This window comes from Nitrospiraceae bacterium (genome assembly GCA_020632595.1).
Classification (GTDB): domain Bacteria; phylum Nitrospirota; class Nitrospiria; order Nitrospirales; family UBA8639; genus Nitrospira_E.
Map to the genome: position 1 here is coordinate 807,130 of JACKFF010000001.1, position 115,343 is coordinate 922,472.

At 50.4% G+C, this 115,343-nt stretch carries 103 protein-coding genes, 5 tRNA genes and 3 pseudogenes (2 of these 111 only partly in view); 23 read left to right on the forward strand and 88 right to left on the reverse strand.

Annotation, left to right across the window (positions count from 1 at the left end; translation table 11 throughout):
• The 12 genes from rpoB to H6750_03765 form a co-directional block, all read right to left on the reverse strand.
• Positions 1-3,683, reverse strand: partial view of a DNA-directed RNA polymerase subunit beta gene (gene rpoB / locus H6750_03710; GenBank protein ID MCB9773419.1) — the 5' portion only. 283 nt of this gene lie to the left of the window's left edge; the window shows 3,683 of its 3,966 coding nt (coding positions 1-3,683); it begins with the start codon at positions 3,681-3,683; its stop codon lies beyond the left edge, outside the window.
• Between the two features lie 95 nt (positions 3,684-3,778).
• Complete coding sequence (gene rplL, locus H6750_03715) at positions 3,779-4,714, reverse strand: 50S ribosomal protein L7/L12 (GenBank protein ID MCB9773420.1); 936 nt, start codon at positions 4,712-4,714, stop codon at positions 3,779-3,781.
• 30 nt (positions 4,715-4,744) lie between these two features.
• A complete protein-coding gene (locus tag H6750_03720) occupies positions 4,745-5,437 on the reverse strand; it encodes a 50S ribosomal protein L1 (protein ID MCB9773421.1) in 693 nt (230 codons plus the stop codon).
• 39 nt (positions 5,438-5,476) lie between these two features.
• The gene (gene rplK / locus H6750_03725) at positions 5,477-5,902 is read right to left on the reverse strand and encodes a 50S ribosomal protein L11 (GenBank protein MCB9773422.1); all 426 of its coding nucleotides are present in this window, start codon (positions 5,900-5,902) and stop codon (positions 5,477-5,479) included.
• A 56-nt stretch (positions 5,903-5,958) separates the two neighbouring features.
• Positions 5,959-6,495 (reverse strand): transcription termination/antitermination protein NusG, encoded by a 537-nt coding sequence (gene nusG / locus H6750_03730; protein ID MCB9773423.1) that lies wholly within the window; start codon positions 6,493-6,495, stop codon positions 5,959-5,961.
• Between the two features lie 20 nt (positions 6,496-6,515).
• On the reverse strand, positions 6,516-6,710 hold the full coding sequence (secE, locus tag H6750_03735; protein MCB9773424.1) for a preprotein translocase subunit SecE: 195 nt from the start codon (positions 6,708-6,710) through the stop codon (positions 6,516-6,518).
• Positions 6,711-6,800: 90 nt separating this feature from the next.
• A tRNA-Trp gene (locus H6750_03740) sits at positions 6,801-6,876 on the reverse strand.
• Positions 6,877-6,913: 37 nt separating this feature from the next.
• Positions 6,914-7,063 (reverse strand): 50S ribosomal protein L33, encoded by a 150-nt coding sequence (gene rpmG, locus H6750_03745; protein MCB9773425.1) that lies wholly within the window; start codon positions 7,061-7,063, stop codon positions 6,914-6,916.
• Between the two features lie 18 nt (positions 7,064-7,081).
• Positions 7,082-8,287, reverse strand: coding sequence for an elongation factor Tu (gene tuf / locus H6750_03750; protein MCB9773426.1), 1,206 nt, complete (start codon positions 8,285-8,287; stop codon positions 7,082-7,084).
• Between the two features lie 52 nt (positions 8,288-8,339).
• Positions 8,340-8,415: transfer RNA gene (locus H6750_03755), tRNA-Thr, on the reverse strand.
• Positions 8,416-8,480: 65 nt separating this feature from the next.
• Positions 8,481-8,555: transfer RNA gene (locus tag H6750_03760), tRNA-Gly, on the reverse strand.
• Between the two features lie 96 nt (positions 8,556-8,651).
• A tRNA-Tyr gene (locus H6750_03765) sits at positions 8,652-8,736 on the reverse strand.
• 398 nt (positions 8,737-9,134) lie between these two features.
• On the opposite strand from H6750_03765, the gene H6750_03770 reads away from it, so the two are divergent.
• On the forward strand, positions 9,135-9,614 hold the full coding sequence (locus H6750_03770; protein MCB9773427.1) for a DUF192 domain-containing protein: 480 nt from the start codon (positions 9,135-9,137) through the stop codon (positions 9,612-9,614).
• An 18-nt stretch (positions 9,615-9,632) separates the two neighbouring features.
• On the opposite strand, the gene H6750_03775 is transcribed toward H6750_03770, so the two are convergent.
• Positions 9,633-11,807, reverse strand: a complete 2,175-nt coding sequence (locus H6750_03775; protein MCB9773428.1) for a bifunctional (p)ppGpp synthetase/guanosine-3',5'-bis(diphosphate) 3'-pyrophosphohydrolase — start codon at positions 11,805-11,807, stop codon at positions 9,633-9,635.
• 330 nt (positions 11,808-12,137) lie between these two features.
• The gene (locus H6750_03780) at positions 12,138-12,338 is read right to left on the reverse strand and encodes a ubiquitin-like protein Pup (protein ID MCB9773429.1); all 201 of its coding nucleotides are present in this window, start codon (positions 12,336-12,338) and stop codon (positions 12,138-12,140) included.
• Positions 12,339-12,475: 137 nt separating this feature from the next.
• On the opposite strand from H6750_03780, the gene H6750_03785 reads away from it, so the two are divergent.
• The 3 genes from H6750_03785 to H6750_03795 all read left to right on the forward strand — a co-directional run bounded on the left by H6750_03785 (position 12,476) and on the right by H6750_03795 (position 14,625).
• Positions 12,476-12,550 (forward strand) — tRNA-Val (locus tag H6750_03785).
• A 178-nt stretch (positions 12,551-12,728) separates the two neighbouring features.
• Positions 12,729-13,910, forward strand: coding sequence for a tetratricopeptide repeat protein (locus tag H6750_03790; GenBank protein ID MCB9773430.1), 1,182 nt, complete (start codon positions 12,729-12,731; stop codon positions 13,908-13,910).
• 94 nt (positions 13,911-14,004) lie between these two features.
• A complete protein-coding gene (locus H6750_03795; GenBank protein MCB9773431.1) occupies positions 14,005-14,625 on the forward strand; it encodes a viroplasmin family protein in 621 nt (206 codons plus the stop codon).
• Positions 14,626-14,687: 62 nt separating this feature from the next.
• Here the strand turns inward: H6750_03795 and H6750_03800 are convergent, their stop codons facing one another.
• From H6750_03800 to folD, 14 genes are all read right to left on the reverse strand, one after another.
• Positions 14,688-15,668, reverse strand: a complete 981-nt coding sequence (locus H6750_03800) for a hypothetical protein (protein ID MCB9773432.1) — start codon at positions 15,666-15,668, stop codon at positions 14,688-14,690.
• 3 nt (positions 15,669-15,671) lie between these two features.
• Complete coding sequence (locus H6750_03805; protein ID MCB9773433.1) at positions 15,672-15,965, reverse strand: integration host factor subunit beta; 294 nt, start codon at positions 15,963-15,965, stop codon at positions 15,672-15,674.
• Between the two features lie 100 nt (positions 15,966-16,065).
• On the reverse strand, positions 16,066-16,944 hold the full coding sequence (gene sppA, locus H6750_03810) for a signal peptide peptidase SppA (protein ID MCB9773434.1): 879 nt from the start codon (positions 16,942-16,944) through the stop codon (positions 16,066-16,068).
• Between the two features lie 57 nt (positions 16,945-17,001).
• Positions 17,002-18,705, reverse strand: a complete 1,704-nt coding sequence (locus tag H6750_03815) for a 30S ribosomal protein S1 (GenBank protein MCB9773435.1) — start codon at positions 18,703-18,705, stop codon at positions 17,002-17,004.
• 54 nt (positions 18,706-18,759) lie between these two features.
• Complete coding sequence (locus tag H6750_03820; GenBank protein ID MCB9773436.1) at positions 18,760-19,428, reverse strand: 1-acyl-sn-glycerol-3-phosphate acyltransferase; 669 nt, start codon at positions 19,426-19,428, stop codon at positions 18,760-18,762.
• The gene (locus H6750_03825) at positions 19,425-20,084 is read right to left on the reverse strand and encodes a (d)CMP kinase (GenBank protein ID MCB9773437.1); all 660 of its coding nucleotides are present in this window, start codon (positions 20,082-20,084) and stop codon (positions 19,425-19,427) included. Before H6750_03825 ends, H6750_03820 begins: the two co-directional genes overlap by 4 nt.
• Before the next feature lie 55 nt (positions 20,085-20,139).
• Positions 20,140-21,447, reverse strand: coding sequence for a 3-phosphoshikimate 1-carboxyvinyltransferase (gene aroA / locus H6750_03830; protein MCB9773438.1), 1,308 nt, complete (start codon positions 21,445-21,447; stop codon positions 20,140-20,142).
• Entirely contained in the window at positions 21,447-22,361 is a 915-nt protein-coding gene (locus tag H6750_03835; protein MCB9773439.1) for a prephenate dehydrogenase, read from the reverse strand. The genes aroA and H6750_03835 overlap by 1 nt, the downstream gene beginning before the upstream one ends.
• Positions 22,362-22,371: 10 nt before the next feature.
• Positions 22,372-23,385, reverse strand: a complete 1,014-nt coding sequence (aroF, locus tag H6750_03840; protein MCB9773440.1) for a 3-deoxy-7-phosphoheptulonate synthase — start codon at positions 23,383-23,385, stop codon at positions 22,372-22,374.
• Positions 23,386-23,407: 22 nt separating this feature from the next.
• On the reverse strand, positions 23,408-24,493 hold the full coding sequence (locus tag H6750_03845) for a histidinol-phosphate transaminase (GenBank protein MCB9773441.1): 1,086 nt from the start codon (positions 24,491-24,493) through the stop codon (positions 23,408-23,410).
• A gap of 134 nt (positions 24,494-24,627) precedes the next feature.
• The gene (gene pheA / locus H6750_03850) at positions 24,628-25,710 is read right to left on the reverse strand and encodes a prephenate dehydratase (protein ID MCB9773442.1); all 1,083 of its coding nucleotides are present in this window, start codon (positions 25,708-25,710) and stop codon (positions 24,628-24,630) included.
• Between the two features lie 155 nt (positions 25,711-25,865).
• The gene (locus H6750_03855; protein MCB9773443.1) at positions 25,866-26,825 is read right to left on the reverse strand and encodes a class I SAM-dependent methyltransferase; all 960 of its coding nucleotides are present in this window, start codon (positions 26,823-26,825) and stop codon (positions 25,866-25,868) included.
• Positions 26,826-27,119: 294 nt separating this feature from the next.
• Complete coding sequence (panB, locus tag H6750_03860; GenBank protein ID MCB9773444.1) at positions 27,120-27,908, reverse strand: 3-methyl-2-oxobutanoate hydroxymethyltransferase; 789 nt, start codon at positions 27,906-27,908, stop codon at positions 27,120-27,122.
• Positions 27,909-27,936: 28 nt separating this feature from the next.
• Complete coding sequence (gene folD, locus H6750_03865) at positions 27,937-28,794, reverse strand: bifunctional methylenetetrahydrofolate dehydrogenase/methenyltetrahydrofolate cyclohydrolase FolD (GenBank protein MCB9773445.1); 858 nt, start codon at positions 28,792-28,794, stop codon at positions 27,937-27,939.
• A gap of 210 nt (positions 28,795-29,004) precedes the next feature.
• Between folD and H6750_03870 the strand changes: the two genes are divergently transcribed.
• Both H6750_03870 and H6750_03875 read left to right on the forward strand, forming a co-directional pair.
• On the forward strand, positions 29,005-29,979 hold the full coding sequence (locus tag H6750_03870; GenBank protein ID MCB9773446.1) for a hypothetical protein: 975 nt from the start codon (positions 29,005-29,007) through the stop codon (positions 29,977-29,979).
• Entirely contained in the window at positions 29,976-30,647 is a 672-nt protein-coding gene (locus tag H6750_03875; protein ID MCB9773447.1) for a hypothetical protein, read from the forward strand. The genes H6750_03870 and H6750_03875 overlap by 4 nt, the downstream gene beginning before the upstream one ends.
• 38 nt (positions 30,648-30,685) lie before the next feature.
• Here the strand turns inward: H6750_03875 and H6750_03880 are convergent, their stop codons facing one another.
• The 22 genes from H6750_03880 to H6750_03985 form a co-directional block, all read right to left on the reverse strand.
• On the reverse strand, positions 30,686-31,258 hold the full coding sequence (locus H6750_03880; protein ID MCB9773448.1) for a peptidylprolyl isomerase: 573 nt from the start codon (positions 31,256-31,258) through the stop codon (positions 30,686-30,688).
• Between the two features lie 70 nt (positions 31,259-31,328).
• On the reverse strand, positions 31,329-32,078 hold the full coding sequence (rnc, locus tag H6750_03885; GenBank protein ID MCB9773449.1) for a ribonuclease III: 750 nt from the start codon (positions 32,076-32,078) through the stop codon (positions 31,329-31,331).
• 171 nt (positions 32,079-32,249) lie between these two features.
• The gene (gene fabF / locus H6750_03890) at positions 32,250-33,503 is read right to left on the reverse strand and encodes a beta-ketoacyl-ACP synthase II (protein MCB9773450.1); all 1,254 of its coding nucleotides are present in this window, start codon (positions 33,501-33,503) and stop codon (positions 32,250-32,252) included.
• A gap of 121 nt (positions 33,504-33,624) precedes the next feature.
• Positions 33,625-33,855, reverse strand: a complete 231-nt coding sequence (gene acpP, locus H6750_03895) for an acyl carrier protein (GenBank protein MCB9773451.1) — start codon at positions 33,853-33,855, stop codon at positions 33,625-33,627.
• Positions 33,856-33,908: 53 nt separating this feature from the next.
• The gene (gene fabG / locus H6750_03900) at positions 33,909-34,652 is read right to left on the reverse strand and encodes a 3-oxoacyl-[acyl-carrier-protein] reductase (GenBank protein ID MCB9773452.1); all 744 of its coding nucleotides are present in this window, start codon (positions 34,650-34,652) and stop codon (positions 33,909-33,911) included.
• Positions 34,653-34,693: 41 nt separating this feature from the next.
• Positions 34,694-35,629, reverse strand: a complete 936-nt coding sequence (gene fabD / locus H6750_03905) for an ACP S-malonyltransferase (protein MCB9773453.1) — start codon at positions 35,627-35,629, stop codon at positions 34,694-34,696.
• 74 nt (positions 35,630-35,703) lie between these two features.
• Entirely contained in the window at positions 35,704-36,519 is an 816-nt protein-coding gene (locus tag H6750_03910) for an SDR family oxidoreductase (GenBank protein MCB9773454.1), read from the reverse strand.
• Positions 36,520-36,640: 121 nt separating this feature from the next.
• Positions 36,641-37,615 (reverse strand): ketoacyl-ACP synthase III, encoded by a 975-nt coding sequence (locus H6750_03915; GenBank protein MCB9773455.1) that lies wholly within the window; start codon positions 37,613-37,615, stop codon positions 36,641-36,643.
• 21 nt (positions 37,616-37,636) lie between these two features.
• Positions 37,637-38,632: a phosphate acyltransferase PlsX gene (gene plsX / locus H6750_03920; GenBank protein MCB9773456.1), complete on the reverse strand. Its 996-nt coding sequence runs from the start codon at positions 38,630-38,632 to the stop codon at positions 37,637-37,639.
• A 45-nt stretch (positions 38,633-38,677) separates the two neighbouring features.
• Positions 38,678-38,860 carry a 50S ribosomal protein L32 gene (gene rpmF / locus H6750_03925; GenBank protein MCB9773457.1) on the reverse strand — a complete coding sequence of 61 codons (183 nt, stop codon included), beginning with the start codon at positions 38,858-38,860 and terminating at the stop codon, positions 38,678-38,680.
• Positions 38,861-38,898: 38 nt separating this feature from the next.
• Complete coding sequence (locus H6750_03930) at positions 38,899-39,321, reverse strand: DUF177 domain-containing protein (protein MCB9773458.1); 423 nt, start codon at positions 39,319-39,321, stop codon at positions 38,899-38,901.
• Positions 39,322-39,572: 251 nt separating this feature from the next.
• Entirely contained in the window at positions 39,573-39,824 is a 252-nt protein-coding gene (locus tag H6750_03935; GenBank protein MCB9773459.1) for a 30S ribosomal protein S18, read from the reverse strand.
• On the reverse strand, positions 39,824-40,234 hold the full coding sequence (locus H6750_03940) for a single-stranded DNA-binding protein (protein ID MCB9773460.1): 411 nt from the start codon (positions 40,232-40,234) through the stop codon (positions 39,824-39,826). Before H6750_03940 ends, H6750_03935 begins: the two co-directional genes overlap by 1 nt.
• The gene (gene rpsF / locus H6750_03945; protein ID MCB9773461.1) at positions 40,218-40,565 is read right to left on the reverse strand and encodes a 30S ribosomal protein S6; all 348 of its coding nucleotides are present in this window, start codon (positions 40,563-40,565) and stop codon (positions 40,218-40,220) included. The genes H6750_03940 and rpsF overlap by 17 nt, the downstream gene beginning before the upstream one ends.
• A 499-nt stretch (positions 40,566-41,064) precedes the next feature.
• Entirely contained in the window at positions 41,065-41,643 is a 579-nt protein-coding gene (locus H6750_03950) for an aminoacyl-tRNA hydrolase (protein ID MCB9773462.1), read from the reverse strand.
• Between the two features lie 3 nt (positions 41,644-41,646).
• Positions 41,647-42,366 carry a 50S ribosomal protein L25 gene (locus H6750_03955; protein ID MCB9773463.1) on the reverse strand — a complete coding sequence of 240 codons (720 nt, stop codon included), beginning with the start codon at positions 42,364-42,366 and terminating at the stop codon, positions 41,647-41,649.
• Between the two features lie 45 nt (positions 42,367-42,411).
• Positions 42,412-43,353 (reverse strand): ribose-phosphate pyrophosphokinase, encoded by a 942-nt coding sequence (locus tag H6750_03960; GenBank protein MCB9773464.1) that lies wholly within the window; start codon positions 43,351-43,353, stop codon positions 42,412-42,414.
• Positions 43,354-43,465: 112 nt separating this feature from the next.
• Complete coding sequence (gene ispE / locus H6750_03965) at positions 43,466-44,413, reverse strand: 4-(cytidine 5'-diphospho)-2-C-methyl-D-erythritol kinase (GenBank protein ID MCB9773465.1); 948 nt, start codon at positions 44,411-44,413, stop codon at positions 43,466-43,468.
• Positions 44,414-44,431: 18 nt separating this feature from the next.
• The gene (locus H6750_03970) at positions 44,432-45,664 is read right to left on the reverse strand and encodes a type II secretion system F family protein (GenBank protein ID MCB9773466.1); all 1,233 of its coding nucleotides are present in this window, start codon (positions 45,662-45,664) and stop codon (positions 44,432-44,434) included.
• A 54-nt stretch (positions 45,665-45,718) separates the two neighbouring features.
• A complete protein-coding gene (locus H6750_03975; GenBank protein MCB9773467.1) occupies positions 45,719-46,831 on the reverse strand; it encodes a type IV pilus twitching motility protein PilT in 1,113 nt (370 codons plus the stop codon).
• A 27-nt stretch (positions 46,832-46,858) separates the two neighbouring features.
• Positions 46,859-48,682 (reverse strand): Flp pilus assembly complex ATPase component TadA, encoded by a 1,824-nt coding sequence (gene tadA, locus H6750_03980; protein MCB9773468.1) that lies wholly within the window; start codon positions 48,680-48,682, stop codon positions 46,859-46,861.
• Between the two features lie 9 nt (positions 48,683-48,691).
• Positions 48,692-49,270, reverse strand: a complete 579-nt coding sequence (locus tag H6750_03985) for a CDP-alcohol phosphatidyltransferase family protein (GenBank protein ID MCB9773469.1) — start codon at positions 49,268-49,270, stop codon at positions 48,692-48,694.
• 68 nt (positions 49,271-49,338) lie between these two features.
• Between H6750_03985 and H6750_03990 the strand changes: the two genes are divergently transcribed.
• The 6 genes from H6750_03990 (at position 49,339) to mgtE (ending at position 55,860) form a co-directional block, all read left to right on the forward strand.
• Positions 49,339-49,752 carry a hypothetical protein gene (locus H6750_03990; GenBank protein MCB9773470.1) on the forward strand — a complete coding sequence of 138 codons (414 nt, stop codon included), beginning with the start codon at positions 49,339-49,341 and terminating at the stop codon, positions 49,750-49,752.
• Between the two features lie 1,071 nt (positions 49,753-50,823).
• Positions 50,824-51,705: a mechanosensitive ion channel gene (locus H6750_03995; protein MCB9773471.1), complete on the forward strand. Its 882-nt coding sequence runs from the start codon at positions 50,824-50,826 to the stop codon at positions 51,703-51,705.
• A gap of 454 nt (positions 51,706-52,159) precedes the next feature.
• Positions 52,160-52,633 carry a hypothetical protein gene (locus tag H6750_04000; GenBank protein MCB9773472.1) on the forward strand — a complete coding sequence of 158 codons (474 nt, stop codon included), beginning with the start codon at positions 52,160-52,162 and terminating at the stop codon, positions 52,631-52,633.
• A 224-nt stretch (positions 52,634-52,857) separates the two neighbouring features.
• On the forward strand, positions 52,858-53,691 hold the full coding sequence (locus H6750_04005) for a mechanosensitive ion channel family protein (protein MCB9773473.1): 834 nt from the start codon (positions 52,858-52,860) through the stop codon (positions 53,689-53,691).
• 4 nt (positions 53,692-53,695) lie between these two features.
• Positions 53,696-54,559, forward strand: coding sequence for a CBS domain-containing protein (locus tag H6750_04010; protein ID MCB9773474.1), 864 nt, complete (start codon positions 53,696-53,698; stop codon positions 54,557-54,559).
• The gene (gene mgtE / locus H6750_04015) at positions 54,556-55,860 is read left to right on the forward strand and encodes a magnesium transporter (GenBank protein MCB9773475.1); all 1,305 of its coding nucleotides are present in this window, start codon (positions 54,556-54,558) and stop codon (positions 55,858-55,860) included. Before H6750_04010 ends, mgtE begins: the two co-directional genes overlap by 4 nt.
• Before the next feature lie 51 nt (positions 55,861-55,911).
• Here the strand turns inward: mgtE and H6750_04020 are convergent.
• Positions 55,912-56,968, reverse strand: a pseudogene (locus H6750_04020) (IS630 family transposase).
• 174 nt (positions 56,969-57,142) lie between these two features.
• Between H6750_04020 and H6750_04025 the strand changes: the two are divergent.
• From H6750_04025 to H6750_04050, 6 genes and pseudogenes are all read left to right on the forward strand, one after another.
• Positions 57,143-58,178: pseudogene (locus H6750_04025) on the forward strand (DUF21 domain-containing protein).
• A 451-nt stretch (positions 58,179-58,629) separates the two neighbouring features.
• Positions 58,630-59,226: an AsmA-like C-terminal domain-containing protein gene (locus tag H6750_04030; protein MCB9773476.1), complete on the forward strand. Its 597-nt coding sequence runs from the start codon at positions 58,630-58,632 to the stop codon at positions 59,224-59,226.
• Between the two features lie 125 nt (positions 59,227-59,351).
• Positions 59,352-60,512, forward strand: coding sequence for a hypothetical protein (locus H6750_04035; protein ID MCB9773477.1), 1,161 nt, complete (start codon positions 59,352-59,354; stop codon positions 60,510-60,512).
• A 652-nt stretch (positions 60,513-61,164) separates the two neighbouring features.
• Positions 61,165-62,493 carry a TolC family protein gene (locus H6750_04040; protein ID MCB9773478.1) on the forward strand — a complete coding sequence of 443 codons (1,329 nt, stop codon included), beginning with the start codon at positions 61,165-61,167 and terminating at the stop codon, positions 62,491-62,493.
• Positions 62,490-63,707 carry an efflux RND transporter periplasmic adaptor subunit gene (locus tag H6750_04045; protein MCB9773479.1) on the forward strand — a complete coding sequence of 406 codons (1,218 nt, stop codon included), beginning with the start codon at positions 62,490-62,492 and terminating at the stop codon, positions 63,705-63,707. Before H6750_04040 ends, H6750_04045 begins: the two co-directional genes overlap by 4 nt.
• Complete coding sequence (locus tag H6750_04050; protein ID MCB9773480.1) at positions 63,704-66,838, forward strand: efflux RND transporter permease subunit; 3,135 nt, start codon at positions 63,704-63,706, stop codon at positions 66,836-66,838. The genes H6750_04045 and H6750_04050 overlap by 4 nt, the downstream gene beginning before the upstream one ends.
• A gap of 362 nt (positions 66,839-67,200) precedes the next feature.
• On the opposite strand, the gene H6750_04055 is transcribed toward H6750_04050, so the two are convergent.
• From H6750_04055 to H6750_04070, 4 genes and pseudogenes are all read right to left on the reverse strand, one after another.
• The gene (locus H6750_04055) at positions 67,201-67,779 is read right to left on the reverse strand and encodes an antibiotic biosynthesis monooxygenase (GenBank protein ID MCB9773481.1); all 579 of its coding nucleotides are present in this window, start codon (positions 67,777-67,779) and stop codon (positions 67,201-67,203) included.
• Positions 67,780-67,951: 172 nt separating this feature from the next.
• Positions 67,952-68,215 (reverse strand): nuclear transport factor 2 family protein, encoded by a 264-nt coding sequence (locus H6750_04060; GenBank protein MCB9773482.1) that lies wholly within the window; start codon positions 68,213-68,215, stop codon positions 67,952-67,954.
• A 66-nt stretch (positions 68,216-68,281) separates the two neighbouring features.
• Positions 68,282-68,982, reverse strand: a pseudogene (locus H6750_04065) (DNA-3-methyladenine glycosylase 2 family protein).
• A gap of 114 nt (positions 68,983-69,096) precedes the next feature.
• Entirely contained in the window at positions 69,097-69,369 is a 273-nt protein-coding gene (locus H6750_04070; protein ID MCB9773483.1) for a TMEM165/GDT1 family protein, read from the reverse strand.
• 748 nt (positions 69,370-70,117) lie between these two features.
• On the opposite strand from H6750_04070, the gene H6750_04075 reads away from it, so the two are divergent.
• Positions 70,118-71,152: an SIR2 family protein gene (locus H6750_04075; protein MCB9773484.1), complete on the forward strand. Its 1,035-nt coding sequence runs from the start codon at positions 70,118-70,120 to the stop codon at positions 71,150-71,152.
• Positions 71,149-72,939: an ATP-binding protein gene (locus H6750_04080; protein MCB9773485.1), complete on the forward strand. Its 1,791-nt coding sequence runs from the start codon at positions 71,149-71,151 to the stop codon at positions 72,937-72,939. Before H6750_04075 ends, H6750_04080 begins: the two co-directional genes overlap by 4 nt.
• A gap of 144 nt (positions 72,940-73,083) precedes the next feature.
• Here H6750_04080 and H6750_04085 read toward each other — a convergent pair whose 3' ends face one another.
• Positions 73,084-76,785 carry a DEAD/DEAH box helicase gene (locus tag H6750_04085; GenBank protein ID MCB9773486.1) on the reverse strand — a complete coding sequence of 1,234 codons (3,702 nt, stop codon included), beginning with the start codon at positions 76,783-76,785 and terminating at the stop codon, positions 73,084-73,086.
• Positions 76,786-77,453: 668 nt separating this feature from the next.
• Positions 77,454-77,726 carry a serine hydrolase gene (locus tag H6750_04090; GenBank protein ID MCB9773487.1) on the reverse strand — a complete coding sequence of 91 codons (273 nt, stop codon included), beginning with the start codon at positions 77,724-77,726 and terminating at the stop codon, positions 77,454-77,456.
• Between the two features lie 611 nt (positions 77,727-78,337).
• Here H6750_04090 and H6750_04095 point away from each other — a divergent pair.
• Positions 78,338-80,494 carry an acyltransferase gene (locus tag H6750_04095; GenBank protein MCB9773488.1) on the forward strand — a complete coding sequence of 719 codons (2,157 nt, stop codon included), beginning with the start codon at positions 78,338-78,340 and terminating at the stop codon, positions 80,492-80,494.
• 243 nt (positions 80,495-80,737) lie between these two features.
• On the opposite strand, the gene H6750_04100 is transcribed toward H6750_04095, so the two are convergent.
• The 21 genes from H6750_04100 to asnS form a co-directional block, all read right to left on the reverse strand.
• Entirely contained in the window at positions 80,738-81,847 is a 1,110-nt protein-coding gene (locus tag H6750_04100) for a serine hydrolase (protein MCB9773489.1), read from the reverse strand.
• A 24-nt stretch (positions 81,848-81,871) separates the two neighbouring features.
• Positions 81,872-82,390, reverse strand: a complete 519-nt coding sequence (locus tag H6750_04105; protein MCB9773490.1) for a DivIVA domain-containing protein — start codon at positions 82,388-82,390, stop codon at positions 81,872-81,874.
• Positions 82,391-82,413: 23 nt separating this feature from the next.
• Complete coding sequence (locus tag H6750_04110; GenBank protein ID MCB9773491.1) at positions 82,414-82,713, reverse strand: YggT family protein; 300 nt, start codon at positions 82,711-82,713, stop codon at positions 82,414-82,416.
• Between the two features lie 284 nt (positions 82,714-82,997).
• Positions 82,998-83,747, reverse strand: a complete 750-nt coding sequence (locus tag H6750_04115; GenBank protein ID MCB9773492.1) for a YggS family pyridoxal phosphate-dependent enzyme — start codon at positions 83,745-83,747, stop codon at positions 82,998-83,000.
• Between the two features lie 472 nt (positions 83,748-84,219).
• The gene (gene pgeF / locus H6750_04120) at positions 84,220-84,975 is read right to left on the reverse strand and encodes a peptidoglycan editing factor PgeF (GenBank protein MCB9773493.1); all 756 of its coding nucleotides are present in this window, start codon (positions 84,973-84,975) and stop codon (positions 84,220-84,222) included.
• Between the two features lie 4 nt (positions 84,976-84,979).
• Entirely contained in the window at positions 84,980-86,176 is a 1,197-nt protein-coding gene (gene ftsZ / locus H6750_04125) for a cell division protein FtsZ (protein ID MCB9773494.1), read from the reverse strand.
• 112 nt (positions 86,177-86,288) lie between these two features.
• Complete coding sequence (gene ftsA, locus H6750_04130) at positions 86,289-87,542, reverse strand: cell division protein FtsA (protein ID MCB9773495.1); 1,254 nt, start codon at positions 87,540-87,542, stop codon at positions 86,289-86,291.
• Positions 87,543-87,545: 3 nt separating this feature from the next.
• Positions 87,546-88,367, reverse strand: a complete 822-nt coding sequence (locus H6750_04135; protein MCB9773496.1) for an FtsQ-type POTRA domain-containing protein — start codon at positions 88,365-88,367, stop codon at positions 87,546-87,548.
• Positions 88,364-89,332, reverse strand: a complete 969-nt coding sequence (locus H6750_04140; GenBank protein ID MCB9773497.1) for a D-alanine--D-alanine ligase — start codon at positions 89,330-89,332, stop codon at positions 88,364-88,366. The genes H6750_04135 and H6750_04140 overlap by 4 nt, the downstream gene beginning before the upstream one ends.
• A gap of 76 nt (positions 89,333-89,408) precedes the next feature.
• Complete coding sequence (gene murB / locus H6750_04145; GenBank protein MCB9773498.1) at positions 89,409-90,329, reverse strand: UDP-N-acetylmuramate dehydrogenase; 921 nt, start codon at positions 90,327-90,329, stop codon at positions 89,409-89,411.
• A gap of 38 nt (positions 90,330-90,367) precedes the next feature.
• Positions 90,368-91,747 carry a UDP-N-acetylmuramate--L-alanine ligase gene (locus tag H6750_04150; protein MCB9773499.1) on the reverse strand — a complete coding sequence of 460 codons (1,380 nt, stop codon included), beginning with the start codon at positions 91,745-91,747 and terminating at the stop codon, positions 90,368-90,370.
• A 321-nt stretch (positions 91,748-92,068) separates the two neighbouring features.
• Positions 92,069-93,157 (reverse strand): undecaprenyldiphospho-muramoylpentapeptide beta-N-acetylglucosaminyltransferase, encoded by a 1,089-nt coding sequence (gene murG / locus H6750_04155; GenBank protein ID MCB9773500.1) that lies wholly within the window; start codon positions 93,155-93,157, stop codon positions 92,069-92,071.
• A gap of 17 nt (positions 93,158-93,174) precedes the next feature.
• Complete coding sequence (ftsW, locus tag H6750_04160) at positions 93,175-94,353, reverse strand: putative lipid II flippase FtsW (protein MCB9773501.1); 1,179 nt, start codon at positions 94,351-94,353, stop codon at positions 93,175-93,177.
• Positions 94,354-95,775 carry a UDP-N-acetylmuramoyl-L-alanine--D-glutamate ligase gene (gene murD, locus H6750_04165; GenBank protein MCB9773502.1) on the reverse strand — a complete coding sequence of 474 codons (1,422 nt, stop codon included), beginning with the start codon at positions 95,773-95,775 and terminating at the stop codon, positions 94,354-94,356.
• 13 nt (positions 95,776-95,788) lie between these two features.
• Positions 95,789-96,865: a phospho-N-acetylmuramoyl-pentapeptide-transferase gene (locus tag H6750_04170; protein MCB9773503.1), complete on the reverse strand. Its 1,077-nt coding sequence runs from the start codon at positions 96,863-96,865 to the stop codon at positions 95,789-95,791.
• A gap of 129 nt (positions 96,866-96,994) precedes the next feature.
• Positions 96,995-98,332 carry a UDP-N-acetylmuramoyl-tripeptide--D-alanyl-D-alanine ligase gene (murF, locus tag H6750_04175; protein MCB9773504.1) on the reverse strand — a complete coding sequence of 446 codons (1,338 nt, stop codon included), beginning with the start codon at positions 98,330-98,332 and terminating at the stop codon, positions 96,995-96,997.
• A 93-nt stretch (positions 98,333-98,425) separates the two neighbouring features.
• Complete coding sequence (locus H6750_04180) at positions 98,426-99,940, reverse strand: UDP-N-acetylmuramoyl-L-alanyl-D-glutamate--2,6-diaminopimelate ligase (GenBank protein MCB9773505.1); 1,515 nt, start codon at positions 99,938-99,940, stop codon at positions 98,426-98,428.
• Positions 99,941-99,943: 3 nt separating this feature from the next.
• The gene (locus H6750_04185) at positions 99,944-101,713 is read right to left on the reverse strand and encodes a penicillin-binding protein 2 (protein ID MCB9773506.1); all 1,770 of its coding nucleotides are present in this window, start codon (positions 101,711-101,713) and stop codon (positions 99,944-99,946) included.
• Entirely contained in the window at positions 101,710-102,057 is a 348-nt protein-coding gene (locus tag H6750_04190; GenBank protein MCB9773507.1) for a hypothetical protein, read from the reverse strand. The genes H6750_04185 and H6750_04190 overlap by 4 nt, the downstream gene beginning before the upstream one ends.
• The gene (gene rsmH / locus H6750_04195) at positions 102,054-102,968 is read right to left on the reverse strand and encodes a 16S rRNA (cytosine(1402)-N(4))-methyltransferase RsmH (protein MCB9773508.1); all 915 of its coding nucleotides are present in this window, start codon (positions 102,966-102,968) and stop codon (positions 102,054-102,056) included. The genes H6750_04190 and rsmH overlap by 4 nt, the downstream gene beginning before the upstream one ends.
• Before the next feature lie 192 nt (positions 102,969-103,160).
• A complete protein-coding gene (gene asnS / locus H6750_04200) occupies positions 103,161-104,462 on the reverse strand; it encodes an asparagine--tRNA ligase (protein ID MCB9773509.1) in 1,302 nt (433 codons plus the stop codon).
• A gap of 111 nt (positions 104,463-104,573) precedes the next feature.
• On the opposite strand from asnS, the gene H6750_04205 reads away from it, so the two are divergent.
• On the forward strand, positions 104,574-104,894 hold the full coding sequence (locus H6750_04205; GenBank protein ID MCB9773510.1) for a rhodanese: 321 nt from the start codon (positions 104,574-104,576) through the stop codon (positions 104,892-104,894).
• Positions 104,895-104,944: 50 nt separating this feature from the next.
• Here H6750_04205 and H6750_04210 read toward each other — a convergent pair whose 3' ends face one another.
• The 9 genes from H6750_04210 to H6750_04250 form a co-directional block, all read right to left on the reverse strand.
• Positions 104,945-105,874, reverse strand: a complete 930-nt coding sequence (locus H6750_04210) for an NAD-dependent epimerase/dehydratase family protein (GenBank protein ID MCB9773511.1) — start codon at positions 105,872-105,874, stop codon at positions 104,945-104,947.
• 49 nt (positions 105,875-105,923) lie between these two features.
• Positions 105,924-106,706, reverse strand: a complete 783-nt coding sequence (locus H6750_04215) for a TlyA family RNA methyltransferase (GenBank protein MCB9773512.1) — start codon at positions 106,704-106,706, stop codon at positions 105,924-105,926.
• A 65-nt stretch (positions 106,707-106,771) separates the two neighbouring features.
• Complete coding sequence (xseB, locus tag H6750_04220) at positions 106,772-107,017, reverse strand: exodeoxyribonuclease VII small subunit (protein ID MCB9773513.1); 246 nt, start codon at positions 107,015-107,017, stop codon at positions 106,772-106,774.
• 110 nt (positions 107,018-107,127) lie between these two features.
• Positions 107,128-108,450 (reverse strand): exodeoxyribonuclease VII large subunit, encoded by a 1,323-nt coding sequence (locus H6750_04225; protein ID MCB9773514.1) that lies wholly within the window; start codon positions 108,448-108,450, stop codon positions 107,128-107,130.
• A 30-nt stretch (positions 108,451-108,480) separates the two neighbouring features.
• Complete coding sequence (locus H6750_04230; protein MCB9773515.1) at positions 108,481-109,260, reverse strand: TIGR00282 family metallophosphoesterase; 780 nt, start codon at positions 109,258-109,260, stop codon at positions 108,481-108,483.
• Between the two features lie 20 nt (positions 109,261-109,280).
• A complete protein-coding gene (gene rny, locus H6750_04235; GenBank protein MCB9773516.1) occupies positions 109,281-110,843 on the reverse strand; it encodes a ribonuclease Y in 1,563 nt (520 codons plus the stop codon).
• A 723-nt stretch (positions 110,844-111,566) separates the two neighbouring features.
• Positions 111,567-111,860, reverse strand: coding sequence for a cell division protein ZapA (locus H6750_04240; protein ID MCB9773517.1), 294 nt, complete (start codon positions 111,858-111,860; stop codon positions 111,567-111,569).
• 16 nt (positions 111,861-111,876) lie between these two features.
• Positions 111,877-112,110: a cell division protein ZapB gene (gene zapB, locus H6750_04245; GenBank protein MCB9773518.1), complete on the reverse strand. Its 234-nt coding sequence runs from the start codon at positions 112,108-112,110 to the stop codon at positions 111,877-111,879.
• A 49-nt stretch (positions 112,111-112,159) separates the two neighbouring features.
• Positions 112,160-114,235 (reverse strand): transglycosylase SLT domain-containing protein, encoded by a 2,076-nt coding sequence (locus tag H6750_04250; GenBank protein ID MCB9773519.1) that lies wholly within the window; start codon positions 114,233-114,235, stop codon positions 112,160-112,162.
• A gap of 124 nt (positions 114,236-114,359) precedes the next feature.
• Here H6750_04250 and H6750_04255 point away from each other — a divergent pair, with 124 nt between their 5' ends.
• Positions 114,360-114,695, forward strand: coding sequence for a hypothetical protein (locus H6750_04255; protein ID MCB9773520.1), 336 nt, complete (start codon positions 114,360-114,362; stop codon positions 114,693-114,695).
• 63 nt (positions 114,696-114,758) lie between these two features.
• Here the strand turns inward: H6750_04255 and H6750_04260 are convergent, their stop codons facing one another.
• Positions 114,759-115,343 carry the 3' portion of an HDOD domain-containing protein gene (locus tag H6750_04260; protein ID MCB9773521.1) on the reverse strand. It continues 264 nt past the right edge of the window, so the window shows 585 of its 849 coding nt (coding positions 265-849); its start codon lies off the right edge, out of view — the gene reads right to left on this strand; the stop codon is at positions 114,759-114,761.

Consider the following 115,343-nt stretch of genomic DNA (forward strand, 5'->3'; position numbering starts at 1 on the left):
TAAGGTCCGATTGAGCGAGCGTGAATCTTATCGTCCACCAAATGGTGAAGTTTCAGCATATACATGTATCCCACCGTAACCGGACTCTTAAATGGTTCGCCTGTCCGTCCATCATAAACCACCGATTGTCCTGACTCAGGAAGATTCGCCTTTTTCAATAATTCTTTAATTTCCTTTTCCGAAGCTCCATCGAATACGGGAGTTTCCACCTGAATTCCCAACGCTTTTGCCGCCCACCCCAAATGCGTCTCAAGAATTTGCCCCACATTCATTCGAGAGGGAACTCCCAACGGGTTCAGGACAATCTGAACGGGCGTCCCATCCGGGAGATACGGCATATCCTCTTCAGCCATAATTCGAGAAACGACACCCTTGTTTCCATGACGGCCGGCCATTTTGTCACCCACCGCAATTTTTCTTTTAATTGCTAAATACACCTTGACCAGCTTAATGACACCGGGAGGCAATTCATCTCCACGTCGAAGACGACCAACCTTCTCATCGTATTGAGTCTGTAAGATTTCAATTTGGTCCTTCGCTTCCCTTTCAATTTCATCCAACTTTTTTTGTTCTTCAGCGTCAGCCAGAATCACCCGACGCGCATCATCATCTGATAACTTGCGAAGAACTTCGGCGGTAATTCGCCCCTTTTTCTTCAAAATCACTTCCCCACTATCAGGGTCCATTAAATCCCGTCCGACAAATTGCCCAAGCAATAGCTTCCGAATCTTACGATTTCGTTCTTCTTCGATGATCCGCAATTCTTCCTGGTAGTCCCGCTCGACTTTGACGCGATCATCCGTCTCGATTGTCCGAGACCGTTCATCTTTATCTACGCCTTTTCTGGAGAAAATTTTGACGTCCACAACAATACCTTCAATACCTGGAGGAACCTGAAGCGAGGTATCCTTCACATCTCCAGCCTTTTCCCCAAAAATCGCACGCAATAATTTTTCCTCTGGCGTCAGCTGGGTCTCTCCCTTAGGCGTGACTTTTCCCACAAGAATATCGCCTGGCTTGACTTCCGCACCGATTCTCACGATGCCGCTTTCATCCAAATTTCGAAGAGCCTCTTCCCCAAGGTTGGGAATGTCGCGAGTAATTTCTTCTTTTCCTAGCTTTGTATCACGCGCCTCCACTTCGAACTCTTCGATATGGATAGAAGTGAACACGTCTTCTTTAACCATTTTCTCGCTTAAAAGAATGGCATCCTCATAGTTGTATCCACCCCATGGCATAAAGGCGACGAGCACATTTTTTCCCAACGCCAATTCTCCGCGATCCATAGCCGGACCATCCGCAAGCACTTGCCCCTGCTTAACGGGTTGCCCAATTCGAACGATGGGAGTTTGGGTAATACACGTATTTTGATTCGTTCGCTGAAATTTAATCAAATCATAGGTATCCAGGATTCGAGATCCTTTTTTCTTATCATCTTTTTCCTTAAGTCCGGTTCTGACGACAATTCTCCTCGCATCGACCGATTCAACAATCCCATCTCGTTGAGCGATAGCTAAATATCCCGAATCTCTTGCTACGACCGCTTCCATTCCCGTCCCGACCAAAGGTGACTCACTTTTAATGGTAGGCACGGCTTGGCGTTGCATATTCGAACCCATAAGGGCCCGGTTTGCGTCATCATGCTCCAGAAATGGAATTAACGCAGTCGCCACGCTAACCACCTGTTTAGGAGAAACATCCAGATAGTCCACCTTATCGGGGGTAGTGGTTACAAATTCCCCTGCTTCTCTGGCCGTTATGGTTTCCGAGGTGAGCATCCCGTCCTTATTCATGGCTGAATTAGCCTGAGCGATGACAACCTGATCTCCATCCAATGGTGAAAGGAATTCAACCTCATCTGTGACACGACCTTTTCTCACTTTCCGAAAAGGAGCCTCTATAAACCCAAACTCATTGATCCGAGCATAAGTAGCCAATGATGTAATCAACCCAATATTGGGTCCTTCAGGCGTTTCAATAGGACAAATACGACTATAATGAGAGGGATGAACGTCCCGAACCTCAAAACCTGCACGCTCCCTGGTCAAACCTCCTGGCCCTAAAGCAGACAGCCTACGCTTATGGGTAATCTCTGCTAACGGGTTAGTTTGATCCATAAACTGCGAGAGCTGACTTCCAGCGAAAAACTCCTTAATGGCACCAACGATAGGCTTGGCATTGATCAGATCATGAGGCAACACGGTTTCCATATCGAGCAGATTCATCCGCTCCTTAATGCTTCGCTCCATTCTAGCCAGACCAATGCGGATTTGATTTTCCAATAACTCACCCACTGATCGGACACGCCGATTTCCTAAATGGTCGATATCATCAACCGCGCCTTTTCCCGCTTTAAGATCCACCAGGCATCTTACCACCTCGACAATATCTTGAGCGGATAACGTCCGTTGCTCTAATGACAAATCAAGGTTGAAGCGCTTGTTCATCTTCAACCGGCCAACAGGGGAAAGATCGTACCGCTTGGGATTCAGAAAGAGATTTTCGAACAACAACTTTGCCGACTCAATGGATGGCATTTCCCCGGGCCGAAGGCGTTTATAAATTTCCACCCAGGCCTCTTCCTTTGAATTAGTCCGCTCGGCTTCCAATGTATCCAGAATGACAGGACTGGTCGTAGGGCTATCCAGGTATATAACCTTAAATCCTTCAACTCCGCTTTCAAGAATTCGCTCCATTACCGGTGCCGTGAGTCGTTGATTTTTTTCTAAAATTACTTCCTGAGTTCCAGGATCAACAAGTTCGGTTAACACGGCCCGACCAACCAAATCTTCCTGCTTGATAGGAATTTCTTTGATTCCAGCTGCACGTATACGCCCCATAAGAGTTTTATTGAGCTTGGTACCTTCTTTTACCAAAGGCTCATTAGATCCCTTCTCAAAGAGGTCTGCCGGAGATCGCAATCCTGCATGAATGTCTGGATCAAGCTTGCGGAGCAAACCACCATTCACGACGCGAACTTCCTCTACAGGGTAATACATCTTAAGAAGGTCATCAGTGCTAAAACCAAAACCTTTTAATAAAATTGTGGCAGGCATTTTCCTGCGGCGATCAATTCGTACATACAAAATATCTTTGGCATCATACTCAAAGTCGAGCCATGACCCTCGATAAGGGATGATCCGACCTGAAAACAAGACTTTCCCGCTTGAATGAGTCCGGCCCTTGTCATGCCCAAATGAAGGCCCAGGAGACCGATGCAACTGACTGACTGCCACCCGCTCCGTGCCATTCACCATAAAGGTGCCCCGCTCGGTCATCAATGGCAGTTCACCGACATAGACTTCTTGCTCCCTGACATCAAGAACCCTGTTTTTTACACTTTTATCTTGTTGATCGAAAACAACCAATCGCACCCGAAGCTTTAACGGTGCGGCAAAGGTCATTCCCTGCTCTATACACTCCCTTGTGTCATACTTTGGCGTTCCCAGGGAATAGCTGGAAAATTCTAAAATGGCCGAATTGTTATAATCCATAATGGGAAACACACTTTTAAACGCTGCATGCAATCCCTTGTCCTCACGACGATCCGGCAATGTCTCCGCCTGCAAAAATTCCTCATAGGAACGACGCTGCACCTCCACTAAATCCGGAATTTCTATATGTGAGCGAATTTTTGAAAAGCTATGTCGCTGAACACTGCCCTCAAAGGCTGGTTGTCCCATTCCTGTCTCCTTAAGGATTAACGGCCACCTCAGCTTCCTGCTGGCCCTCGAACCTTCCTAAGTCTCTATTCCGGGTCCTCAAAATGAGGAAAACGCTACTTCACCTCAACGGTCGCACCAACCTCTTGAAGCTTCTTCTTAATAGTTTCCGATTCTTCTTTGGACACGCCCTCTTTTACCGCCTTCGGGGCCGCCTCAACGAGATCCTTAGCTTCCTTCAAACCCAACCCAGTAATCTCTCGCACCACCTTGATGACTTGTATCTTTTTATCCGCTGGGGCACTTCCCAATACTACGGTAAACTCGGTCTGTTCTTCAGCGGCAGGAGCCGCCGCGCCCACTGCAGCAGCCATGACCCCAACAGGTGCCGCTGCCGTCACACCAAATCGCTCCTCCAGACCCTTCACAAGATCCGACAATTCCAGGACACTCATGCCCTCTATAACTTTAATGAAATCTTCCTTGGACATTTTTGCCTCTGTTGCACTCATCTCCCCTTCTCCTTTCTGCGTTTTGTTTTCTTGTATTGCGGCTAACACCGCAACAATACTTCTTACAATTTGACCTAAAACCCCGACAAACCCTCGAATGGGCCCTTGGAAGGCCGACAACAACATCGACAACAATTCTGCCTTTGACGGCAAATCCGCCACAGAAGAGAGACGAGCTGGATCCAACTCGACCCCGTCCAGAATTGCCCCTTTGAGCTGCAATTTCTCTTCACATTTCTCACTTTTAATAAAATCCCGAATAACTTTCGCAGGCAATACTGGATCATCATATCCAATAACCAATGCCGATTGCCCCTTAAAAAATGGTTGCAAAGGAACCAGGGTCGTTCCCCCAATAGCTCTCACGGCAAGGGTGTTCTTTACCACATGAAAGTTTGACTTCGCCTGACGAAGTTTTTTTCGCAAATCATTAATTTGATTTACGGGCATACCTGCGCACTCCGTTACAATGGCTATCCGCGCTCGAGCGAATTGCTCATGCATGACTGCCACAGCTTCATTTTTATCAGTTTTTTTCATACCTCGAACTCACCTGCTGAGATTAAAGTTTCAACTGACCTGCTTTGCAATCGCGGCTCCGTCCAGATGGATACCTGGTCCCATCGTGCTGGACAATGTCGCACTTTTCACATACTTCCCTTTACTGGAAGAGGGCTTAGCCTTCATGATGGAATCAAAAACCGACTGAGTATTTTCTCTAATTTGTTGCCCCTGAAAAGACACCTTTCCAACAGGAACATGAATGTTGCCCGCCTTATCAACCTTATACTCAACTCTCCCCCTTCTGATCTCCTGAATGGCTTTCCCCACCTCAAAGGTCACCGTTCCAGTCTTAGGATTTGGCATTAATCCTCGTGGACCCAACACCTTCCCCATTCTCCCGACAGCACCCATCATGTCCGGGGTCGCTATCATGGAGTCAAATTCCAGCCATCCATCTTGGATTTTCTGCAAAAGGTCATCGCTCCCCACAAAATCGGCCCCAGCTTCCCTGGCCTCCTGCTCCTTCTCTCCTTTTGCAATCACTAAAATCCTGACTTTTTTCCCCGTACCGTGAGGAAGGACCGTAGTCCCGCGAACCATCTGATCCGCACGCTTGGGATCTACCCCAAGGCAAAGTGACAGCTCTACCGTCTCATCGAATTTGGCAAATGCAACCTGCTTTACCAGGTCACTGGCCTCCTCCAATGAATATAGGGCCTTTGTTACCTTCGCTAAAGCCGATTCAAATTTCTTTCCCACGGCGCATACCCTCTGTTAAAAGCCTCACCATATTATTATTTACCCTTCAACCGTAATGCCCATACTTCTCGCGGTTCCTGCAATCACATTCATCGCTGCTGGAATATCACTGGCATTCAGATCTTCTACCTTCAACTTAGCAATGTCCTCTAGCTGTGCCATGGTGATTGTCCCAACTTTATTTTTATGGGGAATCCCGGAACCCTTTATGATACCTGCAGCCTTCTTCAGTAAATCTGATGCCGGAGGAGTCTTGGTCACGAAGCTGAAACTTCTATCCTTATAAACAGAAATGACTACCGGGATAATGCTACCCTCTTGCTTCTGAGTTCTGGCATTAAACTGTTTACAAAACTCCATAATGTTCACTCCATGTTGCCCCAAGGAAGGCCCAACAGGAGGAGCAGGATTGGCTTTTCCAGCCGGAATTTGCAATTTAATTTGACTAGTTACTTCTTTGGCCATGCCTTCACCTACCTTAAATCGACTTGCATATTAAAAAAGGAATACTCAAATTGTCTTTAAACTCGCTCAACCTGAGAAAACGCCAACTCCACAGGGGTTGAACGACCAAAAATACTGACTAGCGCCTTGACCCGGCCATGATCCTGATCCACCTCATCCACCAATCCATTGAATCCCAAAAACGGGCCATCCACAATTCGGACATTGTCCCCTTTTGAAAAGTTGGCTAACTCCCTTGGAGCCGTTACGCCTGACTCCAACTGCTTCAAAAGCGTGGCGACCTCATCGGGATCAAGCGGGATTGGCCTGGTTCCGCCTCCAATAAAACCCGTCACCTTGGGGGTCTCCTTGATCATAGCAACGACCTCATCCCCAAGTGGGCCATTTGCTTCAAGCAGAACATACCCGGGAAAAAATTTTCGTTTAGAGGCTCGGCGCTTTCCTTCTTTAAATTCCACTACATCCTCAGTAGGAACCAGGACTTGCGCCACAGAATCCGCCATACCCAATTGATTTGCCCGCTCGACAATTCCAGCCCGAACCCGCCCCTCATATCCCGCATAGGTGTGAATGACATACCAATGACTCGACATGAATTCCCTTCTAATAGATGCTAAATAATCCTACTAATTAACCAAACAAGAAATGAATCTACCACGGAGAGGTACAAGGACATGATCACGCAAAACAACAAAACCACCGTGGTCGACCCGATCGTCTCAGACTTAGTAGGATAAGAAATTTTTTTAAGTTCCCCACGCACGTCAGACAAAAACTCGGTAATGGAAAACCATATCTTCTTAAACACGACTCACCCCCTCAGCCTTTATCGAAACCCCGCCACTATTCAAACAAACTCTCCCGCTCTTTTTTTGCACATGACATGCATAGCCAAGTATGGCAGGGGCACAGGGATTCGAACCCGGACTTTCGGTTTTGGAGACCGACGTGCTAGCCGTTGACACCATGCCCCTCCAACCTGCACGTAACCTAAATGACCCACACTATCAATTATTTCACCTCTTTGTGAGGGCTATGCTTTCGACAAAACCGGCAGTATTTTTTTACTTCGAGCCGATCTGGATCGTTTTTCTTGTTTTTCATTGTCGAATAATTTCGGCGTTTGCAATCTCCGCACGCTAGAGAAATAATGACTCTCATCGATACACCCCTATGTTCTTACGCGACGATTTCCGTGACCACCCCGGCTCCAACCGTTCGGCCCCCTTCTCGCACTGCAAATCGCACCCCTTGCTCCATTGCAATCGGGGAGATCAACTCCCCTTCAAACGACACATTATCCCCCGGCATCACCATCTCCACCCCCGGGTTTAATTGCACCACGCCCGTGACATCCGTCGTCCGGAAGTAAAACTGCGGTCTATAGCCATTAAAAAACGGCGTATGCCGCCCGCCCTCTTCCTTCGTCAAAATATACACTTCCGCCTTGAATTTCGTATGCGGCGTTATACTCTTCGGCTTGGCTAACACCATGCCCCGCTCCACATCCTCTTTCTTCGTGCCCCGCAACAGCGCCCCAATATTGTCACCCGCCTGCCCCTCATCCAACACCTTCCGGAACATTTCCACACCCGTGACAATCGTCGTCTGCGTCGGCTTCAGCCCTACAATCTCAATTTCATCGCCCACCTTGACTACGCCGCGCTCCACCCGGCCCGTCACCACCGTCCCCCGCCCGCTGATCGTAAAGACATCTTCAATCGGCATCAAAAACGGCTTCTCAATGGCTCGCTGCGGAGTCGGGATGTAACTATCGATCGCCTCCAATAACCGCATAATCGACGGCACGCCCACCTCACTCTGATCCCCTTCAATGGCCTTGATCGCTGACCCGATGACCACCGGCACATCATCGCCCGGAAAACCATACTTCGTGAGCAACTCCCGCACCTCCAACTCCACCAACTCCAGCAATTCCTTGTCTTCCACCTTATCCGCTTTATTCAAAAAGACCACGATAAACGGGACCCCCACCTGCCGGGCCAACAAAATATGCTCCCGCGTTTGCGGCATCGGCCCATCGGCGGCACTGACCACCAAAATCGCACCGTCCATTTGCGCCGCCCCCGTAATCATGTTCTTCACATAATCCGCATGCCCCGGGCAGTCGACGTGCGCATAATGTCGATTGTCCGTCTCATATTCCACATGGGAGATCGCAATGGTGAGAATTTTGGTCGGATCCCGTCGCCCCTGACTCTCACTCGCCTTGGCGACTTCATCATAGGGAACAAACTTCGCCTTCCCCGTATCACCCATCACTTTCGTCAAGGCCGACGTCAGGGTCGTCTTCCCATGGTCAACGTGCCCGATCGTCCCCACATTGACATGCGGCTTCTTCCGCTCAAATTTCGCCTTCGCCATGCCCTACCTCTTCCTTAAAAATGCGACGCAATAATTTCAATTCTATCGTTGCTGGAGCCCACGACGCGGATCGAACGCGTGACCTCGTCCTTACCAAGGACGTGCTCTACCAACTGAGCTACATGGGCCCTATCACTTTCTCGAGAAGATCTTTGCCTCAATCAGGTACGCAAATCTAAACCCACCCAAAAAATGGAGCGGGCGACGGGATTTGAACCCGCGACAGCCAGCTTGGAAGGCTGGAACTCTACCACTGAGCTACGCCCGCAGCTTGGTTTAAACCCTATACGGTAATAATTAGAAACTTTTGCCTCAAGAGCCCATCTCGCTGTATCCACTAGATCCCGTCCTTTTCAGTCAATCATGGTGGGCAGGCAAGGGTTCGAACCTTGGAAGCCGATGGCAGCAGATTTACAGTCTGCCCCCGTTGACCGCTTGGGTACCTGCCCTTTGAATGAGTAGGACCGTCTTCTACTTAAACCGCTTTGGAATTACATCATGGAAATTATTAAGATGAAGATCTTTTTGAAGTGAAGACAAACAAGGCAGAAATTAGCCCCTGCATGTACAGATCATCAACAAAAACATTTGCATTTTGTTCTAAAAACAGGAGCAGAACAAATTCGCTCTTCTTGTAAACGAATCATTATAATTTCCAAAGATGGTCTGGTCAAGACCCTCCTGTGGACCTTACGTGCTTAAGACAAGAGAAAATCTTATTTGACAAACCCGCTCTCCCCACGCCACATTCCTAGAAATGGATTCCCTCATAAAGCATCTTCGCCTACCCTTAGCATGCCAAGAGAAAAGCCAGCTGAACTTTCATTGCTGGGCCTTGATCGTCATCGTGCCGTTTTGGTTAGGCATGGCCTTAATCATGGGATGCCCCATAAACACTTTTGGCGAAATAAATGACGGACAGGATAACGGGCTTGCAACCATCACAACGCCCAAAGGATCAACAATCTTCGCAGAGGTGGCAGATACCTCAAATAAAAGAGCTCAAGGCCTGATGTACCGGACGGCCATGGAGGAGGATCATGGGATGCTCTTCATTTTTCCAGAATTAGGGTATTGGACCTTTTGGATGAAAAACACCAAAATCCCACTTGATATACTCTGGCTGGATAAGAAGGGAACCATCATTCACATTGAAGCAAATGTCCCTATTTGCACGAGAGTAGATGATCACTGCCCACGCCATTATTCATATAAACAGTCATGGCAAGTCCTTGAACTTAATGCCGGAATCGCAGAAAAACTCCAACTCCAACCTGGAAGCCGATTGACCATTTCATTGCCTCCACAAATCCATACCCCCTCTTAGTTGCCCCTAACATTGCCGTTACCATCCTCGCACCCGCTTGGCAGAAAGAATGCCCTCAACTCGTTGAATTTCCTGCAGGATAAGTTCAAGATGGGCAGTATTTTTGACTTCGATAACAAAGTCCAATACGGCCTTTCGATCCTCTCTGGTAGAAATCTCTGCCCTGGTAATATTAGCTTGACACTGAGAAATTCCAGCGGAGACCTTTGCCAGCACTCCAGTTCGATCCAGGGTCAAAACTGACACTTCAACTGAATGCGTGCCGTCTAGCTCCGAATCCCACTCCACCTCCACCAAACGATTGTGATCCCATTCTAATGATTGAAAGTTCGGACAATCGATCGCATGAATGGTCAACCCTCTGCCTCGGGTAATATATCCACGAATCGGCTCACCAGGAACCGGCTTACAACACTTGGAGAGTTGCATCAAAACATCTTTGGTTCCCCCAAACTTCACAGATCCTTCCCGAAGGAGTCCAGGGAGCTTTTGCTGAGGAGAGTGAGAGACACCCTTCGTGGGAGACGAAGCCCCCTGTTCATTACCTTCGTAAAAGTGACTGACAATTTGATCTGGAGACAAACGGCCGAATCCAACCTGCCGGATCAATTCTTCCACCGTTTCACTGCCCTTTGCTTTGGCCATTGATGACAGTCGATCAGATTTCAACGATTGTGCGACAGGAAGATTATGTCTCCGAAATTCTTGCTCCAACAGCCGTCGCCCAAGTTCCAGTGCCCGCTTTTGCTCTTCAACTTTAAACCAATGCTTGATTTTCGTTTTGGCCCTGGAAGTTCGGACAAATTTCAACCAACCTCGATGAGGTACCTGCGAGGGAGAAGTCAGAATCTCTACCATATCCCCACTGGTTAATTGATAACGGAGAGGAACTAACTTCCCATTAATTTTTGCCCCGACACAATGATCTCCAATTTCCGTATGAATCGCATATGCAAAATCTAATGGAGTGGCCCCGACAGGGATTTCCCGGACTTCGCCTGTTGGAGTAAACACAAACACAACATCATGGAATAAATCCAATTTAACCGAATCCATAAACTGGCGGTTATCAGCGAGATCCTTATGCCATTCCACAAACTGCCTGAGCCAGCTAAAGACCTGCTCGTCCCGTTCGCCAACTTTTCCAGGCTCCTTATAGAGCCAATGGGCTGCCACACCGTATTCATTAATTCGATGCATATCCGCCGTCCGGATTTGGAATTCCACATACTCTCCTTGCGGGCCAACAACTGTCGTGTGTAACGATTGATACAAGTTAGAACGTGGAGTTGCAATGTAATCCTTAAAGCGACCAGGGACGGGAGGCCAAATGGAATGCAGCAATCCCAAAATGGCGTAACAATTCATTTTGGTATCCGTCACAATACGGACCGCCGTCAAATCAAAGATTTCGTCAAAAGAGACGGACCGGCGCTCCATTTTCTGATAGATACTAAAGAGATGCTTGGGACGTCCATCGATCTGTCCCGGCAGCCCTGCGTCCAAAAGGGCCTGCTGAGCCAGGTGAATCAGGGATTGAATATACTCCTGACGCTCCTCATCCTTTTTAGCCAACCGTAGCTTTAAATGCGACCAGGCATCCGGTTCCAAATATTGGAAACACAAATCCTCCAGCTGCTGCTTAATCCAACTCATACCAAGCCGGTTGGCTAGCGGCGCATAAATTTCCATTGTTTCTTGTGCAATTTTTTTCCGTTTTTCGTCCGACAACGCCTCAAGTGTCTGCATGTTATGCAATCGATCCGCTAACTTGATAAACACCACTCGAATATCATCAGCCATAGAGAGAACCATCTTGCGGAAATTTTCCGCCTGCTTCTCTGCATCGGTTTTAAAAGGAATTTGCCCAATTTTTGTGACACCCTCCACTAAACGCGCCACGTCGCTTCCAAATTCTTTTTCTAACTCGGCTCTTGTCGCTACGGTATCTTCGAGCGTGTCATGTAATAGTCCAGCGACAATCGCGGGAACGTCCAATTTCAAAAAAGTTAAAATCCCAGCGACCGCTAATGGATGCTGGACATAAGGTTCGCCAGTTCGTCGAGTTTGCCCTTCATGTGCTTTGGCGGAATAATCATAAGCTCGTTTAATGAAGTCCGTATCAGCCTCGGGGTAATAGGCTTTCACCTGATCCATGAGTTGCACAATATCGGTCAAATGCGTCACACCCATTTTTTAGTCCTTCATCCAATTGTCTCGGGACATTGCCAGCAAATCATAGCAAAAAACAGAGGAAAATGCTCCGTCTTTTCCTTCCGGAAGCGGTATTCGGCAATCCCATCCCGAGGTATCTAGAAGGAAGAGGCTCCATTCCCCATGAAGGACAGGATATTGCGCATTCATCGAACTGAATTAGAATAAACACGATGCGTAAGGTTGTGAGGCCGTGAGCCATTCACTGAAAATAATCCCGAGAAAAACAGGTAATGGCAAGGGAGTTTACTATCCGGAGAGTGAAAGAGGGCAGGAGAGAATTTCTAGAAATCAACAAACCTATCGCATTTATTCTCCACCTTTTTGCACATAATTTTTGACAAATTCAGCCGCATTTTCCTCTAAAACTTTATCAATTTCATCAACCAGTTCATCCATTTCTTCTTTCAGACGTTGGCCGGTCTCCGCAACATTTGGATCAGCCTGAACATCCTCTGTTTCTTTAGGGCTTGGTTTTCGAGATTCGTATTTACGCTCTTGCTTGTCCATGGTGCACCTCCTTGGTCAAGTCGATGAAACACCCTCTCTCAGCCTACTCCACACTTTCTGCTACCGTCAAGACAACCATTGTTACCCCCTAGGACTTCATTGCTCCCTTCCCAGCATTATGATAAATTGCGCCTCTCGGGCGATTAGCTCAGTGGAAGAGCGCTTCCTTCACACGGAAGAGGCCACTGGTTCGATCCCAGTATCGCCCACCATAATTCATCCTTTCTGGATCAATTTCTTCCCGGCACTATCATTGTTCACATCCACAAGACATAAAAGCGAAATCTTTTTGATTGTGAATTTTTCACCAACGACCAAATTCGGACTCCATTATCCTATTCGCAGTTACTTTACGACACATCGATCATTGATCCTTAAGAGCCGGTAGTAATGTTACAACCGATCATTTATCATAAGGGACTCCACACAAAGCCGACAAACCTTCTCAAATTATTTTTGCTTTTTTTCTTACTCCCACATTGCGCCAGCACTCCCCCTGCCTCCAACCTTCCGCCTTCCGAAAGCGATCTCAATCTCTTAGGAAAGGCCGCCTTGTGCCAAACCAAAACAGAGGCTCAAACGAGTTGGCTGCGACCCTTGGGACAGGAATCTCCTTGGGGAGGAGGCTCCGAAGTCTTTCGTGAAACCGCAACACCCAAGAAACACGCACAATGGTTCATGTTTAATGAAGATCAGACTCTTGTTGGGGTCATCACGGTATTCCCACGCGGTCTGGCCTTAGAAGACTATCCGAAACTTCGCCATACCCTGAGTCAATTACCCCCGGCTCGTGAATTCTTTTTTCACTCATCCCAGCTTCTAAAAGAACAAACCCCCGATTCTGGAACCCTGCATCGAACCGGAGAAGCCACGACGACGCATCAATATTTCATGCGACACACTCAAGGGAAACAAGACCAACTGGTCATGGCCGTTTACGTCCTTGATCCGTATGAAACCCTTTTAGATGGCAGCCACTCAAAATTTCTTTCCTATATTGAAGATCCGGATTCCCCGAAGAAAGACCTCCCGGGCACAAAAGGACAATTAGAATCAGAAAACGAATTTTTAGGACTTCAGCAATTTGCCCGAGGAGAGATCGCCTTATTTGCGTCCTGTGGCAACAAGCAACCAGAACTCGCCATTGACGCCTATCAGAAAGCCATTCGATATGGTATATCTGATCCGAAACAGTTGGCAGAAGCGCACCATCGTCTCGGATTGGCCTTGCGAAGCATGGGCAGACTTTCAGAAGCCTCAACTGCTTTGGAACAGGCCCTGACCATCCAGCCCTACTCAGCAGTCATTCTCAATAGTTATGGCTCAGTCCTAACGCAATTAGGAAAAGCACCCAAGGCGATCGAAGCCTATGAGCGGGCTCTGTCCCTGCAGCCAAACTATGCTCAGGCCCGATTCAATTTGGCTGAAGCTTACGAAGCACTTAACCCCAAACGCGCCATTCAGGAATATGAAACATTCCTCATACTGGCAGGGGACAATCCTGATGAAGTGACAAAAATTGACCTGGCCAAAGGTAGAATTAAGACTTTACAGGGCGGAGCCAGACAGTAATCAAGCTAAATTTATTTCTTATGGGACATGCTCGGTTCAAACACTGTTCCTATCTAAAGACCTTTGCAGTGAATAATCCATGCGTTAAGCCTTCATGAAATTCTATGCCGTCCGCCGCGGCCGCACCATTGGCATCTTTGAAAGTTGGGATGCCTGCCGTGCCCAAGTCCATCATTTCCCCGGAGCCGAATATAAAGCCTTCTCCCACCGAGAAGAAGCGGAAGCTTTTCTGTTATCTCCTTCAAGCAGTCAACCAATCAAAAAGAAGCGAACAACCACAGCAACATCCTCCTCCATTATCGAAGTTTGGGTGGATGGATCCTGCTTCCCGCAGGGCGATGGCTCTCTTCGACTGGGATGGGGTCTACTGGTCAAAAGAAATGGTGTTGAAATTCACCGGGACAAGGGGAACGATATTCCGCAGGCAGCCATGAATCACCGAAATGTCGCTGGGGAAATTCTTGCCATCCTCAAAGCCATCACATGGTGCAAATCCCAAGGAATAACAGAAATGACGATCTACTTTGACTACCAAGGACTGGAACGTTGGGCAACCGGAGTCTGGCGCACCAAACTGCCATTTACCCAAGCCTACGCACAGTCGGTCAAGGAATCAGGCATCACGATTCACTGGGTCAAAGTGAAGGCTCATTCCGGCAATCCGGAAAATGACCTTGTCGATCAACTTGCGAAAGAAGGGGCTAGGGGGAAGTAAGAAAGTGGGAATTTCACAGGGGTTTCCAACCGCACAACAGAAGAGGACAATTCGAATCTCGACTACAGCTTTCCTTCTCCTTTTAAATAATTCCGAAACCGGGTCATGAGTTCATCACCCAATACACCAACATCAGGTTTTTTCTTCATGTAATCCCTGATCTCATCCAACCGATGTTCCGCCTGCTCATTTCCCTTTAATCGTTTAACTTTTTGCATGGCATCGCCGAACGCATCAAAGGTCAGTTCTTGATACCCAAAACTTCGAATCCGCTTGACGGCTTTCATCATTGCCTCATTTCGGAAGGTGGTGAGGTGTTCGGAGTCGATAGTGGTGAGCCCGAGTTTTCTCGCACGGCGTTCTGCGGCTTTTCGAATACCGCTTCGGACAAAATCCGGTGAGGTATGAAGGCGTTTCCAGGCCTCATCCGTCCATGCCACCCGTGTGGGCGGATCCTCCCAGAGACGGATCAAAGTTTCAGCATCAATTTTCGCGATCCCTTGCTCTCTGGCTAAATCCTCGGCATCCCGCTTTAACATATCCGTCACAAATTCCATGGCAATCGGAGGTGAATCCTGAATGCGCTTATTCAACAAAGCCAAAGCTTCATCGGTCCATTCCATAGACACGCTTTTCTCAATCGGAATATCTCCTAAGGCTTCAACCTTTTCAAATAATTCCACATTCACTTCCATATGGCCGCGTTCTTTTGCCACATCCTCAGCGATCCTGCCAATCATGCTTCGCATAAACTCCGGAACGGCCTCTAGGCGCTTCCGCGCCTCGGCGGTCCATGGGAGTTTTCCTTGAGCCATATCCTCGGCAGCTTGGGTCATGCCAGCCGCGCCCCCCATCGACCCCATCATTTGCTGCTTAAATTGGTCTAAAGTTTCAGCCGTAATTTCTGTATATCCCAATTCTTTAGCTTTTTTTTCTGCAAGACGGCGCACCATGCCTCTCAGGAACAAAGGAGCACGTTCCAGGCGAGACGAAGCCTCTTTCGTCCAGGGAATCTCGGTTTCAGATGGCTCGATCGTAGACATGGTTTAGACAGGTGGTAACTCGGGGTTTAACAATTCTTTGATCTCTTTACCGGCTTTAAAAAACGGCATGCGCTTTTCAGGAACCGACACCGATTCTCCAGTTTTAGGGTTACGCCCTTCTTTGGTCTGACGGTGTCTAAGACGAAAACTTCCAAAACCACGGATTTCTGTTTTTTCTCCACGCTTTAAAGAATCACGGATAGAATCAAAAATGGTGTTGACTACTAACTCGGCTTGCCTTCTACTCAATTGGGGAGCCTTTTCCGCCAACTTTTCAATGAGATCCGCTTTTGTCATCCGATCCTCCTTCTCACAGAGACTCGCTTTTTCAACCTTGAATTATGCCAATGAGCATCGCTTATCAAAAGGCACAATTGATCCACGTTGCTTGTCCGGATCAAGCCACCCAAAGGTACAACAGGGGGGTGAAAAAATGAGTCGTGGCAAAAGCGCGAACGCTTCCAAGGAAAGTGTTTTCAAGTAAATCCCTGAATGAAAACGGCTTTCTCACCTCCATGACTCGTGGATCTCCTTCAATCCCGCCTAATTCCCCGGCTAACTTTATGGCATCATGCAAATCACCGATATCATCAACTAGCAAAATTGACTTGGCCTGTTGCCCCGTAAACACGCGCCCATCGGCTATCTGCTCGACCTCGGCCACATCCAGAGATCGTCCATCCGCTACCGCATCGATAAATTGACGATGGACATCATTCATCACCAACTCTAAGACCTTGCGATCTTCATCATTCATGGGACGAAAGGGAGAGCCGATATCTTTATATTTTCCACTTTTGACTACAAGGTTCTTGACACCGATTTTTTCAAGTAACTCGTGAAAATTTGCCAATTGCATAATGACGCCAATACTCCCCGTCAAAGTACCCGGATTAGCGAGAATGCGATCGGTGCCCACGGCAATGTAATAGCCTCCAGAAGCTGCCACCGTGCCCATGGATGCAATCACCGTTTTATTCTTTTCTTTTCTCACTCTCTTAACGGCATTATAAATTTCCTGAGAAGGCGCCACTCCCCCACCTGGGCTATCAATTCTCACCACAATCGCTTTGACCAAAGGATCGTCAGCAAAGTTTTTTAGTTCCTCGACAGTCTGATAGGAATCAAGAATGGGACCCTCAACCCGAACAATGGCCACACCATCCTTACCTGCTAACAATAATTCCGGAATCAGGCTTTTCCCAACACTAAACAGGACAAGGCCTCCAAGAATCATCCACAGCACGCGCTTCCATCGGGGATACTCATTACTCATAATATTCGGGATTGGCCATAAGTCCCGCGCCCATCCAAACCATCCCGCCCATGAAGCCTATTCGCCTTCATTCCCTTGATCTTTCTTTTGGACAACTCGCCCAAGGCTTTGATCAACAGTGCCTTGAGAGCTATTAAATTCTTCCACCTCGGTTTGTTCTAGGTCCTTCAAATGCTCCCAAAGACTTAACGCAATTTTTCGATCATCACAATCAACCTTGACGATTTTCGCCGCTACTTCCTGACCAACAGCAAATTTCTCTTCCAGGCGCTCCTGCACATCCGGCCCGATCTCACTGATGTGAATCAACCCTTCTACACCGCCTTCCAATTCCACAAATACCCCAAAGTCGGCGATTTTTGAAACTTTCCCGGTTGTGACTTCGCCAACATGATATTGCTGGGGAATCTCAGAGACCCATGGATCCGAGATCAGCTGCTTATACCCCAAAGACAACCGTTCTTTTTCTTTATCAATTTTTAAAATAACGGCTTTGACTGATTGTCCCTTCTTAAATAGCTCGGATGGATGCTTAATATGCTTGGTCCATGACATATCAGAAATATGGATTAACCCATCGACACCTTCATCTAAACCGACAAAGGCGCCAAAATCGGTGACACTTTTTACTTTGCCTTCAATCTCCGTGCCTTCAGGGTACTTGTCTTCAATAATATCCCATGGGTTAGGAGCAGTTTGTTTCATTCCAAGAGAAATCTTCCGGCTATGCTGGTCAACATGGAGCACCTGAGCTTCTATGGTATCGCCCACAGACACAACCTTTGACGGGTGACGAACCTCATGCGTCCACGACATTTCCGACACATGAACCAAACCCTCAACGCCTGGCTCCAATTCGACGAACGCACCATAATCGGTCAAGCTCACAACTCGCCCATTCACGCGACTTCTTGCCGGGTATTTTTCTTCAACTTTTGTCCAGGGATCTGGAGATTTTTGCTTAACGCCCAAGGATATACGACCTGTTTCCCGGTCGTATTTCAGCACCAAGACTTCAACTCGATCCCCAATGGAGAACATATCGGATGGATGCCCCACGCGGCCCCAGGAAATATCGGTAATGTGTAACAGGCCATCAATACCTCCTAAATCCAAGAACGCCCCATAATCCGTAATGTTCTTCACAGTGCCTTCGATCAACTGCCCTTCAGACAAGGTCGACAAGGTCGACTGTCTTCGTTTATCCCGAGTTTCTTCGAGAAGCGCCCGTCTGGAGACTACGACATTGCCCCGACGATGGTTTATTTTAATAATTTTAAAGTTGTACGTTTTCCCGACCAGACCATCCAGATCTCTGACCGGCGTCAAGTCAATTTGCGATCCTGGCAAAAAGGCTTTCACGCCGATATCAACGATCATGCCGCCCTTAATACGGGAAATGACTTTTCCTTGCACTTGTTTTTCATCTTTGTGAGCAACTTCCAAATCCTCCCAAACCTTCATCTTGTCGGCTTTTTCTTTGGAGAGGAGCAAATTGCCATCCGCATCCTCACATTGCTCGATATACACTTGAACCGGGTCATTCACCGCCAGCTGTTCCAACTCTTCCGGAGAAAATTGGTCGGCAGGGATCATGCCTTCAGACTTATAGCCAATATCCACCACCACACGATCTCGCTGGATATCAATGACTCTGCCCTCGGTAATCGTTCCTTCTTCAATATTTTTAAACGTTTCATCGTATAAAGCGGCAAGAGTTTCGCGATCAATTTTTTCAGGCTGTTGGGTAAGAGTATTCATCCGACTTTTGATACCTCCGGGAGAGTTTGGCGGGTTAAATGGTGATTGCCATGATTATTCATACAACTTGCTTCTTCTATCTGTTTCATATGCTTGCCTGGTCGGAGAGGGAACGCCACCCAATTGAGCGATATGATCCATTACCGTTATTGATACGTCCTCATAAAATGACTTGACACTCTTCCCCTCATCTTTACAAAATTTTAACGGTTTTCCAAAGACGACCCTCAATGGAAACAGCCGCGGCCATCGAGCCTGAATGGGAAGAACTGTAAAGGTACCAGAAATATACACAGGAATCACCTGGCATTGTGATTCAGCTACCAAATAACCCAGGCCAGGCTTCCCGATCTGTAGGGACCCGTCTTCCGTTCTTGTTCCCTCGGGGAAAATAACTACGGGTTTACCTGCTTGCAAATAAGAGAGTGCCTGCCCGAAGGCTTTCCTGTCCAGTCTGTGCGTTTTTAAAGGGATCCAGCCGAGCTTTTGCAAGGCCCAATTCAGATACCGATTGGGAAATAAGTTCGCTCTCCCTAAAAAAAAAACCCGCCGCGGAATTGCACACCCTAACAAGGGAATATCAAAGTAACTGGCATGATTTGCCGCAACAATGATTCCTCCTGTCTTGGGAAAGTGTTGGGAACCCTCTATCCGAAATCGAAACAGAAGGCGCGCCAACCCATTGAACAGGATCCATAACAGCCCATAGACCACTCCACTCACAAGCGATCCGCTATGAATTGCATCATATGGCCGACAACTTCTTCAACAGATTTCCGAGAGGTATCAATCATGATCGCCTCAGGCGCCGGACGTAAAGGGTCGACCATTCTTGTCCGGTCACGATTATCTCGGACGGCCATATCGTTACGCACGGTCTTTAGATCAATAACTTTCCCTTGTTGACCTAATTCCCGTTGCCGTCGGTTCGCTCGAACCTCCAATTCCGCATCGAGAAAAAACTTCACATCAGCACTCGGGAACACTCGCGTTCCCATATCTCTTCCTTCAGCAATAATCCCGACTTTGCCCACAACCCTGCGCTGAATCGGGAGTAACCAGTCCCTGACGGACTGAATAGCCGCAATGCAGGAGGCCAACTGGCTAATGCCTGGCGTTCTGATGACCTCTTGATGAATAGCCTGCCCATCGACCCACATTGAAAGGACATCCTTACTCAGCTTCAGTCGCAGATCGGTCCTCGCCAACAGGGCTTGGATGTGAGCAAGATTGCTCGGGTCAAGCTGTTCTTGTTGAACCTTCCAGGCAATCGCGCGATACAAAGCTCCCGTATCCAGGTAGACATATCCCAGTCGGGTAGCCAAACATTTGGCTACAGTGCTCTTCCCGACTCCAGCTGGACCATCAATAGTGATCAGTAACCGACGACGTTGAACGACCCTATTCTCCTCTTACGAACTAATTTCTGGAGCATTATAATAGTCGCTCAGAATTTGTCAATAAATCCAACAGCTTACCTTTGAATCCCGGGAAAGATGTCTCCACGCATGCCACATCCTCAATGGTAATCGGAGACTCCGCCACTAATCCGCAGATGGCCAGCGACATTACCACCCGATGATCGCCATAACTCTGACAAACGGCGCCCTTAATCTGGGAACCGCCATTGATGACTAAACCATCCGGCTGTTCCTCGACTTTAACATGGAGACGGGATAATTCTGTCGCCATGGCTCGAATGCGATCGGTCTCTTTCACCCGGAGTTCCTGTGCTCCGGTAATGCGTGTCTGTCCATGAGCCAAAGCGGCAGCCACACACAATATAGGCAATTCATCAATCGTTTTGGGAATGAGTTCTGGCCCAATGACCGTTCCCCTCAACGGAGCAGACCGCACACGGATATCACCCACCGGTTCCCCGGAAATTTCTCGTTGGTTGACGATGGTGATATCTGCTCCCATCTCGAGGAGAATATCCAGAATGCCTGTTCGTTCAGGATTCAACCCTATATCAGTGAGCAGGATATCCGAATCGGGAACGATCGATGCGGCAACCATAAAAAACGCCGCAGCCGAGATATCTCCAGGAACCTCAATCGGCTTTCCATCAAAAGAGGGTCGGCCTTGAAGTTGCACAGTGCACCCATCAACCTGGAGGGGAACTCCAAAATAGGACAAGAGACGCTCCGTATGATCACGGGATCGTCTAGGCTCCTTCACAATGGTCGTCCCTTCGGCAAAGAGCCCGGCCAAGAGGACGCACGATTTAATTTGGGCACTGGCGACAGGAGATTCATAGAGAATCCCCTTGAGCCCGGTGCCTTGAATAGCCAAAGGAGCCAATTCACCGCCGCGTCTTCCCGAGATCACGGCCCCCATTTGACGGAGAGGAGTGACCACCCGGCCCATCGGACGACTTCTCAGAGAGGAATCCCCAGTCAGAACGGAGAAGAAATTTTGCCCGGCTAAGACGCCAGCCAAAAGGCGCAAACCCGTCCCGGAATTTCCACAATCCAACACATTCGAAGGTTCCTGCAGACCCCAGAGTCCTTTGCCGGTCACCTCAAGTCCCTCAGGCGTTTCCTGTACATCAGCGCCTAAGGCACGAATCGCATTAAGGGTATGCAGGCAATCCTCGCCTCTAGAGTAGCCCCCGATGCGTGTTTGGCCCTGCGCCAAGGCTCCAAAGATGAGGGCGCGATGCGTAATGGATTTGTCCCCCGGTACCGACAGGCTGCCACGAAGGGGGTTTTGGGTCGGAAGAATGGTGAACTGACTCATCATATTAACCGTTCTCGTGAGGCTTTGGCCCGAGCAATCGCTTCGTACAATGCTGATGCATCCCGTTTGCTCAACAACTCCCGAAAATCTTGTAGCTGTTGAATGTAGCGATCAACCATCTCAACCAAATTCGCATGATTGGCGACACAAATATCCCGCCACATTTCAGGCGAACTGGCCGCAATCCTCGTAGTATCGCGTAACCCTCCCCCAGAAAAACTCAGCAAATCCGCAGGCTGAGATGTTCGTCCTTGCAATGTCTCCAAGGTGTGCATGAGAGAAAAAGCCGCGATATGAGGCAGATGACTCACTGCACCGAAGACCCAATCGTGGTCCCGGGGATCCATCGACGACACCACAGATCCGACAGTTTCCCAGAGGTGTTGAACCCTTTCCAGTGCCTGGACATTGGTATGGGGAGTCGGAGTCAGAATACATCGAGCGCCTTGAAACAAATGCGAATCGGCGTGCGCCACCCCGGATTTTTCTTTCCCGGCAATAGGATGGGCGCCGACAAAAAATGTCGAGGGAGGCAACCGGGCTTCAATTTTTGAGACCAGTTGGCCCTTCACACTTCCCACATCACTCACGATGGCGGACGGGGCCAGATCTTTTCCCCACAGGTCAATTTGCGAGAGATAGGTCTCTACAGGAGTGGCCAGGACAATTAAATCCGATTGGCTCACCGCCCGATGTGGCTCCAGCGCAAATTGATCAATGGCACCCATTCGAACGGCTAGTTCGAGATTTTCTTGTCGACGACCGATCCCCACGACCGTTTTGGCCAGGCCCTGTTCCTTCAGTGCAAGGCCGAGAGAGCCGCCAAGCAGGCCTATCCCGATAATGGACACGTGCCGGAACAACGGTTCTGAGTGGGAAGTCGACATGATGGAAGGCAAAAGTGTCGGAATCACAAGAGAACAATCAAAGTTCCCGGCCCACAGCCTGCGCCACCTTTTGTAAATCATTCATGAGTTCGGTAAACCGGCTGGGCTTCAGCGATTCCTCTCCGTCGCACAAGGCACATTCCGGATTAGAATGGACTTCAATCAACAGGCCGTCAGCTCCAGCCGCAATGGCGGCTTTAGCCATAGGGGCTACAAGCTTCCAATTCCCGGTTGCGTGACTTGGATCAACAATAACCGGCAAATGCGTCATTTCTTTTAGGGTGGGCACCGCACTTAAATCGAGCGTATTGCGATACTGCGGCTCAAAGGTGCGAATTCCCCTTTCACACAGCATAACGTTCCGATTGCCACGGGACATAATATATTCTGCGGATAAGAGTAACTCTTTAATCGTGGCCGACAGCCCACGCTTCAACAGGACGGGTTTGTCATAAGCCCCGACCTCTTTTAACAGTTCAAAATTTTGCATATTCCGGGCGCCAACTTGGATCACATCCGCTTTTTCCAAAAAATGTCCGAGATCACGGGCATCCAAAATTTCACTCACAACCGGAAGGCCGGTTTGTCTCCTGGCCTCAGCCAAAAACTCCAATCCTTCCTGTCCCAACCCCTGAAAGGAATAGGGCGAGGTACGAGGCTTATACGCGCCGCCACGCAAAATGGTGGCACCGGCCCTAGCCACTTCTTGAGCGATGCCCACCGTAATTTCTAATTTCTCCACCGCGCAAGGACCGGCCATAATTACGATCCGACTCCCCCCAACTTGCACGCCGGCCACATCGATGACGGAATCGTGTTTTTGAAATTCACGGCTCACTAACTTCCAAGGCGCGAGAATCGGAGTCACACTTTCCACACCGGGAAACACGCTCAAGGGTTGCCCCTGGAGTACCCGGTCATCGCCAAGCACCGCCACAATGGTCCGTTCTTTCCCCTTCGTGATTTGTGTGACCATCCCTAACGAGCGAAGACGATCAATCAAGTGATCAACATTCTGCTCTGTGGCTTCGGGTTTTAGGACGATAACCATTAAATGAATCTGAATCCTTGCGCTACGACAACGTGGGAAGCACTCGGGCCAACGATTCAAGAAAGCGCCGATTTTCAGTCGGTTGTCCAATAGTTACTCGGAGCATGGGCCCGCGAATATGCCGAACGATGACACCTTCCCGAAGCAACGCGTCATACGCACGCCTTCCATCGATCCCTACATTGAAATACAAAAAGTTGGCTTGACTGGGAACGGTCTCTAACCCCATGGCAATCAGCCTTTCTTGCAGAAACGTCATTTCGGCTTCATTCATAGCCCGGCTTTTGGCCACATGATCGTCATCGGAAAGGGCTGCTCGTGCGGCTTCTTGAGCCAAGCTATTCACGTTGAAAGGGGGACGAACCCGATTCACATATCCGGCGATTTCTTTGGTCGTATACCCATAACCCACGCGCAACCCTGCCAATCCATAAATTTTTGAAAACGTCCGTAATACCACAACGGGTCGCCCCTCACGAACATACTGCAAGCTGTCGGGAAAATCGGGATGTCGCACGTATTCATAGTACGCCTCATCGAATACGACGACCACATGGTCGGGAAGTCGTGAGAGGAACCCATCGATTTCCCGTGCCGTCAGCATGGTGCCCGTGGGATTATTCGGATTGCAGAGAAAAAAGAGCCGCGTGCGGTCGGTGACTGCCTCAACCATGGCCGCCATATCATGGACCCAATTTTTCAAAGGCACTTCTACCGGCACACCATGCCCTCCCAATACTGAGAGCTTGTACATCACAAACGTCAGATCAGCCATGACCGCTTCATCACCCGGGGAGAGAAATGCGCGAATCAAGAGACTAATGATTTCATCTGACCCATTGCCCACCAGAACCTGATCATCAGAAACCTTCCACCGCTCGGCTAACGCTTGCCGAAGGTAGTGAGCCCCGCCATCCGGATACCGGTGAAGCGACCCGGCTGCCCCCGCTAAAACCTGCAGCGCGTTCGGCGAAGGACCCCAAGGATTTTCATTAGAGGCCAGTTTAATGGCCTGAGTAATTCCCAGCTCCCGCTCCAATTCGCCCAAGGGTTTCCCTGGGGAATATGGGGTTAACGAGGCGATTGTGGGGTGGACACGCAGTGGCATGGCTTTACATTCTTTCTATTGTGCGTATGCGGAAAAAATCGAAAAAACTTCATATTCATATCTACCCGGGAGGTCCTTTGTCCCTACCCCTTCCGGACCTTCCTCCTTCAAGAGCATATAGATTGGGCTAGACTCTACTGATGAGAAGAATACGATCCCAGAACCTTCATCATCAAACAACGGGACCTGACTTCCGCCAGGGCTTTCTTCAGACGGTCATCGTCCTGATGTCCCTCCAAATCCATATAAAACAGATATTCCCAAACTTTTCGCCGGGTAGGCCGTGATTCAATTTTGGTCATACTAATGCCGTGCGATGAAAACGGGCGGATCAGGTCATACAAAGCTCCAACCCGGTCTTTTGCTGAGACAATGATCGACGTTTTATCCCGACCCGTTGGCTCAGCCCCCTTTTGGGATAAAATGAGGAACCTGGTGAAATTATTAATGTTATCTTCAATACGTGATCGCAGAATATTCAACCCATACAACTGAGCAGCTAATTCGGAGGCAATGGCCCCGGCGGTTGGATCATCCACGCACCGCTCAGCAGCCCTAGCCGTACTGGGCTCTTCCGCAAAATTCACAGAAGGCAAATTGGTTTCCAGCCAGTTTCGGCATTGGGCGAGGGCATGGGGATGAGAATAAACCGTCTTGATTTCTTCTAATTTTTGCGCCTTCGAAAGAAAGTGATGGGAAACTTCCAGCATCACTTCACCATAAATCAACAAGGGTGAGTCCACGAACAGATCCAAGGTATGATTGACCACCCCTTCCGTTGAATTTTCTATGGGAACCACGCCAAACCGCATACGTCCCCGTTCCACTTCATCAAACACATCCTTAATGCTATTGACCGACACATAATCGGCCGATCCCCCGAACTTCCGCATGGCAGCCAGATGCGTAAACGTGGCAGGTGGGCCTAAATACGCGACCGTCTGTGTTCCCTCGAGAGAAAGGGACGCCGACATAATTTCCCGGTAAACATGCCGCAGAGCTTCACTAGGAAACGGCCCGGGATTCTTGCGCATCAACCGTTCCACGATCGCCACTTCCCGACCAGGCGTGTGAAGATGGGCGGACGAATCCTGTTGTTTTTTCAAATGCCCAATTTTAATCACGTATTGGGATCGCTCATTCAATATATTGAGAATGTCGTCATCAAGCCTGTCGATCTCTTGACGGCATTGCTGCATGTCCTCTGGAAGCTCCATGAGACTCATCCTTTATACTGGAAAATCTGCAATTTAGGCAGGAGCATACAAGGAATACCCTGCCGTGGCAAGCAAGCTCTTCCCCCTTTCAGCTTGCGACTTTCCTTCATAAACAGGCCTACATTTCCCGACCACAAAAGTTGGGGTTATCCCGGTCAGCGCGGCACCAGAAATACATATCGTTGCAGGGGGTCATTCAAACAACGATCGGTCGCTTTGATTGTCCAATCGGGAAAGGTGGCCGTCATCCAGTCCAACGTCATTGAGGAATCCCCGTATGTAACGTCACCGTCAATCGGCGCCCAGTTGTGTGGATTGAAGGCGAAGCCCTCCTGTCGGTGTCGGCCAACAAGGACATCTTTCTGATCCTGTGACGCATGAGAGGCCTGCTCCCAGTATTCGACCGGACGAATGGTCATGGCCAACAGACCATCATCCGCAATATGCTGCCGCAATGTGTGCAACGACGTCGTCATCGCCCTGCGGGACAGGTGGGTGAACACGGAGAAAGCATAGATGAGATCAAACTTCACCGCCCCGACCGGCAAGGATACGGGGAGGTAATCTGATACCATAAAGTTTGTACCAAGCCTGGATTCCAGACATAGCTCAATTGACTGTTTCCGGGGGTCGACCCCGAATATTTTTTCCTCGACAGTAAAATAATACAGCAACTGGGCGATACGGCCATAGCCGCACCCAAAGTCCAAGACAGTCGCATCATCCAGAGACCGCCCGGTCACGCGCGCATAATTGTAACTCAACGCACGCGCGAACGCCGTCGTTTCTTTGAGAAGTGCCAAGCCATGGTTTCCCGTCCAGCTTCGCTGAACCTCGTCACTTGCCATGGCAGGAAGAAGTCGTGAGAGCTTGGGATACTCAGGGTCTGGCATAGACAGCAATACCAATCCAAATTCATCGAGACTAAGTCGTCGAAGACCAGTGATGACGTCCTGGCGAGTCGTCACTTCGTGGTCATTTTCCAATGCACGGATAATCTCTTTGGCATACTCCAGCATATAGCCTTCGGTCGAATTCCAACTCACAGACAGTGAGAATCTCGCTGACAGACTCTTCGCCAGCTTTAGGGCATACTGCTTGAACATTTTTTTCATGAACACATTCACCAATCGTTGGGAATTCAGCGCTATCTACCCGTTGCAATCAATAATGAAGCGTCTGTCGCAAAATCCAACGGTAATCCCACAGCGCCCCGATGAGGGCCTCGGTTCGATTCTAGAGGAAAAGGATTCACCCTTTGGTTTATGGCCGCTTGTTGGGGCCAACAGATGGATCATTTGATTCCAAGAAGGTGATGGCTTCAAACACCTTCTGAGTAATCTGAGAAGATGGACAGAGTGTCCAATCCATTCTGTCTAATTTTGAGAGGAATAGGACGTGAAAATTTTTTAATGATAACTTTCAGCATCGGTGGGGAATTTTCCGCATTCGACTTCTTCTTTATACCGTCGGAGCGCCTGCAAAGCATCCGCCTTCAGATGTGCATAGGGTTTGACAAATTTCGGGACAAAGTCATCAAAGAGGCCTAATAGGTCGTAAAGCACCAACACCTGCCCGTCACATCCATGCCCGGCGCCGATACCAATGGTCGGTACTGAAAGGGCTTCAGTGATGCCTTGTGCCAACTCAGTCGGCATGCATTCCAGGACCACGGCAAATGCCCCGGCGGCTTCCAGCGCCTTGGCATCATTCATAATAGTTTCCGCTTCAACCTGCGCCCTCCCCTTAACCGAATATCCGCCCGATTGATTCACTGACTGTGGTGTCATGCCCACGTGACCCATGACGGGAATGCCAAAACGGGTCATAGCCTCGATCCGATCAATTACTGATAGTCCCCCTTCAAGTTTCACGGCGGCGGCCCCCGCTTGCAAAAAGCGCCCCGCATTGCGCACCGCATCTTCCACACTGGCCTGGTAAGACATAAACGGCATATCTCCAATCACCATAGCCCGTTTGGCGGCCTGAGCCACCAACCGCGTGTGATAGAGCATGTCTTCCATGGTCACCGATAAGGTATTGGGCTTGCCCTGCACGACCATCCCAAGAGAATCGCCCACGAGAATGACGTCCAGCCCGGCCTGCTCCACAATCCGCGTGAATAACGCATCATAGGCGGTGACGACCGTTAACTTTTTGCCCTGTTTCTTCTGTCGTGTAAATTCAGGAATCGTCATGTGCACCAACTTTTGTGTGGCCTGAGGGTTATGTGCCGACATTCCGTTTGGCTGATTCTAGGGTGTTCTGAAGCAGCATAGCGATTGTCATCGGGCCAACACCGCCGGGGACGGGTGTGAGCCATCCCGCTCGGTCTTTGACCCGGTCAAAATCCACATCCCCGACCAATTTTCCATCCGCTAATCGATTGATCCCCACATCAATCACGATCGCCCCCGGTTTCACCATCTCTGAGGTGACGAAGAGAGGCTTCCCGATTGCGGCAATCACGATGTCGGCTTCACGAACCACGGCGGGAAGATCTTTGGTGCGTGAATGACAGATGGTGACGGTGGCATGTCGATGTAGGAGCAACATGGCCACGGGTTTTCCTACAATATTACTACGACCAATCACTACGGCTCGTTTCCCGGCAATGTCCTGTCCGGTCGACTCGATCATCTGAATAACCCCTTTCGGCGTACAGGGGATAAACACCGGGTCGCCTGTGACTAAACGCCCCACATTGACCGGGTGAAACCCGTCGACATCTTTCTCTGGAGAGACGGCTTGCAAAATCGCTTGACTGTCCATGCCGGGCGGCAAGGGGAGCTGGACCAGGATGCCATGAATTCGAGTATCGGCATTCAGCTGGTGGATCAATTGCAATAAGGTCTCTTGGGTAGTGGACGACGGCAGACGATGTTCCTGAGGATAGAGCCCGGCTTTTTCACAGGCTATTTTCTTGTTCCGCACATAGACAGCCGAGGCCGGATCATCTCCCACTAACACGGCCGCTAATCCGGGCTTGACCCCCGTGTCTTTTTCGAGAAGGCGAACCTCTTCGGCAATGCTCTCTCGCATCGCCAGGGCTAATGCTTTGCCATCAATAATCTGTGCGGACACGTTGGCTCCTTTACTTGAAAATGGTCAAACAACTTATTTAGGGTAATTTACGATATCAGGCAGGGAAAATCTTCGTCAACGAAATGGCAGCCTCCTCCTTCCTTGACACCCTGCAAAAACCTCACTTACCATGCCAATTCAGCTTTTCCTCTAGGTATTTCTTGTCGCTCTGATCGTCATCATCGTCTCAGCGAAAGTTCGGTTGTTTCCATGAAGCCATATTGTCTTGCTGTCTCTTTCAGAATTGCGATCCTCACCAGTCTTGTGGTGCTGAATTGTTGGACGGCCATCCAAGCCGAAGAGGTCACGAATTTAGCGTTCCCGCAAAGCATGATTGCCGATGGAGGGCAGGTCTATTTCATCGCCAATGCCAATGGAGACCCTGGAACACGCGAAAATAAGGGTTTTATCAGTAAAGTGACGACTGAGGGTAAGATGATTGACCTCCACTTTATCCAAGGTGGGCAAAAGTCAGTCACGTTGAACTCACCGAAAGGGATGGCCCTTGTGGGCTCAACCCTTTATGTGGCCGATCTGGATGTGGTCAGGGGATTTGACAAAAACACCGGAGAATCACTTCATTCTATTCCCTTCACACAATTCCACAGTCAATCCCTTGCCGGCCTGGTGGCGGATCCTCACGGCGGGCTCTATGTCAGTGATGCCGATTCCAATACCATTTATCACATCGATGATCCCGGCCACGATCACACTGTGAAAGTCTTTGCCCGGAATGAAAGCTTATCGCACCCGCGTGGGCTTACCATTCATCCCAGGAACGGGCATGTGGTCGGTGTCGGATGGGAGGATGGGAAGATTTTTGAGATTGACGAAACTGGAACGATTCAGGAGTTGTTCGCCAACACCTTGTTCACCGGGAGTTTCCATAATTTAGACGGTATTGATTTCGACAAATATGGCACCATGTATGTGTCTGATTTGACGGCAGGGAAAGTCTGGAGAATACTGGCTAATCACAAAAAAGAGGTGATTGCGGAGTTTCTGTTGTCCCCTTCGGGAATCGGGATTGACCGGGTCAATCATGTGATCATGGTTCCCTATCTGTATGTGAATGGTGCAGAGATTAACGGTCTTGAGCGTCCCTCTAATGCTAACCCTAACAAAAAACCCCGATCCTGGTCTGATTATGGAATTGACTGGCTTAAGAAAGATTCCGGCGAATGAGTAAATGCCTCTATTGTCATCAACGTAAAGGCAAACGGGCTTGTCCCGCACTGGGAGGCGTGATTTGCAGCCAATGTTGCGGCACAAACCGCATCACGAATATCAGTTGCCCGACATCCTGCGTCTTTCTCGAAAGCAATGATGACTATCAGCAGAAACGTGTGGGGAACAGATTTGAACTCGAACGTCGGGGGTTCTATCGGCAATTATTGGATCTCGGAGGGGAACGGGCGACTGAAATATTTTATGTTTTTGAGGCTCTAGCCTATCGTTTTTTTCAAGATCGGCGGGATGCGGCAGATGCGGAGGTGCTGGAAGGCCTCCAAAGCCTGCGACGAAGTTTCAGCCTGATCCACATACCGGACGCCGTATTGCCAGCCTTCGGTGAAGAATTACGAAAAGAATTTAAGGTCTTCGGTGAACGCCAACCATTAGAACCCACGCTGGTCACCAACGTGTTGGACCAAGCCCATACCTTCATTCAAAAATTTTCCGGACCAGGGCTTCGTTCCCACCGCTTCTTACATGGATTACTCGGCTATATTCGGGAACGCCATCCGGATGTGGCAGAACAACTCGCCCGCCAGACCGGGGCAGGAGGACGCATCATTATCCCCAGTGGATTTGATTATGCACCTGACCAACCTTCCACCGAACCGGTCAATTGATCGGCATTTTTTATCCACATTTCGGGCCACCTCCTGGTTCACTGAATCAAGTCTATCGTCATTTCAATTCGCTCTAGAGGATTATCTTTCAGATCGCGGGGCTGGCTCACGATCGTATCGATGACATCAAGACCTTTCACCACCTCACCAAACACGGTGTACTGGCCATCCAAATGAGGAGCCTTATCCGCCATAATGAAAAACTGCGATCCCGCGCTATTGGGATCTGCCGTGCGGGCTGCGGAAAGAATGCCTTTTTCGTGAATAATCCGATTAAATTCGGCTGGAACGGTATAGCCAGGTCCCCCAGTTCCATAACGGCTTCGATTGGCCGGATCTTTGGTCAAAGGATCTCCCCCTTGAATCATAAATCCAGGAATGACCCGATGAAAAATGGTTCCATTATAAAACCCTGACTTAGTCAATTTGAGAAAACTTTCAACATGCTTGGGGGCTAAGTCAGGAAATAACACGGCTTCCATTTCTCCAAATTTCGTTTTAATCAGAACGTGAGGTGCCTTGGTCTCAGCCTTCGATGGTTCTTCCGCTGCCGCCTCGCTTGGGACAGGAAAACCACCGACAGTGACGATGGTGAACAATCCGATCACCATCATGAGCTGACGTAGACCGCTGGCTAAAGTCCGTGCCTTCAACACACCCCTCATAATTCCTCCTCCATGGCTAATCTGTTGATTTCCTGATTGAATGATTTGGCTCGGCTGCAATACCAAGCCCAGCCTGTGCCATCGCTTGCGCTGCCGCAGCCTGTTCAGCCTCTTTTTTCGTCCGCCCCTCTCCCTGACCCATTATTTTACCTCGGATTTCCACCGTGACAGCAAAAACTTTTTCATGATCCGGCCCGGATTCCCGAACAAGCCGATATTGGGGGGTTGCTCCAAATTGTTTATGCGTCCATTCTTGCAGTCGACTTTTTCCATCCCACCCCACTGAGAACACAGGACTTTTCTGTAATGAAGCAAATTCCTTCGTCAAAACTTTTTGAATAAAAGCTCTCGCGGCATCCAACCCCCCATCAAGATACACCGCACCAATGATCGCTTCAAGTGCGTTGGCTAACAGCGATATTTTTTCTCGGCCCTTTGTGGCTTCCTCCCCCCGACCCAATCGTAACCACTGCCCCAACTGGAGATGACTCGCTGCTTTCGAAAGAGTGGATCGGCTAATTAATCCGGCTTTAATTTTGGAGAGTTCGCCCTCTGTAGAATGCGGAAACATCGCCGCAAGACTTTCGCTTACAACCAATCCCAACACCGCATCCCCTAAAAATTCTAACCGTTCATTATGGGGACTCACCGCCTGGGGTTGAGTTTGAGAAAATGAACGGTGGGTGAGCGCCTCACATAGCAGGGATTGCTGCTTGAATTCATACTCCAACGATTCCTGAATGTCTTCAAATGCAAGAGCAGCCACGAGACCTACAAAGCATTGGTAGTGTTGACACGCATGATGGTTATTCTTTTATCTCTTAAGCAAAACGTTGTAGTATATCATATCTTTCCGAGGCGAGGTCGGGGCAACTGCTTTTGGAGTCCTGAGAGGCACACCTCTCGAACCCATCTAATGAGGAAGAGGACATGCTGCCTATTCGCCTTTCCAACGCCGAAATACCAGACAGGCATTGACCCCACCAAATCCAAATGCATTGGATATGGCGACATCGATATCACAGGGTCTGGCATGAGTCGGAATATAATCCAAGTCGCATTCGGGATCTGGCGTCTCCAAATTGATCGTCGGGGGAATGATGCCATGATGCAAGGCCAAAATAGAAAAGACCCCTTCAATTCCACCGGCCGCCCCTAATAGATGGCCGGTCATGGACTTGGTAGACCCCACAGGAATGGAATAGGCCCGCTCCCCAAAGACTTGTTTGATAACCTGCGTTTCAATCCGATCGGCAAACGTGGATGTGGCATGAGCATTAATATATCCCACAGATTCTTTGGCGATCCCCGCATCCTGAATCGCACGCTCCATACAGGTCACTGCACCGGCCCCATCATCTGGTGGAGCGGTAATATGAAAGGCATCGCTATTCATAGCATAGCCGATCACCTCGGCATAAATGTGCGCGCCTCGAGATTTGGCGTGTTCCAATTCCTCTAGGATTAACACACCGGCGCCTTCCCCAATGACAAACCCGTCACGGTCTTTATCAAATGGCCGACTGGCCCGTTCAGGTTCATCATTCCTCCTGGACAAGGCCTTCGCCGCGGCAAATCCAGCAACCGCTGTAGGGCAAATGGTTGATTCCGCTCCTCCAACCAGCATCACATCGGCCTCTCCCCGCTGAATCAGTCGAAACCCGTCCCCGATACAATGATTCCCTGTGGCACAGGCCGTGACCGTACAGGCATTCGGCCCCTTAGCACCAAAACGGATCGCCACCTGCCCGGAGGCCAAATTAATAATGACCATCGGGATAAAAAATGGGGAAACCCGGTCTGGGCCACGTTCCAGCAACACCTTATGATAATGTTCAATGGCCGGAAGACCTCCAATGCCTGCTCCAATATAGACCCCCACACGATCCGCCTCATCCTGGTTCACGACAAGCTTGGCATCATCCACCGCCTCTTGACTGGCGGCAATGGCAAAATGGATAAAGGTATCCATCTTTTTGATTTCTTTTTTCTCAATAAACATCGAGGGATCAAAGTTCTTGACCTCCCCCGCAATCTGCACCGGATACTGGCCGGCATCAAATCGGGTAATGGGTCCGATTCCGGATTGGCCTTTACATAATTTATCCCATGTGTTGGATACACCAATATCCAACGGCGTAACCAATCCCAATCCTGTCACAACCACTCGCCGTGGTCTCCATTCAGTCATTGAGGAACTCCGTACATATCATGGATGGAAAACCCAGAGAATAAACCTGAGGCTTTACCTTCTCGACGCCTGTGATCAACTAGGGACGAATCGCAACTTCGCACAGCTCTCGATGGCCTTCTTAGACTTTTTCCTTAATAAAATCGATGGCTGCCGAGACCGTTTGAATTTTTTCTGCATCTTCATCCGGAATTTCGATTTCAAACTCTTCTTCTAAGGCCATCACCAATTCCACCGTATCCAAGGAATCAGCTCCAAGATCTTCCACAAACTTGGCCTCAGGAACCACGTCATCTTCCTCAACACCTAATTGTTCCACAATAATTTTTTTAACACGCTCTTCAACTGCCATTGTTGGCTCCTCCTTACAAGGTTTATCGAGTGACACATCCTGTTGCGCGTGGGCTAGGACGCCATATGCATCCCGCCATTCACATGTAACACATGCCCGGTAATATACCCGGCCTTCTCTGAACTCAGAAAACACACTGCGTCGGCAACGTCCGAAGGTTGCCCTAACCGCTTTAATGCAATTTGATTGAGTAATCCTTCTTTAATTTCCGGCGAAAGGTGTTGGGTCATCGCCGTGTCAATAAATCCCGGGGCCACGGCATTGACGGTAATATTTCGACTGGCATACTCCCGGGCAATTGTTTTGGTGAGGCCGATCACACCCGCCTTTGACGCTGCATAATTGGCTTGTCCCATGTTCCCGATCGCTCCAACAATGGAAGCAATATTGACAATACGACCACTTCGCTGTTTGCTCATGGAAGGCAGAGCGGCCTTTGCACAGAAAAACGTGCCGGTCAAATTGACCTGGAGGACGGCAAGCCAATCCTCCTCTTTCATCCGCATCAGCAAGCCATCTCGCGTAATACCTGCGTTATTGACCAAGATATCCACTCGCCCCCATTCTTTGAGGACGCGTTCCATCATTCCCTTTGCCTGTTCCCACTCGCCAACATTGACCGAAACCGCCAACGCTTTGCGACCCATTTGTTGAACAAGTTCCACGGTTTCCTGACAACGTTCGGCATCAAGATCAGCGACCACCACATCTGCGCCTTCCCTGGCCAATGTGGTCGCAATCGCCTGCCCGATTCCTTGGGCTCCACCCGTCACGACTGCAATTTTTTCCGTCAACAACATTGATCAAATCCTTCTTGAAAATACAATCCCGTTTGTCCTTAGGCGCAGTGCGACAGGACGTGAGCGTAGGATTCCTGATCCATCACATTCCACGTAGTAGCCTCAGGAACAATGCGCTTCACTAATCCCGTCAAAACTTTTCCTGGACCGATTTCCACGAAATGTGTGATGCCCATAAGCGCCATGGCCTGGATGGTTTCCTGCCACCGCACCGGAGAAGGCAATTGTCGAACAAGGGACTCACGAACCTCCTCCGCCGACAACAGGGCTTTGGCTTCCACATTATTAACCAACGGTACCTTTAAAGCAGACCACTTCAAAGAATCAATATCTTTTTTCAGCCTGTCAGCAGCAACCTGCATCAATGGAGTATGAACCGGGACACTGACCGGAAGCGGCATGACCCGCTTTGCTCCACGCTTCTTGGCCAATTCTGCTGCATGCTCCACTGCGGCTTTTTCCCCGGCAATGACCGTTTGGCCTGGAGAATTGAAATTGGCTGGAGCCACAATGCCCATTGATCCTGCTTCTTGACAGACACTTCGAACATCCTTTTCCGAAAGGCCTAAAATCGCGGCAACTAACCCGCTCCCAGGAGTCACGGCCTCGGCCATATACCGCGCGCGCTTTTGTACAAGATTAACCGCTTCTCCAAAATTCAGCGCGCCGGCCGCCACTAATGCGGCATATTCGCCTAAGCTATGACCGGCAACGGCAGCGGGAAGAAGGGGCCCATCACGGACCAGTTGAAATGCTGCGAGACTGGCCACCAGCAATGCCGGCTGCGTATATTCGGTTCTATTGAGTTGTTCTGACGGCCCCTCAAAACACAACGCGGCGATATCATATCCCAAGATATCGGCGGCCTCCTTATAGAGGGCCTGAACCTCAGGACTCCTCTCAAAAAGAGTCTTGCCCATGCCAACAGACTGAGAGCCTTGCCCAGGAAACAGAAAACCAAAAACTGGGTTCATGCTTTTCGCTCACCCTCTAAAAAATGCCATAATTCAGAGGCAGTCCACCACATGGCTCCTCTCGCTTCCTGAAACTAGTCAACAATAAACTCTCCACCATCCACACAAATCACATTTCCGGTGATCCAATGGGCCTTCGGATGACTTAACAGTCCTAACGCATCGGCGACATCTTGGGTCGTGGTCAGTCGGTTTGAAGGATTTTTTCGTTTGGCTAAGGTCAGCATTTCATCAGAACCGGGTATTTTACGCAAAGCCGGAGTATCAGTGACACCTGCCATCAGCGAGTTTACTGTGATACCCAGAGGAGCCAGTTCCAGGGCTAATTGCCTCGTATGAGATTCCAGGGCCGACTTTGCAGCGGAAACCGCCCCGTAGGTACGCCAGACACGTGCACCTCCGGCGCTGGTCATGGAAAAGATTCGACTCCCAGTTCTCAAAAATTTTTGTGCCACTAAATCCTGTGTCCAATACACCAGACTATTAGCCATGACATCCAACGTCATGTCCATCTGTGCTTTATTAATGGCTTCTGCATGGGATTCTGCAATATAGGGCTTCAGGGTCCCAAAAGCTAACGAATGTAAAAACACCCTGACACAGACCGGCTTACCGGATTCTTCCGCCCGTTGTTTCAGGGTCTTCAAAATGTCGACACGCTTTTCAGGATCAGCCGCATTGACATTGAAAAACAGGACCTCTCGGCCAAGTAAACGAATCTGCGACGCAATGCGCTCCGCATTCGCTTGTGTTGATTTTCGATCAAGATGCACACCACAGATATTCAACCCTAAATTGGCCAGCTCCATAGCCGCCGCCTCTCCAAAACCACTAGAGACTCCTAGAATCAGCGCCCAATCATTTTCCCCCCATGAGGTGGTTCCAGACATATTTCCCCTCTCTTTAAAACCCAAAAAACTTTTGGTTTGTTCTTGTTGGAAGCCTCAGATTCTTCCTCTGCTTTTGTGCCAATAATTTCATTCAGGAAGGAGAAATCCGCCGGCAGTCACGTTACCAACGAACGACCGCTGAAGCCCAGGTAAGACCTGCACCAAATGCAGCCAACAGCACCACACTTCCTTTATGAATTCTTCCCTCCCGAACAGCCTGATCGAGCGCCAACGGAATCGATGCTGCAGAGGTATTACCAAATCGATCTAAATTTATCATCAACTTTTCCCGACCCAACCCCAATCGCTGGCTCACCGCATTCAATATCCGCATATTGGCCTGATGAGGAATGAACAGATCGACATCGTCCATTGCTAATTTATTGGCCTCTAATGCCTCTTTGGTGGCCTCTTCCATGGATTTAACAGCAATTTTAAATGTTTCATTGCCCTTCATTTTTATAAAACACCGTTTTTCCTGAAGAACCTCTTTGGATGCCGGTTCCCGCGATCCGCCTCCAGGCACCTGAATCATATCCGAGAGTCCGCCATTGGCATGCAAATGGGTGGAAAGGATTCCCGAACCTTCAGTGCCTTGTCCTACCACCACCGCCCCAGCCCCGTCGCCAAATAAGACGCACGTATTGCGATCGGTCCAATCGGTTATCGCCGACATAACTTCGGAACCAATGACCAATACGTGCCGCATACCATTTTTCACATAGGCGTCTGCGATAGCCAACGCATAGATAAACCCGCAGCAGGCGGCGGAAATATCACACGCCGCTGCCCGATTCGCTCCTAACCGATGTTGGATGAGACAGGCAGTGGAAGGCAGAGGGGAATCACCTGTACAGGTGGCGACAAGGATCAGGTCGATCTCGGATGGGGCCACATCAGCATCTATTAACGCACGCTGAGCCGCCTCAACCGCTAAATCGGAACAGGCCTGCCCCGGGTCAACCACTCGGCGCTCCCTGATCCCTGTCCGTTCAATAATCCAGGTATCAGAGGTCTCAACCATGCGTTCTAAATCCGCATTGGTCAAGACTCGCTTGGGAACATAGGCCCCTGTCCCTAAAATCAGACTATTCATATATGAAACACCGTGTTGAACTCACCTGCATCCTTGGGCAATATCACCTTGGATTTCTTCAATCAAGCCGCCTTCCGCTAAAGCCTGAGCTCGAAGAATAGCATTCTTGATCGCCTTGGAGGAGGAACGACCATGACAGATCATACTGATACCTTCAACCCCTAAAAGTGGAGCCCCGCCGAATTCGGCATAATCGGTTTTTCTCCGTAACCGCAGAAGGGGGCCGGCCACAAACAGATAGGAAAGTCGACCCAGAGCTGACTGGGCAATTTCTTTCATCAGCATTTTTTTTATCGCATCCGCCAATCCTTCAGAAATTTTCAAGGCCACATTTCCAATAAATCCATCGGTCACTATGACATCGGCATTCCCACTATAAACATCTCGTCCTTCAACATTACCAATGAAATTAATAGGGCTATCTTTCAACAATTTAAAGGTTTCTTTGGTGACTTCATTCCCTTTTGTGTCTTCTTCACCAATACTCAATAGACCTACCCTTGGACGATCAGTTCCCAGGAGATGCCTCCCATATTCATGCCCCATGATTCCGAACTGGAAGAGCTGTCTGGCCGTACAATCAACAGTAGCGCCCACATCGAGCATGATGGCCTTACCCTGGCGAGTCGGCAATGTCGCGGCGATTGCCGGCCGTTCTACCCCCTGGATCAATCCCAAAAGAAAAAATGCTGACACCATCGTAGCGCCCGTATTTCCTGCACTCACCAATGCGTCGGCGTGTTTATTTTTGACTAATTCTGTAGCTTTCCATATGGAAGAATCTCGTTTTTTTCTGGCAATCAACGCAGGAGATTCATGCATATCCACAACCTGTGGCGCATGAAAAATCTCTATGCCGGCCTTGGTGCCGCCCAGTTTGTCCAGATGAGATTGGAGAGAGGGTTCGTCCCCGACCAGGATAATCGAGAGAGAGGATTCCCTTGTAGCCTGTATGGCTCCTTCGACATTGGGAGATAATCCATGATCCCCCCCCATCGCGTCCACGGCTATTTTCATGGGTTTGGTGTTAAAAGATGGCTGACTCGAGTAGGAAAATACCGTTTATCCCTCTTCAACCGAGATGATAGCGATACCCTTATAGGTTCCACAATTTAAACATGTCGTATGAGATGGCTTGGGCTCATGACATTGAGGGCACGTAGACAAATTTGGCGGGGTGAGCTTGAGATGAGATCGCCTCTTATCTCTACGGGCTTTAGAAATTTTGTGTTTAGGATTTGCCATATTAGTCCAACTTTTCAGTTAAGGGGTGACTGTTGCCTTCACGATCCTCTTCGAACAGAAACAGAGGAGCGCTTGGATGGATTTCTTTTTGATTTTGTTTGCTGGAAATTTGGCACTGGTGCTGAGCTAGTCACTGGGGTACAACACCCGCATATGCCATCATTTAAATTGCTCCCGCATACTTGGCACAATCCGAGGCAGTTTTCATTACATAAAGATTGAAGGGGGGTAGCAAGAATAAGCTGCTCTCGAATAGCCGGAAGAAGGTCGATGTCATTTCCTGTAATAGGGTATACATCATCTTCCTCCGTCGCATTCTCATCGATGGATTTGTCGCGTCCCTTTCCCCCTTTTCCTTTATCCCTGTGCGGCACAATCACATTGACCGCTTTCACGGCCTTTTTAAATTCCGCTTCACACGACAGGGATACATCTTCCTCAAATTGATCCAGGCAACGCACACATTCCCTGGCCATCCTTCCAGATATTTTCCCTTGAAAATGTGCTGACCGCTCCCCGGTCAGAAACAGGTCTCCATGACAAATTAAGTTTCCAATAGGGATTCCCTCATCATGGGAGAGCAATAGGTCCGAAGGCGTAACCTCATGATGAATTTGAAGACCTGTTGGTGGAACATCAAGTAGATTGATGGTTATAGACATTTAACAACCACACCTTTCTACCTGCCCCATTTCGAAGAATACTGGTGATCTCAGTGTTCTTCTGCAAATGAAAGGATAGCCACATGCCTGGCACGCTTAATCGCTTGGGTTAACTTTCTTTGATGCCGCAAGCAATTTCCGGAGGTCCGACGAGGAATAATTCGTCCGCGTTCCGTGAGAAAATTCCTCAATAAATTTGAATCCTTGTAATCCAATGGCGTCTTATCGAAGCAAAAGCGGCACACTCTTTTCCGCTGAAACAATCGTCCTTTTTCCACAGAAACCTCTCCTAGGCTAAAAATTAGGGCATGGGGTCTGGATAATACTCTTCCGGATCATAAGTAGACTCCTCACTCACTCCTGCCCCAGAGGTACCCGAGGAGGACTTTTTCGGCAAGAACGTTACTGTTTGAGCAACGACTTCATGTTTGCTTCTCTTCTGCCCGTCATCCGTTTCCCACCGCCGTTGTTGTAGGCGACCATCAACGATGGCTCCATCACCTTTATTGAGGTACTGACCACAATGTTCAGCTTGTCGCCCAAACACGACAATATCAACATAACATACCTCTTCTTTTTGATCATCGGCCTGACGATATCGACGGTTGACCGCTAACGGGAAATTAACCACAGGTGTGCCGCTGGGTGTATACCGAAGCTCGGGATCTCTAGTCAGATTTCCAATCAATATGACTTTATTGAATCCCACCATCTTCTGCATCCTCCACACTGGCCTCACCTACGGCTACCAAATCACTTGGGTTCAGCCGGACCGTCATAAACTTCATCACCAGATCTTCCATACGCTGAAAGCGCTCCAACTCAAAAACGACCGTAGGGGGGCCTTCAAATTGAACTGTAACATAGGTCCCCTTTCGCTCATGTTGAATATCATAGGCCAGCTTCTTTTTCCCGCTATTCTCCAATTTTAAAATGTTCGCTCCAGCCTGATTCAGAACTTCCTTCATTTTTTCAATCACCCGCTCATTTTCTGTTTCCGCTTGAACGGGCCGAAGAATACACAGTGATTCATACAGTTTCATACGTAACCTTTCCTCTGACAGTATTTTTCTAGTTTTCAGGCAGAGCAATCGTGTTGTATCACAAAAGGGGACACAAGCTACCATAGGGTAAATTGGAGTGTCAAACTCCTTTTAGGAATAGAAACGGCCAATTCCGAACCTAAAAGCCTGGCATGGTTTCTCAGTGAACATGGGCTGCTTTAACACTTAAAAACAAGCGGAAGACGGTCGAATTCTAATATCCCTACCCAAAACGGCATACTGGTCTCTCTCCTAAAGAGGCCACTTCCTAAACAGTCGAAAATCCGCTTCCCCCTTCATCTAATCTCAATGTCCAAATGAATCCTAATTCAGGTCAGCGGGATTACAACCGCTCGCATTCGAAGCTTTTTGAGAAACCAAGGTCATTTCACTAATCAAAGAGCCGGGAAATGAGAGAGGCTGCCTCAGCTCTTGTCCACGAATTTAACGGGATGGGTTGATCCACTTCTGTCCGGCGGATTGGTCAATACACAAATATTCACAGACCTGTCTCAGAGGACCGCACATGAAATCGATTCATGGCAATAGCCGGCCCTTCACAAATTAAACATTCCAACGCATCAACGGCTTTCGGAAGAATTGAGACAACCTGCTCCCACTCTTCTGATGAAAATGGTGAAAGCACAAAGTTCGCAGGGCTCGTATGATTCTGAGGACGTCCTATGCCAACCTTAACCCTGGAGAATTCTTCCGTTTCCAGGCAGGACAAAACAGAACGCAGACCATTATGACCACCAGCACCACCTCGGGTTTTGATCTTGAGCATTCCCAGAGACAGGTCCAGATCGTCGTGGACAACAATGAGATCAGGCGAATTGGGAGACAACTTCTGAAGAACAGACCGGACTGCCACCCCAGCTTGGTTCATCCACGCAAGAGGAAGAAGAAGCAAAACCGGATGGCCTTTAACTTCACCTTTTCCAAGAAACCCATCCTCTTGCTTGGCCCACGTCACACGCCAACGATCCGCCGCTTTCTCAAGAACCATCCAGCCCAGGTTGTGTCGCGTGTATTTGTAGGACTCTCCCGGGTTTCCAAGTCCCACCAACACATGCAAGGGCTACTTCTTGCCTTCCTTCGCCTTACTATCTGACGCGGCCTTCGTTTTATCTGCCGCCGCAACAGCCCCTCCAGTGGCAGCCCCCTCGGCAGCTTTTTCCGCAGTAGCAACAGGAGCCACCCCTTCAGCCACCTCGCGAGCCAAGAGGGACTCTAATTTCGCTTCAGACATTTTCGTGGCAACATGGGCAACCATGAGATCCTCGTCATCCAAAATCTTGAGACCTGTCGGGACTGTAACTTCCTTCACATGTATACCGTCACCAATCCCAAATCCTGATGCATCGATTTCAATGTGATCCGGAATTTGAGCCGGTAAACACTCAATATGAAGTTCGCGCATGACCTGATGCAAAATACCGCCTTCTTTCACACCAACAGGGACTTCTCCGATTATCGTCACGGGGACTTTAACGCGAATGGCTTTTTTCATCGAGACTTCAAAGAGATCCACATGAAGAATCGCCCCGGTAATGGGATCAATTTGGTGGTCTTGAAGGACGGCGATCCGTTCTTGCCCACCGGAAATCCGAACAGTCAGCAACCCAGTGTGGCCAACCTGAGAAATCACCAGATTACGAGCCGTCTTATGGTCCATGGCCACAAATTCAGACTTCCCTCCTCCATATAGAACTCCAGGAATTTTCCCTTGTCGCCGTAGTTGCCGCGCCACGCCTTTTCCAGCCTGATCCCGTTTTTCAACTTCAAGTTCATATTTCATCGTCTTGCCCTTTTTTAAATGAGAGTGAATGAAAAGTTAGCTAATTTATACAAACAAGGATGTCACCGACTCTTCACGATGAATCCTCAAAATCGCCTCACCCAACAAAGGAGCAACGGTGAGAGTCTTCAGTTTTGGACATTGCTGATCCTTCCCATTTAAAGGAATGGTGTTTGTGACCATTACCTCACGGAGACAAGACGATTGCAACCTCTCCAGTGCTGGACCGGACAGGACTGCATGGGTACTCCCAGCCCAGGCCGACAACGCTCCGTTATCCATACAGGTTTGAGCTGTCTGTACAATGGTTCCCGCCGTATCAATCATGTCATCAAACAATAACGCATGCTTATCCTGAACATCCCCAATAATATTCATCACTTCAGCCTGATTCGGCGATTCCCGCCGCTTATCGATAATCGCGAGAGAGGAATTCAGTCGTTTGGCAAATGCTCTCGCTCGCTCGACCCCTCCCGCATCAGGGGAAACGATCACCAAATCAGAGACATTTTGCTTTTTAATATAGTCCAACATCACAGGCATGGCATAAAGGTGATCAACGGGAATATTGAAGAATCCTTGAATCGGTCCGGCATGAAGATCCATGGTCAGAATCCGATTCGCGCCGGCTGCGGTGATCAAATCCGCAATTAATTTGGCACTTATGGGCACCCGGGGTTGATCTTTTCGATCCTGCCTCCCATATCCGTAATAAGGAATGACCGCCGTGATCCTGGAAGCTGATGATCGTTTGACTGCATCGATCAGGAGCAACAACTCCATAATCGAAGTATTCACCGGGTGGCAGCAGGATTGAATCAGAAAAACATCGCCTCCCCGCACATTCTCATCAATTCTAACCCTGATCTCTCCATCACTAAAGGTTGTAACCGTTGCCTGACTCAAATCCTGCCCGATATACTGGGCAATTTCTTTGGCCAACGCAAGGTTGGAGTTACCCGTGATCAATTTTAAATCTCTGAGCATGGCGGTAGTCTCAACTTGCCTAGGTGAACCTGAACCGTAGCAGATTTTCAGGAAAAAAAGCAGAGCAAAGGTAATTCTACGATTGGCGGCTTGTCAACTCAAATCACTCAATTTAGACTTTGGAAACCTGAGAAGACGAGCCAACATGGAATGGGTCATGAGGTAAATCAGTCGAACCCATCGGGATATCAAAGATTCTCCAGCTCGTATCATGTCGCAACCGAGTAGAAGCCTGCCTGGCTTCTTCCTGAGTTCGGAAAATCCCAAATACAGTAGCTCCACTACCTGATAATAGTGCGGCTTGAGCCCCAAAGGAAAGCAGCGTGTCTTTAATGAATCCCAAAATCGGATAAAACGGAAACAACGGCGGTTCAAAATCATTTTCCATTATCCCGATCACTTCCTCCCAGGAAAGGCTCAATTCACGATTTATCCTCTTCGTAAATTCACCTAGAGGTTTGACGGCCTCCCGTTGGGAGGACAGCTGTTTATATGCCCATTTTGTCTGAATCGGAAAGCCGGGATTGACGAGAACGACCCACCGTTCGCCTTTGAGAGAACAGGCCTTCACTTCCTGGCCCCACCCCTGAACCACTGCACAAGGTGCGTTAAAAAAAAATGGAATATCACTTCCGAGTGTGGCACCAGCCTCACACAAGTCAGATACGGTCCAATTTAACCCTAGCAATTGACTAAGGCCATACAGAGTGGCAGCGGCATCACTACTCCCACCTCCCAGGCCGGCCGACAAGGGAATAACTTTGGTTAGCTCAATATCAACCCCTATATTCTTTTCAGAACGCTGAAGTACCAATTCAGCCGCCCGATAAACCAAATTTCCCTTATCCAAGGGTAACGGCGCATCTCCACACGTTAAGACAAGACCCTCCCGGTCAGGGTTAAGCCTAATTCGGAGGAGATCAAAGACATCGACCGTATGCATGAGAGACCACAAATTATGATACCCATTGGGCAATCGATCCAATACCCGAATCAACAGATTCACTTTGGCCGGTGCCCGCACCACGATTTCGGTCACAGATGTATCACTCCCACTCATGACGAAAAACCTCCAGACTCACCCAATAACTGAACCGATAGAAAAAATGGGAAGATACATCGCTATAACGACAAGGGCAATCCCACAACCCACGACCAAGATGATAAAGGGCTCTAACACCGACGTTAAAGTGGCCACTGTTCGATCGACCTCTTGCTCAAAAAGATCCGCAATTTTTTCCAGCATAACATCCATGGAACCGGTTGATTCTCCCACTTTAATCATTTGGGGAACCATTGTGGGAAAAACCTGGCCAGCCCTCAAAGTCTCGGAGAGGGGTCGCCCATTTTGAATCGCTATGGCCGCCAGCTTGATGCTTTGCTCAAAGATTTTATTTCCAGTCACTGTGCCCGCCACACCCAAGGCCGACAGCAACGGAACCCCACGACGAACTAAAAACCCCAATGTTCTGGAAAAACGCACCGTTGCCGCTTTTTGGATCACGGACCCAAAAAGGGGGACTCCTAACAGCCACCCATCAATGGCCTGTCGACTTTTCGGGTTTTTGAGGAACCACCGGATACCCATAACCAAACTTCCCCCAAATGCCGCCAACAGAAAAAAGTGATCCCGAACCCCCTCAGCCAGGTCAATCACCACTTGCGTCAACCAGGGAAGCGATTCGCCCATATCTTGGAATAAGCCCGAAAAAAGAGGGACCACCCAAATCAGTAAAAAAACCAGGACAATCAACGCCACAGCCAGGAGCAAAGCCGGATACGCCAATCCGGAGAAAATTTTCGCCCGCAACTGAGCCTGTTTATCAAGGTACACTGCCAGTTGGGTCAAACTCTCGTCCAAGCGACCCGTCATCTCTCCTACTTCCACCATACTGCGGTAAAATTCATTAAAGACAGTTGGATTGCGCTTTAAGGCATGAGCCAACAAGGCTCCGCCCTCCACATCCTCTCGGATATGCTTAACCACTTGTTGCAAGGCCGGGTTTTCAGCTTCACTGGAGAGAATGTCCAGGCATTCCAACAGAGGCACACCCGCCCGAATCAAGGTTGCCAGCTGATGGGTAAAGACCACCAATTCTTTATTGCTCACGCCTCTCCAGTTCCACCGGCGGCTCCAGCTGGTCAGATGGCCACTGAGATTGAATACCCTTTCAGCTTTTTCCTGCAGACCGGTTACCAAGACGTCTTGCCTGCGAAGAAGCTGCAAAGCCTCACTGGAAGTAGCAGCCATTACTTCCCCGTGGACAGTCTGTCCATCCAAATTTTTGGCACGATATTCAAATCTCGGCATTTCGAATTATTGCTCACTTTTTCCGTGGAAGATCAAGAAGGCTCTCAATGACTTCTACATCCGAGGACGCAACCTGGCCAAGGACATCGCTCCAGGTCGCTCCCGACCCGTGCGCTCCAGTAGCTTGGATAACTCATCAGGAAGAGTTGTGAGTCCCATAGCGAGTTCAGAGGATATCACTCCTTGGCCAGCCAAGTCGGCCAACGCTTGATTCATGGTTTGCATGCCATATTGAGCTTGTCCCGTTTGCATCATGGAATACATTTGATGGATCTTGTCTTCCCGAATCAGATTTCGTATGGCCGGAGAGGTAATCAGAATTTCCAAAGCCAGAACCCGGCCCCGTCCCTCTGAACGTGGCAAAAGCCTCTGTGCCAGAATACCTTCCAGCACCATCGACAACTGAATACGAATTTCTTGTTGCTGATGGGAGGGAAACACCGAGATCAATCGTGTCAGCGTGTGAATCGCAGAATTCGTGTGCAAAGTGGCCACTGTAAGATGTCCGGTTTCAGCCATGGTGAGAGCCGCCTGAATGGTCTCGAGATCCCGCAATTCGCCCAAAAACACCACATCGGGATCCTGGCGTAAGATACCTTTCAGTGCAGATTGGAATTCCCGGACATCGGATCCCACTTCCATTTGAGATACCAAACTTTTTTTATGTGAATGTAGGATCTCAATGGGGTCTTCTAACGAAATAATATGGGCAGGCCGCGCTTCATTTATATGATCCAACATTGAGGCCAATGTCGTACTTTTCCCGCTTCCGGTCGGCCCGGTTACCAAAATCAGCCCTTGGGGCTTTTTCATTAATTCCCCAATAATGGGTGGTAGCCCTAATTCTTCAAACGTCGGAATCTTCCCGGACACTGTTCGAATGGCCATGGCCAAGGATCCCTGCTGGGTATAGACATGGACCCGAAACCGACCGATAGCAGGCACGCTGTAGGCCCCATCCCAGGTTCCGGTCTTCATAACCTGTTGATGCTGGGCATCCGTCAACAGACTCGCGGTTAACTGAAACATGTCCTGGTTGGTCAATGGCGGAGACTCCATCGGGCGTAAATGTCCGTCCACCCGGAGGCGAGGCACACTGCCGGAAACCAGGTGCAAATCCGATCCGCCCTGCCGGCACAATTCACCCAGGAGTTCAGTCAATTCCATTGAGCATCCGTTCCTCTTCAGACGTCCTTACACAAAAGCATCAGATCTCGTTTCCGCAAACACCTCACTAACGGTCGTCAAGCCACCTTGAACCGCCGCCAGCCCCGCTTGTCTAAGTGTGCGAAATCCTTCGCCTATCGAACAGTTGATCAAGTCATTCGTCGAGGCCCGTGCCAAAATTTTTTCATGCAGCCCTTCAAAAATAGGCAGGGTCTCAAATAAGGCCATGCGTCCTTTAAATCCGGTCTGGTGGCAAAACACACACCCACGCCCTTTCATCGCCTGAACCGACCCGAGCACATGCTCTTCAAACCCCAGCTCCCGCAGCTGAAATTGAGATACCGGCTCCAGCTCCCGACAATGATCACAAATTTTCCGCACTAATCGTTGGCCCACAATGAGTGAGACGGCGGAAGACACCAAAAACGGCTCAATGCTCATATCGATGAGCCGGGTAATCGCCCCTGGGGCATTCATGGTATGCAGAGTTGAAAGAACTCGATGGCCAGTCAAAGAAGCCTGAATTGCGATTTGCGCGGTTTCTCGATCACGAATTTCCCCCACCATCATGACGTCAGGATCCTGGCGCAAAAAAGCACGCAACCCGGCCGCAAAATTCAATCCAATCTCTTCATGAATTTGCATCTGATTGATGCCCTGGATTTGGTATTCCACGGGATCTTCGACAGTGACAATATTCATCTGAGGAGTATTCAAAAATTGTAACGCGCTATAGAGGGTTGTTGTCTTCCCGCTCCCCGTAGGCCCTGTCACCAGGATCATCCCATAAGGATTTTCCAAAGCCGTCGTCAACCGGTCCAAATCAGGCTGGTTAAGCCCGATATTGGTTAAATGTAACGCCAGCCCTGACTGATTCAAGAGACGCAGGACCGCTTTTTCGCCAAATAAACAGGGCAGAATGGCCACTCGAATATCAACATGGGGAACCCCCTCTATCTTCATCCGTCCATCCTGGGGTAACCGACGCTCCGCAATATCCAGATCGGAAAGAATTTTCACCCTGGCGAGTAATGCCTGATGAAGGTCTTTAGGCAAATTTTGAATCGGGCACAAGACACCATCCAACCGAAAGCGAACCCGGATCATAGTCTCCATCGGCTCAATATGAATATCACTCGCCTCCATTTCAATGGCCTGCCGCACAAGCCCATTCACAACCTCCACAGCTGAAGAATCTTTATCAATTTTGACATGACGCTTCACGCCAGATATTTCTGCTTTATCCTGAAGAATTATGGATCTTTCTTGATCACGCAAACCGTTAGCAGAGGCACAGACAGGGCCAACAGGCGTTCCCATCGAATTGGGTGAAATGCGGTCGCCATTTCCCCGGTTTTTGAAAGTACCCTCCTCATCTTTTTGCATGGGTTCGGTGGGTGAGGAAGATTTTTCTGGACCCTGGCCATACACATGGGAGATCGCCGTCCGTAAATCCGATTCGGTTGCTACCATGGGGATGATGTGCAACCCTGTCCGGAATCGCAAATCATCCAACAAAGAAGCATTCGTGGGGTCGGCCATAGCCAGACTCAGTCGTGAAGTGGTTTTCCGAATCGGCAAAACGAGGTGCCGGCGGACCACGTCATAAGGAACCAATCCCCGAAGACTCCCGTCAATCGAGCACGTAGACAATTCTACGGTGGCAACTCCATAGTGCTGGCTGAGAAACGCTAATAAGGTAGATTCAGACAGAACCCCCATCCGAACCAGAATGCTCCCAAGACGCCCTCCTTCTCCCTGCTGAATATCAAGCGCCTGAGACAAATCATCTGAGGAGATCACTTTCGCATCCACTAACTGTAGGCCGACCCGCTCTCGATTCAACTGCATCCTCCTGTTTTAGCCTTCTTTCTTGCCCGAGGAATTGAGCCGTTGAATTCCCCGAAATAGATAATGCACTCCAGAACCAGTCGTCAGGATCACCATTACCGTGAGAAAAGGAATAATGCTTGCGGAAGGAACACGCCCGGTCGCAAAGAGCAGTACTATGATGACATAGCAAATTTGGGCAAAAGTGGTACCCTTTCCCAGCCAGGTGGGAGTAATATCGATGTCGATTTCCGTTAAATTGGCCAATATAGTCCCCGTGAGGAGAATGGCATCACGACTCACCACAAGAATCACCGCCCAGATCGGGATAAAATGGAGAACAGATAAGGTTACAATGGCCGACATGAGGAGTAATTTGTCAGCCAGAGGATCGAGATACTCGCCGAGGCGAGTGCGCTGATCAGTGATACGGGCAATGGCCCCATCCAGGCCATCCGTCACCGCCGCGACTAATAATGTCACGAGGGCATAATCATAGTATTCGTAGAGCAAAAACCCCACGAAGACCGGAACAAGGAGAATTCTGAGGACTGTGAGACTGTTAGGAAGGTTGATTGGAATGTCGGCACCCGATGACTCGCGGACCATTTCGCCACAACCCCTTTCTCACAAACGTATTTTTCCTAAGCGTAGGGAAGGTTACGTTGGGATTCTGAGTGAAGTCAACCACGCTTGCGACCCTCATCGAGGCGGCCTATAATCCATTTCCACAAAAGGAAAAAATACCGCCACCCATCGTTAAGCCGGAGCCAGAGCACATGACATCGCTTCCCTTATCCTTTCGAGTCAGAAATGCCGTCGTGGAAAAGCATCAATTGGAGGGCATGGATCCTAGCGACCGATATTTCAATCGAATGATCCCCATTAAACGGGTGGAACGCGGATACTCGGGAACGGTCATGTATGAAGCCCTCAATCTCCAGTCCCAGGTCTATCGAACCGTGCAGGAAAGCCTGAAGGACCTTATCGATCAACTTCGGGAATTAGGTTTTACCACCATGCGCACCCGCCTCAATTTCAAAGGCCAACAATACCTGGCGGAAAAAGAAACCTGGGTTGAATATCCGTAAGCCAAATCTTGGGGCTCAAACCAAACCACATCATGAGGACCTTTATATTTCAGAACCCCCCTCTCGATCACCGACATTAGCCACTTGTTTCTTCATCCGTTGGGGGAGTTGTCGCCACCGCACTCAGAGCCGAACGGCCTGGACGAACTCCCATAGAAGTCTTCGTGCAACGCCAGCTCCTCAAAGAACAATAGATGACGCGTGACCAACGCCTGAGCTAGACGATCTCCGGTGAACGAAATAAGGAGCTGCCTGACACCTCCCTTCGCTTCCGGATCTCACCCGAAGCATGGACGGTGCCACCAAACTGCTCGACGACATCCACAGCTGGACCATAAACCGTTGATTTGGGAGGTCCGCTTCAACACTCCTCTGCTCTGCCCGTCTACACTGGGGCCACCTACCCCTTGCGCTTCACGGGAAGATAGGCCTCCCCGCCAGCTCCCCGGGTAGGGCAAAAGATTTTGCCGAATTCATGCGTTGCTCACCACACGGGTTGCCCGGCAATCCCGCCTAGATAACCCAGACCCTTCGCGCCCTAATCGTTCAATCGGTTCCTTACCAGGATCGACCGCTCCACTCCTGTACACCCCATTGAGCCGATTCTCATTCGAGTCCGTATTGGTGGTACCGCCGATATCGAGTGTCTGCCAGGCTTAAAGTACGAAATACCCTGCTGCCTAACGAGTTGTAAGGCTCCTCCGCTAAAGTCGGGGAAAAAACTTTGTCGTGCCCCCACTTCTCACCTCATTCGGGTTGAAGCTTGACACTCTCGCGAATGTCTGGTTTATTTGGACCACTTCAGACTCTGTTTAATCCGACTTTTCTTTAACCGCACCAAGTCTTAACGCCAAGCTACCCCTCCTTGTCCCCTCGAAACCAGTTAACCCCAAGTGGCAAGATTCATCTGTCATATGCTCTTCCTTCCGCTTTGTTCTCCTCTATCTTTTCAGACATTTTTCTGGTTAATTCATCTAAACCGGCACGTCAAAAAATGACAAACCTCAGAAAAAGTCGCATCTTCAATCATAATGGGGCAATAAATTCATAACACCTCAAAGGAGCGCCACCATGGATCTTTCAACGGTCCTGAACGGATTGGATCACTTTTTCACCTATCCCTTATTCACCATCAATCAGACCCCGATTACCCTCTCGTCTCTGGCGTTTTTTGTGTTCATCATGAGTGGCTTTATGATCATCAACACCCTGATACGACGTTTTCTGATGGACCAATTACTCAAACGCTCCAAGATGCCCAAGGCGACACAATACACCTTAACCCGGATTATTCAATACTTCCTGATTCTTATCGGAACCGTGATTGCCTTTCAAGTTATCGGCGTCGACCTGAGCGGGCTTGTCGTCATTTTTGGATTTCTCTCCGTCGGAATTGGATTCGGCCTGCAAAATCTGACGTCCAATTTCATCGCGGGACTCATGTTGCTGTTCGAACAACACATCCAGATCGGGGACCGCATCACCGTGGGAGACACTGAGGGAGATGTCGCAGAAATCAACATTCGATCCACCACCATTCGCTCTCTGAACAACGTGGCCATCGTTGTACCCAACTCCGAATTTATCTCCTCCACGGTTATCAACTGGTCGCACGGTGACCCTAAAACCCGTTTAGAGATTGAGGTGGGAGTTTCTTACAATTCAGATTTAGACAAAGTAATCAGTTCGCTTTTGGAAGCGGCAAAAGAAAACCCTATGGTGTTACCCCACCCAGAACCGAAGGCCTGGCTGATGGGTTTCGGAGATTCCGCCTGGAACATGCGTTTATTAGCCTGGGTGGAAGATCCACAAGGCAGAAGACAGGTTCAATCCGATATTAATTGCGCCATCGTCAGGAAGTTTCGGAAGAATGGTGTCGAAATTCCTTTCCCTCAAAGAGATCTTCATGTCCGAACCTCCGTTCCTTTGTCCATCTCATCCTTATCGACCTGAACAGAGGGCTTAGACCTCAATCGGAGCAGGAAGGCCTCCCACGGCTTTGGGCATTGTCTGGAGTTACTCCTCTTGCAAACCACTTCCACATTACTCCATAGCATTTGAGAAGCTCTCACAGCATTGCTAGAATGACACCAGGCTGAGAGGCCCCCAAAAAATGTAGACATCACAGGTGATCCTCTTGCCCCGGTTTGAAATGTTTCAATCATTCTTTCATATGTGGCCTTATGAACATTCAAGTGACAACGATCTAGGCGCCATCCACGATATCTCCAAAAATTGAAGCACTTCCTCTCCAAGTAAACGAAAGTTCTACGCGACATGACCGGAGAAACACCCTATGTGACTGGGGATCGTTCATTTGCACGCAGGAAAATTCGTCTTTCGCAGAGTCTTCCTTTAAAAAAGGAAGGGGCACAATAGTCCTTCTGTAACCGCGGAGAAGACGTGAATGAAATCCTTGATGGTCTACATATCGGTGTTTGTCTTAGGAGTAGGATTGGGTTTAGGGGCACCGTTTCTTGCCGCCCGATATGCCCAACCCTATATACCCCAATTCCTTCAAGAAGCGGTCCATCCTCTGACCGGGACGGTCACACATAAGGAACGCCAGCAGGACCGATTGTTAATGACTGTCACCACGCGAGATGGCACCATCCTTGCCACCTTTAGGAAACAGGTTCCAGAGATTGACCTGCTTGTCGAAGAACAGGATTCTGTGACGTTGGACGTCAAGCAATACGAACCTTTTGTGACTGACCCCCCAGTCATTAAAGTCAACAAACTCACACGGCCGGTCCCCGAACCGGCCCAACCCTCATCCACAATCGAACCCGAACCTCTGCCGGACTCTCCGTTGAACCAGGTCCCCGCATCAGAAGAAACATCTGAGAACACAGAACCTTCTCATCTCCCTCTCAATTAATGGTTGAGGGCCCAGGGGAAGAGAAAACCCCAAGTGATAACATGTGGGCGCAACGCCGCCAAATGCCACTCCGGCAAGGACATGCTCTCTCAGAATGATCGAACGCCACGTGACACTTGTCGACCCAGCCGGCGCCATAAGGAATATCGTCTCTCTGATCGTTCAGCTCATTGTCGGAATGTTTACCGTATTTCTGCTTATTTATTTCTAAGGAGGTCAATCCCATGGATATCACCCTTTGGACCGCAACGCTTGAGGAATCGTTTGAGTATAGTTTCAAGCTGTTTATGGCCTATCTTCCCAAAAGCCTAGGAGCTTTGATGTTGTTAGGCCTGGGAATTCTCTTGGGAAAAATCGTTGAAGCGGGAACGAGCCGCGTGTTGCATATGATCGGCGTCGATCGTTTACTGGGGGGCACCGGTGTTCTGACGCTGCTCAAAAAAATCGGTAGCCAAAAAACAATTTCACAAATTGTTGGCCTTCTGGGATTTTGGCTGGTATTTCTCCTCTTTCTGATCTCCGCCACCGAAGCCTTAAGTCTCGCCCTTTTGTCCGAAACCTTAACCGGACTGGTCCACTATCTGCCCAAAATCGGCATGGCTACCCTTATTCTCGTACTAGGCCTCCTGGCCACAAACTTTGTACGCGACCTGATCTCTGTTGCGTGTGATTCTTCCGGAATCCGGCAAGGCACCATCATCGCGCAAACGGTCTATATAGCCGCTACTCTGCTGGTTCTGGTGACGGCCATCAATGAGTTGGGAATTGACACATCGCTGCTCAACCAAATCATTGTCATTCTCATTGCCGGACTCATTGCCGGAGCCGCCTTATCATTCGGAATCGGTTCTCGCTCAGCCGTGAAGAATCTGATTGCCGCCCACTACATTCAACCCATTGTCCGAATCGGGGAAAAAATTCAGGTTGGCGCCTACAATGGCACCGTCACAGCCATAACTCCCATGGTCGTCGTCCTGGATACGGCGAAAGGACGGGTCGTGATTCCTGCCGCACAATTTACTGAGGTCACCAGCATTCTTTCTCCAACGGAGGGATAAGCCGATGAATTTGACTCAACAGCTTCGGGAAACCTTTATCCAGGAACATCCATTGGAGGCGGCACGCTACGTGGAGGAACTTCCGGCTCAGTCAGCGGGAGAAATGTTGCACACCATGGAGCCCCAACATATTGCCGCCTTTCTGGAGTATTGTCTTCCCGGCCCAACGGCCGAAATTCTTAAACAGTATCCACCGGCAACCAGCGCAGTCATACTCAGCCGGTTATCAACCCGGTCGGCACGGGCAGTCCTTCGACAGTATGATTCATCCACACAAACCTCTCTCCTGGATCAGGTTGACCCGGCCATCGGTGCACATCTTCGGCGATCAATCAATTTGCCGGACCATACCGCCGGCAGCCTCGCCGATCCGCATGTTCTGACGCTTCCCCCGGACATCACCGTCGCGAACGCCTTACAGCGGGTGACCCAAACCGTCGGGCAAGCCATCTACTATTTATACATCATTGATCATCAGACGATCCTGCGCGGAGTCATCCTCATGAAAGAGCTGCTTGGAGCCGAACCGACGATCACCGTGTCCTCCATCATGCAGCCGGAAGTGAAAGCGATCCCGGCTACGGCCAATGCCCTGGACATTGTCGCCCACCCCGCATGGGCTCAATACGACAGCCTTCCGGTCATTGATCAAGACCGTACGTTTATTGGCGCGCTTCGACATCGAACACTGAGGCACTTCCTCCAGTCACGTTCCGGGGAGTATCAACCGGCATTTCTCTCCGATGCCCTCCTGCAACTGTGGGAAGCGTATTCCCTCTCAGGAATCGGCCTGATGACCGCCCTGGGAGAATCCCTGAGCACATCCACACCGCCCACCCCTCCCCGGAAAGAACAGGAAACACCATGACGACACCTGCAACGACTGAACAAATGCATCTGGCCTTTATTGCCAAATTTCCTGATGAAGCCGCACATGTGTTTGAGTCCTATGATCCCCAGGAGGTGATCCCCATACTTGCCGATTTACCCCCCACAGTGATCGCAAAGGTCCTCTCGGTCATGTCACCCTCATTGGCCGCAGACCTCCTCGGAATCATTCCGCAACCATTACTCCTGAGTGCGCTTCCTCATCTCCAACCCGCAGTGGCCGCCTCTCTCCTCCAGCGAATGCCGGATGAGACTCGTGAAGCCATTTTGGGTGCCCTCCCCCTGCTCGTCTCAGCCGACATTGGTCCATTCATGGAGTATTCGGAGGATTCGGTCGGCATGCTCATGGATGTTAAATTCTTTGCGCTCCCGGAGGACCTGACAGTCGAGGAAGCTATCCGACAGGTTCGCACCCATGACACCCAGCATCTCAATGAAATCTACATTATTGATCGCAGTCAGATCCTCGTGGGCGTTTTATCCCTCAGGGATCTGTTTTTAGCCCCTCCAAAGAAGAGACTTGCGGTCTTGATGAAACGAGAATTACCGACCATTCATCCCCTGGAAAATCAGGAACAAGTCGTAGAAATTTGCAACGAATGGAAGGTCCTGACTATTCCGGTCACCGATTTGGACGGCCGCCTCCTCGGAATCATCAGCAGTCAAGACATCATTCAGGTTGAAAAAGAAGAAGCCACCATTAGCATGCAAACCATGGTGGGTGCCAGCAAGGACGAACGAGCCCTGTCGCCGCCGGGATTCGCCATTCGCAAACGTCTCCCCTGGCTACAAATCAATCTGCTCACAGCCTTTTTGGCAGCGTTTGTGGTGGGGTTATTTGAGGACACTATTGCCAGATTCACGGCATTGGCCGTTTTGCTCCCTGTCGTGGCCGGGCAATCGGGGAATACAGGGGCTCAAGCGCTCGCGGTAGTCATGCGTGGATTAGCCTTGCGGGATATCCGTCCTTCTCAATGGCTCCGCGTGACCCTGAAAGAATCCTATGTCGCCTTGGCCAATGGAGTGGCAGTGGCCGCGACGACATGTACCGCCGTATTCGTCTGGAGCCAATCCTGGGGATTAACCATGGTCATCGGCGTTTCCATGATTATCTCCATGGTCATGGCCGGATTTTCCGGGGCAATCATTCCCATCATCCTTCGATCCCTGAAACAAGATCCGGCTCAATCATCATCGATCATCTTAACCACCGTAACCGATGTGGCAGGATTTTTTAGTTTTTTAGGGCTCGCAACCCTGTTTTCAGCTCTCTTAGAATAGGCACCCGCGTGAAACTATCCTGCAATCTAGTGTCTCGTCTTGAAAGTCATGTTAATGGGCACGCCGAAGGGCCTTCTTGATGATGTCGGCAGGCTCTTTGGTCCAAACGAACGGCGTTGGGTTATCGTTCCACCGGTCGATGTAGTGTCGAATATGCTTAATCAGGGCACGGACCGTGTCAAAGGACCCTCGGCGAACCGATTTGCGGATAAGAATACCGAACCAGGCCTCAACCATGTTCAGCCAGGAGGCGCCCGTTGGGGTGAAATGGAAATGCACACGGGGATGGCTTTCCTGCCACGCTCGCACTTCCGGAGTTTCGCGTGGCGACGAGTTGTCGAGGATGACGTGCAGATCGCGCTTGCGGTAGCAACGGGCCAGAATCTTGAGGAACCGGAGGACGTCGGCGCCGGTGTGGCGGTCTCTGCACTCCCCAACGACCTTCCCAGAGGCAACCGCCAAAGCCGCGTAGAGGCTCGTCAGGCCGTTGCGACAGTAGTCGTGGGTCTGGCGGGCCGGCAGTCCAGGCCGAAGAGGCAGGATCGGCTGGGTTCGGTTGAGAGCCTGGATCTGGGTCTTCTCGTCGACGCTCAAGACCACGGCATTGGTTGGAGGGTTGAGGTACAGTCCGACAACATCGTGAATCTTCGCCTCGGCTTGGGGGTCGCTGCTGAACTTGAACGTCTCGATCCGATGCGGCTGCAGGTCATGAGCCCGCCAGATCCGGTGGACGGTGCTGTGAGACACCTCGACCTCGCCCGCCAGATCGCGAGAGCTCCAGTGCGTCACGCCGGGAGGAGGAGGTTTCAGTGTCATCGCAACAACTTGGGCCCGCTTGCGGGCACTAATCAAGAAGCCGGCTCGAGCGTGGCTTGTCCTGAAGCCCCAACAGTCTCTCCTCGGCAACGCGCCGAAGGAGCCGGCTAATCTGAACGACCGAGTCCCCGCTCATGCGTGCGATCTCAGCACCCGAAACGTTATCGGCCATCAGCAACACCACGCGTCCCCGGCGGGCAAGTCCCGCCGAGACCGAGGGAGATCGTGGGAGCCTCTCCAACTCAGCCCTTTCGGCAGCCTTCAGAACGATGGATCGAGAGTGGTTGGCCATGTGCCCTCCCCCATGAGATGTACATGACTAACATATCATCATGACTTACGATACGAAACATTAGCCAATTGTCCAACCCCAATACACCATTCCCACCTGTACAGCATCCCTGTTTCGGGACAAGGTTCATAAGAGATCTCTCTCACACATATTGGGTCGTATAGACTTTCAGATATGACGATTTCACTTCTCAGTTGGATTGGTATCCTTTTCTGTTTGACCGGATCAGCCATTTGCTCAGGCTTGACCCTTGGGTTCTTCAGCCTAAGCCGCATTCACCTGGAACTCTCAGCGAAACAAGGTGACAAGACGGCCAACACGATCTTACAAATCCGGCAGGATGCGAACTTCCTCCTTGCCACACTGCTCTGGAGTAACGTGGCCGTCAATGTCCTCCTGACGCTTCTCGCCGAGGATCAAATGGTCGGCCTAATGGCGTTTTTTTCTCGTTTTGTTTGGGATTACACTTTTTGGGGAAATTCTTCCCCAAGCCTATTTTTCACGAAATGCATTGAGATTGGGAGCGAAATTCACTCCGGTGGTTCATCTCTTGCAGATCATCTTTTATCCTGTGGCCAAACCATCAGCTCTTCTTCTCGATCGCCTGGTCGGGAAAGAAGGGATCACCTGGCTTAAAGAGCATGAGCTCGATACCTTAATCAAAATTCATGCGCAAGCTCCTGAAACAGACATCAGTGGAGTCGAGGGCCATGGAGCATCCAATTTCCTCAATCTTGATGATATCTCGGCACTTGAGGAAGGATCGCCGCTCCATCCTCAAAGCATCATTTCGCTCCCCTTTGACGGGACAAATGTGCGCTTTCCCGCCATCACCCCTTCTGCCTCCGACCACTTCGTTCAGCAGATCCATGGGTCAAAGGAAAAATGGGTGGTGATCACGGATGAAGAACACGTCCCTCACGTCGTGTTAGATGCTGATGGATTCTTGCGTGAACTTCTTGTGGAACATCGAGACAAACCTTTTCGACATTGTCACCGACCTATCATTTTTGAGCACGCAAATATTCCGCTTGGTGACCTTCTGACACAATTCAAGGTCAATCTGGAACACCTTGAAGATGACGTCATTGACCACGATCTGGTTCTGATTTGGACACCAACCCACAAACGGATTATTACGGGCGCCGACATCCTGGGTAGACTCTTGCGCGGAATTGCCAAACGGAACCCACTGGTCAATTTCAGATAAAAGGATTGGGCCTGGATAAGGCAATCAGAATGAAAAAGGGCACATGGTCCATTCTTCCCTATACCTTCGAAGCACAAGGTCAATTATCGTGGAGGGATCGACCCTATGTTCGTGTGTTCCTCCAAACCGGAAGTGGAACGGAGCTATGTTTTCCCCAGGCGTCGTCATCGGAGAAAAAAATCTTGGTCTCTCCAGTACCGCCGTCAGATGGGGCTTGGAGGGAGGGAGTTGGGATTGGAGCCCTTGATATGTGAAAGGAAAAATGGAATCAACCACCCACACATCACAATCCACTTCCTCAAAAACGAAAAAGGAAACTCAAGCCATTATGTTAAAGTGGCGACAAAAAAATCAGACGGGAAAGGGAGATCTCACCCTCAAGGGGATTCTCATTGAAAACCTCCCGGCACCTTAGGCCGCTACGCCATCTCCCTTGACAGGAAGAGCGTCTTTGGTAACCTCGCTACACATGAGTCTTGGTAGCCGGAAGCTAATTCAACGCTCCTTGAGTGGAAAAAGGCGGGTGCAACTCCAGAAGGGACTAATACAAACCGGCCCGCTCCCGTTAAAAATCCTTGGAATGTTGAATGCGCCGAGTTTGTCAATCGGTAAAGTCAACCTTCTGGAAAAGGGTCTGTCGCACGATCAAATAGAAGGATCGTTTTCCACAGAGAATGGGCTACTGAGTTCCCAAGATTTGGCACTGAAAAGTCCGGTCATCCAGTTAACTGCCGCAGGCACCTATGACCTTCCCACCGAAAAACTCCATGGCATGGTAGCCTTCAGTCCGTTTAGGGCCAATTCGAATTTGCTCAAGGACATCCCTCCGTTGGGCTCTTTAATGAAAGGTGACCAAAAGGGCCTCATGACCGCGGTGTTTGAGGTCAAAGGACCCCGAACCGAACCTGACATTATTTACGCACTCTTGAAATCCTTCGCTGGAGCGCTGAAAAGGTTTGCGCAACTTGCGGTCGATGTCCTCAAAAATGTCGTCACGCTTCCTCTCCCGGATACCGAAAGCCAGAATGCAGAACGCACTTCCAAGTAACATATCGGCAGAGAAGCCCATAAGGCAGTTCTAGGGATAAATTTCAGTAGGAGAAACAGCAATGACTAAGGGGGAAGGACAAGTTGAATAAGCAACACCATCGTCAATCTTTTTGGTTTTCATCCATTTTCTGGATTCTGCCCGTTCTTTTGACCGGCTGTTTTTCCCCGAAAGCTCTGGAACATGTGGTCATTGCGTATGACCATTCGGTAACCAGATCCCTGGTCGAACAATTGCTCCTCAATATTGCCAGATCCCACCATCATCAACCAGTGCATTTCACAGCCATTTCCAGTATTGCCGCCACCTTTAATTATCAATTTGCCGCCGGGGCAACCCCACCGCTTGGTGGGTTAGATGGCGGATTTGCCTTGGCGCCCGTCTTTGGGGGCAGTATCGCTGAAAACCCCACATTTACCATTAGTCCCATTGAAGGAGAAGATTTTACCCAACGTCTCCTAACCCCTCTCCGGGAAGGAAAATTGACCCTCCTGCTGAGACAAGGGGTCGACATTGATTTACTCCTCCGGCTCATGGCCGGGGAAATCCGTACGACCACCAATAATGAGGAAACCGCTTACTTTAACCGACCGTCGGATAAGACCGGATATCCCAAATTTCGACAAATCGTCCTTCACCTTTCCCGTTTACAGGACAACAATCAGCTCTATATAGAACCCTTGGTATATGACCGGGAATGGATCCTGCCATTATCCTCCTTTTCTGCCGGAGACTTTCAAACCCTGGAAAACAATTACCGCATCATTGTTGATGCGGATAATGAAATCTATACCATCCAAAAACGGTCGATCGGGCACACGGTGATTACGAATTATGACCCCAGCACCATCTCCAATCTGGAGCGATTGACTCTACAAGCCAAGGCGGATCGTTGGCCGCCGAACGATATCCTGGTCGATATCCGACCCGGCAACCCGGGAGGCGAATACCCGATACAAGGGGCCTTTCGGCTCCGGAGTTTTCACGGCATTCTCAATTTTCTGGGTCGATCCATCGCAAGTGAGCCGGAGTATCATGTGGATCCTGATCCAGGAACGGGAAGCGTCTCAGAAAATCCGGTCCGGGTCTTGGACATTATCGAATCCACTATTGAACGCCCTAATACCAAACTTTCCGTCACCCATGAGGGACATTATTATTCCATCGCCGATGAGGAGAAACGATCATGGAATCAGGAGGCATTTCGTCTGCTGTACCAACTATTTCAAATGACCGTCACCGATGCCCCCCGAGGGAATGTCCCCAGTATTACCATCGCAAAATGAAAATTATGCGCATACACGATCCAATCCGCTTATGGGAGTAAAGTCTTTTTATTTCCCTCCAAGAACATTGGGGTGAGACTCCTGAGGTTCCACTTAATCATCTCCGTTTTCAGAGTCGCCCCACGAAAGAGGATGAAGGAGGATTACCCACCCATAGCCACCCTACCAATTATCGCCCCCAACAAGGTGACGACAGACTGTCCATTTCGGGAACAGACTTTCCTAAAGTTTCTTCCCGCGCCCACCAGCAAACCCTTCATTTCAAGGTTAGGCTGTAAAAACAGGTTGTTTACTATGGAGGTTTTCTTCCTTCCCCATCAATGCAAATGCTACTAACCCATGGAATGCCTCTTGCAATGTGCAAATCACGAAGTCCATGTGAGGATCTTCTGCACCGAAGCTATTTCCAAAATAGTAGGGGAGAGGGAAACGTGTGCGGCTTACCTTCGGCAGATTTTCCGACATTAGTAAAATTATCATCTTGCTCTCAAGGGTTCTTGGGCGATATGGTACACTCCCTTTTAACCTGGGGCTTTTTCTTTTACCTCAAGTTCTCAGGTCTCGATATTCGGAAAAGGAAGGTTGCCATTGGGTAGCTTTTGTTCTCCACTCTCCTCCCCTTCATGGTGATCCAGGCGTTCCGGGATTGCCCATGCCAGCCACCAAAATGACGTTGCTCATACGCTTCACCCACGCCCTGGTTTTTACGGCGGTCATGGTTGGGATTCAATTCGAAACCACATGGGCGCAACCGGATTCAATCAAAGCTTCAAAGCAGGCATCAGCGGCAACTCCCACCACAGTGACCTTGAGCCTGGACGATTCCTTATCCTTGTTCCTGGAAAAGAATCTTGATCTCTTGATGACGAAATACGGGATCGATAATGCTAAGGGAATCGCCATCACAGCTAAACTTTTTCCCAACCCGACTTTTTTACTCTATGGAGGAGCCGCATTTACCGGGAAGCAAACCTTTGCCGGCACTCGCTATATTACTCCACAGCTCGAACAGATGTTTTTACTTGCCGGGAAACGGGGCTATCGGATGGAAAGCGCGGGCTATGGCATCCAGGCTTCCGAGGCGACATTCACGGATGCTATTCGTCAACTGACGCTCACCCTGAAAGACACGTATTACCAGGTCCAATTGGCATCCCGGCGTCTTAATCTCGCGAAAGATAATCAGGAGCGGTTTCATCGGATCCTAACAATTGGGGAATTGCGCTTTAAAAAAGGCTTCATTGCCGAAGTGGATCTCATTCGTCTTCGCCTCCAGGCAGTAGACTTCGGCGCACAGGTCATCAAATTTACGCAGGAAGTCCAAACCGCACTCGCTGATCTCCGACTACTCCTGGCCTTCCCTCCCACCACGGACCTGGTGTTAACCTCCGACCTGATTTATAAACGGGTGACACCCGATATGGAAAGACTCCGGACGGAGGCCTTGAACAAACGTCCGGATCTTCAAGCCAGACGGTTCGTCCTTTCCCAGCAACAAGCCAATTTAAAATTAGCTAAATCCCTCAGGATTCCCGATCCCATTGTCGGAGGCGCATTCACCATGCAGGGCCCGCAAGGTGGGAGCAACCAACAATTATATAGCCTCAACCTGGAAGTGCCGCTCCCGGTCTTTGACCGAAATCAGGGAGGCATTGCTCAGGCGGAAATCGCCATTCAAGTCGCGCAAGTCGATCTCCACAAGACGACGCTGGAAGTCCAAAATGAGATTGAAGTGAATTACCGGAATTTAACCCAATCCCAACGCCTGGTTGAGGCCTATCAGGCAGGAGTGCTGGACGATGCCAAAACCACATTCTCCATTCTCGAAAAAGCCTATCAAAAAGGTGGCGTCACGCTCATAGATTTGCTCGATGCCGCCCGCACCTCACAGACCATCCTGCAAAACTATTTGGAAGCCCTCTTTGACTACCAACGAAATCTATTCCTTTTAGAACGAGCCGCCGGCCAGGATATTTTATGACATCCGGACCTCGTGTATACCCATGCCTACTTTTCATGATGATATTGATCGGGATCGCCTGCAGCCAGGAAAGCCCCTCAGAAACCTCCGCAACAACGGAACTGGCCCCTGCGACACCCGACACGACACACCACTCTCTCTCAACACCGGAAACACAAATCGTCACAGCCCTAGTGACCGTTGGACCCTCCCACCCCGTCTTGTCCTTAGCAGGAAAAGTGTCCTATGGGGAGGATCGATATTCAAAAGTCTCTTCAGCCCTGGTCGGTCGGGTACAAAAAATACATGGACAATTGGGAGATTTCGTGAAAGCGGGAGATCTCCTGGTCACCATTGAAAGTCCCGAGATTGCTTCGGCGTATTCGGAATTCATCAAAGAACATTCTGACTTATCCTACGCCCAACGGTCATACGGTCTGGCCAAAGACCTGTATGAGATCAAAGCGCTCCCTCAAAAAGATTTGAAGCAGGCTGAAAACGATTACGTGAAAGCCAAGGCGGAATTCCGGAGAGCCCGGGAAAAGCTCCTGGCCCTTCAAGTTTCCAAGGAGGAACTCGATAAACCCATAGCCGAACAAACGATTACGTCAACCTATCAAATCCGAAGCCCCCTTTCCGGCACCATCGTGGATCGGGCCGTGACTCCGGGACAATCGGTCAGTGGAGATCCCAATCAAGTGCTGTTTACGGTAGCGGATTTAAAGACCGTTCAGGTCATTGCGGACGTCTACGAAAGAGACCTGGGACTTGTAAAAATCAAACAACAAGCGACGGTAACCGTTGAAGCGTATCCCGAGATGGCATTTCCAGCCACCATTTCAGCCATCGGTGATGTCGTGGATCAGACAACCCGGACGATTAAACTCCGGGCGGTCGTGGACAATAGCGATCGCAAACTCAAGCCGGGGATGTTTGCCCGTTTGAATGTCAAACTGAGCGAGAGCCTTCACTATCCTCTTATTCCTCAAGAATCCGTGCTGGAAATTGACGGCAAGATGTATGTCTATGTCGCGGATAGCGACAAGCATTACACGAAACGTCTGATCAAAACCGGTCTCCCCTTCTCCAGCCAGATGCCCGTCCTCCACGGTCTCGAGGCGGGCGAAACGATCGTGGTAAAAGGGGCCGTACTCCTCAAAGGTCAGGACATGAATGTCGAGGATGAGGGATTGTCCTCGGAACACCTTGCCCCCACTTCTCCCCCGAAATCATGATCGGCAGACTTGTCGAGCTATCCCTCGTCCAACGTGCTCTGGTCTGTACATTCGGGATCTTCCTGCTCTTTGGAGGGCTCTATGCCTTTCATATCCTTGACGTGGTCGCCTACCCGGATCCCTCGCCGCCCTTTGTCGAAGTCATTTCTCAAAAAACTGGATGGTCCGCCGAGGAAATGGAGCGAATCATCACCATTCCCATTGAAACGGCTCTTCAGGGCATTCCCGGCCTAACCAATGTGCGTTCCCTGTCTCTTTTTGGTTTAAGCGAACTCAAGGTCTATTTTGAATTTGGCACCAATTGGTATGCCGTCCGCCAGGAAGTACTGAATCGGCTCCACACCGTTGATCTGCCCGATGGCGTCAAACCGGAACTCTCTCCCTGGTGGGCCATCGCAGAAATTTATCGATATGAATTAGTGGGAGACGGCTATTCTCTCACCGACCTCAAAACCATCCAGGACTGGCAGGTCCGACGTGAATTTAAACAGGTACCGGGCATCATTGATGTGACGGCGTTTGGAGGGACCACAAAAGAATATCACGTGGACCTGGATCCCGGCGCCCTGCTCACCTATGGAGTCACTCTTGCTCAGATCAAAGCAGCCCTCGCCAATAGCAATGCCAACGTCGGTGGTAGTTATTTGGCCTTAGGACCCCAAAGTTACAATGTCAGAGGAGTGGGATTTATCGACAGTTTGGATGACATAGCCAAGGTCGTCGTAGCGGTCAAGGACGGCACTCCCATCTTTATTGAAAATCTGGGAAAAGTATCGATTGGCAATGCGATTCGTTTGGGACAAGTCGGCATCAACGAGGTGGAGGACACACTGGAAGGGGTGATTCTTCTGCAACGGGACACCCAGGCTCTGCCCACCCTGGCACGCGTCAATCAAAAGGTCCAGGACTTAAACCAAAAAAAACTTCCCGCAGGGGTCCACATCAAAACCATTTATGATCGGACTACCATGATCAACACCGTCATTGAGACGGTCGTGCACATATTAATCAACGGCATGGTATTGGTGCTCATCGTTCTCCTCTTTTTCTTGGGGCATTTCCGCACCGCCCTGATCGTCGCCTGTACGATTCCCCTGGCTCTGCTGTTCACCTTTTCCGCCATGGTCATCATGGGACAATCCGCGAATCTCATTTCTCTGGGTGCCATTGATTTCGGGATTATCGTCGATGCCCCCCTGGTCATGGTCGAAAGCATTTTCTTTTACCTGTGCCACCATGCCAAACCCGGGGTCACCCCTCCTCAGCTCATTGCGAGGGCCGCCCGGCATGTGGGACGACCAATCTTATTTTCGACCGTGATTATCGTGGTGGCATTCATTCCCCTTTTCACCATGACGGGGGTCCCTGGAAAAATTTTTGCGCCCATGTCCATTACTTATGGTCTGGCCCTGGCTGGTTCCCTGCTGCTGGCCTGCACCCTCGCCCCGGCCATGTGTTCCTTCCTGCTCAATGGACCCATGCGCGAACAGGAACCCAAACTGGTTTCCATGCTCAGGCAAACCTATCTGGCCGCTCTTCGCTGGGGACTTCATCACCAGAAACAGGTGCTAGGCGCGGTGGGGATGCTATTGGCCGTGACCGTTTTAGCACTCAACTTCATGGGTGGAGAGTTCATGCCGGCGTTAGAGGAAGGGAACCTCTGGGTGCGGATTCGCATGCCAATCGATATCCGGTTTGAAGATGCCTCGGCCTTGGCCAGCCGCATGCGGAAAATGTTTATGGAATCCCCCGAAGTGGCCACTGCGGTCTCACAGCTCGGACGCCCGGATGATGGAACAGACCCCGAAAGTTTTTTTAATGTGGAATATTACGTCAATCTCAAACCCCGTGCTGAATGGCGCCCCGGTCTGACTAAAGAAGGTCTCATCGAAGAAATTGAGGGACGCCTTGAAACGATCCCCGGTCTCAAAGTCAACTTCTCCCAACTCATCCAGGACAGTGTGGAAGAAGCCATGTCGGGCGTAAAGAGCGAAAACTCCATTAAGCTCTATGGGCACAACCTCACAGAACTCCAATCCCTTGCGGAAAAAGTAGAAGGTGAACTCAAAAACATCCGGGGAGTGAAGGAACTCAGCATCAACCGGACCATGGGACAACCCAACCTGCTGATTCAAGTTGACCGGCAAGCCTGTGCCCGTTACGGCATACAAGTCGGCGATGTCAATGCCATGGTTCAGGCCGCCATCGGCGGGGAAGCCGTCACGGAAGTGATCGAAGGAGACCGGCGATTTGAATTGGTGGTTCGGTTTCTTCCCCAATATCGACAAGACGAAACCACGATTGGGCAGATCCAGGTCAGTTCTCCCGAAGGGGTCGGCATTCCCCTAAAACAATTGGCTACGATCGTCCGGCAAACCGGCGCCTTTATGATTTATCGAGAAAATCACGAGCGATACATCCCTATTATGTTCAGTATCCGTGACCGGGATCTGGTGAGTACGATTCAAGAAGCCCAACGACACCTCCAAGACCGGATCACACTCCCGGAAGGCTATCATCTCGAATGGGCGGGGCAATATGACCAATTGGTCAAAGAACAACAACGCCTGATGATTGTCGTACCCCTGACCATGGTCCTGATTCTCTTTTTGCTATACCTCACGTTCGGCTCATTCCGTTACGCCTTCATCGTACTCGCCACGGTTCCCTTTGCCATGATCGGAGGGGTCCTTTCTCTCGTCCTAACTCATACCCCCTTTAGCATTTCGGCCGCCGTAGGATTCATTTCCACATTGGGGATCGCCATCCTTGGCGGCGTCTTAATCGTCTCAAGTATCAGGGAGTTGGAACAAAACGGCATCCCCCTCAAGGAGGCTATCCTTTCAGGAGCGGAGCTGCAGATGCGACCGGTGCTAATGGCCACTCTGGGAGCCGCGCTGGGCTTAGTTCCTGCCGCGCTCGCAAGTGGCATCGGTTCCGAGGCTCAAAAGCCCTTGGCCCGCGTGGTTGTGGGCGGCATGTTGACCGCCACCTTCCTCATTTTATTTGTTGTTCCCATCCTGTACCAATTGACCAGTCAGTACTCTAAGAGACGGTCCCGACCTCAACCCGATTCCAAAGAACAGGAACACATCAACCAGAACACTACTCATAGCAGTGAACATCCGTAACCATTCGCACGGCCTGCTTTCCAACAGCTATCCGATTTACCAAATTCTCGGAAAAAATTTGGGCTTTCCTTTTCTCAGGGGACTCTTTGGAAAATTTTCTGGAAACTAGCGGTTCGGTTCGCTCATGAAGGGCACCGATAATTCTCTTGTGAATTCAGTGTGCCTCCTGATTTCAAGCTGAAGGAATATCCAGCTACCTACCTATGTATTATTGGATTGCTTATGAACCTACCGATTTGGTCCACCAACAGCAAATATCTCTGGGCATCTGAAGTCATCCATCGGATTCTTCACCACACCAAGTTGGGGGCAGATTCGTGTACGCGGCTGGAGCGATTTTCGAGGCGAATGCTTCTCAAAAATCAGGTAAACAACCAGCGTTGGATCAGCTTGGTGTAATGCGGCATCACGAGATAGACCATGACCCCCACCACCGAACCGGTGCTAAGCAGCAAGTCCAGATAATGATTGTGAGGTACGCCCAGTTGCCGCAGCCCCCATGCAACAACCATGGGAATGACGAGCACCAACGGAAAGATGGCGGACCATGTCACGAGAAATTGCTTCCAACGGACAGGTACCTTCGCCCTCGCGCCTTCGGGCGTGAACCAGAAATCCAAACCACTGCGTATGAAAAAATCATCATCTTGAGCAAGGAGCGGTCGCACCTGTTCGATGAGTCGCTTCCTATCTTGTGAACTCATCCATCCCTGGAGGTGTTCCCTGGTATCAAACCGGATGATGACCGTATAGGTTGCCGTGAGTCCGGGAATCGGACGGATAATCTGCAAATCCAGGTGGCCCGGGTAACTTCTGCATAGCGGGCCGATTTCGTTCAACCAGGCCTCATAGCCCTCTTGTTGACCGTCCCGCACACGATGCGTAATCACAGCGGTGGCGCCCCGTCCTAACGTGCTCGAAGAGGGATGGTCATGATTCACAGTGTCGAAACCTCATATTGTTAAAAAAATACGGACGCATAACACCTGTACCTTGGGCATGGTGCACGGCAAAACGTTTCATACAACGATATGCGAAAGGACAGGATTCTGATATTCATAGCCGGTCAGGAAGGGGCAAGTTGTATAGTCGCAGAAATGACAGTTTCTCCCACTACCCGCGTTGGAAGACAATCTTATCATCCAGCACCCTGAGAAAACCCTTGGGACCCCCTCGATGCTGAATATAGGGCCTTCCTGCCGCACTCGCTGTGGCAAACTCCTCCGCGAACATCCTGTGAATGGCCGCTCGACCCACAACGGGCTCATTCGCCACCTGATGATTCACCGCGTCTTCAGTGTAAAAGCCGGCCAGTGCCTCCGCATCCACACGATTGAATGCCTCTACCCATGATCGAAATAAGTCCCCTGGCTTCATATTCGCTCGCACTCCTGGATAAAGTCGCCCCGCGCTACGGCGTCGGCGTGAATGAATCGTTATGCACTAGCCCAACACACGCATCCCATTGTTATCCGGCACGCACTGACCTCGCGCAGCAAGATAATGCGCCCACAAGATTCGCGCGGCAACCGAGCGCCAGGGAGCCCAGTCGCTGGCCAGGAGCTGCTGCTCATCTCTCGTCGGGAGAACCCTCAGGTGTTTCACTTCACGGAGCGCGACGGCCAGCGCCAAATCCCCTTGAGGCCAGACATCGGGACGTCGCAGCGCCATAAGGTAATAGATATCCACGCTCCATGGCCCGAGCCCTGGAACCGCCAATAAGATCTGACGTCCCCGATCATCCGGACTCCGGCAACAGCGGTAAGATCGAGACTTCCATCAAGCATTCGCGCCGCCAAACCATAACAATAGAAGGCTTTCTGTCTCGTCAGCCAGAAATCCCTCAACCCGTTGACCTGGATGGCATAGACTGCTTTCGGAGTCATCGCACCCAGATGGCTGGAGAGCCGCTGATACAATGTGCGGGCGGCGGCCAGCGATACCTGCTGCTCGAGGATAATCTGAATGAGGGTAGGAAATCCCGGTTCCCTTCCCCACATCGGAGGCACCCCCAGTCGATCCAAGACAGCGCATAGATCAGGATCCACCTCAGCCAATTGCCGTGCACCTCGGCGAAGAGAGGACGCCGTCAGCGGGGGTGTACTGGCAGGCAATGGTATTTGGATCAACGAACCTAATTTCATAACAGTTGTCCAGATAACGCTTGAGCTAAGCGAGAGGCAAAGGCAGCAAAAAGCAGAGCGAAGAAGGAACGGCGTTACTTCTGTCCCAGTGCATTTGCCTTGTTAGGCATGATTTTATGTTTTGATGAGTGTCCAAAATCCAATGGTTATAAACCCAATACCTGCAATGTACTGTAGATGCTTTTCGCTTATGTATTCAGAAATGGCACTCCCTGCAAGTACACCAATGCCTGATGCAATAATTAATGCTAAAGAAGCACCAATGAACACGGTGAGCTTACTTACTTCTGTGTCAGCTGCAAACAACATTGTTGCCAATTGCGTCTTATCGCCAAGCTCCGCAAGAAAAACAGCCAAAAAAACGGTGAATAAAACTTTGTATTCCAATTTCGTTCTCCTCTTTTTTCTTGCCTAACCATGTACTATCTAGTTTCGTACAAGTCCGCCGGTCTGATCCAACTGCAGTCGTATTTCTATGGCATTTGAAACTACCTCTCAAGTCCTGCGCAACTCCAAAATCCTCTATCGCATGCGCTGGAATAATCGGGATGGTTTTTGGGGGGATCATACATAATCACTGGCTCCCTCGTCGAAGAAATTGGGAATGAAAAGATTGATGGCCAATTCTCCAACTCTCGTATCAACATGATGTTCTGTGGTGCCGGGTTTCGCCCCGGCAGACGAGGACCTTTTGTTTCGGCAAAAGGCCCCAAAACCAATGACGCCCCGTCTGGCCTCATTAAAGAGAAGGGACGCCATCTTACAGAGGGCGGACCAACTCGCAAGGCTCGAACAAGGCCCGCCAGCCGATGAGAGCGTCCCTCCCTTTGGCCAGACGGCAGGCGTCGACCATAAGAGACGAACCTTTCGGGATCTCTCTTGAAAGACCTTCAAATTTCGCCTCAAGGATTCCCTCAATTCTTCATGACCAAGAGGACGGGTCAAAGGACCCAGTCAAAGACATCCAATAAGTTGACATATTTATTCAGTTGACTAAGAATCCCCACGCGCCCATTCCAGAGCGTTTGGACGGGCCCGCTACTTCTTTGGAATCCGATATCCTGACTGGCCTCGTCAATGCTTGGAAGGTGGAAGTCGGCAAATAGTAAGTAATGAGCCGGACTTGACATTGAGTATGAAGATGGATTTTGACGCACTATTGAAATTTGTCCAAGAGCAATTCACCGATGGTCTCGTATTGGTAATTGGGTCCGGCCTGTCCGAAGCTGAAGAGATTCCGGGAATGAAGGCGCTTGCAACATATCTCAGGAATGAAGCAGGCGTACTGAAAGAACCCGAAAAGACATTGTGGGACCGGATCATGACTAGGCTGGATGCCGGTGAAGGATTGGAAACGGCACTGCTCAAACAACCGCCATCCGATGCACTTGAAGTTTGGATCGCACAAAAAACCTGCGAACTGCTGATGCCGGAGGAACGCAAAGTCATGAGCGCGGTGCTTCGAGGGGAGCGCACACTTCGCCTGACAACATTCCTAGACAAAGTATTGAAACCTCCGACTGGATTGCCAATTCTGACTCCCAACTACGACCGACTGATTGAGGTTGCCTGCGAAATGGCAGGATTTCATGTGGACACCACCGCTGTCGGACAATATGCAGGCGCTTTCGACCATGCTCGAAGTTGCATGGGATCATGCCGGGGCATCACATCGCGCACTAAGATTACCGTTCTCGACCACTTTCCGCGTGCGATTGTTCTAAAACCGCATGGAAGCTTTGACTGGTACCAATTCGGCAATGACGCGCGGCGTTGCAGTTTGGATCTGGACGCGGAACGGCTCATCATCACGCCTGGCCTCAATAAGTACCGAGCGGGCTATAACTCGCCCTTCGACAAGCACCGCGAATTGGCCAACGACTACATCAAAAAATGCACTCGTCTGCTGGTGGTTGGGTATGGGTTCAATGACGATCACCTGCAAACACACCTTATGAAACAAATTCAAGATGGCACGCCCACATTGATTTTAAACCGATCGATGAGCCCGAAGGTCGAGAAGCTGGCGAAGGAATCGCCCCGCTGTATTTGCCTCTCGAAGCCGCCCGAATCGGCTGGAGTCGTAATACTAACAAACGGACACCAATTCGAGCACCTCAGTCATGATTTGTGGGATCTTGGCGTTCTGGCGAAGGAGTTATTGACATGAGTGACGAACCCATACTGACGTTCGAGGCGTCGAGCAAACTCGGCAAGGTCGCCTCCGTGGACACGAGCCGTGTACTCATCGCGGTAGAAAACGCTGCACTCTTACCACGTGCTTCTGTCGGAAGCCTCGTCGCAATTCAGGGGTCGACTGCACAGGAGTTTCTGATTGGCATGACGGAGCGTGTGACCCGCCAACTACAGGAGCAGACATCGCAACCTGATCCTATGGCACCTACGATGCTCGCAGTGGAAGTCATACCTGACGACGCGCTCCGAGTCATCTTGCTCGGCACCTACCGCACTATTGAGGGCACCGTTCACAATCGGTTCAAGCGTGGCGCTGATTCGTTCCCGCAAATCGATCGCGATTGTTTTCTCATTGAAGGCCCGAACCTTCAGCGATTCATGGGATTAATGGGCAAGAAATTGGATGAGAAGCAACGACTCGAACTCGGACACTTCGTCATCGACCGTTCAGCTGTCGCGATTGCTAACGGCGATCGTTTCTTCCAGAGGCATGCGGCAATCCTCGGGAGTACCGGTTCGGGTAAGAGTTGCGCGGTGTCGTTGATTTTGGAGCGTGCTCACGCCAGAAAGCACGCGAATATCGTCGTGTTCGACATGCACGGAGAATACGCCTCGCTGGCAGACCCGTCCGCCCAGGAGGATGGCAAAGTGCCAATGCCTATTGCGGCCTCGTTCAAGATCGCAGGTCCCGGCGACCTCGTCAAGGCACCGGAAAACGCACTTTTCCTGCCCTACTGGCTCCTGAATCGAGAAGAGATGCTCTCGATGATATTAGACCGCAGCGACCAAAACGCACCAAATCAGGCATCCAGATTTACATTGCACGTACGAGAGTTAAAAGAAAAGACGCTCATCGCAGAGAAGAAGCAGGACGTGAAGGCAACCTTCACAGTCGATTCGCCGATTCCGTATAATTTGTTGGATCTACTTGTGAAGCTCAAACACGATGATAAGACGAAGGGTATAGGAGCAAACAATAAGGAGGTAAAGGGTGAATGGGAAGGACGGCTTACACGCTTTCTCTCTCGCCTAGAAGCAAAGGCGGAAGATCGTAGGTACGGTTTCATGTTCAAGCCACCCGGCTCTGCCCTCAAGTATGACTGGCTTGCTCAGCAAATCGCAAAGCTACTTGCTGCTGGCGAGGGCAAGCACGGCATAAAAGTAGTGGACTTCTCCGAGGTTCCATCGGACGTGCTCCCCGTCGTTACAGGTGTATTTGCACGATTGCTGTATGATGTCCAATTTTGGATGCAGCCTGAAAAACGAACACCCTTTGTATTCGTGTGCGATGAAGCTCATCTTTACTTACCGGTCCGTGAAGACGCTGATGCAATTGAAAAGCAGGCCCTCTACTCGTTCGAACGCATAGCTAAAGAAGGCCGAAAATACGGAGTATCTCTCCTTGTGGTTAGCCAGCGCCCCTCAGACGTGAGCCGAACCATTCTCAGTCAGTGTAACAATTTCCTCATCCTACGTTTGACCAACGATCAGGACCAAAATGTCGTACGTCGCCTCATGCCTGATTCGCTGGCGGGTGTCCTCGATGGTTTGCCGCTGCTCGACACCGGCGAAGCCTTGTTACTGGGCGACGCGATCCTTCTCCCGGCAAGAATCAAGTTAAAATTTCCCGCCATAGAGCCGCTGAGCCAGACCAGAAACTTCTGGCAGGAATGGGGAGAAAAGGCTCCGGACTCAGCCGCTATTGCTACAGCAGTCGAAACGCTACGGCAGCAATCGCGCACTTCAGAGAAAATTCCTTGAAGCGCGACCTTGTCGCTGGCAGTGCTGCTAATCGCCAGACATGTTTCGCGTCACGGGTACCATTCAGATTTATATCAAAGGCGGCCCCATCCACATACCCCAAAATTTTTCACCATTTTCTGTCCCCTAGGACTGTTTCAGTATTTAACGTTTCATCTCAATCCATCCCTCAGAAGTACGTCGCCCCTGAGTCACCCGACCAACAACAGAATTGTCACCGATAGAGTATACTAAAGCAGCTTGTCGCAACCGAAATCCAAGCAGAGTCCGGACTTCCACGGAAACTGCGAGATTCCGCCTGTCCGGCGAAATAATCGCAGCCTCTACTCGGCACTGTCCCTTTCCAAGCGTCGTGGCGACATGGGTCGACACGGCGTTCCATAGTTGTGGCTCGTCGATGGTTCTTCTGGTACCATTAATCAGATCAAAAAGCGGCTGGAGGCAGGGATTGCTGTCCGCCGTTGCATATTCCAAGTGGATCGGAAGACCGGTGAGTCTACAGACGCGAAGATCGTCTGGATGAAATTTCAGACCGCTCCAAAGACATTGTTTAGCCTCGATTGGGGCACAGAATTTTCCCGTTATCGATCGCACAGCAACCTCTTCTAGAATTTGCGCTTCAGATAAGCTACTTTTAACGAACAATCTTTTTAACGCTCGCTTTCCGGTTGCAGCACAACGCTCAAGCTCCATAGGCAGGACGCGACACTTCGTAATCGCGCATTGTTCCAGAATCCCCGGTCTGACGTATTTTCCCGTTACTCCGCATTGTTCGGCCTCTGACCGCAAGAGAGGCTGTCTCGTATCGTAACAGGTCACGAATTCTGACTTGTGCCCCATTTTACCAGAGACCGCCGAGCGCAACTGTTCACTCGCGATATATCGCTTACCAGACACCTCACTAGTGGCAAGTTCGGCAATAAGAGCATCCGCCTCAGTAAATTCGCACTGACCAAAATAATCAGGCTCTGCCCTCTTCCCGCTTACAGACGAAGTTTTCAGGAAGGCGGTTGCAACCATACGTCCACTCACTGCTGATATCTCAGCCTCGTCCGTGAGAATGCGCTTGCCACTCAGGCTGCATAAAACGGTATGCTCTGGTAGCGCGAGCCTTGCGCTTATCTCTGATCGAACGAGGAAGTGCTGCAACACCCAATCCCCCGTAATTTGACATTGCCTGAGGCATGTTTTAGGAACAGTTCTTTTTGATCGAGCGCAGAGACTAAATTCTGGAGCATCCACCAACTCTCCCGAATGCGGTATGACACTTAAGATGCTGGAATACTCGAATTCAGTATCAAAACTGTAGTGCGCCTTCATTTTTAGCTGTCGGTATAGCTTTCCGTCGAGCGCGACCAGCGTCATTTCAAGGCGGGGCGTGAACTCATCCCCCAATTTCTTTTTTTTTCGTTCATCTCCGCCAGCAAATTGCATCTCCTGCGCCCGTCTTTCCAGGTAGAAGCGAGAGAATTCGGAGATAGCACCATCCAATTGGGCAGCGTCTGCCAGCCTGTTAATATTTATTCCAAGAGTGACAGGATTCTCAATTGTGTATGGCAAGGGTCCCAACCCTTTTCCAATTACCTCCGAATGGTGCTCAACTGGTGAACAGGAAACCTCAAGAAGGCGTTCATAGCTGTCATGCGCAACCGTAGCGCGTACCCTGACTACCGCCTTTCCTTGGAAACAACGGAGCACCTCTTCAACCTCTACTCTCTTAGGTGCCCCATCGAATGTCGTTACCCATCGGCGTATTAGTTCCTCGCTTTTTTCGGCGGGGTTCTGGTCTAGGTCTTCGACATCATAAATACCAGTCGCAATAACCCGAGCAACTAATCGGAGGAAGGCGGTAGTACCCGGAGCATATAACGTACTCCTTACGCTAACATCGACATTTTCCTCAAAACGTATGTGTTCGCGTCCCCCGTTTTCTTCCGCTAGATATAGGTCGTGCTGTTGCGGGGTGACGCGCACACCCAAACTTTTAAAAGCCGCCAAAGTAAAATCGTCTGGCTGCATGGATCGCACGACGCCTGGCAGAATGGGGGCGCGAGGTCCGACATATTCAGCTCCATCCATTCCGCCGAGCATTGAATTGATGGTCGCTTCTTCGCGCTCCAACTCATTCTTTGCATTGGCAATACTTTCCTCCGCCAGGAGCGTTGCTGTCTCCACGTCCTTTCCCGCGAGCGCCGCGATGACGAGCTGACGTATTTTTTCATCAAAGCCGGTTCTCCCATTTTCATCCTCTCCACTGATTCCTGATGCTTCGAGCAGTGCTTCAATATCGCCGATGGCGTGGGACGCCATCTGAAGCTTTTCCATCAGGCGTCCTACAATGTACTCCTCAAAGGTGCCGCGCAGCATGATATTGAAAACACCGACCTTTGCATGTTCAGACGCTAACCGTTGTACACGCCCGATACGCTGCTCGACGATCATTGGGTTCCAGGGCAGGTCGTAGTTGACCAGAACATTGGCAACTTGGAGGTTGATACCCTCGGAACCAGCTTCGGTAGACGCGATGACGTGACAATCAGGCGGGTTCTTTCGGAAGCGCCCAATGGTCTCCTGATTTCGCGGACCGGACATGCCGTTGATGATTCCAACCTTAAGTCCATGTTTTTCCAGAAAGGCCTGTATGGTGGTCTGGGTTTCCAGTCTTCCTGTAAACACGACTAGCCTCCAGCGTTCAGGATTTTCTCGTTTTAATCTGTCGATCAGCCCGCCGAGCCCATGAAGCTTGGCGCTGCTAGGCATTCGGGTGACGATGGCTCGAACTGACGCCACAAGCTCGACAGGAACTGTGCCCTTCCTCTCCATGTTGTTCAACTGCGCCATCAAGGCATCCGGGCTACTGGTCAAAGCTTGCAGTATCGAGATCTGCACTAAACGATTCAGACTCTGAATTGGCTTGGCGATAGCTTTGATCAACTGCAGCTCTGCCATCGTCGGTTCGACCTTGTGCATCTGCACGACCCGTTCGGGAAAATAGAGCCTAGCATCGCCGCGTCTTACTCTCGACATATAGCCATAGACGATTGAACGAAATTCGTCACGCGCTTCTTGTTTCAACTGACGTGCCTGTTCTCGGTTGTCAGCGATGAACTTTCGAGCAAACGTTCCCTCGCTTCCAAAAGGATTTTGGTGACCACGAGCGACGGTCAGCAAGTCAACCAGCGAATATAGATCCCACAGGCGGTTCTGAATTGGCGTCGCAGTCAGCATGAGCACAAAGCGGAATCGACGCTCCTCCAATGCCTTTCGGAAACGCTGAGCTACCTGAGGTGGATTTTCAACGCCATAAAGGTTTCGCAATTTGTGCGCCTCATCCAGCACTAGCATCTGGAACCGATCCTGCGGGATTGAATCGAGATGTAATCGCGCCGATTGATAGGTCGTTATGATAGCACCGATTTCCTGGGGATCAGCCTCGACCAGGTTTCTTCCGATCGCAATCTCTGACGGGATATCGAACTTCGCAAGCAGCTCTTCCTTCCACTGCGGACCAAGCAGCTTGGGGCAAACGATGAGAATTTTTGAAAGACGCGAGCGAGAGATCAGCTCACTGATAATTAATCCGGCGCTGATCGTTTTGCCGAGACCGACATCATCGGCTAGCAGCGTAACCGGCAGACGGCGGCAGAAGGTGATAAGATTTGTGACTTGATGATGGTAGGGCTCCAGCCGATCATGCCACCGGTACTCAGACTTTAGATCCTCCCGCTTCTCAATAACTATGGGGTCTGTCAAGTCCCATTCAAGGCCAGCCCGATATACCCGATACTCCTCTGGCGAGGTCTTGCGGCGAAGTATTTTAGTTTGAAAATTGGAAGAAGACACCATGATACCTGCTCAAAGATACAAACCTGCCCCTTTATTAAACGAAAAGTGGAACTAGCACTATTTCTTGCACTTCTTAACGGCCTCAAATCCTACCACCCCTCCCCAATAAAGTCATACATAAGTCAATGGAAGCGGTCGTGTGCGAATCGTTTTATTTCTTGCGGATACAGGGAGCGCTAAGAAAGGGAGAAGTAGTTGCCTGTAATTCCCAGGGGGTTGAGTTAAACATCGCGAGATAATCCGAAGAGGAGCGCATAGCTTAGCAAGTTCTAATGGAGCAAACTTCCCCACCGAATGTTGCGGTTGTCTCCAATAAATACGACAAAAAAGTCGCATTCAGAGTCTGCTGAGATTTCCTGAATGATCGCATCAAGGAGTTGTCGGTAATAGACATTCAAATTCTAGTCGGCATGAGTACTCTACTTCCTTTTTCCCTGACGCCTTCTGACTGGCCCAGGGCAGACGCTCTCATCAGCCGGCGGGAGCTGTTTGAGCCCTTCGATAAAACTCAGGCCAGGCTCCGCGAGTTAGCCCGCCCTCCAAATTCTCGCGTTCGCCCTCTCCTGTGGCCAGGCTGGGCGTCATTGGTTTTGGCTACTTTTGCCGAAACAAAAGTGGCTCGGCTGCCGGGCCGATACCCGGCAACGCTTGAGTCTCAAACCAGATCTTTACCCCAATTCCTGTATAATCGCATCATGCAATTTGGGACGAAAGGTTTTGATGGTTTGATTGTCCCGAGTTGGGTGGACTCGATTAGGAAGAAAAATAACCTCCAGTTCACGAGTCGGGTCTATCCAGATACTCGTTCCGGTAAATCCCAGGTGGCCGAATGATTCCGGCGAAAACCACTGGCCGGAGGAGGAAGGTTGGGAAGGCGTATCCCAGCCTAAGGCCCAACTGGTTCCAGGCTGTGCGGTCACAAACTGTTTGAACCAAGTCAGGTAAGGATCGAGTAACCTAGGGGATCCTAGGTATCACTCCAGCCAGACGTGAGTCACACCCGTCCCATCTTTCGACTGTTCCATAAATTCCCGCATGCCCGACAATGCCTCCCAGCATACACGCATTTTCTGAATCCTCACTCTGAAAAAGACGTCCAGGCCACGAACAAAAAAAGTGCCATGCCGATCCTTTCGATCCTGTATTTCTATTTTAAAAAATCTTCCATAGACAGAATGTTTCCCATCCCTATTTCTTTTTGAGCACTCTTCTGTTTTAGCCTGTGCGCACTTTGCGATTTCGCTCGATTTCCGTATCGACAATTTGTTCCCTTTGCGACAATTTGTCAAACGTTTTCATCCGTCATCCTATCTTTCCTCCCATTTTCACAAACGAATTATCACCATTCCACGCCCTGTTGCTCTCTCCAACATCCCCTCCCTCATTATTTTCGTTTGGGAATAGGAAATGCATTAATTATGCATTGTGGAAGTAAGCATGCGTCCTGCTGACAACGGTCATAACGATTTGTTACTTTATAAATGCAGTTACGCCTTGTCCAGTCCGTTGATCTCATCAACGTGCGGAAATGATTGGTGAAAAAGGACACGACGTGCAACCGTCTAGCCTTTTGACCATTCCTTCCTCTTCCCAAGCCCCCCTAACCACTTCTTTGCCATCGACCGGATTGCTCTCCCCTTACCACCAGCAATCGGAAGGCACCACCTCCTATCGCCCGGAGATCAATGGGCTAAGAGCCATCGCCGTTCTCTGGGTCGTGCTGTATCACGCCCAATTGCATATCGCCGGAATCGATTTCTTCCAAGGAGGATTTTTAGGAGTCGATATATTTTTTGTTATTTCCGGATATCTCATCACGGGCATCCTTTTGCGTGAAATGGCGTGCAATCGCTTTACCTTTATGGATTTTTATGAACGGCGAGTGAGGCGAATCATTCCAGCCCTGTTGACCGTGATGGGGATTTCCATCCCGTTCGCCTGGATATGGATGTTACCAAAGCAGTTTCAGGAATACGCAGAAAGTATACTGGCTTCTCTTCTCTTTGGTTCGAACATTTTCTTCTGGAATAGTGATAGTTATCACGCAGAAGCCAGCGCGTTGAAACCCTTTCTTCATACCTGGAGTTTGTCTGTAGAAGAGCAGTACTACGTGCTTTTCCCCATTGTATTATTTCTGGCTTGGAAGTTTCTCCGACCAACGATCGGAATCCTCCTGGGTCTTGGTCTTCTGACATCATTGCTCCTGGCGAATTGGGGAAGTCAGCGACATCCCGTTGCCGCCTTTTACCTCTTGCCGACAAGGGGGTGGGAACTTTTCGCAGGGGCCTGGTTAGCTAATTTGGAATTCAAAAACGGACGCCGGATCCCTTCGGCGTTACATGACTATCTTCCGGGAGTGGGGCTCGCCCTGGTTCTGTACTCCCTCTTGTTCCTGAACGCTCAAGTGAAGCATCCGAGTTTTTGGACGGTTTTACCTGTAGCCGGCACCATGCTGCTTATCTGGTCGGCAGGCAAAAGAGACATCGTGTCTTCCCTGTTAGCGTCCAAACCTTTAGTGGCCATCGGTGTTATCTCCTATTCTCTCTACCTCTGGCATCAACCGGTCCTCGCATTTGCACGAATTCACACTCCAACCATGTTGTCATTTTCCGACAAGGTCGGTTTGATATTGATGGTCTTTCTTCTGGCTATTACCACATGGTGGCTCATTGAAACTCCATTTAGAAACCGCTTGCTTATTAAGACACGCACTCTTTGGGGCAGCATTGTCGCCTGCACCGCTATTCTGTTTGGATTCGGATGGTATGGATTCCAAAGCGGTGGAATCCCTGAACGGTTTCCGGAAAACATGCAGAAGTTGGTTCGTCCTCAGCACACTTCCTGGGGAACCCTTGCCCAAGACGGCGAACCCTGCCTTGGACGGTCCGTGGCTTCTGCCTGCCAATTTATCAACAATCCTCAGCACACCACCTGGATGCTCGTCGGTGACTCCCATCTCGAGGCACTTGGCCCCACCATGCTGGAATCAGTAACGTTGAGACACGAAAACCTCATTGACCTAACCATGGAAGGGGCCTGCCATTATGGCCGGGGAATCAAAGTCATGGCTGAGGGAAGCGATCGCCAATGTTCGTTTGCCTATAACGGCCAACGAAGCGATTTTTTGCTTCAACACCCACCGGCCATACTGATTATTGGCGGTCGCTTACCCTTAATTCTTCGTGGAGAAGCCTTCGACAATACAGAAGGCGGCGTTGAACCCTACGGTAATCGACGGATTCACTTAGAGAATGGATTGAACAATGATTTCCCGCATATCAAGCAGGTACTTGTCCAGAACCTGAATGACCTTATTCAGCATGGACACAAAATTATTTTGTTGTACCCCATTCCCGAAGTGGGCTGGGATGTTCCAACAACGGTCTACAAAAAAGTCCAGCTCTCACCTACTGCCCAGAAACTGGCTACTTTTTTTCAATCCGGTGGAGTTTCGACTTCCTATGCCGTCTTTCAACGACGGACACAAGAGGCCTATTCGATCTACGATGCCCTGGGAGAACACCCCAATGTTCTTCGCGTGTATCCTGAAAAACTTTTCTGTAATACCAAAGCATTAGGACGATGTCTCACCCATGATGAAATGGAAGTCTTCTATGCCGATGATGATCATCCATCCAAAACAGGGGCAAAAATGATCGTTGATGAACTGATGAAGGCAGCGAAGGAAAAATGGCATGAATCAATTTAGAAAATTCTTCCGGGTTCCCGGAACGTTGAAAAGAATTCCCCCTCAAAGAGTGTCCCGTATTCAAGACCTATCCAATACTCGGTCCGGCAACCCGAAAATGGCCGAACGATTCTGGAGATAACCAGGTGCCTGAAAAAGATGAGTGGGAGGGCGTATCCTACACCTCAACACCAAACTGGTTCCAGGCTGAGCGGTCGTAAGCTATGGCTTAGCCTCCTGATGAGATCAGCCTCACCCTTGTCTTTAGCCATGCCCTGAAAGTTCTTGGATAATCGCATCATGCAATTTGGGACGAAAGGTTTTGATGGCTTGATTGTCCCGAGTTGGGTGGACTCGATTAGAAAGAAAAATAACCTCCAATTCACGAGTCGGGTCTATCCAGATACTCGTGCCGGTAAATCCCAGGTGCCCGAATGATTCCGGCGAAAACCACTGGCCGGAGGAGGAGGGTCGGGAAGGCGTATCCCAGCCTAAGGCCCAACTGGTTCCAGGCTGTGCCGCCACAAACTGTTTGACCAGGTGAGAATCAAATACACCGGAGTTTCCTTTATAACTTTTCAGCCAGGCTTGGGTGACCTGCCCTACGGCCTCGGCTGTTCCAAAGAGTCCTGCGTGCCCGGCAATGCCTCCCAGCGCAAATGCATTTTCATCATGCACCTCACCCTGCAAAAGACGCCCACGCCATGGGTCCGGTTCAGTGGGTGCGCACCCGCCAATCGATGAATCCAATGTGGGAGGCACATTCGGCCCTCGATAGCCGAGTGGGCTCGCATGTAGGGGCCCATAGATCCGACTCCGACAAAAATCGTCCAATGATTGATTGGTAATCCGTTCCACGATAAACCCGAGCACCATATAGCCCAAATCACTGTAGAGGCTTTTGGGGGGTGCCGCCGATTCTATCGGTTCCTTGAGGATTAACTCCAGAAAGGCTTTGGCTCGTTCCTGACGGGATGGGACATCTGAGGGGAGAGCAGGAGGGAAAGACCGGTAAAACGGACGCCAGGCTGGAAGGCCGCTTTGATGAGAGAGCACGTCCTTAAGACGCACCCGGCCTAATGGAAAATTTTTCGTTTCAGGGAGCCACGTGTCGATGGACGTTGCTAGATCCAGATGTCCATCCTGCGCCAGGAGCAGGATAGCTGATGCGGTTGCCAGAGGCTTGGTGAGGGAAGCGAGATCGTAGATGGTCTGAAGTTGGACAGGATAGGCATCCGGAAGTCCCGAGGTAAGACCCACAGCATAATGCATTCGAATATAGCCCTGGTGCCGAACGAACAAAACCGCACCCGGAAACACCTGCGAGTGAATTCCTTCAAGGAGGAGACGCACTATGGGATCGGTCTGATCCACAATGTACTGAGGGGGTGGAAACGTCTAGCCTGCTTCCCGATGGGAGGCACGCTCTGCACTCATTTCCGGCTCACCTTCCCCTTCAAACGCGTCGTCTGGTCGCTCTTCAATTTCTACTAACCGATGGAAGGAACTCAGCGTCAACCGTAAGCGATCCAATACCAGCGCCCGCTGTTGCTTGAGTGTCGAGATCATTCGACGCATTTCGGCCAGTTCGGCCCGACTTTGCGCCAGTATTTCTTCGGCTTTCAACTCCGCTTCTTTCACCAAAAGATCCGCATCCCGTTGGGCCCCATGCTTGAGTTGGTCCACAAAGGATTGGGTTGAAATAAGTGTACTGGTCAGCGTGGTTTCCGCTCGTTTGAGTTGCCCCACTTCATCATCTTTCCCCGACAATTTCTCTTTGAGCACCAGGTTGTCCTTGGTCAGTTCCTCCACCGACTCGGCGATTTCTTCCAAAAATTGGTCCACCTGCGTCTTGTGATAGCCTCGCCATTGGGTATCAAAGACTTTATGCTGAATGTCCAACGGTGTAATTTTCATGACGACTCCTTTCCCCTCACCGGCTAGTGCATTCTGATTGCAAGATCCTTCAAAGATGCTACCACGGCAATCTGGAAAAACATAATAATAAGGATAGCAATGATCGGAGATAAATCAATTCCCAATCCTAGCATGCCAACCCGACGCCGGATTTGAGAAAGGACCGGCTCCGTTACTCTTTCTAAAAACTGAACAATAGGATTCCAGGGATCAGGGTTCACCCAGGATATCAAGGCCCGAATAATGATAACCCACATATAGATCCATAAAATCGTATCCAGGATGGTCGCAATCGCCTGTAGAACGTTACCCGCAATAAACATGATCCTCCTTTACAGATAAGAGTGCTGAAAAAGCATGCCCTGAGTCTGGCTGCAGGGACCGCCAGCGACGTTCCCTGACTTCGCCGGCGCGACTTTCGCGCAGGCAGGTCGTCACTTGGCCGTGCTCACGTACTCCCTTATACACTCCACCCGCCCAAGTGGCGGCGGCTTTGCTGGACGTGCCTTTGTTGAACACTCTTTTTTAGTATAGCTCCCGTTTACCCACATGCCGACAAACTGAAATCTTTTTCAAATATTCAACAGCCTTATCGACATCGGCCGATTCATTCCAGGGTGCCGGGACTGACGGCTTTCCCTCGACTTCCAAAAATAGCCGTTCCGATCCGAACCATCGTCGCCCCTTCTTCTATCGCGATCTCGTAGTCATGAGACATGCCCATGGACAATTCGGTCATCCGTACACGACGCCATGTCTGTCGAGCCAGCCCATCTCGCAATCGACAAACTTGCGTAAAATAGGGACGAACGTCTTCAGGATTTTCCTTCCACGGCGGAAGCGTCATGAGCCCCTGGATCTCGAGGTGAGGGAGCCGGTCGAGTTGCTCTATCCCGGCTTCCACCTCCTGTGAGATGAATCCTCCCTTGCTGGCTTCCCCCCCGACATTCACTTCGAGTAACACGGCTTGTTGAATCCCAAGTTTCCCGGCCAAAGCATTAATGCTCTCGGCCTGCTCCAGACTTTCCACAGAATGCAGCATCGAAAAATTCCCGACAAGGTCCTTGAGTTTCCGACGTTGCATCCGACCAATGAAGTGCCAGACTAAGTCTTCTCGTGGCCCCAGAATCTGACGCTTCTCCTGAGCCTCCTGAAGCCGGTTTTCTCCAAATATTTGCACGCCCGCTCTATAGGCTTCTTCTAAATCGACAGCGGGGACGGTTTTGGTCGCCGCCACCAACCGAATACCGGAAGGATCCCGCCCGACACGAATGGCAGCCTGCCGGATGTTCTCCTGGATGATTTGAATCCTATGGGTAATGGAGTTGGAAACGTCGCCATCCTTCAACAAGAACACCGAAAATTTTTCATTTGACTTCTATTGTAATCGGGATTGCCGCTTGAGTCACGGGCAGGGAGTAAACACATCAAACCGAATATAGGGCTCATCGCTCTTTCCTGTGCGTCCCTGAAAGGTTCGTCCCCATAATCCGACGCCTGCCGTCCGGCTCAAAGAGTGGTCGTTCTCATTCCCTGTCGGGCCTTGTCTAAGCGGAACAAATGACCCCGCCCTACAGGGGAGCATCCATCTCCTCTTATGGAGCCGGACGGAGCACTGGCTATGGAACATTGTGCTCCACACAAAGGTTGCGTCTCCTTAGGGACGCGCCATGCAATTCCTCGCCTCCGGTTGGGAAACTGCAATACCCTCTTCTCCCAGCACTTTTTCTTGGAAAAACCCCAAGATGGGGCGAATCGCTCAGGATGGGTCAGCAATGCGTCCCTACATCGCATAAAACCTTGCCACTCCCGGCAGGCGAAATCAATCTTTAGGCAGCAGGCAGGATAATTCCACTATACATAGTCCCATTCACCTGCCCCTCCCGCCTGTAGGAATAAAAGAGATCGTCCCGACAACGGGTGCAATGGTCCACCCGTCCAATCTGAGAGTCAGGAACGCCACCGGCGCGGATCTGGTGATAGATCAGTTGTTTAAGGTCTAAGACCCCTTTCCCTTCGTGGGTTTCTTGAAGCACCCCGGGCCATGCTGGGTACTTGCTTCGCAACGGGTTGATGACCTGTTCATCGACTTCGTAACAACACGGTCCGATAGAGGGACCGATCGCCAGATGCATGTGCTCCGGTTTTGCTCCAAATTCATTCACACAAGACCGAATGGTTTCTGCCACGATGCCGCCCACGGCGCCGCGCCATCCGGCGTGAATGGCCCCAACCACTCCCCTGGCTTTCTCGACAAGCAGCACCGGGACACAATCCGCCGTGCGCACAACCACGAGGGTCTCAGGCTGATTGGTAACCAAGGCGTCACCCTCGGTCTGCTCTAATGTTCCTAGCCCTCTATGGGTGTGGATGACGACCACCCGGGTACTATGGATTTGCTTGAGCGCGACGACAGCAGGAAAATCCCGCGGCCCACTCGCAATGTGCCCGAGTTCTATATGGGTGGCTAATCCTACCGGCGTACTCCGGGTCCCGAAGAAATGCCGCACGGGGATCATATCACTCGTCAATCCGTCATCAGACACTCCGGACCCCTTTGGGAAGGAACCTTTCTCCATGTTCATGGGATTAGTTCTCCGCTTTCCTCCGTAAAAAAGTCGGCACATCCCAATCATCATCCACCAGCAGACTGGTCTTTTCAGGAACCGGCCTGGCAGTCGCCTGTCGTCGCATATAGGTGGGTCGGTCGAGATCCTCAGAACCGTTGCTAGCCCCATTTTCCGCAGGCACGGCCACCAATGCGGGTTTTTTAACAGGCTCCACAACAAGAGTCGGTTGATGCGCATTGGAAAACCGCATGACCGACTCGGTCTGTTCGAATCCTGTGGCAATGACCGTCACGGTCAATTCATCCCCTAGCTCGGGATTAATGACCTGACCTACGATGATATTGGCTTGAGGATCTGCCGCTTCCCTGGCAATATTGGACGCTTCGTTGACTTCATGCAACGTGAGATTGGGGCCCCCTGTAATATTCAACAACAACCCTCTTGCCCCTTCCACGCTTCCATCTTCCAGCAAGGGGCTGGCAATGGCTAGTCTGGCGGCATCGCTGGCTCGCGTCGGACCCCGACCCGTTCCCATCCCCATCACCGCACGCCCGGAATAGCCCATGACGGTTCGCACATCGGCGAAATCCACATTGACCAAACCCGGAGTGGTAATAACATCAGAAATGCCTTGAATGGCCTGACGCAACACATCATCCGCAATCTTAAACGCCTCCACAAGCGGGGTACTTTTATCGACCATTCCCAGGAGTTTCTGGTTGGGAATGATCAAGAGGGAATCCACATATTTTTTCAATTCACGGATCCCTTCTTCGGCAAAGCTGGTCCGCCGGTTCCCCTCATATTGGAAGGGTTTGGTCACTACCCCGACCGTGAGAATGCCCAACTCTTTGGCAATTTTTGCGGCAACGGGAGCACCGCCCGTGCCCGTTCCACCACCCATACCTGCCGTGACAAAGACCATATCCGATCCTTCCAGGGCTTCACGGATCTGGTGTTCACTTTCCATTGCCGATTCTTTTCCCACCTCCGGCTTGGCTCCTGCCCCCAGGCCCCGCGTCCGCTCCGGACCCAATTGGATTTTGTACGACGCGAGCGAGCGGCCCAGGGCTTGCAAATCGGTATTGGCCACGACAAATTCTACCCGGCTTAAGCCGGCTTCAATCATCGTATTCACGGCGTTGCACCCGGCACCTCCGACACCGACCACTTTGATGTTAATAACCGATTGCTCCTCATCAGACAGTGAAAACATACGACTCCTCCTTTCTACCACTCCCCTGATCGCCCGCGGGGACATTTGATTGATGACTCACCTTGGCTCGCGAAGTAGGCACGGATCCATGATCCTCCTTTCTTGTCATGATTTAAAAAAAGTTCATGATCCATCCCTTCATTTTCCCGACCAGACCACCGGCCCACCGCCCGGATTTTTTGCCTTTGCCGGCTCCCGGTCCCACTAGTTCAAACTCATTTTCGTGACTCACCGAATGGACGATGAGTCCCACAGCCGTCGAGTAGCTTGGGTTACTGACTATTTCCCGTAAACCTTCCACTCCGATCGGCCTCCCTAAACGCACCGACAGATTCAGCACGTGTTCCGCCACCTCGGCCATGCCAGGGAGTAAGGAGGTTCCTCCCGTCAACACGCCTCCAGCCACCAGCATGCCGTCATATCCGGCACGACGGATTTCACGAAGCACGAGCTCGAACATTTCCTCCACCCGTGGGGAAAGAATTTCCGCGACCAATGCTCGAGGCATCACCCGGGGCGGTCGTCCTCCGACACTCGGCACTTCAATGCCTTCGTCCTCATTCACCAAGAGACTACTGGCCACCCCATATTTCAGTTTAATTTTCTCCGCCTCCTCCGGTGCGGTTTTCAATCCCATGGCCAGATCCCCGGTGAGATGGCTCCCTCCGATGGGAAGAACTGCCGAGTGCCGGATACATCCCTCGACAAAGATCGCGATATCGGTGGTGCCTCCCCCGATATCCACCATCACAACCCCCAGGTCTTTTTCCTCATGGGTCAGCACAGCCGCGCTGGAGGCTAACGGCTGTAAAACAATATCGACGACATCCAATCCCGCCCGGCTGACACACCGGATAAGGTTTTGTGCCGAGGTGACCGCTCCCGTCACAATATGCACATCGACTTCCAACCGTGATCCCGCAATGCCTAATGGATCCCGAATTCCTTCCTGATCATCCACGATAAATTCCCGAGGAAGCACATGAAGAATTTGGCGGTCCGGAGCCGGCACGGCACAGGCGCGTGCGGTATCAACGGCCCGACGGACATCCGCCTTGGTCACTTCTCGTTTTTTTAAGGCCACCACCCCTTGCGCACTTTCACTCCCGATATGGCTCCCCGCAATCCCCGTATATACCGAATTGATTTGAACCGCCGACATCAATTCTGCTTCCTCCACGGCCCGCTTGATGGACTCCACCGTACTGTCCATGTTGACGACCATGCCTTTTCTCAACCCGTTCGAACGATGTGAGCCCACCCCGATCACATGAATAGAGCGATCATCCTGGATTTCCCCGACCACCGCACAAATTTTTGTTGTCCCGATATCCAGTCCCACGACAATGTGTTCTTTTTTGGTCATGTCCTATAGTGTCCTCTTGCGAAAAATGACTTTTTGAGCAAATCGCAAATCCACTTCTTGCGACCGACCTTCAATTTTATCCTTCACGGTGGGATACAACACCAAAAATCGTTGCCACTGGTCCTCCACCTCACGCCCGAATTGAAACCGGACATTGGGGAGATCCACGATCGTTGTATGAGGTTGAGACACATCAATCCGAGGTCTGCCCGAAAACTGCTGGGACAGCAACGCAGCAATGTAAATGCCCTGCTTGGCGCGTCGATGACCTTCGGCTTGATGCTGTGTCATAAATGCGGAGGTCACCCCATCAACAATGGGCAATGTCGTCCCTGCCTGGACCTTTCCTTTCGGCAACAGATACCCTTCTGCATCCAGATAATAGGGTTCGGTTGGTGATCCAAAGACCGCCGCCGGCTGACGCTCAGTCACCTGGATCACCAGTGAATGGGGTAACACCCGCTCAAAGGCGACCGACCCAATCCAAGGATGCGATTCCAACCTGGTCGCGAGCAGCTCTGAATCCACAGAGAACAAACTGGTCTGCGGCGCCAAGTCCAGCTTCGCCAGAACTTCATCTCGCGTGACTCGATCCAGACCCACAACCGTGATCTGTTGGATTTCCGTCCACTCATCCGCCCACCGCATCACCTGACGTCCGCCCACCGCAACCACCACGATAAGACAGGCCAGGACACCTCCGATCACAACGCGCCGGACCCGCAAGGCTGTCGATGACGACTTGGCTTTCCCCGATCCTACGGTTTTTTTAAGGGGCCGGTTTTTTCGGGGCCGTTTCGTGTTTAGGGATTCTCCCGATATCATGACGCAGAACTCCTGGTGCTCCTAATTTTCCCGGATGACGATATCATCCTTTTCGGTAGAGCCTCACCCAATATCCGTTCAACCAGATCATCATAGTCCCACCCGATCTGTGCGGCTGCCATGGGAAGCAAACTCCGTTCAGTCATGCCGGGAATGGTGTTCAATTCGAGAATATAGGGACGTCCGTTGGTATGAATGCGAAAATCGACTCGAGCGGCACCGCGACACCCTAACGCGTGATAGGCACGAAGGCTGTAATCACGGAGAGCGGTTTCCAGCTTTGAAGAAAGCGAAGCCGGACACACATAACGAGTGGCCGCCTTTCCATATTTGGCCGTAAAATCGTAAAAGCCCCCGGGAACGATGATTTCTACACCGGGCAGGACCTCATTGCCAAAAACGCCCACCGCCACTTCACGACCCGGAATATATTTTTCCACTACCGCCTGCTCTCCGTATCGATAGGCTTCTTGCAAGGCCTCCTTCCATTGGGATGGCTTGCGAACGATCGAGACACCAAACGTCGATCCCTCGGCACAAGGCTTTACCACCACAGGCAAGCCTAAGCCGGGAGGAGGACGAACCGGAATCATTTTCCCGGATACGGTCATACCCGGCGGGACCGGTACCTTGGCAGCCTCAAGGACCACGCGCGTCAATCCCTTGTTCATGCAGACGGCACTCGCAGTCACGCCCGATCCGGTGTACGGCATCTTCATGACTTCCAACATCCCTTGAACTGTGCCATCTTCCCCTCCCGGTCCATGCAAGGCGAGAAAGGCCACCGAAATTTTCTTTGCCCGGATCTGATGCGGCAATGTGTCATCCACTTCAATGGGGATCACCGTATACCCCCGTCGTTTCAACGCATCGCAGATTGAACGCCCCGTCTTGAGCGAAATCTCTCTCTCAGCTGAAGATCCACCCATCAGCACACCGATTCGCAAAGATTTCTGTGTCATCATTCTCTGTGTCTTCACCTTGTGATAAGCCTTTCACTTTGACTACTTTTCTTTGTCACCACCAACAATCCCGGCATCTCTACGATTCTCCAATGATTTTCCATTCAAGCTGAAGACGGACCCCAAACTTTTTCGCCACGGTTTGCCGGACTTTTCGAATCAAGGCCAAGACCTGGTCGGCGGTGGCCGCTCCTCTATTCACAATAAAATTGGCATGTTTGGTCGAAACTTCAGCGTCTCCAATCCGCACACCCTTTAATCCTGCGGCTTCAACGAGTCGTCCGGCAGAATCTCCAGGCGGGTTTTTAAACACGGACCCGGCATTCGGAAGGGTTAACGGTTGGGTCTCGCGCCGGTACCGCAGATAGGTTTTGGTTTTCGCTTCAACCTGCGCTTTATCCGAGAGAGCCAACTGGACCCACGCGCCAACGACAACGCCTTTGGGGAGCGTCGCCTTCCGATAGGTAAATGACATGTTGGAAGACTCAATTCGCACGCGATGTCCACGAAGATTCACCAAATCAACGGCATGCAAGACCTCCTGCATTTCCCCCAACCGCGTTCCGGCATTCATCACCACCCCTCCACCGACGGTTCCCGGAATTCCAGCCGCCCACTCCATTCCGGACAGATGATGGCCCACCGCGAACTGCATTAACCTGGGCAACCGCACACCCGCCTGGGCATATACCATGTGACCGGCCTCCTCATGTATCCCGGACAAGTGTTTCAATTGCATAACAATGCCTCGAATCCCTTTATCGCGAACGACCACATTGGTCCCGCCCAACACCACGAAGGGAATCCCTTCTGTCCGAGCCCCCACGAGCACGCGTATGACGTCTTCCACGTCCAGGGGAAAGACCAGGACATCCGCGGGGCCTCCCACCTGCAACGACAGAAGAGGCGCCAGGGATTCGTTCCAGTGGACTTCTCCGTGCACATGCTGCACGGCTCGTTGAAGCCGTTTTGCTGTCAGTGTCAGCCGGCCGGTCTTCATCTGTACAACCCTCGACTTTCATGACTCACCACATTCGGTTACAACGATTCCAATAATTCAGTTCCGACTTTCCAGACATCCCCCGCGCCAAGGGTCAACAGGATATCGCCCTCACGAAGCTCCTCACGCAATTTGGTGATCAAACCGGTGTCACGATTGAGCCATTGGACAGAAGGATGACCAGACGCCCGAATGGTGTCGGCCATCATTTGTCCGGTGATCCCGGGGATCGGCGCCTCACCCGCCGGATAGATATCCATGACATACACGCGATCCGCCTGTTCGAACGCCTTGGCGAACTCATCGGCCAGGTCCCTCGTTCTTGAAAACCGATGCGGTTGAAATACCACGATCAACGGGCGCTGCCACGCGGCTCGGGCAGCCGCCAGCGTGGCACGAATCTCGGTTGGATGGTGCCCATAGTCGTCCACCACCACAATGCCGTTTTTTTCTCCACGAATCTGAAACCGCCGCTCGACTCCGGCAAAGGCGGCCAACCCTGCCCGGATCAAATCCACAGGTACGTCCAATTCCAATGCCACCCCGATGGCCGCTAACGCATTGGCCACGTTATGCACACCAGGGATTCGAATGCGGAAAGGCCCGAGCTTTTGATCCCGGTAATGCGCCCGAAATTCCACACCCATCGCTTTGGTTTCAATATCCGTCGCAAACAAATCGGAGGTCAGCACACCCGAAAAATCACTCATGCCATACGTGTGGTATCGCTTCACCACCCGGGGCAGGAGCTTGCGAATCCAGGGATCATCGGCACACACAATCGCCACGCCGTAGAATGGAATTTTATTGATAAATTCTAAAAACGCCTCTTGAAGACCTTCCATGTTTCCGTAATGATCGAGATGCTCACGGTCGATATTCGTCACGACCACGATTGAAGGCGACAACCGCAAAAACGACCCGTCACTCTCGTCGGCTTCCGCGATCAGCAGATCACTCCGCCCTAAACGCGCATGGGTCCCCATGGCATTGACCTTGCCCCCAATCACGAATGTGGGATCGAGGCCGGCTTGCGCAAGAATCGATGCGACCATCGACGTCGTAGTGGTTTTTCCATGAGCGCCCGCAATGGCAATGCCATACTTCAATCGCATCAGCTCTGCCAGCATTTCCGCTCGCGGAATGACCGGGATCACTTTGGCCCGGGCCGCACGAATTTCCGGATTGGACCCAGCTATGGCCGATGACACCACCACGACTTGTGCCCCTTCCACGTTCGATTCCTGATGCCCGATAAACACCGTGCCCCCTAATTCCTCTAACCGTCGGATCGTGTCAGACGACCCCACATCGGAGCCGGTCACCTTATACCCTAGCGTGAGGAGCACCTCTGCGATGCCACTCATTCCACTTCCCCCGATACCGACCAAATGAATGTGCTGAATTTTTCGAAACATAATGTTTTAGACTTCCAGGGTTGAAGGGAGGATCATTGAAGACGGTCAGTTGATGCGCCCACCGCCGGGCACGCATGGCCTGTAAGTCTGGCGGTACAGTCTCAATACCGGGTCGTTCCACCGGGCTCGCGACTTCATCACAAGCCTCGCGTAGGACACGACGACTATTCTGGATCTACCAGACGTGGCCCTGACAGCACATATTCTTCATTCCCTGTAAGAGTCCCTCCTCATTAAAGATTGAATAGGTTCAGACAATGGTTTCCTCTTTGACTCTTTTGCTTGTTCATCCGTACCATTTTTTCCCATCATGCCTGTATTTCACGTCGCGACCGGATGCCTCACCAGCAGGAGGCATTGATTCACCATCTGCTCTGTGGCGTTGACTTTTCTGAGAGCCCAGCTCTGTCGTGCCATTTCCTGGAGGTGGGGAATATCCGACATCCATCGTTCAATTTCTTCTGCCAGGCGCTGCCCGGTGAGGTCGGCTTGCAAGAGCACTCGAGCCGCTCCCGCCGCTTCCATGGACCTGGCATTCATTTCCTGATGATTGTGCGTCGCCTGGGGAAACGGGATCAGGATTCCGACCTTTCCATATGCTGATAACTCAGCCAATGTGCTGGCCCCGGCCCGACAGACGATGAGATCCGCCTTGGAAAGCTCATGAGGCATATCAAAGAGAAAGGGGCGGACATCTGCGTGAACCCCCATTTGTGCATAGCCGGCCTTGACCCGTTCCAAATCGTCCGCTCCGGTCTGGTGGGTGATGGTTACCTGCTCCCGCAGGTTCGATGAAATCTCCACAGCCTTCAACATGGCGGAATTTATCGCCCGAGCCCCCTGACTCCCGCCAAAGACCAACAGATGCGAGATCTTCTGCGGAGGAATCGGAGAACGTTCCAAGACAAACGCCTTTCGAATGGGTGTGCCAATCACCTTGACTTTCGATGAGGGGAAAAAAGACTGCGCGCTGTCAAAGGCTAGAAAGATTCTATCGGCCAATGGGCCCAACACCCGATTGGCCAAGCCCGGCATGGCGTTCGGTTCCAACAAGACTCTGGGAATATTCAACAACCAGGCCGCTACGACTACGGGAGGACTAAAATACCCGCCTGTCCCAATAACCAGATCGGCACGGTGACCGCGGAGAATCTGGATCGCACGCCACAACGACTTCGGGAGCAGCATGAGGGAACGCGCCATGCCAACCAGCCCTCGGCCGACAAATCCTTCAACTGTGATCGGTTCAAACCCAAAGCCTTCCTTCCCCAGAATTTCTCCCTCTAACGACTTTCCCGTCCCGACAAACACAATGCTCCCTTCAGGATCATGCTGTTGAAATTCTTTGGCATATGCGATAGCCGGAAACATATGACCTCCCGTCCCACCCGCAGCAATGATGACCCGCATTACACCATTCTCTCCACTTAAGGCCCGGCTCGTCCCTGTCGAGCCACACTCAGCAAAATTCCGAGAGCTAACATGGTGACCAGCAGGGATGACCCTCCGTAACTGACCAGGGGAAGCGTTAAGCCTTTTGTGGGCAACAGCCCGCTCACGACGCCTGCATTGATCAGGGCCTGAATACCCAGGAGCATGGTAATTCCCAAAGCGAGATATCGCCCGAACAAATCAGGTGCTAAGGCCGCAACTCGGAATCCTTTACACACCAAAATGGCAAACAGGGCCAACAACCCGCAGGTTCCCATGAGTCCCAGTTCTTCTCCCACCAAGGCCAACACGAAATCGGTATGCCCTTCCGGAAGAAACATGAGCTTTTGCTTGCCCTGCCCAAGACCCACACCAAATAATCCGCCATTTTCCAAGGCCAGGATGGACTGGACAAGTTGATAGCCTGCCCCTTGTCGGTCCGCGAACGGATTCATAAATGTCGTCATCCGTTCCCATCGTTCAGGACTCATCCAGATGAGAGCACCCACACCCAAAATCATCGGTCCACCTAAATAGGCCAAATGCCGCACTCTCGCTCCGGCCAGATACATCATGCTGACGAACACCAGACTAATCACGACGGTACTTCCTAAATCCGGCTCCACGACAATGAGCCCACATATGATGCCCACCATCGCCACCGGGGGAAGAAACCCCCGTTGCCAATCCGTGACGCGCCGTTGCGGATTGGATAGAAACGCCGCGAGGTACAGCACAACAGCCAGCTTGGCCATTTCCGTGGGTTGAATGGAAAAAAATCCAAGTGCGAGCCAGCGTCGAGCACCATTGATTTGAGGGCCCACAGCCAGGACCAGCAGTAATCCAACGATACATCCTCCGACAACCATGGGAATCCATCGCTTCCACTGGCGATAGTCAATGAAGGACCCGACCAACAGGACGCCAAATCCCAACAGCATCCACACGATTTGTCGTTGGAGGTAATAAGTGGCATTGGTAAATTTATTTTCTGCCATGACCCCACTGGCACTAAACACCATGACCAACCCCCCAAGAGAGAGTGCCAGAGTGATTCCCACGATCAGAGGATCGATCCGCCGGGAACCGATGCCCAGATTCCCAGGGAACAGATCCGCCCACGCGCGGGACTCCACATGGGAGTTTTTACGCCGAAAGATCACTGGAATACCCATTTATTGAAGTTCTCCAACCACACGCTTAAATTCAAGTCCGCGATGATGATAATTCCGAAACATATCGAAACTGGCGCACGCCGGGGAAAACAACACCACATCCCCACTGGACGCGAATGTCACAGCCTGGGACACCGCATCCGTCAAGCTGGTCGCGAGGGTCATCGGCTTGATCTGATCCAGGGCCTGGAGAATTTTCTGAGTCGCCTCTCCGATCAACACGACACCCTTGACCTGTCGTTTAATACTGTCAGCCAACTGCGAAAAATCACCGCCTTTGTCTTTTCCACCAAGAATCAAGACCAAGGGCTCATGAAAGCTCTGTAAGGCTTTGAGGGTGGCATCCACATTCGTGCCTTTCGAATCATTGATAAATGTGATGCCCCTCCACTCCCGAACCACCTCTAAGGCATGCTCAAAGGTCGGCGTGGCCTGAAGAGCACGAACCATATCCTCTGCTGAACAACCACAGAGCAGTCCGACACACAATGCCGCCATCGCATTTGCCACATTATGGTCTCCCCGCATCGGGAGGGCGTCACGTGACGCGATAAAAAAATCCTTCCCATGCATCCGTGCTCTCATCTCGCCTGCTTCGAGATACACCCCCTGCTTCACTTTTTTGGTGAGACTGAATTCACAGATTTCTGCCCGTGCCGATGAGGCCATGGCTCTCACCACAGGATCGTCCACATTGATCAGCGCCCAATCCTGAACCGTCTGATTTTCAAAGATACGCTGCTTCGCAGCCCGATAGTCTTCTTGAGTGGGATGCCGATCCAAATGATCCGGCGTCACATTTAACAATGCGGCAATCCAGGGCTTAAACAGGTGGATCGTTTCTAATTGGAAGCTTGAGACTTCTGCGACAATATATTCATAGTCGGGTCTGGGAGACGGGTCCGTTTGCTTACGCACCGCCTCACATAATGGGATACCCAGATTGCCACCCACAAACGCCCGCTTCCCACATTGTTGCAGGATCGATCCAATGAGGCGTACCGTGGTACTTTTCCCGTTGGTTCCAGTCACCGCAATGATGGGAGCTCGAAGAAACCATCCGGCTAACTCAATTTCTCCAATAACCGGAATACCCCGTTGGACAATCTCCTGAAGAAGATGATGGTCCTTCGGGACTCCTGGACTGACGACCAGGAGGTCGAGATCCCTCAACCCGTCGGCAACGTCATTTCCTCCGAACACCCGAACACCTCGAAGACGATATGCTGTGGACGCGGACTCAACATCCTGACTTGCGTGTTCTTCGACAATCGTCACCACCGCACCAAGGTCCAGAAGAAGGTCAGCAGCCGCCCTTCCGCTTCGTCCGAGCCCAAACACCGTGACACGCTTGTTTGGCCAACTCGTCATGGGAAACACGGGAGTGACGTTCACGGCTTCCATGGCTCCACAGGGTTCCACAAAGATCCTCTGCTTAGCGTAATTTCAACGTGCTAATACTCAAGAGGCCCAAAATGATCGCAATAATCCATAAACGCACCACCACTTTGGGCTCTTCCCAGCCCTTCAGTTCGAAATGATGGTGCAATGGCGCCATAAGGAAAATTCGCTTGCCCCTGGACTTAAACGATGCCACTTGAAAAATCACGGACACCGCTTCCATCACAAAAACTCCGCCAACCAGGATCAATAACAATTCATGCTTGCATACCACTGCGACCGTCCCTAAGGCCGCACCCAGGGGTAAGGATCCCACATCGCCCATGAAGACCGACGCGGGATAGGTGTTAAACCAGAGAAAACCCAATCCCGCCCCAACAATGGAGGCCGTCAGGATGGCCAATTCTCCGGCTCCTTCGATATGAGGGACGAGCAGGTACTCTGAGACCAATTTATTTCCGACCGCCCAGGCCACCACCGAATAGGCCATCGCTGAAATAATGACCGGTCCGACGGCCAACCCATCCAACCCGTCAGTGAGATTCACCGCATTTGAACATCCCACAATGACCAGGACGGCAAAGGGGATGTAGAAGACTCCTAGATCGGGAGTAAAGTTTTTGAAGAACGGCACACTAAGTTCCGTGGAATAGCCGGGTGAAAGATAAAAAAATAGCCCAATGCCCAACGCCACCCCTAACTGTCCAACGATTTTTTGCGTAGCCGTCAATCCCTTGGATTGGCCACGTAAAATTTTAATGTAATCATCCACAAAGCCGATCATCCCGAAACCCACAAGCGATAAAAGGACCAACCAGACATAGAAATTGGAGATATCCGCCCACAACACGGTTGAGAGCAATACCGAAAAGATGATGAGCAATCCTCCCATCGTAGGGGTACCGGATTTTCCCAGATGCGATTGCGGGCCATCCGTTCGTATTTTTTGCCCGAGTTTCAATGTCTGCAATTTTTTGATCATGGGAGGGGCCAAGAAAAACACAATCAGAAATGCGGTCACCGCCGCATAAATAATGCGGAAACTGAGATACCGGAAGACATTGAAGATAGCAAATTCGGTATGAAGGGGATAAAGCCAGAGATACAGCATTAGGAGGTACTTTCTTCGGGCAGAGGACAAGAAGCCTCGCCCTGATAGTGTTGCTCATTCATCATCAGGAGTAGACGTTTTCTCTCAAGGACTCCTTTGGGCCCAAGTATCCAGCCCAATTCATGCAGCCTAGGACCCGGGGCGGACGGCGTCGAGCACTCGCTCCATTTTTGCTCCACGGGAAGCCTTAATGAGCACCGCATCCCCACGCTTCACCATTGTTTTCAGCAAGGCCCCGGCTTCCATGGCATCTCTCACCACGGACACCTGTGTGGGTCCGTGTACTTGTCGGGCACCGTCGGCCATGTTGGGCCCAAACGCACCACAGGCAATTAAATGGGTGACATGGTGCTTGGCAGCATCGCGTCCTATTTCCTGATGAAACTGGGCCTCCTTAGGCCCCAACTCAAGCATGTCACCCAATACGGCGATCGTCCGTCTGGCAGCATTCAGTCCAACAAGCGATTCCAACGCGGCTTTGACTGAAGCAGGGTTGGCGTTATAACAATCATAGAGATACAGCACTCCACCCCACCTGCGAATCTCCGACCGCATGGGAGCAGGGCGAAACTTTTGTAAGCCCGAGACGATATCATCGCCCGACAATCCCATGGCACAGCCCACTGACGCGCCAGCCAGTGCATTGGCAATATTGTGCGGGCCCATGATTCGCACATTCGCGCGTTTGGCCAATTTTCGATGAGGTAAGAACAGGCGGAATTCCGTTCTCCGTCCGTTCCACTCCAGGTCGGCCGCCCGAACATCCGCCTGACCCGACATCCCGAATGAGATCACCGGGCATTTGGCTTTCCTGGAAAACATTTCAAAATACCGGTCGTCGGCATTCAGAATGGCCGAACCATCAGTTCGAGGAAGCCAATCCAATAGCTCGGCTTTCGACCTCGCCGACCGCGCCATGGTACCGTAAAATTCCAAATGGTCGGGACCGACATTGGTGATCACCCCTGCCGTAGGCCTGGTTATGTCACACAATTGACTCGTCTGCCCCACTTGATCTACCCCCATTTCTATTACAGCAGCCTGGTGTCCGGAGCGAAGACCAAGGAGCGTCCTGGGTACACCTATGGCATTATTAAAATTCCCTTGCGTTTTATGGACGCACCAGCGAGTCGCCAGCACCTGGGACACCATTTCCTTTGTCGTCGTTTTTCCATTGCTGCCGGTAATGGCCACCACCGGAATTGAAAAGCGCAATCGATGAAATTTGGCTAAGTCCTGGTAAGCTCGTAGAGTATTGTTTACCGCCACCACCATGACAGGAACCGAGCCAGCCTGACGTACTTGCGTCAATATTTCCCGGGCTTGCGCCTCTTCAACCACCACACCTCGGGCTCCCAGTTTGCAGGCCGTTTTCACAAATTCATGGCCATCAAATTTCTCTCCTTTCAAGGCCAGAAACAAATCACCGGATTGAATCTCCCGCGAATCCGTTTGCACTCGAAGCATTCTCCTTTTCTGTGGTCCCTGTAGAAGCAACCTCCCCTCCGTCGCATCGAGCACTTCGTTGATCTCAAAAGCTGCCATCTCGAATCGTCTGCGCTACCGGGAACCCATCTGTCGATGAATGGCCTTCCTGGCTTCTTCACGGTCATCAAAATGAATTTTTTGAGTGCCGAGAATTTGATAGTCTTCATGCCCCTTTCCCGCGATCAATAACAGATCTCCGTCTTTGGCTTCTGAAACCGCGGCTTGAATGGCTTCGGCTCGATCGGTAATGATCCGATAGGGACACCGTTCGTCCGGTGGCAGGGATTGAATGCCCTTTTCGATTTGAGTCACAATTGTTTCGGGATTTTCCGTTCGTGGATTATCGGACGTAACGATCACCACATCGCTATGTCGTGCCGCAACCTGCCCCATCTTGGGCCGTTTTCCGGGATCCCGGTCTCCCCCACAACCAAAGAGGGTAATGATTCGCCCTTTTGTGATGGCTTGCGCCGATCGAAGCAACCGATACAGCGCATCTTCGGTATGCGCATAATCCACGACGACCGTAAATGGTTGACCTTCATTGATGCGTTCAAACCGTCCAGGTACATTGGCTACTGACTGCACGGCTTGTTCAATCATCGGAACCGTCATACCCATTTCCAGGCCAATTCCGATCGCAGCCAGCATATTCGACACATTATGTTCTCCCACCAATTGGCTGTTGATTGACAACGGGCCCTTGGGACTGTTCACCAGAAACTCGGTTCCTCCCATAGAAAGGCGCACGGATTCCGCTCTGATGTCTGCGTGGGAATGGAGCCCATATGTCCAGGTCGGAATGGAACAATGTTGAAGAATCAGGGAGGCCCGCTCATCATCCGCATTGATGAGGGCTCGTTTGGGGCAGGTCTTCTGACCGCTATCGACGCATTCGGTAAATAAACGGAGTTTCGCCTGAAAATAGTCATCCAACGTGTGATGAAAGTCTAAATGGTCTTGCGTCAGATTGGTAAACACGACTATGTCAAATTCACAGCCGGCTATCCGCTCTAAGGCCAACGCATGAGAAGAGACCTCCATGACCGCGACATCCATTCCGGCATTGACCATGGCGCTCAACATGTTCTGTAGCTCGACAGGAGCCGGGGTGGTATGTGACGCCACACGGCGCTCGGTTCCGAACACATAGCCTACGGTCCCCAAGAGTCCCACATGATGTCCTTGAGCTTCCAGCAGGGATTTGGCTAAATGCGTCACCGTGGTTTTGCCATTCGTCCCCGTGACCCCCACCATGCGCAGGTGAGTAGAAGGCATACCGGAAATTTTTGCCGCCAACACCCCCAATGCCTTTCGGGAATTTGTCACTCGAATGAGCGCAGACGAGCTTCCTCCTAATGGTGGATCCTGAGTCTCAAATCCCTCCTCCACCACCACAGCAACTGCCCCTTGCTTTTGAGCCAGTCTCACAAACTGATGTCCATCATAGTGCTCCCCCTTGATGGCCACAAATACTGAACCAGGCTTCACTTCTCTGGAGTCCTCGGTAACGGACACAACCTCAGCCTGAAGATCACCTTCAGTGACCACCGTATCCAGTGAGGCAAGAAGCTCTTGAAGCGTCACAGATTACTGCACAATGGGCTGCGGTGAAGAAATAGGTGAATTTGCCGCAGCCGTGCGAATAACTGCGGATCCACCGGGTAACACTCCCAAATGGGGCAAGACGCGCTCTGCGACCTTTCGAAAGACCGGAGCCGCAATTTCCCCACCCCAGTTCCCAATTGTCGGCTCATCAATCACGACTAACATGGCCAGACGCGGGCGCTCGACCGGTGCAAATCCGACAAACGAAGCTATCACTTGTGAAGAAGAGTAGGACCCGGTTTTCGGGTCAATTTTTTGAGCTGTCCCCGTCTTACCCGCAGCTCGATATCCGGCAAGCCTCGCACGCTTGCCTGTGCCTGCCTCTACGGCCCGTTCGAGAATCCGAGTTAACGTGCCGGTTGTCTCAAGCGAAATGGGTCGCCGTTTGGGTTGCGGATCTTTGGTCAAGACAGCCTGTCCGTTTGAATCCAGTATCGAAGAGACAACATAGGGCGTCATCAGCCAACCACCATTGGCCACCACTGACATGGCTGTGACCATTTGAATAGGGGTCACGGCGATCTCCTGACCCATGGCAATGGAAGAAAGGCTTCGACCACTCCATTTATTGAGCTCTCGGAGTATCCCTGAGGACTCTCCCGGCAGATCGATTTCGGTTTTTTCTCCGAATCCAAACGCTTTTAAATACCGAAAAACCCGGTCTTGCCCTAATTCCATGGCGACTTTGATCGCACCCACATTACTCGATTGCGCCAGCGCTTCGGAAAACGTCATCCAACTGGTTTTTGCCGGATCATGCACAATGGTCCCTGCCACCGACATCTTTCCGTCGCCCCCATAGATTAACGTGTCTGGAGACATCACCTGCTCTTCAAGCGCCGCAGCTGCCACCACAATTTTCAACGTTGACCCCGGCTCATAAGGATCCGTCACCAGTCGATTCCGCCAATCCTGAGTGGAAAACTGCCCTAAGTGATTAGGGTCAAAAGTCGGATGAAGGGCCCACGCCAGAATCGCTCCGGTTAAGGGGTCCATGATCACAATGCTTCCAGACTTCGCACCGCTTTGCTTTAAGGCTTGCGCCAACTCCGCCTCCGCAATGAATTGGACAACCTCATCTATGGTCAAAGTGAGGTGATACCCGGTCGACAAGGGTACGGAATCATGACTGGGGGGTGAGGCGAGCTTTCTGCCCAAAGCGTCTCTTTGGTATTTCACCAGGTTTTTTTCACCCCGTAGATAGGACTCATATTGAAGTTCCACCCCTTCTAATCCTTGGCTATCAATTCCGGCAAACCCCACGAGGTGAGATACCAATTCTCCCTTGGGATAAAAACGATGCGGTTCTTTGGTCAATCCCAATCCGGATATATTCAACGCCTCCACTTCCTTGACAACGGTTTCCGGAATATTGCGTTTAACCCAAACGTATGGCTGATTTCGTGTGAACAAATCGCGTAATTCCTTGACGGACATTTGTAAGATCGGCGCTAGCGATCGGGCGACCCGTTGTGGATCATTTAAGGACGGCGGCCGCACATACAATGAGGACACTTCCACATTGAGAGCCAATGGGTGACCTTGCCGATCAACAATGACCCCTCGATCCGGCTGCACAATCACGGTTTTTTCGTGTTGCTGCTGTGCCTGATGAGCCCCAATGTCCGCTTGAAGGACCTGCAGGTAAAACAACCGGCAGCCAATAAGCACAAACCCGCAAAGGAGGCCCAAGCAGACAATGCCACTGCGGATACGACAGACGGGATGAATGTCCTGAGATGGCGTTTTCACGGAAGGCTCACAACGGTATGACCAAACTCACGGACCAAACGAACAGGAAAATTTCCATCCGATTCAGACTGGGGTAACGTATCCAGGGAGACCATAACGATCTGCCCTTCCTGAGCCACGGTAAGTCCCAATTGGCTTTGGGCCCGTTGAGCAACTCGTTGTGGATCCGTTAACTGCGACAGCCGGACCTGCAAGCCTTCTTGCTGTTTTTTGAACATCGCACGCTGAGTTTCCAACTCTTCAATGGCATATCCCAGTCGCCACATGTCTATCTTGACCCCAACATAGAGCAGACACCACACCCCCAATAGAATCATGACGCCAAGGAACACGTTTTTTCTCATAGGGTCTCTCCTTCCGGAAGGCGCTCGGCCACACGTAACTTAGCGCTTCTGGCACGAGGATTTTGTTGCATTTCTAACACACTCGGAGTCACAGGCTTCTTGACCAGCAATGCAACTTTTGGATGCTCTCTCTGCGCCAGAGAACGAAACGTCTGCTTCACAATACGATCTTCTAACGAGTGAAATGCGACGACACACACCCTTCCGCCATCCTTCAACAGCTCGATGGCATCCCGGATAGCCGGCTCGAGCAAATCCAATTCACGATTCACGCAGATCCTTAATCCCTGAAATGTTCTGGTCGCAAAATGTAAGCGCCCCTTTTTGTAGGCGTAAGGAAGCGCACCCTCAAGGACAGACACCAGGGCCTGCGTGGTCTGAATAAGATCGGCCTTTCTGGCCTGCACGATTGCACGGGCGATTCGACGGGAATATCGTTCTTCCCCATACGTGAAAATGACATCGGCTAGCTCTTTTTCCGGAAGATGATTCACCAGATCAGCTGCTGTTACTTTCTGGGTTTGATCCATTCGCATATCCAATGGGCCACTCAGGGAAAAACTAAAGCCACGCTCTGCTCGGTCCAGCTGCAACGAGGACACCCCTAAATCAAACACCACCCCGTCAACCTTCTCATAGCCGGACTTCTGAACAAAATCTCGAATGTGGGAGAAATTCCCATGTATTATATTTACAGACGATTCGTACTCACTTAATGTCTTTTTCGCAAGAGAAACGGCCTGATAATCACGGTCCAAACCAATAATATGAGCATCTTTTCCGCTTTTTTCCAGTATCTTCAGCGACGTTCCACCAATTCCCACAGTACAATCAACATAGATCCCGCCCGGCAGCGGTTTAAGCCAAAAACAGATTTCATCTACGAGTACCGGTTTATGAACATCATTCATGCACAGCTTGTTTCATTTTACAATACATGTGGAAATCATCCCACTTTCTCCCACACCTGGAAGTATACAACCCTCGCCTATGATGTCAAGCATTCAAAAAATGTTGCAAGAAAGGAGGAGCTAGGGAATAAGAAATTTAGGAACCATGGCCAAAATATTTGAGAAGCCCAAGGTCATTCTTTAAAAATATTTTTAAGGATACAACGTATAGAGCATCCTGGGGAATGGAATCGTTTCTCGAACATGATCCAATCCACAAATCCAGGCGACGACTCGCTCAATTCCCATACCAAAACCAGCATGAGGAACCGTGCCGTATCGTCGCAAATCCACATACCACTTAAATGCCTCCTCAGGAAGGCCGTGAGCTTTAATTTGCAACAGCAATTCACTTAAATCATGGATTCGTTGCCCCCCTCCAATGATTTCTCCATATCCCTCCGGCGCGAGCATATCCATACATAATGCCAAATCCGGCCTTTCTGGATCTTTCGCCATATAAAATGCTTTAGCCGCAGCCGGATACCGGTGAACAATCACCGGACGATCAAATTCCTGGGCTAAAAATGTTTCGTCATCGGCTCCGAAATCATCGCCGAATTGAATGGCGACCCCTTTTTGTTGAAGACGCGTCAGAGCCTCTTCATAAGTTATTCGTGGAAAGGGTTGAGCCATGGCTTCTAATTTAGAAATATCCCGCTCTAATATTTCCAACTCAGGTCGACGAGTTTCAACGACTCGCTGAATAACTGTTGAAACCAATTCCTCTGCCAGTTGCATGGCATCCGGTAGGTCGGCGAAGGCCATTTCCGGTTCAACCATCCAAAACTCCATCAAATGGCGCCTGGTTTTTGATTTTTCCGCTCGAAAGGTTGGACCAAAACAGTATATTTTCCCAAAAGCCGTTGCAGCCGCTTCTCCATATAATTGTCCGCTTTGAGCTAAATAGGCTACCTGGTCAAAATATTGGGTTTGAAATAAGGTCGTGGTGCCCTCGCAGGCGTTTGGGGTAAAAATCGGCGTGTCAATTAAGGTAAAGCCTCTATTATCAAAAAAATCACGACACGCCCGAATTATTTCATGGCGAACCCGTAAAATGGCATGCTGGCGTCGAGACCGCAACCAGAGATGCCGATACTCCATCAGAAAACCAACTCCATGGTCTTTGGGTTGGATAGGAAAGGGTTCTGCAATGTGAATTATTGCCAACGTGGAAACATCAAGTTCAAATCCACCTGGCGCTCGAGCATCCCTTCGAGGTTTTCCAGTCAGAATCACAGAAGACTCCTGGGTTAACTGACTACACAAAGAAAATTGGTCGTCACCAACCTCCCCTTTACTTAAAATAGCCTGGAGATCTCCTGTGCCATCACGCACCGTCAAAAAGCTCAATTTTCCGCTCGACCGTCTGTTGCGGATCCATCCCTTGATGGTAATGTCCTGCCCTTCAAACTGTGAAATCTGTTCAATCGAAACGATCGACTGTTCCGGCATGATGCTGCTCCCTCCCGCTCTCACAAAGAAAAAATTGACACCCTGAAAATTCAGCCGCTATGATCATTTGTCTATAAAGAGTACCTCAGAAGCGTAAGGAGGCTTTCAAATATGAGTTACACCATCACTGTCAGGGAATTAAAAGCTCGCATGGATAAAGGCGATAAAATTTTCTTGTTGGATGTCCGAGAACCCCACGAATACTCCCTGGCAAAGATAGAGGGATCAGTGCTGATACCTCTTGGGCAGGTTCCCCACTCCCTGAAACAATTGGACCCGAGCGCTGAGATTGTCGCGTATTGTCATAAAGGAATGCGGAGTGCGGATGCCGTAGGGTTTCTTTTGCAACAGGGTTTTTCCAACGTTAAAAACCTGATTGGAGGAATTGAAGCCTGGTCCATTGAGATCGATCAATCCGTTCCCAGGTACTAACAGATAGGCTATCAGGTGAAACCATTCTCCTCCTGCGGGCCACGGATAGGTTATTTTCCGGCTCCACGAAAAAAATCGACTGTCCGGGTAAGCCCTTCCTGCAATGTAACCTGAGGATCCCAGCCAAATACCTCTCTGAGTTTTGTCACATCCAACACACTCCGGAATTGCTCGCCTTTCTTTGCCGCTCCATACAGCTCTTTGCATTGGCACTTCGTTAAACTTTTAATAATTCCATAACATTCGTTGATAGTCGTCTCTTGACCAGTTCCCACATTAAAAATTCCCTGAACATCCTCTCCCAAGGTCACCAAAATCGCTTCCACAGCATCATCTACATAGATAAAATCTCTTGTCTGCTTCCCAGTTCCATTGACAATCGGTTGACCACCATCCAGCATTTGTTTTGAGAAAATAGCTACGACCCCTGCCTCCCCCTCAGAGTCCTGCCTGGGCCCGTAAACATTCGCAAAACGAAGCGCCACATACCGGAGTCCGGTTGCATTTGCGTAATAGGCTAGATATTTTTCTCCAGCCAGTTTACTGATTCCATAAGGAGAAAGAGGTTCTGTCCGGTGCGACTCTGATGCCGGAAATATTTCCTGTTCCCCGTAAACCACACCACCCGACGATGCAAATGTCACCTTTCGCACACCCTGCCTCACGGCATGTTCTAAAACATTGATCGTCCCTAAAATATTGACTTGCGCATCAAATCCCGGATCATCCGTGGAATGGCGAACACTCATTTGCGCGGCCAGATGGACGACAATAAGGGGACGCTCATTTCGGAATACCCGTTCAATCCGCTTACTCTGAATATCCATTTTATAAAATTGGGCCTTTTTATTGATATTCTTTCGTTTCCCTGTAGAGAGATTATCAACAACAATGACTTCATTGCCTTCCTGAATTAACCGGTCAACCAGATGTGAACCAATGAATCCAGCTCCCCCGGTCACCAGAATTTTTGTAGACATGCCCGGCTTTCTCCTTTTACCTGATTGGAAAACTAATTGGTTTGCTCATTCAATACTTATCTTCCCGTTTCTTCATTCCCACCAACATCTCTTTATTTCCTTTTTTCCCCAACAGGATCGAATCCATGACACCAATGACGTCGAGACGAAGGGTTCGGACATAATCGACAAAACCGTCCCTCACCTGCTCACGCAATCGTTCATCACGGACAATGCCTCCTTTTCCGACTTGTCCTTTCCCAACTTCAAATTGCGGTTTGACCAAAGCGACGAGACACGCCTGATCACGCAAGACAGGCAAAATCACAGGCAATACCAAACGTAGGGAAATAAACGAAACATCGATTACCGCCAAATCAACCGGCTCAGGAATATCTCGGGGGCACAGATGGCGGATATTGCAACGGTCCATGACCACAACACGAGGATCCGTTCTCAGCTTCCAATCTAACTGCCCATACCCTACGTCAATGGCATAGACTCGATTGGCGCCACGTTGCAGCACACAATCTGTGAACCCCCCGGTGGAGGCACCTACATCCATCACCACACAGCCTGAACAGGAAATAAAAAATGCATCTAAAGCAGGTGCCAGCTTTTCACCGGCTCGGCTGGCATAGGCAGACTCCGGCTTCGTCACTTCCAGCGAAACAGTTGTCGCAACCAGCTTTCCTGGCTTATCAATCAGGACCCCATCGACTTTCACCCGACCGGCAAGAATAAGTCGGCAGGCCTGCTCTCTGCTTGCGACCAGTTCCTGAGTCAGGACAAGGGAATCCAGTCGTTCTTTTGATGGTCTCCGGGATGGAGCCGATGGCTGACCAGCCTTCATTTGTTCATGCCCACGAAGCAGACAGTGCGCAGGTCACCGATTGAGAGAGATGGTTGGGAGGTAATTTAGGATTCTGGTAAATTGGAATCCTCAACTGAAAAAGCCTGTATACGCTTTCTTCCATCCTTGTCTTGCACAAGGATCTCCACTTTGCGTTCTGCATCATCCAGCATTTTCAAGCAGGTTTTTGAGAGCTTGACTCCTTCCTCGAAAATCCTCAGGGATTCATCCAATGAAAGCTCCCCGCGCTCCAACTCAGCCACAATAGTTTCCAAGCGGGACAGTGCTTTTTCAAATTTCAGAACAGCCATAAATTCGTCCGAAAATAATCGGGGGTTCAGCTCTCTCGTAACATGGGTTCACGATCTCTTGAGATGACTGTATTATAGCTATGGCGGAACATCAAGCAAAAGGGAATTTCTTAGGTTAAAGGATGGGTACGCTGTACCAGACAAATCAATTCGCCTTCATGAAGTCTGGCGCGTACAGACTCTCCTACAGACACTTCGGTTGATTGCTTCACCACTTTTCCGTTTTGCAACTTGTGAACAATGCTATACCCCCGCGCTAAGACCGCAAGAGGACTTAATTGATTCAGCTGAGACATCCACAGCTCTGTTTGATGTCGTTTATCAAGAATGCACCCCGACATACCCCGTGCAAGCCGAACCCCTCGGTCAACCAAAGCCATTTGCTGCCGGTGAATGTCTATCAGGGGATTCCTCTCCCACATCGAGGACTGATGCTTCAGCAATTGCACCTGCAGATTTCGGCACCAGTGCTTCATTTTTACATAGAGTTGTCGCTCTAACTCATCCACCTGTTGTACGAATTGTCCTAGCACGAGTCTAGGCTCAGGCAGTCCTCCGGTCAATTCCTGAACTTGTCCTCTCCACGCGACACATAAACTCCTTATGCACCGTTCCAATCGTACTCGTTGATGCCCAAGATGATGCCTCACTGTTGAGCAATCCGGAACCACCAACTCTGCCGCAGCAGAGGGAGTGGGAGCCCGATAATCAGCGGCCAAATCTGCCAGCGTCAGATCGGTTTCATGGCCAACAGCGGACACCACCGGAATCCTGGAAGAGGCGATAGCCCTCACCACAATTTCTTCGTTAAATGCCCAGAGGTCTTCCAACGATCCTCCACCGCGCCCGACAATTAACACATCCAATTTGCCCAATTGATTGAGCACCCCAATAGCCTTAGCGATGCGTCCGGCAGCTTCATCTCCTTGCACAGGAACAGGAGCAATCAGAACCTGTGCAAAAGGCCAACGTCGATGAATGATGGTGAGAAGATCATGGATTGCAGCACCGGAGGGCGACGTCACCAGACCAATCCGATGCGGATACAGAGGAAGCAGCCTTTTTCTCGAAGCTTCAAACAATCCTTCGGCTTCCAACTTTGCCTTCAGTTGAATAAAGGCTAATTGCAGCGCACCAATGCCCTTGGGCTCAACCACTTCTAAGAGTAATTGATAGTCTCCACGGGGTTCATACACTGAAAGCCGACCAAAAACAAAGACATCCAAACCTTCTTGAAGCGCAAATTTCAGCCGGTCGACCTGACTGCGAAAAAGTACAGCTCTGATCTGACTCGATTGGTCTTTCAGGGTAAAATACCGGTGCCCCGAAGAAGGGCAGCGAAGATTAGAAATTTCCCCTTCAACCCAGAGTGGAGGAAAATTTTGTTCGAACGTTGAACGAATCTGTCGGGTGAGAGCCGAGACGGTAAGCACTGAAGGGAAAATCCCTGACACGAAGATACGTTACTCAAACACACGAAGGCGCGTGATGTGAGTGGTTTTTCCAGTTGAGTAATTAAGATTTACTACTGCCGCACTTAAAACAGAAGGTCCTGTCGCCACTTCGAATCTTTTTGGAAGTTGGGTCAGAAATTTCTGAATCACCAAGTTTGGTTTCATCCCGATGACGGATTGAACAGGGCCGGTCATCCCGACATCGGTTAAATATCCTGTTCCCTGAGGTAAGATTTGTTCATCCGCGGTTTGAACATGCGTATGGGTTCCAAGGACGGCAGACACCTTGCCATCTAAAAAATATCCCATCGCCATTTTTTCTGAAGTGGTTTCCGCATGTATATCCACGAGTATACAGCGAGTCTGCGTCGTTAATAGAGCCAATTCGCGTTCCGCAACCCGAAAAGGACAGTCCACCATGGGCATAAATACTCGACCCATAAGTTGCAAAATCCCCAGGCGCTCCCCCTGAATGGTTTCTACAACACACGTGCCTTTCCCTGGTACTCCATCAGGATAATTTGCAGGACGGATCACGCGCTGCTCTTTTTGCAGATACTCTAAAGCTTCACGTTTATCCCAGGCATGATTGCCCAGAGTAATGACTGAAAGACCCAAATCAAACAAGTCTTCGGCCACTTCCTGTGTGATCCCAAACCCACCTGCCGCATTCTCTCCATTGCCAATAACCAGATCAATCTGATGCTCCTGAATAACCGTTGACAGATGCTTTAAGATCACCCGACGGCCAGGCTCTCCCATGATATCTCCGATAAACAGTACGTTCATGATCTCCTTTGCTCACAGAGCTATTTGGCAAACTCGATAAAGCGATTTTCTCGAATGACGGTCACCTTAATCTGCCCAGGGTAGGTCAGTTCTTGTTCAATCTTTTTGGCCAAATCCCGAGACAGAGCAAAACTTTCACTGTCGTTCAATTCTCCTTGACGAATTATTACCCGAATTTCACGCCCAGCCTGGATTGCATAGGCTTTATCAACCCCCGTAAACCCCGTAGCTAACGATTCCAGCTTTTCCAATCGCTTGACATACGCTTCGAGGGTTTCGCGTCTGGCACCTGGGCGGGCGGCCGAGAGAGCTTCCGCAGCAGCCACTAATACCGATTCGGGGCACAGCGGCTCAACTTGTTCATGATGGGCAGCAATGGCATTCACAATGAGCTCCGACTCTCCATACTTCTTTGCCAATTCCGCCCCGAGCATCGCATGTGTCCCCTCCTCTTCATGACTAACCACTTTTCCTATATCATGCAAGAGGGCTCCTCGCTTTGCCAATTTCACATCTAACCCCAGCTCTGCGGCCATAATCCCACAGATATATGACGCTTCCCTGGCATGATATAAATTATTCTGGCCATAACTGGTTCGATATTTCAGACGACCCAATAATTTGACAATTTCAGGGTGAAAATCTGAAAGCCCGACTTCAAAGATGACTTTTTCAGCATCGTCTCTCATTAACTTATCTAAGTCACCTTTGACCTTTTCTACGACTTCCTCAATCCGAGTCGGGTGAATACGCCCATCCTGCATAAGGCGTTCAAGCGCAATTTTCGCGACCTCCCTTCGAAGGGGATCGAATCCGGACACGATCACTGCCTCCGGGGTCTCGTCAATAATAAGATCAACGCCGGTTGCAGCCTCCAAAGCTCGAATATTTCTTCCCTCTCGACCAATAATCCTTCCCTTCATGCTATCATTCGCGAGAGGAACCACTGAAATCGTAGCCTCGTTGACGTAATCTCTTGTGATCCGCTGTATCGACCGGGTCACAATTTCTCTAGCCTCTCGTTCAGCGGTTTCTTTAGCCTCATCCAAAATTCTTTTTGTTAACAATGCCGCATCCATTCGTGCTTCACTTTCAATTTCACCTAATAACTGGCGCTTGGCTTCTTCTGCGGTAATTCCTGCCACCTGCTCAAGGGCAAGCCGATGCTCCTTAATGGCTTGGTCGCACGCAGCGGCTTTATTGATTAGAGCTTCTTCCATCTCCTTAAGGGTACGCTCTTTTCGTCGCATCTCCTCATCACGTTTTTCAAATTGGTTGATCTTACGCTCGAGGGCCTCTTCTCGCTGGATGATTTTTCGATCCGCGGCTTGAATCTCATTCCTCTTTTCCTTTTCTTTTGTTTCAAGTTCAGCCTTGGCTTGAAACAGCAGATCTTTCACTTCGATTTTTGCTTCTTTGACTAGATTTTCGGCCTCTCGTTGAGCATTTTGGGTGACCTGTTGAGCTTGCTCTTCAGCTGCTGACCGACGCTTCAAGTCTCTCTGTTGCTGATACACCTTTGATAACACAAATCCAAGAAATAGCCCGACCACCACTGCAAGTATGGGAATTACCGTGTCCATAGGTTAGCTCCTATTCGTTTTCTCATGTCACAATCACGAGAAAGATTTATTTTCCCCATTTAGACGGAAACAAACACGCAAAACTACAGGGGAAAACCAGAAAAGGAAGGAAAACAAAAACTGGAGAAAAGCCTACCTGCCTGTCAAATAGTACGGAAGGCCCATATTTTTTGGGGACGAGGAGGAGGAGAGATAGGGCAAATCTCTAAGCCAAAAGGGCCCATAACAGCACGCAAAGGACTCACCAAATAAATCCAGTCTTCATAGATACTGCTTGAATTGGAAGAACATGGATACAACACAGGCCAGAAATTTAAAATTTTTAGATCAAAAGGCGAGCCATTTGGATAGACATGAGCAAATTGCTTAGTAAAGAACGATTTCCACGAATTCAACCTGCCCTTAAATAAAATTTCCCTACCTCGTACAATCCCATCATACAAAAAACCCACAATGACTATGAAAATACTTGTCATAGTGGGCCTCCAGTTCAATTCCCTCCACAAGAGGGATATTCCTTTCTTTCTTTGAAATTCAATAACTTATGAAAAGTAAAATATCAGAAGACGATGAGGAATTTCAATAATAAGCCAATGTGCCAGTTGAATGATGGGAATAGACCGACCACATTCCCAAAACGAATGGAACGAAGCACTTTAACCAATTGATTTCAAAGGTAATACCAAATTAATGCTGGACGAGAGGAAATGAAGGAGAGAATGGTTACTGGGGGTTGGCAGCAAGATGTTTTTCTATCGTTTCCAGTATGACTTGAGTCCGTCGCTCAATTTCAGCTTCTCCAAACTGCCGGTGTCTCTCCTGTCGGAAGAGCTGATCCGTAATGTTAATTGCGGCCAAAATAGCCAGCTTTGTGGGTGTGCTTGTTCGTGTTTTTTGGGCGAGGTTACGCATTTGCGCATCAACATACCCGGCCAACTCATGAAAATACGCCTCATCTCCCTCTCCCTGGAGAGAGATTCGATGACCAAAGATTTCGACTTCAATGGTCCTCGTCATTCTCAAGTCCTGTAGGTTAATCGTTTGAACGGTCTAAGAATTCAAGCTCGCCTAGCACTTTTTCAATTCTGGATCGAATTGTGCTTCGCTCCTCTTCCCATCCTTCAGACATTTCTTCGTGTTTGGCCAGCCGTTCCCGAGTCGATTCCAACTCCTGTTCAAGATGTGATTTATCCTGCCGTAGTTCAATAACAAGATCAAGTAATTTTTTAACTCGAACCTCCAACGTTTCCAATTTCTCTACGCTCACGTCCACGCCTCCTTATTCGCAAGGTCAAACGAGGCGGACTATAATTCGTTCAACAAAACCTGTCAAGAGAAACACCCCGGCAGACATCCCCAAACAATGTCCGATAAATTCGATAACTTCCGAGTACGCGTTTCACATATCCACGAGTCTCTCGATACCCAATCAGCTCGATAAATTCATCTGGATCTCGATGACCATTTTGCCCAATCCACCGTTTGACCGCCTGAGGTCCTGCGTTATACGCGGCTACGGCATAAATAATATTGCCCTGAAATTCATTCAGTAATTGCCCCAGGTAATACGCCCCTAATTGAATATTGCGATTTGGCTCATCCAGCCCCTTTCGATCAGAATCGGACTTCTGCAATCCTAATTGACGCCCAACTTTTTTGGCCGTCTCTGGCATAAGCTGCATCAGGCCAATCGCGCCAACCGGGGAGACAACACGAGCATTATATAGGCTTTCTTCTCGGATAAGCCCCGCGACTAAAAACGGATCCACATGCTTTGGGGCATACGATTGAATGACACTTTGGTAGCCCATGGGAAATGCTCCCAACCAGGCGGCAGACGAGGAATGGAGCTGTCCTTTCCTCAACGTTCCACCAAAATGACGAATAGATAATCGAATCCCGACGTCGTAGGCCCCAACTTCGCTTGCTAAGGTGACCAATTGAGGAAAGGCTTTGGGATCAGCTCCGAAGCGGGCAAAAGCCGCCTCAAGCTCTTGTTCTGCTTCCTTATACAAGCGCAGGGTTCGTAACTCTAGAGTTTTTTGATAATGGATATCCTGCTGCAGATGAGCTGGAGCCTCCACATTTATTATGTCTGTTGATGCCAACACCGCCCATTGTTTCGTCGTAAATTCTGTGGGACCGAGCCGAATCTCCGCCAATTGCCCGTAGTAAGTAAATGGGTAGTCCTGGCTTAAACTTTTTAGACGTTCTCGCGCGGGTTCCATTTGTCCGAGATGTTCCTGGGCACGGGCCAGCCAGTATAAAGCCTGTGAAGCCGCATGCAGAGAAGAATCGGTTTGAGGATTTCCAACTGCCTGGATAATCTCTTGAAACACCTCAATGGCTTCAAGGAATTGTTTCTGTTGATAATGAATCCACCCCACTCGCCAAAGCGCATCTAACCGCTGCGTCAGCGTATGCGCCACAGCCGCTGCCCGCTTATAGACCTTCCCTGCCTCTAGCCAACGCCCATGATCTTCCAACCAAATTCCGTAAAATGTGAGAAGCAATGATTGCTGATCACCTGTTACTTTTTCAATCGACAGGGTTCCGACAAGAGCCTCCAATTCTGGCCCTTTCCCCTGACGCAAGTAAACTCTTCCCAACCACACCCAGGCATCATCTCTTCTGGAGGAGGAGGAACGTGAAAGTAAGGTTAGTATCGCTTCTGCCTGGTCATACCGTTTCAAACGAACTAAGGCCATGGCCAACGTGTATTGAACCTGAAGAAGCTGAGGAGTGGGAGGGGATAGAGACGTAATATGTTGAAATTCCTGAACGGCTTCTTCCAATGCCCCACCATTATACAATGCCATGCTACGCTTAAATCGCTCTTCTGGGGAAGGTAGAAACAAGGAACCCACTTCCCGGCGCAGCCACGACTCGGCCTGAACTCGCTCTGGAGCTAAGGGGAACTTCCACCATAATTCACGGAAAATCTCAATGGCCTTTTCCCGTTCTCCCATCTGAGCCGAACATAGACCCATTTGAAAGAAGGCATTTGGGGATTGGGGATGGTCAGATTTTATACTGAGAGCCTGAGCCCACATCGAGAGAGCGGATTCGCAATCCCCCAATTTTGCCAAAACACCCCCCCCCGCATAGAGTGCGTCAGCTCGAAGCAAAGAATCGGGAAAATGCTCATTAAACTGTTGAAATGCCTCTGCTGCTTCCTTCCCCAAACCAGCATGGGAGTATGCCTGCCCCATCCAAAAGGTGAGATAATCCCCTAGAATAGGGAAATCTCGAAGAGAGGCTTGCAACAGAGGAATGGCCTCAAGAGGGGAGGATTCCTTGAGCCAATATCCATAACGAACCCGAGCATGTTTGACCAAAGCGGAATTACCATTGGCTGCCACAAATTCATTGAAAAACTTGGCATGATCCAAACGAGCTCCAGAACCAGTTCCGGAAGATTCTAGTTGTTCAAGAAATTTCGCAACACATCCTTCAGGATTTTGACACGGGGCAGAAGGAGGGTCCAAGGAGACGACGGTCTGAGGAAGGAAAAGGATGCATCCTCCCACGATCACTCCGCCAATCACAGATATCGACAAAACCTTCATGACTCTTCTCAATATCATTATCTACCAGCTTACCCAGTATTCGTCATCCATACAATCACCGGAATGCCAGAAAATTTCAATCAGAACAGTGATCAATCGGGTCGTCTGGGAAACTGACCTTCCCCCTCAATTCGATAACACCGAAGCACACTCTTCAGACCAATCCTACACCCTCTTGTTGGCAATGGGAACCCAAAGCATTCCAGAAGTTTTGACCGGACTAGAGAAAGAAGAAGAGATTACGAGCCAAATGCTAAAGGCGGTTAATGATCAATCCCTGTGAAAACATGGAAAGGGCATTGGGGTCATGCGAACCGTAGGACAATGTATTGAGCAATACCTGGAGTCAATGAATCGCCATTTGCGGAATGCTTGGCATCCAACTTTGCCAAATCGGAAGGTCATCCCACAGACCTAAACGGGTTAAATATGCTTCTCCTTCTCCCCCAATGACTCCATCCCCATCCTGACCGATCCCTCCTCCCTCAACAAAATTTCCGGCATACACCGCCGTCAAAGGGCCAAAGGTCCCATGGGGAGCGTTCCATGGATCATCATGGAAGGCCGCAATCGCCAGTAGCACATCATCTATACCCCATCGCGCCAGAAAAGTGGCTCCAATTTCTCCGTGAGTATACCCTAAGACCCGCCTTTCCAGCACCGCCAAGCTCCCTCCTCGGCATTGAGATATATCTACAACCGCCCTAAATACCCCTGGCTGCTGAGTGCAAAACACAAGCATGCCAATATCATGGAGCACCCCTCCCACAAACGATTGCCATACCATCCGTGCATTCGATCCCAGATATAAGGCAATCCGTGCAGCCAGGTAACCTGTTCTGAGGCTATGCCGCCACAAGGCGGCGATACACGAAGACTCTACTGCGCATTCTTCGGACAACAGAAACACTTCGATCCCAAGGTTTAACGC

Bases quoted from the DNA above. Each gene is read 5' to 3' on its own strand.
- H6750_04060 (MCB9773482.1), bottom strand. From the start codon at position 68,215: ATGAAGCCAGGGGACTTATTTCGATCATGGGTAGAGGCATTCAATCGT.
- xseB (MCB9773513.1), bottom strand. From the start codon at position 107,017: ATGGCTGTTCTGAAATTTGAAAAAGCACTGTCCCGCTTGGAAACTATT.
- rplK (MCB9773422.1), bottom strand. From the start codon at position 5,902: ATGGCCAAAGAAGTAACTAGTCAAATTAAATTGCAAATTCCGGCTGGA.
- H6750_03805 (MCB9773433.1), bottom strand. From the start codon at position 15,965: ATGACAAAAGCGGATCTCATTGAAAAGTTGGCGGAAAAGGCTCCCCAA.
- H6750_03870 (MCB9773446.1), top strand. From the start codon at position 29,005: ATGAAGCCATATTGTCTTGCTGTCTCTTTCAGAATTGCGATCCTCACC.
- tadA (MCB9773468.1), bottom strand. From the start codon at position 48,682: ATGCAGTTGAATCGAGAGCGGGTCGGCCTACAGTTAGTGGATGCGAAA.
- H6750_03955 (MCB9773463.1), bottom strand. From the start codon at position 42,366: ATGAAATATGAACTTGAAGTTGAAAAACGGGATCAGGCTGGAAAAGGC.
- ispE (MCB9773465.1), bottom strand. From the start codon at position 44,413: ATGAGTGGGAGTGATACATCTGTGACCGAAATCGTGGTGCGGGCACCG.
- ftsA (MCB9773495.1), bottom strand. From the start codon at position 87,542: ATGACCAAAAAAGAACACATTGTCGTGGGACTGGATATCGGGACAACA.
- pgeF (MCB9773493.1), bottom strand. From the start codon at position 84,975: ATGAACATGGAGAAAGGTTCCTTCCCAAAGGGGTCCGGAGTGTCTGAT.
- H6750_04190 (MCB9773507.1), bottom strand. From the start codon at position 102,057: ATGAGAAAAAACGTGTTCCTTGGCGTCATGATTCTATTGGGGGTGTGG.
- sppA (MCB9773434.1), bottom strand. From the start codon at position 16,944: ATGAGTAATGAGTATCCCCGATGGAAGCGCGTGCTGTGGATGATTCTT.
- ftsW (MCB9773501.1), bottom strand. From the start codon at position 94,353: ATGGGTATTCCAGTGATCTTTCGGCGTAAAAACTCCCATGTGGAGTCC.
- H6750_04000 (MCB9773472.1), top strand. From the start codon at position 52,160: ATGAAATCCTTGATGGTCTACATATCGGTGTTTGTCTTAGGAGTAGGA.
- H6750_03845 (MCB9773441.1), bottom strand. From the start codon at position 24,493: ATGCCACTGCGTGTCCACCCCACAATCGCCTCGTTAACCCCATATTCC.
- fabF (MCB9773450.1), bottom strand. From the start codon at position 33,503: ATGACTGAATGGAGACCACGGCGAGTGGTTGTGACAGGATTGGGATTG.
- H6750_04215 (MCB9773512.1), bottom strand. From the start codon at position 106,706: ATGAAGGCTGGTCAGCCATCGGCTCCATCCCGGAGACCATCAAAAGAA.
- murG (MCB9773500.1), bottom strand. From the start codon at position 93,157: ATGCGGGTCATCATTGCTGCGGGTGGGACGGGAGGTCATATGTTTCCG.
- H6750_03775 (MCB9773428.1), bottom strand. From the start codon at position 11,807: ATGGGTGTGACGCATTTGACCGATATTGTGCAACTCATGGATCAGGTG.
- H6750_03800 (MCB9773432.1), bottom strand. From the start codon at position 15,668: ATGTCTACGATCGAGCCATCTGAAACCGAGATTCCCTGGACGAAAGAG.
- H6750_03880 (MCB9773448.1), bottom strand. From the start codon at position 31,258: ATGGTGATCGGATTGTTCACCATCGTCACTGTCGGTGGTTTTCCTGTC.
- H6750_04010 (MCB9773474.1), top strand. From the start codon at position 53,696: ATGAATTTGACTCAACAGCTTCGGGAAACCTTTATCCAGGAACATCCA.
- H6750_03875 (MCB9773447.1), top strand. From the start codon at position 29,976: ATGAGTAAATGCCTCTATTGTCATCAACGTAAAGGCAAACGGGCTTGT.
- H6750_04205 (MCB9773510.1), top strand. From the start codon at position 104,574: ATGAGTTACACCATCACTGTCAGGGAATTAAAAGCTCGCATGGATAAA.
- H6750_03780 (MCB9773429.1), bottom strand. From the start codon at position 12,338: ATGGACAAGCAAGAGCGTAAATACGAATCTCGAAAACCAAGCCCTAAA.
- asnS (MCB9773509.1), bottom strand. From the start codon at position 104,462: ATGCCGGAACAGTCGATCGTTTCGATTGAACAGATTTCACAGTTTGAA.
- aroA (MCB9773438.1), bottom strand. From the start codon at position 21,447: ATGAGTCAGTTCACCATTCTTCCGACCCAAAACCCCCTTCGTGGCAGC.
- H6750_04140 (MCB9773497.1), bottom strand. From the start codon at position 89,332: ATGATGACACAGAAATCTTTGCGAATCGGTGTGCTGATGGGTGGATCT.
- H6750_04105 (MCB9773490.1), bottom strand. From the start codon at position 82,390: ATGAAAATTACACCGTTGGACATTCAGCATAAAGTCTTTGATACCCAA.
- acpP (MCB9773451.1), bottom strand. From the start codon at position 33,855: ATGGCAGTTGAAGAGCGTGTTAAAAAAATTATTGTGGAACAATTAGGT.
- H6750_04050 (MCB9773480.1), top strand. From the start codon at position 63,704: ATGATCGGCAGACTTGTCGAGCTATCCCTCGTCCAACGTGCTCTGGTC.
- murF (MCB9773504.1), bottom strand. From the start codon at position 98,332: ATGCTTCGAGTGCAAACGGATTCGCGGGAGATTCAATCCGGTGATTTG.
- H6750_03910 (MCB9773454.1), bottom strand. From the start codon at position 36,519: ATGTCTGGAACCACCTCATGGGGGGAAAATGATTGGGCGCTGATTCTA.
- plsX (MCB9773456.1), bottom strand. From the start codon at position 38,632: ATGAAAATAGCCGTGGACGCGATGGGGGGGGATCATGGATTATCTCCC.
- rpmF (MCB9773457.1), bottom strand. From the start codon at position 38,860: ATGGCAAATCCTAAACACAAAATTTCTAAAGCCCGTAGAGATAAGAGG.
- H6750_04210 (MCB9773511.1), bottom strand. From the start codon at position 105,874: ATGTCTACAAAAATTCTGGTGACCGGGGGAGCTGGATTCATTGGTTCA.
- H6750_04045 (MCB9773479.1), top strand. From the start codon at position 62,490: ATGACATCCGGACCTCGTGTATACCCATGCCTACTTTTCATGATGATA.
- H6750_03795 (MCB9773431.1), top strand. From the start codon at position 14,005: ATGAAATTCTATGCCGTCCGCCGCGGCCGCACCATTGGCATCTTTGAA.
- H6750_04255 (MCB9773520.1), top strand. From the start codon at position 114,360: ATGCATCCTCCCACGATCACTCCGCCAATCACAGATATCGACAAAACC.
- H6750_03915 (MCB9773455.1), bottom strand. From the start codon at position 37,615: ATGAATAGTCTGATTTTAGGGACAGGGGCCTATGTTCCCAAGCGAGTC.
- H6750_04110 (MCB9773491.1), bottom strand. From the start codon at position 82,713: ATGTTTATTGCGGGTAACGTTCTACAGGCGATTGCGACCATCCTGGAT.
- panB (MCB9773444.1), bottom strand. From the start codon at position 27,908: ATGACGATTCCTGAATTTACACGACAGAAGAAACAGGGCAAAAAGTTA.
- H6750_03940 (MCB9773460.1), bottom strand. From the start codon at position 40,234: ATGGTGGGATTCAATAAAGTCATATTGATTGGAAATCTGACTAGAGAT.
- H6750_03855 (MCB9773443.1), bottom strand. From the start codon at position 26,825: ATGAAAAAAATGTTCAAGCAGTATGCCCTAAAGCTGGCGAAGAGTCTG.
- murB (MCB9773498.1), bottom strand. From the start codon at position 90,329: ATGAAGACCGGCCGGCTGACACTGACAGCAAAACGGCTTCAACGAGCC.
- H6750_04240 (MCB9773517.1), bottom strand. From the start codon at position 111,860: ATGACGAGGACCATTGAAGTCGAAATCTTTGGTCATCGAATCTCTCTC.
- H6750_03960 (MCB9773464.1), bottom strand. From the start codon at position 43,353: ATGCTCAGAGATTTAAAATTGATCACGGGTAACTCCAACCTTGCGTTG.
- fabD (MCB9773453.1), bottom strand. From the start codon at position 35,629: ATGAACCCAGTTTTTGGTTTTCTGTTTCCTGGGCAAGGCTCTCAGTCT.
- H6750_03995 (MCB9773471.1), top strand. From the start codon at position 50,824: ATGGATCTTTCAACGGTCCTGAACGGATTGGATCACTTTTTCACCTAT.
- rplL (MCB9773420.1), bottom strand. From the start codon at position 4,714: ATGAAAAAAACTGATAAAAATGAAGCTGTGGCAGTCATGCATGAGCAA.
- H6750_04135 (MCB9773496.1), bottom strand. From the start codon at position 88,367: ATGATATCGGGAGAATCCCTAAACACGAAACGGCCCCGAAAAAACCGG.
- rpsF (MCB9773461.1), bottom strand. From the start codon at position 40,565: ATGAAACTGTATGAATCACTGTGTATTCTTCGGCCCGTTCAAGCGGAA.
- ftsZ (MCB9773494.1), bottom strand. From the start codon at position 86,176: ATGTTTTCACTGTCTGATGAGGAGCAATCGGTTATTAACATCAAAGTG.
- rny (MCB9773516.1), bottom strand. From the start codon at position 110,843: ATGGACACGGTAATTCCCATACTTGCAGTGGTGGTCGGGCTATTTCTT.
- rsmH (MCB9773508.1), bottom strand. From the start codon at position 102,968: ATGAATGATGTTCATAAACCGGTACTCGTAGATGAAATCTGTTTTTGG.
- H6750_04230 (MCB9773515.1), bottom strand. From the start codon at position 109,260: ATGAACGTACTGTTTATCGGAGATATCATGGGAGAGCCTGGCCGTCGG.
- H6750_04080 (MCB9773485.1), top strand. From the start codon at position 71,149: ATGAGTGACGAACCCATACTGACGTTCGAGGCGTCGAGCAAACTCGGC.
- rpmG (MCB9773425.1), bottom strand. From the start codon at position 7,063: ATGAGAGTCATTATTTCTCTAGCGTGCGGAGATTGCAAACGCCGAAAT.
- H6750_04075 (MCB9773484.1), top strand. From the start codon at position 70,118: ATGAAGATGGATTTTGACGCACTATTGAAATTTGTCCAAGAGCAATTC.
- H6750_03985 (MCB9773469.1), bottom strand. From the start codon at position 49,270: ATGGTCCGCGAGTCATCGGGTGCCGACATTCCAATCAACCTTCCTAAC.
- H6750_04005 (MCB9773473.1), top strand. From the start codon at position 52,858: ATGGATATCACCCTTTGGACCGCAACGCTTGAGGAATCGTTTGAGTAT.
- H6750_03815 (MCB9773435.1), bottom strand. From the start codon at position 18,705: ATGAATACTCTTACCCAACAGCCTGAAAAAATTGATCGCGAAACTCTT.
- H6750_04150 (MCB9773499.1), bottom strand. From the start codon at position 91,747: ATGTTTCGAAAAATTCAGCACATTCATTTGGTCGGTATCGGGGGAAGT.
- aroF (MCB9773440.1), bottom strand. From the start codon at position 23,385: ATGGTTATCGTCCTAAAACCCGAAGCCACAGAGCAGAATGTTGATCAC.
- H6750_03790 (MCB9773430.1), top strand. From the start codon at position 12,729: ATGTTACAACCGATCATTTATCATAAGGGACTCCACACAAAGCCGACA.
- H6750_04170 (MCB9773503.1), bottom strand. From the start codon at position 96,865: ATGCTGTATCTCTGGCTTTATCCCCTTCATACCGAATTTGCTATCTTC.
- H6750_04040 (MCB9773478.1), top strand. From the start codon at position 61,165: ATGCCAGCCACCAAAATGACGTTGCTCATACGCTTCACCCACGCCCTG.
- pheA (MCB9773442.1), bottom strand. From the start codon at position 25,710: ATGGAGCTTCCAGAGGACATGCAGCAATGCCGTCAAGAGATCGACAGG.
- nusG (MCB9773423.1), bottom strand. From the start codon at position 6,495: ATGTCGAGTCATTGGTATGTCATTCACACCTATGCGGGATATGAGGGG.
- H6750_04085 (MCB9773486.1), bottom strand. From the start codon at position 76,785: ATGGTGTCTTCTTCCAATTTTCAAACTAAAATACTTCGCCGCAAGACC.
- mgtE (MCB9773475.1), top strand. From the start codon at position 54,556: ATGACGACACCTGCAACGACTGAACAAATGCATCTGGCCTTTATTGCC.
- H6750_03975 (MCB9773467.1), bottom strand. From the start codon at position 46,831: ATGGAATTGACTGAACTCCTGGGTGAATTGTGCCGGCAGGGCGGATCG.
- tuf (MCB9773426.1), bottom strand. From the start codon at position 8,287: ATGGCGAAGGCGAAATTTGAGCGGAAGAAGCCGCATGTCAATGTGGGG.
- H6750_03970 (MCB9773466.1), bottom strand. From the start codon at position 45,664: ATGCCGAGATTTGAATATCGTGCCAAAAATTTGGATGGACAGACTGTC.